The 111,443-nt window shown below is 64.6% G+C and carries 109 protein-coding genes, 1 tRNA gene and 1 pseudogene (1 of these 111 running past the window's edge); 61 read left to right on the forward strand and 50 right to left on the reverse strand.

The window, feature by feature from the left end:
- Positions 1-559: 559 nt before the first annotated feature.
- The 3 genes from RIN79_RS10985 to RIN79_RS10995 form a co-directional block, all read right to left on the reverse strand.
- Positions 560-1,534, reverse strand: a complete 975-nt coding sequence (locus RIN79_RS10985) for a WD40 repeat domain-containing protein (RefSeq protein WP_309084700.1) — start codon at positions 1,532-1,534, stop codon at positions 560-562.
- A gap of 45 nt (positions 1,535-1,579) precedes the next feature.
- On the reverse strand, positions 1,580-2,626 hold the full coding sequence (locus RIN79_RS10990) for a GTP-binding protein (protein WP_309084701.1): 1,047 nt from the start codon (positions 2,624-2,626) through the stop codon (positions 1,580-1,582).
- 90 nt (positions 2,627-2,716) lie between these two features.
- On the reverse strand, positions 2,717-3,457 hold the full coding sequence (locus RIN79_RS10995; RefSeq protein ID WP_309084702.1) for a creatininase family protein: 741 nt from the start codon (positions 3,455-3,457) through the stop codon (positions 2,717-2,719).
- Between the two features lie 196 nt (positions 3,458-3,653).
- Here RIN79_RS10995 and RIN79_RS11000 point away from each other — a divergent pair, with 196 nt between their 5' ends.
- From RIN79_RS11000 to RIN79_RS11010, 3 genes are all read left to right on the forward strand, one after another.
- The gene (locus tag RIN79_RS11000; protein ID WP_309084703.1) at positions 3,654-4,130 is read left to right on the forward strand and encodes a MarR family transcriptional regulator; all 477 of its coding nucleotides are present in this window, start codon (positions 3,654-3,656) and stop codon (positions 4,128-4,130) included.
- 124 nt (positions 4,131-4,254) lie between these two features.
- Entirely contained in the window at positions 4,255-5,202 is a 948-nt protein-coding gene (locus RIN79_RS11005) for a DMT family transporter (RefSeq protein WP_309084813.1), read from the forward strand.
- 84 nt (positions 5,203-5,286) lie between these two features.
- Positions 5,287-6,306: a LacI family DNA-binding transcriptional regulator gene (locus RIN79_RS11010; protein WP_309084814.1), complete on the forward strand. Its 1,020-nt coding sequence runs from the start codon at positions 5,287-5,289 to the stop codon at positions 6,304-6,306.
- A 39-nt stretch (positions 6,307-6,345) separates the two neighbouring features.
- On the opposite strand, the gene RIN79_RS11015 is transcribed toward RIN79_RS11010, so the two are convergent.
- Positions 6,346-6,774 (reverse strand): helix-turn-helix domain-containing protein, encoded by a 429-nt coding sequence (locus RIN79_RS11015; protein ID WP_309084704.1) that lies wholly within the window; start codon positions 6,772-6,774, stop codon positions 6,346-6,348.
- 125 nt (positions 6,775-6,899) lie between these two features.
- Here RIN79_RS11015 and RIN79_RS11020 point away from each other — a divergent pair, with 125 nt between their 5' ends.
- On the forward strand, positions 6,900-9,044 hold the full coding sequence (locus RIN79_RS11020; RefSeq protein WP_375165921.1) for a heavy metal translocating P-type ATPase: 2,145 nt from the start codon (positions 6,900-6,902) through the stop codon (positions 9,042-9,044).
- A 239-nt stretch (positions 9,045-9,283) separates the two neighbouring features.
- On the opposite strand, the gene RIN79_RS11025 is transcribed toward RIN79_RS11020, so the two are convergent.
- From RIN79_RS11025 to RIN79_RS11040, 4 genes are read right to left on the reverse strand one after another with little or no spacing between them, the layout of a single operon-like run.
- The gene (locus tag RIN79_RS11025; RefSeq protein WP_309084706.1) at positions 9,284-10,210 is read right to left on the reverse strand and encodes a metal ABC transporter permease; all 927 of its coding nucleotides are present in this window, start codon (positions 10,208-10,210) and stop codon (positions 9,284-9,286) included.
- A gap of 9 nt (positions 10,211-10,219) precedes the next feature.
- On the reverse strand, positions 10,220-11,431 hold the full coding sequence (locus RIN79_RS11030; protein WP_309084707.1) for a metal ABC transporter permease: 1,212 nt from the start codon (positions 11,429-11,431) through the stop codon (positions 10,220-10,222).
- A gap of 3 nt (positions 11,432-11,434) precedes the next feature.
- Positions 11,435-12,250: a metal ABC transporter ATP-binding protein gene (locus RIN79_RS11035; protein WP_309084708.1), complete on the reverse strand. Its 816-nt coding sequence runs from the start codon at positions 12,248-12,250 to the stop codon at positions 11,435-11,437.
- Between the two features lie 15 nt (positions 12,251-12,265).
- A complete protein-coding gene (locus RIN79_RS11040) occupies positions 12,266-13,204 on the reverse strand; it encodes a metal ABC transporter solute-binding protein, Zn/Mn family (RefSeq protein WP_309084815.1) in 939 nt (312 codons plus the stop codon).
- 309 nt (positions 13,205-13,513) lie between these two features.
- Between RIN79_RS11040 and RIN79_RS11045 the strand changes: the two genes are divergently transcribed.
- From RIN79_RS11045 to RIN79_RS11060, 4 genes are all read left to right on the forward strand, one after another.
- Entirely contained in the window at positions 13,514-14,872 is a 1,359-nt protein-coding gene (locus tag RIN79_RS11045; protein ID WP_309084709.1) for an ABC transporter substrate-binding protein, read from the forward strand.
- 325 nt (positions 14,873-15,197) lie between these two features.
- Positions 15,198-16,160: a sugar ABC transporter permease gene (locus RIN79_RS11050; protein ID WP_309084816.1), complete on the forward strand. Its 963-nt coding sequence runs from the start codon at positions 15,198-15,200 to the stop codon at positions 16,158-16,160.
- Positions 16,157-17,293, forward strand: coding sequence for a carbohydrate ABC transporter permease (locus RIN79_RS11055; protein ID WP_309084710.1), 1,137 nt, complete (start codon positions 16,157-16,159; stop codon positions 17,291-17,293). Before RIN79_RS11050 ends, RIN79_RS11055 begins: the two co-directional genes overlap by 4 nt.
- Before the next feature lie 94 nt (positions 17,294-17,387).
- On the forward strand, positions 17,388-18,476 hold the full coding sequence (locus RIN79_RS11060) for a sn-glycerol-3-phosphate ABC transporter ATP-binding protein UgpC (protein ID WP_309084711.1): 1,089 nt from the start codon (positions 17,388-17,390) through the stop codon (positions 18,474-18,476).
- A gap of 23 nt (positions 18,477-18,499) precedes the next feature.
- Here RIN79_RS11060 and RIN79_RS11065 read toward each other — a convergent pair whose 3' ends face one another.
- From RIN79_RS11065 to RIN79_RS11075, 3 genes are all read right to left on the reverse strand, one after another.
- A complete protein-coding gene (locus RIN79_RS11065; protein ID WP_309084712.1) occupies positions 18,500-19,768 on the reverse strand; it encodes a glycerate kinase in 1,269 nt (422 codons plus the stop codon).
- Between the two features lie 253 nt (positions 19,769-20,021).
- Positions 20,022-21,329 carry a guanine deaminase gene (gene guaD, locus RIN79_RS11070; RefSeq protein WP_309084713.1) on the reverse strand — a complete coding sequence of 436 codons (1,308 nt, stop codon included), beginning with the start codon at positions 21,327-21,329 and terminating at the stop codon, positions 20,022-20,024.
- 21 nt (positions 21,330-21,350) lie between these two features.
- Positions 21,351-22,565: a urate hydroxylase PuuD gene (locus RIN79_RS11075; protein WP_309084714.1), complete on the reverse strand. Its 1,215-nt coding sequence runs from the start codon at positions 22,563-22,565 to the stop codon at positions 21,351-21,353.
- Positions 22,566-22,686: 121 nt separating this feature from the next.
- On the opposite strand from RIN79_RS11075, the gene RIN79_RS11080 reads away from it, so the two are divergent.
- Both RIN79_RS11080 and RIN79_RS11085 read left to right on the forward strand, forming a co-directional pair.
- Positions 22,687-23,607, forward strand: coding sequence for a LysR family transcriptional regulator (locus RIN79_RS11080; protein WP_309084715.1), 921 nt, complete (start codon positions 22,687-22,689; stop codon positions 23,605-23,607).
- A 1-nt stretch (position 23,608) separates the two neighbouring features.
- Positions 23,609-23,788, forward strand: a complete 180-nt coding sequence (locus RIN79_RS11085; RefSeq protein WP_309084716.1) for a CopG family antitoxin — start codon at positions 23,609-23,611, stop codon at positions 23,786-23,788.
- Positions 23,789-23,836: 48 nt separating this feature from the next.
- Here the strand turns inward: RIN79_RS11085 and xdhC are convergent, their stop codons facing one another.
- From xdhC to uraH, 4 genes are all read right to left on the reverse strand, one after another.
- On the reverse strand, positions 23,837-24,637 hold the full coding sequence (gene xdhC, locus RIN79_RS11090) for a xanthine dehydrogenase accessory protein XdhC (RefSeq protein WP_309084717.1): 801 nt from the start codon (positions 24,635-24,637) through the stop codon (positions 23,837-23,839).
- Positions 24,638-24,911: 274 nt separating this feature from the next.
- Positions 24,912-27,257 carry a xanthine dehydrogenase molybdopterin binding subunit gene (gene xdhB, locus RIN79_RS11095; RefSeq protein ID WP_309084718.1) on the reverse strand — a complete coding sequence of 782 codons (2,346 nt, stop codon included), beginning with the start codon at positions 27,255-27,257 and terminating at the stop codon, positions 24,912-24,914.
- Positions 27,254-28,729 (reverse strand): xanthine dehydrogenase small subunit, encoded by a 1,476-nt coding sequence (xdhA, locus tag RIN79_RS11100; RefSeq protein WP_309084719.1) that lies wholly within the window; start codon positions 28,727-28,729, stop codon positions 27,254-27,256. Before xdhA ends, xdhB begins: the two co-directional genes overlap by 4 nt.
- A complete protein-coding gene (gene uraH, locus RIN79_RS11105; RefSeq protein ID WP_309084720.1) occupies positions 28,729-29,088 on the reverse strand; it encodes a hydroxyisourate hydrolase in 360 nt (119 codons plus the stop codon). The genes xdhA and uraH overlap by 1 nt, the downstream gene beginning before the upstream one ends.
- A gap of 190 nt (positions 29,089-29,278) precedes the next feature.
- Here uraH and puuE point away from each other — a divergent pair, with 190 nt between their 5' ends.
- The 5 genes and pseudogenes from puuE to RIN79_RS11130 all read left to right on the forward strand — a co-directional run bounded on the left by puuE (position 29,279) and on the right by RIN79_RS11130 (position 33,031).
- Positions 29,279-30,697 (forward strand): allantoinase PuuE, encoded by a 1,419-nt coding sequence (gene puuE, locus RIN79_RS11110; RefSeq protein WP_375165922.1) that lies wholly within the window; start codon positions 29,279-29,281, stop codon positions 30,695-30,697.
- Entirely contained in the window at positions 30,694-31,536 is an 843-nt protein-coding gene (locus RIN79_RS11115; RefSeq protein WP_309084722.1) for a bifunctional allantoicase/(S)-ureidoglycine aminohydrolase, read from the forward strand. The genes puuE and RIN79_RS11115 overlap by 4 nt, the downstream gene beginning before the upstream one ends.
- Positions 31,533-32,030: an ureidoglycolate lyase gene (locus RIN79_RS11120; RefSeq protein ID WP_309084723.1), complete on the forward strand. Its 498-nt coding sequence runs from the start codon at positions 31,533-31,535 to the stop codon at positions 32,028-32,030. The genes RIN79_RS11115 and RIN79_RS11120 overlap by 4 nt, the downstream gene beginning before the upstream one ends.
- Positions 32,027-32,622, forward strand: a pseudogene (locus RIN79_RS11125) (nucleoside deaminase). The gene RIN79_RS11120 and the pseudogene RIN79_RS11125 overlap by 4 nt, the downstream one beginning before the upstream one ends.
- Before the next feature lie 223 nt (positions 32,623-32,845).
- Positions 32,846-33,031, forward strand: a complete 186-nt coding sequence (locus RIN79_RS11130; protein WP_309084724.1) for a PIN domain-containing protein — start codon at positions 32,846-32,848, stop codon at positions 33,029-33,031.
- On the opposite strand, the gene pcaF is transcribed toward RIN79_RS11130, so the two are convergent.
- From pcaF to RIN79_RS11145, 3 genes are read right to left on the reverse strand one after another with little or no spacing between them, the layout of a single operon-like run.
- A complete protein-coding gene (pcaF, locus tag RIN79_RS11135; protein ID WP_309084725.1) occupies positions 33,028-34,233 on the reverse strand; it encodes a 3-oxoadipyl-CoA thiolase in 1,206 nt (401 codons plus the stop codon). The two genes, RIN79_RS11130 and pcaF, sit on opposite strands and share 4 nt — an antisense overlap.
- Positions 34,226-35,038, reverse strand: a complete 813-nt coding sequence (locus tag RIN79_RS11140; RefSeq protein ID WP_309084817.1) for a CoA-transferase subunit beta — start codon at positions 35,036-35,038, stop codon at positions 34,226-34,228. Before RIN79_RS11140 ends, pcaF begins: the two co-directional genes overlap by 8 nt.
- A complete protein-coding gene (locus RIN79_RS11145) occupies positions 35,038-35,892 on the reverse strand; it encodes a CoA-transferase (RefSeq protein WP_309084726.1) in 855 nt (284 codons plus the stop codon). The genes RIN79_RS11140 and RIN79_RS11145 overlap by 1 nt, the downstream gene beginning before the upstream one ends.
- A gap of 56 nt (positions 35,893-35,948) precedes the next feature.
- Here RIN79_RS11145 and RIN79_RS11150 point away from each other — a divergent pair, with 56 nt between their 5' ends.
- Positions 35,949-36,746 (forward strand): IclR family transcriptional regulator C-terminal domain-containing protein, encoded by a 798-nt coding sequence (locus RIN79_RS11150; protein WP_309084727.1) that lies wholly within the window; start codon positions 35,949-35,951, stop codon positions 36,744-36,746.
- Between the two features lie 14 nt (positions 36,747-36,760).
- Here RIN79_RS11150 and RIN79_RS11155 read toward each other — a convergent pair whose 3' ends face one another.
- The 3 genes from RIN79_RS11155 to xylB form a co-directional block, all read right to left on the reverse strand.
- Complete coding sequence (locus RIN79_RS11155; RefSeq protein WP_309084728.1) at positions 36,761-36,985, reverse strand: hypothetical protein; 225 nt, start codon at positions 36,983-36,985, stop codon at positions 36,761-36,763.
- 113 nt (positions 36,986-37,098) lie between these two features.
- Positions 37,099-38,409, reverse strand: a complete 1,311-nt coding sequence (gene xylA, locus RIN79_RS11160; RefSeq protein WP_309084729.1) for a xylose isomerase — start codon at positions 38,407-38,409, stop codon at positions 37,099-37,101.
- Positions 38,406-39,860 carry a xylulokinase gene (xylB, locus tag RIN79_RS11165; RefSeq protein ID WP_309084730.1) on the reverse strand — a complete coding sequence of 485 codons (1,455 nt, stop codon included), beginning with the start codon at positions 39,858-39,860 and terminating at the stop codon, positions 38,406-38,408. The genes xylA and xylB overlap by 4 nt, the downstream gene beginning before the upstream one ends.
- Before the next feature lie 182 nt (positions 39,861-40,042).
- On the opposite strand from xylB, the gene RIN79_RS11170 reads away from it, so the two are divergent.
- Together RIN79_RS11170 and RIN79_RS11175 are read left to right on the forward strand one after the other, a co-directional pair.
- Positions 40,043-41,020 carry a 2-hydroxyacid dehydrogenase gene (locus RIN79_RS11170; protein ID WP_309084731.1) on the forward strand — a complete coding sequence of 326 codons (978 nt, stop codon included), beginning with the start codon at positions 40,043-40,045 and terminating at the stop codon, positions 41,018-41,020.
- 84 nt (positions 41,021-41,104) lie between these two features.
- Positions 41,105-41,500, forward strand: coding sequence for a hypothetical protein (locus RIN79_RS11175; protein WP_309084732.1), 396 nt, complete (start codon positions 41,105-41,107; stop codon positions 41,498-41,500).
- Positions 41,501-41,509: 9 nt separating this feature from the next.
- Here the strand turns inward: RIN79_RS11175 and RIN79_RS11180 are convergent, their stop codons facing one another.
- A complete protein-coding gene (locus RIN79_RS11180; protein WP_309084733.1) occupies positions 41,510-42,280 on the reverse strand; it encodes a gamma-glutamyl-gamma-aminobutyrate hydrolase family protein in 771 nt (256 codons plus the stop codon).
- Between the two features lie 202 nt (positions 42,281-42,482).
- On the opposite strand from RIN79_RS11180, the gene RIN79_RS11185 reads away from it, so the two are divergent.
- Positions 42,483-43,577 carry a TRAP transporter substrate-binding protein gene (locus RIN79_RS11185; protein ID WP_309084734.1) on the forward strand — a complete coding sequence of 365 codons (1,095 nt, stop codon included), beginning with the start codon at positions 42,483-42,485 and terminating at the stop codon, positions 43,575-43,577.
- A gap of 59 nt (positions 43,578-43,636) precedes the next feature.
- On the opposite strand, the gene RIN79_RS11190 is transcribed toward RIN79_RS11185, so the two are convergent.
- From RIN79_RS11190 to RIN79_RS11200, 3 genes are read right to left on the reverse strand one after another with little or no spacing between them, the layout of a single operon-like run.
- Positions 43,637-44,269, reverse strand: coding sequence for an exopolysaccharide biosynthesis protein (locus RIN79_RS11190; RefSeq protein ID WP_309084735.1), 633 nt, complete (start codon positions 44,267-44,269; stop codon positions 43,637-43,639).
- A gap of 13 nt (positions 44,270-44,282) precedes the next feature.
- The gene (locus RIN79_RS11195; protein WP_309084736.1) at positions 44,283-45,674 is read right to left on the reverse strand and encodes a TRAP transporter large permease subunit; all 1,392 of its coding nucleotides are present in this window, start codon (positions 45,672-45,674) and stop codon (positions 44,283-44,285) included.
- Complete coding sequence (locus RIN79_RS11200) at positions 45,674-46,231, reverse strand: TRAP transporter small permease subunit (protein WP_309084737.1); 558 nt, start codon at positions 46,229-46,231, stop codon at positions 45,674-45,676. Before RIN79_RS11200 ends, RIN79_RS11195 begins: the two co-directional genes overlap by 1 nt.
- A 448-nt stretch (positions 46,232-46,679) precedes the next feature.
- Between RIN79_RS11200 and RIN79_RS11205 the strand changes: the two genes are divergently transcribed.
- From RIN79_RS11205 to RIN79_RS11240, 8 genes are all read left to right on the forward strand, one after another.
- Positions 46,680-50,153, forward strand: coding sequence for an indolepyruvate ferredoxin oxidoreductase family protein (locus tag RIN79_RS11205; protein WP_309084738.1), 3,474 nt, complete (start codon positions 46,680-46,682; stop codon positions 50,151-50,153).
- 99 nt (positions 50,154-50,252) lie between these two features.
- Positions 50,253-52,592, forward strand: coding sequence for an EAL domain-containing protein (locus tag RIN79_RS11210; protein WP_309084739.1), 2,340 nt, complete (start codon positions 50,253-50,255; stop codon positions 52,590-52,592).
- Positions 52,593-52,828: 236 nt separating this feature from the next.
- The gene (locus RIN79_RS11215) at positions 52,829-53,515 is read left to right on the forward strand and encodes a hypothetical protein (protein ID WP_309084740.1); all 687 of its coding nucleotides are present in this window, start codon (positions 52,829-52,831) and stop codon (positions 53,513-53,515) included.
- Between the two features lie 140 nt (positions 53,516-53,655).
- A complete protein-coding gene (locus RIN79_RS11220; RefSeq protein WP_309084741.1) occupies positions 53,656-53,805 on the forward strand; it encodes a DUF3096 domain-containing protein in 150 nt (49 codons plus the stop codon).
- Between the two features lie 278 nt (positions 53,806-54,083).
- Positions 54,084-54,311 carry an aa3-type cytochrome c oxidase subunit IV gene (locus RIN79_RS11225; protein ID WP_309084742.1) on the forward strand — a complete coding sequence of 76 codons (228 nt, stop codon included), beginning with the start codon at positions 54,084-54,086 and terminating at the stop codon, positions 54,309-54,311.
- Between the two features lie 58 nt (positions 54,312-54,369).
- Positions 54,370-55,695, forward strand: a complete 1,326-nt coding sequence (locus RIN79_RS11230; RefSeq protein ID WP_309084743.1) for a Re/Si-specific NAD(P)(+) transhydrogenase subunit alpha — start codon at positions 54,370-54,372, stop codon at positions 55,693-55,695.
- Positions 55,695-56,120: an NAD(P) transhydrogenase subunit alpha gene (locus RIN79_RS11235; protein WP_309084744.1), complete on the forward strand. Its 426-nt coding sequence runs from the start codon at positions 55,695-55,697 to the stop codon at positions 56,118-56,120. The genes RIN79_RS11230 and RIN79_RS11235 overlap by 1 nt, the downstream gene beginning before the upstream one ends.
- A 1-nt stretch (position 56,121) precedes the next feature.
- A complete protein-coding gene (locus RIN79_RS11240; protein WP_309084745.1) occupies positions 56,122-57,519 on the forward strand; it encodes an NAD(P)(+) transhydrogenase (Re/Si-specific) subunit beta in 1,398 nt (465 codons plus the stop codon).
- Between the two features lie 119 nt (positions 57,520-57,638).
- Here the strand turns inward: RIN79_RS11240 and RIN79_RS11245 are convergent, their stop codons facing one another.
- From RIN79_RS11245 to RIN79_RS11260, 4 genes are all read right to left on the reverse strand, one after another.
- Positions 57,639-58,136 carry a DUF992 domain-containing protein gene (locus tag RIN79_RS11245; RefSeq protein ID WP_309084746.1) on the reverse strand — a complete coding sequence of 166 codons (498 nt, stop codon included), beginning with the start codon at positions 58,134-58,136 and terminating at the stop codon, positions 57,639-57,641.
- A 77-nt stretch (positions 58,137-58,213) separates the two neighbouring features.
- Entirely contained in the window at positions 58,214-59,065 is an 852-nt protein-coding gene (locus RIN79_RS11250) for a tetratricopeptide repeat protein (RefSeq protein WP_375165923.1), read from the reverse strand.
- Between the two features lie 146 nt (positions 59,066-59,211).
- Entirely contained in the window at positions 59,212-59,442 is a 231-nt protein-coding gene (gene rpsU, locus RIN79_RS11255) for a 30S ribosomal protein S21 (protein WP_309084747.1), read from the reverse strand.
- 183 nt (positions 59,443-59,625) lie between these two features.
- The gene (locus RIN79_RS11260; protein ID WP_309084748.1) at positions 59,626-60,384 is read right to left on the reverse strand and encodes an SDR family oxidoreductase; all 759 of its coding nucleotides are present in this window, start codon (positions 60,382-60,384) and stop codon (positions 59,626-59,628) included.
- 212 nt (positions 60,385-60,596) lie between these two features.
- On the opposite strand from RIN79_RS11260, the gene RIN79_RS11265 reads away from it, so the two are divergent.
- Genes RIN79_RS11265 through RIN79_RS11285 form a run of 5 tightly spaced genes read left to right on the forward strand, consistent with a single transcriptional unit; the run spans position 60,597 to position 66,055 of the window.
- The gene (locus tag RIN79_RS11265; protein WP_309084749.1) at positions 60,597-61,850 is read left to right on the forward strand and encodes a sarcosine oxidase subunit beta; all 1,254 of its coding nucleotides are present in this window, start codon (positions 60,597-60,599) and stop codon (positions 61,848-61,850) included.
- A 7-nt stretch (positions 61,851-61,857) separates the two neighbouring features.
- Positions 61,858-62,157: a sarcosine oxidase subunit delta gene (locus RIN79_RS11270; RefSeq protein WP_309084750.1), complete on the forward strand. Its 300-nt coding sequence runs from the start codon at positions 61,858-61,860 to the stop codon at positions 62,155-62,157.
- Positions 62,154-65,132 carry a sarcosine oxidase subunit alpha gene (locus tag RIN79_RS11275; protein WP_309084751.1) on the forward strand — a complete coding sequence of 993 codons (2,979 nt, stop codon included), beginning with the start codon at positions 62,154-62,156 and terminating at the stop codon, positions 65,130-65,132. Before RIN79_RS11270 ends, RIN79_RS11275 begins: the two co-directional genes overlap by 4 nt.
- Positions 65,125-65,670, forward strand: coding sequence for a sarcosine oxidase subunit gamma (locus RIN79_RS11280; protein ID WP_309084752.1), 546 nt, complete (start codon positions 65,125-65,127; stop codon positions 65,668-65,670). The genes RIN79_RS11275 and RIN79_RS11280 overlap by 8 nt, the downstream gene beginning before the upstream one ends.
- Positions 65,671-65,725: 55 nt before the next feature.
- Positions 65,726-66,055 (forward strand): hypothetical protein, encoded by a 330-nt coding sequence (locus RIN79_RS11285; protein WP_309084753.1) that lies wholly within the window; start codon positions 65,726-65,728, stop codon positions 66,053-66,055.
- A gap of 203 nt (positions 66,056-66,258) precedes the next feature.
- Here RIN79_RS11285 and RIN79_RS11290 read toward each other — a convergent pair whose 3' ends face one another.
- The 4 genes from RIN79_RS11290 to RIN79_RS11305 form a co-directional block, all read right to left on the reverse strand.
- Complete coding sequence (locus RIN79_RS11290; protein ID WP_309084754.1) at positions 66,259-67,035, reverse strand: SDR family NAD(P)-dependent oxidoreductase; 777 nt, start codon at positions 67,033-67,035, stop codon at positions 66,259-66,261.
- 166 nt (positions 67,036-67,201) lie between these two features.
- Complete coding sequence (locus RIN79_RS11295) at positions 67,202-67,693, reverse strand: MaoC family dehydratase (protein WP_309084755.1); 492 nt, start codon at positions 67,691-67,693, stop codon at positions 67,202-67,204.
- Positions 67,694-67,795: 102 nt separating this feature from the next.
- On the reverse strand, positions 67,796-70,924 hold the full coding sequence (locus RIN79_RS11300) for an efflux RND transporter permease subunit (RefSeq protein WP_309084756.1): 3,129 nt from the start codon (positions 70,922-70,924) through the stop codon (positions 67,796-67,798).
- Positions 70,925-70,933: 9 nt separating this feature from the next.
- On the reverse strand, positions 70,934-72,100 hold the full coding sequence (locus tag RIN79_RS11305; RefSeq protein WP_309084757.1) for an efflux RND transporter periplasmic adaptor subunit: 1,167 nt from the start codon (positions 72,098-72,100) through the stop codon (positions 70,934-70,936).
- 243 nt (positions 72,101-72,343) lie between these two features.
- Here RIN79_RS11305 and RIN79_RS11310 point away from each other — a divergent pair, with 243 nt between their 5' ends.
- From RIN79_RS11310 to RIN79_RS11340, 7 genes are all read left to right on the forward strand, one after another.
- A complete protein-coding gene (locus RIN79_RS11310) occupies positions 72,344-72,898 on the forward strand; it encodes a cytochrome c oxidase assembly protein (RefSeq protein ID WP_309084758.1) in 555 nt (184 codons plus the stop codon).
- 1 nt (position 72,899) lies between these two features.
- Complete coding sequence (locus tag RIN79_RS11315) at positions 72,900-74,051, forward strand: c-type cytochrome (protein WP_309084759.1); 1,152 nt, start codon at positions 72,900-72,902, stop codon at positions 74,049-74,051.
- On the forward strand, positions 74,048-75,040 hold the full coding sequence (locus RIN79_RS11320) for a c-type cytochrome (RefSeq protein ID WP_309084760.1): 993 nt from the start codon (positions 74,048-74,050) through the stop codon (positions 75,038-75,040). The genes RIN79_RS11315 and RIN79_RS11320 overlap by 4 nt, the downstream gene beginning before the upstream one ends.
- A 3-nt stretch (positions 75,041-75,043) precedes the next feature.
- Positions 75,044-77,581 carry a cytochrome c oxidase subunit I gene (ctaD, locus tag RIN79_RS11325; RefSeq protein WP_309084761.1) on the forward strand — a complete coding sequence of 846 codons (2,538 nt, stop codon included), beginning with the start codon at positions 75,044-75,046 and terminating at the stop codon, positions 77,579-77,581.
- A gap of 8 nt (positions 77,582-77,589) precedes the next feature.
- Positions 77,590-77,973, forward strand: a complete 384-nt coding sequence (locus RIN79_RS11330) for a hypothetical protein (protein WP_309084762.1) — start codon at positions 77,590-77,592, stop codon at positions 77,971-77,973.
- Positions 77,974-78,070: 97 nt separating this feature from the next.
- On the forward strand, positions 78,071-78,250 hold the full coding sequence (locus RIN79_RS11335; protein ID WP_309084763.1) for a hypothetical protein: 180 nt from the start codon (positions 78,071-78,073) through the stop codon (positions 78,248-78,250).
- A gap of 87 nt (positions 78,251-78,337) precedes the next feature.
- A complete protein-coding gene (locus RIN79_RS11340) occupies positions 78,338-78,622 on the forward strand; it encodes a hypothetical protein (RefSeq protein ID WP_309084764.1) in 285 nt (94 codons plus the stop codon).
- 3 nt (positions 78,623-78,625) lie between these two features.
- Here RIN79_RS11340 and RIN79_RS11345 read toward each other — a convergent pair whose 3' ends face one another.
- The 3 genes from RIN79_RS11345 to RIN79_RS11355 are packed head-to-tail and all read right to left on the reverse strand — an operon-like array spanning position 78,626 to position 81,014.
- Positions 78,626-78,958 (reverse strand): hypothetical protein, encoded by a 333-nt coding sequence (locus RIN79_RS11345; RefSeq protein ID WP_309084765.1) that lies wholly within the window; start codon positions 78,956-78,958, stop codon positions 78,626-78,628.
- Positions 78,955-80,001, reverse strand: a complete 1,047-nt coding sequence (locus tag RIN79_RS11350; protein WP_309084766.1) for a Gfo/Idh/MocA family oxidoreductase — start codon at positions 79,999-80,001, stop codon at positions 78,955-78,957. Before RIN79_RS11350 ends, RIN79_RS11345 begins: the two co-directional genes overlap by 4 nt.
- A complete protein-coding gene (locus tag RIN79_RS11355; protein WP_309084767.1) occupies positions 80,001-81,014 on the reverse strand; it encodes a zinc-binding dehydrogenase in 1,014 nt (337 codons plus the stop codon). Before RIN79_RS11355 ends, RIN79_RS11350 begins: the two co-directional genes overlap by 1 nt.
- Positions 81,015-81,225: 211 nt before the next feature.
- On the opposite strand from RIN79_RS11355, the gene RIN79_RS11360 reads away from it, so the two are divergent.
- Positions 81,226-81,486 carry a hypothetical protein gene (locus tag RIN79_RS11360; RefSeq protein ID WP_309084768.1) on the forward strand — a complete coding sequence of 87 codons (261 nt, stop codon included), beginning with the start codon at positions 81,226-81,228 and terminating at the stop codon, positions 81,484-81,486.
- A 2-nt stretch (positions 81,487-81,488) separates the two neighbouring features.
- Here RIN79_RS11360 and RIN79_RS11365 read toward each other — a convergent pair whose 3' ends face one another.
- The 4 genes from RIN79_RS11365 to RIN79_RS11380 all read right to left on the reverse strand — a co-directional run bounded on the left by RIN79_RS11365 (position 81,489) and on the right by RIN79_RS11380 (position 84,800).
- A complete protein-coding gene (locus RIN79_RS11365; RefSeq protein ID WP_309084769.1) occupies positions 81,489-81,779 on the reverse strand; it encodes a hypothetical protein in 291 nt (96 codons plus the stop codon).
- The gene (locus tag RIN79_RS11370) at positions 81,776-82,924 is read right to left on the reverse strand and encodes a mechanosensitive ion channel family protein (RefSeq protein WP_309084770.1); all 1,149 of its coding nucleotides are present in this window, start codon (positions 82,922-82,924) and stop codon (positions 81,776-81,778) included. The genes RIN79_RS11365 and RIN79_RS11370 overlap by 4 nt, the downstream gene beginning before the upstream one ends.
- 60 nt (positions 82,925-82,984) lie before the next feature.
- The gene (locus RIN79_RS11375) at positions 82,985-84,361 is read right to left on the reverse strand and encodes a UDP-glucose/GDP-mannose dehydrogenase family protein (protein WP_309084771.1); all 1,377 of its coding nucleotides are present in this window, start codon (positions 84,359-84,361) and stop codon (positions 82,985-82,987) included.
- Between the two features lie 178 nt (positions 84,362-84,539).
- Positions 84,540-84,800: a hypothetical protein gene (locus tag RIN79_RS11380; RefSeq protein ID WP_309084819.1), complete on the reverse strand. Its 261-nt coding sequence runs from the start codon at positions 84,798-84,800 to the stop codon at positions 84,540-84,542.
- Between the two features lie 190 nt (positions 84,801-84,990).
- On the opposite strand from RIN79_RS11380, the gene RIN79_RS11385 reads away from it, so the two are divergent.
- The 7 genes from RIN79_RS11385 (at position 84,991) to RIN79_RS11415 (ending at position 92,697) form a co-directional block, all read left to right on the forward strand.
- Positions 84,991-86,100: an SDR family NAD(P)-dependent oxidoreductase gene (locus tag RIN79_RS11385; RefSeq protein ID WP_309084772.1), complete on the forward strand. Its 1,110-nt coding sequence runs from the start codon at positions 84,991-84,993 to the stop codon at positions 86,098-86,100.
- Positions 86,097-87,191, forward strand: a complete 1,095-nt coding sequence (locus RIN79_RS11390; RefSeq protein ID WP_309084773.1) for an SDR family NAD(P)-dependent oxidoreductase — start codon at positions 86,097-86,099, stop codon at positions 87,189-87,191. Before RIN79_RS11385 ends, RIN79_RS11390 begins: the two co-directional genes overlap by 4 nt.
- Before the next feature lie 2 nt (positions 87,192-87,193).
- Entirely contained in the window at positions 87,194-88,309 is a 1,116-nt protein-coding gene (locus RIN79_RS11395) for a glycosyltransferase family 4 protein (RefSeq protein WP_309084820.1), read from the forward strand.
- A 1-nt stretch (position 88,310) separates the two neighbouring features.
- Complete coding sequence (locus RIN79_RS11400) at positions 88,311-89,438, forward strand: glycosyltransferase (protein WP_309084821.1); 1,128 nt, start codon at positions 88,311-88,313, stop codon at positions 89,436-89,438.
- Positions 89,438-90,532, forward strand: coding sequence for a glycosyltransferase (locus RIN79_RS11405; RefSeq protein WP_309084774.1), 1,095 nt, complete (start codon positions 89,438-89,440; stop codon positions 90,530-90,532). The genes RIN79_RS11400 and RIN79_RS11405 overlap by 1 nt, the downstream gene beginning before the upstream one ends.
- On the forward strand, positions 90,529-91,620 hold the full coding sequence (locus tag RIN79_RS11410; protein WP_309084775.1) for a glycosyltransferase: 1,092 nt from the start codon (positions 90,529-90,531) through the stop codon (positions 91,618-91,620). Before RIN79_RS11405 ends, RIN79_RS11410 begins: the two co-directional genes overlap by 4 nt.
- Positions 91,621-91,695: 75 nt before the next feature.
- A complete protein-coding gene (locus RIN79_RS11415) occupies positions 91,696-92,697 on the forward strand; it encodes an SDR family oxidoreductase (RefSeq protein WP_309084776.1) in 1,002 nt (333 codons plus the stop codon).
- Here RIN79_RS11415 and RIN79_RS11420 read toward each other — a convergent pair.
- Complete coding sequence (locus tag RIN79_RS11420) at positions 92,681-93,010, reverse strand: hypothetical protein (RefSeq protein ID WP_309084777.1); 330 nt, start codon at positions 93,008-93,010, stop codon at positions 92,681-92,683. The genes RIN79_RS11415 and RIN79_RS11420 overlap by 17 nt on opposite strands.
- Before the next feature lie 91 nt (positions 93,011-93,101).
- Here RIN79_RS11420 and RIN79_RS11425 point away from each other — a divergent pair, with 91 nt between their 5' ends.
- Both RIN79_RS11425 and RIN79_RS11430 read left to right on the forward strand, forming a co-directional pair.
- A complete protein-coding gene (locus RIN79_RS11425) occupies positions 93,102-94,190 on the forward strand; it encodes a DNA topoisomerase IB (RefSeq protein WP_309084778.1) in 1,089 nt (362 codons plus the stop codon).
- 231 nt (positions 94,191-94,421) lie between these two features.
- A complete protein-coding gene (locus RIN79_RS11430) occupies positions 94,422-94,577 on the forward strand; it encodes a hypothetical protein (protein ID WP_309084779.1) in 156 nt (51 codons plus the stop codon).
- A gap of 198 nt (positions 94,578-94,775) precedes the next feature.
- Here the strand turns inward: RIN79_RS11430 and RIN79_RS11440 are convergent, their stop codons facing one another.
- Positions 94,776-95,081 (reverse strand): hypothetical protein, encoded by a 306-nt coding sequence (locus tag RIN79_RS11440; protein WP_309084781.1) that lies wholly within the window; start codon positions 95,079-95,081, stop codon positions 94,776-94,778.
- Positions 95,082-95,096: 15 nt separating this feature from the next.
- A complete protein-coding gene (locus RIN79_RS11445; protein WP_309084782.1) occupies positions 95,097-95,498 on the reverse strand; it encodes a DUF427 domain-containing protein in 402 nt (133 codons plus the stop codon).
- A 127-nt stretch (positions 95,499-95,625) separates the two neighbouring features.
- Here RIN79_RS11445 and RIN79_RS11450 point away from each other — a divergent pair, with 127 nt between their 5' ends.
- The 4 genes from RIN79_RS11450 (at position 95,626) to RIN79_RS11465 (ending at position 98,953) form a co-directional block, all read left to right on the forward strand.
- On the forward strand, positions 95,626-96,210 hold the full coding sequence (locus RIN79_RS11450) for an HPF/RaiA family ribosome-associated protein (RefSeq protein WP_309084783.1): 585 nt from the start codon (positions 95,626-95,628) through the stop codon (positions 96,208-96,210).
- A gap of 13 nt (positions 96,211-96,223) precedes the next feature.
- Positions 96,224-97,333: a sodium:calcium antiporter gene (locus tag RIN79_RS11455; protein ID WP_309084784.1), complete on the forward strand. Its 1,110-nt coding sequence runs from the start codon at positions 96,224-96,226 to the stop codon at positions 97,331-97,333.
- An 85-nt stretch (positions 97,334-97,418) separates the two neighbouring features.
- On the forward strand, positions 97,419-98,219 hold the full coding sequence (locus RIN79_RS11460) for a hypothetical protein (RefSeq protein WP_309084785.1): 801 nt from the start codon (positions 97,419-97,421) through the stop codon (positions 98,217-98,219).
- Positions 98,216-98,953, forward strand: a complete 738-nt coding sequence (locus RIN79_RS11465) for a metallophosphoesterase (protein WP_309084786.1) — start codon at positions 98,216-98,218, stop codon at positions 98,951-98,953. Before RIN79_RS11460 ends, RIN79_RS11465 begins: the two co-directional genes overlap by 4 nt.
- A gap of 36 nt (positions 98,954-98,989) precedes the next feature.
- Here the strand turns inward: RIN79_RS11465 and RIN79_RS11470 are convergent, their stop codons facing one another.
- Positions 98,990-99,319, reverse strand: a complete 330-nt coding sequence (locus RIN79_RS11470; protein ID WP_309084787.1) for a hypothetical protein — start codon at positions 99,317-99,319, stop codon at positions 98,990-98,992.
- A gap of 199 nt (positions 99,320-99,518) precedes the next feature.
- On the opposite strand from RIN79_RS11470, the gene sdhD reads away from it, so the two are divergent.
- From sdhD to ampC, 3 genes are all read left to right on the forward strand, one after another.
- On the forward strand, positions 99,519-99,983 hold the full coding sequence (gene sdhD, locus RIN79_RS11475; protein WP_309084788.1) for a succinate dehydrogenase, hydrophobic membrane anchor protein: 465 nt from the start codon (positions 99,519-99,521) through the stop codon (positions 99,981-99,983).
- 282 nt (positions 99,984-100,265) lie between these two features.
- On the forward strand, positions 100,266-100,622 hold the full coding sequence (locus RIN79_RS11480) for a hypothetical protein (protein WP_309084789.1): 357 nt from the start codon (positions 100,266-100,268) through the stop codon (positions 100,620-100,622).
- Between the two features lie 92 nt (positions 100,623-100,714).
- Positions 100,715-101,908 (forward strand): class C beta-lactamase, encoded by a 1,194-nt coding sequence (gene ampC, locus RIN79_RS11485; protein ID WP_309084790.1) that lies wholly within the window; start codon positions 100,715-100,717, stop codon positions 101,906-101,908.
- Between the two features lie 72 nt (positions 101,909-101,980).
- On the opposite strand, the gene RIN79_RS11490 is transcribed toward ampC, so the two are convergent.
- Positions 101,981-102,730: a DUF4336 domain-containing protein gene (locus RIN79_RS11490; protein WP_309084791.1), complete on the reverse strand. Its 750-nt coding sequence runs from the start codon at positions 102,728-102,730 to the stop codon at positions 101,981-101,983.
- A 266-nt stretch (positions 102,731-102,996) separates the two neighbouring features.
- On the opposite strand from RIN79_RS11490, the gene RIN79_RS11495 reads away from it, so the two are divergent.
- Entirely contained in the window at positions 102,997-103,221 is a 225-nt protein-coding gene (locus tag RIN79_RS11495; protein ID WP_309084792.1) for a hypothetical protein, read from the forward strand.
- 104 nt (positions 103,222-103,325) lie between these two features.
- Here the strand turns inward: RIN79_RS11495 and RIN79_RS11500 are convergent.
- Together RIN79_RS11500 and cpdR are read right to left on the reverse strand one after the other, a co-directional pair.
- Positions 103,326-103,400 (reverse strand) — tRNA-Val (locus RIN79_RS11500).
- 73 nt (positions 103,401-103,473) lie between these two features.
- Positions 103,474-103,836, reverse strand: a complete 363-nt coding sequence (gene cpdR, locus RIN79_RS11505; RefSeq protein ID WP_309084793.1) for a cell cycle two-component system response regulator CpdR — start codon at positions 103,834-103,836, stop codon at positions 103,474-103,476.
- Positions 103,837-104,010: 174 nt separating this feature from the next.
- Between cpdR and RIN79_RS11510 the strand changes: the two genes are divergently transcribed.
- Positions 104,011-104,901, forward strand: a complete 891-nt coding sequence (locus RIN79_RS11510; protein ID WP_309084794.1) for an N-formylglutamate amidohydrolase — start codon at positions 104,011-104,013, stop codon at positions 104,899-104,901.
- Between the two features lie 262 nt (positions 104,902-105,163).
- Positions 105,164-105,952: a histidinol-phosphatase gene (hisN, locus tag RIN79_RS11515; protein WP_375165919.1), complete on the forward strand. Its 789-nt coding sequence runs from the start codon at positions 105,164-105,166 to the stop codon at positions 105,950-105,952.
- 9 nt (positions 105,953-105,961) lie between these two features.
- Here hisN and RIN79_RS11520 read toward each other — a convergent pair whose 3' ends face one another.
- Complete coding sequence (locus RIN79_RS11520; RefSeq protein ID WP_309084795.1) at positions 105,962-106,933, reverse strand: alpha/beta hydrolase; 972 nt, start codon at positions 106,931-106,933, stop codon at positions 105,962-105,964.
- A 190-nt stretch (positions 106,934-107,123) separates the two neighbouring features.
- Complete coding sequence (locus RIN79_RS11525; RefSeq protein WP_309084796.1) at positions 107,124-107,333, reverse strand: hypothetical protein; 210 nt, start codon at positions 107,331-107,333, stop codon at positions 107,124-107,126.
- Between RIN79_RS11525 and RIN79_RS11530 the strand changes: the two genes are divergently transcribed.
- Positions 107,332-107,805 (forward strand): Hsp20 family protein, encoded by a 474-nt coding sequence (locus tag RIN79_RS11530; protein WP_309084797.1) that lies wholly within the window; start codon positions 107,332-107,334, stop codon positions 107,803-107,805. The two genes, RIN79_RS11525 and RIN79_RS11530, sit on opposite strands and share 2 nt — an antisense overlap.
- Before the next feature lie 56 nt (positions 107,806-107,861).
- Here the strand turns inward: RIN79_RS11530 and RIN79_RS11535 are convergent, their stop codons facing one another.
- Entirely contained in the window at positions 107,862-108,920 is a 1,059-nt protein-coding gene (locus RIN79_RS11535) for a threonine aldolase family protein (RefSeq protein ID WP_375165920.1), read from the reverse strand.
- A gap of 472 nt (positions 108,921-109,392) precedes the next feature.
- Between RIN79_RS11535 and gltB the strand changes: the two genes are divergently transcribed.
- Positions 109,393-111,443, forward strand: the 5' end (the start) of a protein-coding gene (gene gltB / locus RIN79_RS11540) for a glutamate synthase large subunit (RefSeq protein WP_309084798.1). It continues 2,674 nt past the right edge of the window; only the first 2,051 of its 4,725 coding nucleotides appear in the window; the start codon lies at positions 109,393-109,395; its stop codon lies off the right edge, out of view.

Consider the following 111,443-nt stretch of genomic DNA (forward strand, 5'->3'; position numbering starts at 1 on the left):
CGGGCCCTCAGCATGCCTCCAGGTACCGATCCCTGGAGGGGGAGGTTGCCGCCGCTCTCCCGAACACCCGGTGCGCATCCGGTTCCCGCAAGAGCGATGGGACGGATTGTAAGAGGGCTGCCGGGGACGGGGATAAAGAAACGCAGATATTTTTTCGGCGGCGTGCCGGAGTGAATTAGAACAGAGGTTTAGCTGCGAAGAAAAATTTTGGCCGGCGGAATCCATCCACGCCAAGCGGTTCCCGAATTGCCTGCCGGCACGGGCCCCCCTCTCTTGCGTTTTCCAAGCACTTGCTCGGGGACAAGCCCGCTCGCAAGCGCAGGAAAACGCTTTCCGGCCGGGTCCCCGCTGCTTCGCAGCGTCCCGGCGTTCGCGGGCCTTTCCATCGTGCCACCGGCACGATGAATTCGCCTTCGGCGAACCGGCCGCTCACCCCCCGCCAAGGGGGAGATAACGCCGGCATCGGCCTTGCCGGAAGTCGCCAACGCTGGAGATTGCCACAGGCGCTGGTGCAAAGCGGCTATCACCCCCCACAAAGGGGGAGGGGAGGGAACCCAGACTATGCCGAGATGTCCACGACCCCGCAGTCGCCGGCCTCCGAACCGAAAGCGAGGCGGCGGCCCACACCGTCCCAGCTCATGGCGGTGATCGCGCCCTTGCCAGGCCGGCGCAGCAGCACCTCCTTCGCATCGGCGAAGCGCACGGCCAGGATCATGCCATCCAGATAGCCGATCGCGACGATGTCCTCGGCCGGATGGCAGCAGACCTGCGTAACCATCACACTACCGCGGGTGCCGAGCTCCAGCGGTGCCTTGCCCATAGGCCCGTCCTTGCCCTGGAACGGCCAGACGATGGCGGCCGGCGCGCCGGATGTGGCGAGCCAGCGGCCCTTTGCGCTCCAGGAGAAGCTCTTCACCTTGGCGGGATAGCCGGTCATGCGCATATGCTTGCCGTCGGCAAGCTTCCACCCATGCAGCGCGTTCTCCTGCATGGTGGTGACGAGGAAATTGCCGTCCGGCGAGAAGGTGATGCCCGTATGGGCGCCCGCCCATTCAAGCTCGGCCGGCTTTCCCTCGGTGGCCGGAAAATGCAGTGTCGCGCCATTGTAGCGGGCCACACCGAGCCGCATGCCCTTCGGCGCGAAGGCCAGCCCCTCGACAGAGCGGGGATGCTGAAGCTCGCGTATCCTGCCATCGGCGAAACGCACATAGGCGGTCCTGCCGCTGGCAAAAGCCACCGCGTCCTGCGGACCGCCGGCAAGGCTCGTTACCCACTTGCGGCCGATCTCCGCGAGCAGGGTGGCGGAGCCGTCCGCCGAAAGGGCGAAGACCTTGCCGTCCTCGCCGCCCGTCAGCAGCCTTGCGCCGTCGCGCATCGGCGCGGCGGCGAGCAGCCCGTCATGCAGCTCCGCCCATTTGTGCCCGTTGTCCAGCCGATGGACGACCCCGTCCGCCAGGGCGAAATGGGGAATGTCGTTCAGCCAGGCCGTGGCGATGCAATGGGCGGAGAGATCGAGCGGAGCGACTGTGGGCATGTCAGGCTTACGAGATGTGGAGCAAAAGCATGCGGTCCCGCCAGCCTAAGCCTGACACGCCTCGAAGGTGCGCTTCAGGCGCTCCGTGTCGAGTTCGCGGCCGATGAAGACGAGCCGGCTTTCGCGCTTCTCGCCTTCCTTCCACGGGCGCTGATGATCGCCTTCGACGATCATGTGGACGCCCTGCACCACATAGCGGTCGGGATCGCCCGCAAGGGCGATGATGCCCTTGAGCCTCAGGATGTTCGGCCCGTCCATCTGGGTGGTCTTCTGGATCCAGGGGAAGAATTTCTTGGGATCCATCTCGCCGGCCCGCAGCGATATCGAGGTCACGCCCACATCATGGATCAGCGAGAGCTCCCCATGATGATGGTGATGATGGTGGTGTTCATGATCATGCTCGTGATCGTGGTCATGATCGTGATGGTGATGATCCTCATGGTCGAGGAAATGCGGGTCGTTCTCCAGCGCACGCTGCAGGTCGAAGGCGCCGCGGTCGAGCACGTCGGTGAGAGCGACGCCTGCGCGCTGGGTCTTGTGGATGCGCGCGGAGGGGTTGATGGCGCGGACGGCGGCCTCCACCGAGGCCAGTTCCTCCGGCGTGACGAGGTCCGTCTTATTGAGCACGACCACATCGGCAAAGGCGATCTGGTCGGCGGCCTCGCGGCTGTCCTTCAGCCGCAGGGGCAGATGCTTGGCATCGACCAGCGCCACCACCGCGTCGAGCTTGGTCTTGGCGCGCACATCCTCGTCCATGAAGAAGGTCTGCGCGACGGGAGCGGGGTCGGCAAGGCCGGTCGTCTCCACGATGATGGCGTCGAACCGGCCCGGGCGGCGGGTAAGGCCTTCCACCACGCGCACCAGGTCGCCGCGCACCGTGCAGCAGACGCAGCCATTGTTCATCTCGTAGATCTCCTCGTCGGACTCGACGATGAGATCATTGTCGATGCCGATCTCGCCGAATTCGTTGACGATGACGGCATAGCGCTTGCCATGGTCCTCCGAGAGGATGCGGTTGAGCAGCGTGGTCTTGCCGGAGCCGAGATAGCCGGTCAGCACGGTGACCGGGATTTGCGAAGTCTGTTCGGACATGGATTTTCCCGCGGGGCGAAGATGGTCGTTGACGTCCATATAAGAGCCTGCGCGCGCTTTTGCACGAGGCGTCGTGAAGGTCGCGAGAGGCTACTTCAGAAGCGCCAGGTCGAAGCGTTCGACATCGGCGAGCAGCTCGACCAGGCCGCAAACGGCGTGATCGAGAAGTCTTTCGCCGGCTTCCGCGGTGGCTGCGGCCGCATTGCCGACCACGCCTTCTGGCGAAAGATCGCGCATCATCCAGCCGAAGGCGTGCGGACCATAGGCGCGCAGATGCGTGAACTCGCGCGCAAACCCCTCCTGGGCCGAGGGGAAATGGCGCGCCGCCCGCATGTCCACGAGTTCGGGGGCGAGCGCGAGCATCACGGATGTTTCCACGAAGCCGCCATGGATGCCGAGCGCCCGCTCCTCCTCCCCGACGAGCCCGGGGGGTATGCCGAAGCGCGTCCAGCTGGTCGCGACCGCGAGCATCCCGTGGCGCGCGCGCAGCTCGGTCGCCGCGATCGTCGTCAGGGGCGAGTTGCCGCCATGCGCATTGAGCAGCACCAGCTTGCGGATGCGCTTGCGGCTCAGCCTCTCGCCGATGCCGATCCACCGCCTTGCCGCCTCCTCGAAGCTCAGGGAGACCGTGCGCGGATCGTCCGAATGCTCGATCGAATAGCCGACTTTCTCGACCGGCAGGAGGTCGAGCGCGATGGTGTCACGGACGCGCTCACTCGCCCGCTCGGCGATGGCCGCGGCAATCATCCAGTCCGTTTCGGGCGGCAGGTGCGGCCCGTGCTGCTCCGTCGCGCCGAGCGGCAGAAGGGCGATTCTTTCGCGGTCGGCCACGGCGCCTCTCCCATTGTCACATGTTTGATACGCCGGTTTGGCATTAGCCCGCAAAGGATAGCCGGCGGCGGAAAGCTAGCTTGCGGCTCCATCCGGGGCAAGCCGGCTCACCATTGCCAGGGGCGCGGGCCGAACTATCTTTGTTGGGCCTGCATCGCCGCCTGGCAGAGCGTCCGGCGCGCAGAGGATGAGTAGCATGTCGCGGATATCCAGGGGCTCCATTATCGGCCAGTTGCAATCGGCGGCGCGTCTGTCGCGCACGGCGCTCGCCGAAAGGCTTTTCGACCAGGGCCTCTATGCCGGGCAGGACAAGATCATGCTGGCGCTCGACCAGGAAAACGGGCTGACGCCGGGCCAGCTCGCCGAGAAGCTCGGCGTGCGCCCGCCGACGATCACGAAGACGATCAACCGGCTGGCGGCCCAGGGCTTCCTGGAGAAGCGGGCGTCGGACACGGATGCCCGGCGGGCGCATGTGTATCTTACCGAAAGCGGCGCGGAGCTCATCCGCGCCATCGAGCGTTCCGTGCGCAAGACGGAAAAGCAGGCGCTGAAGAGCCTCGACAAGAAGGACCAGAAGGCCCTCGTCAAGCTTCTCGCGCGCATCGAGGCCAATCTGTCCCGCAAGGGAGCGCCGGTCATCGAGGAGGAAGAGGAGCTGGAGGAAGAAGCCTGACAAACGCCCGCCTGCCGTCCTCCTCGCGCCGGGACATATTTGGTCGCACCCCGTCCCGGTTGCCTTCCCGCCGCAAAGGCGTATGGCCATCGGCGATGCTCCCACCCGACAAATACCCGGCCCGATGAAGGCGGACGCTCCATCCTACGCAGGCGATACGGCGGCACCGGCCGCGGCGATCGCGCTGATCTTCGGCTCGGGCGTTCTGTTCTCGCTGCTCGATACCGGCGCCAAGTTCCTCGTCCTGAACGGGCTTGCGGCGCCCTTCGTCGCCTGGATGCGCTTTGCCGTCCATCTGGCGCTGGTGCTGCTTCTCCTGCGCGCCTGGAGCAACCGTGCCGTGTTCTCGGTGAAGAGCCTGCCCTGGCAGCTCCTGCGCAGCGGCTTCCTCTTCGGCTCGACCTTTTTCAACTTCCTTGCGCTGAAGACGCTGCAGCTTGCCGAGACGGTCTCCATCGGCTTCTTCGCGCCGATGCTGATCACCGCGCTTGCCGGTCCCCTGCTCGGCGAATGGGCCGGATGGCGGCGCTGGTCGGCCATCGTCGTCGGCTTTGTTGGCGTGCTGATCGTCACCCGGCCGGGCTTCGGCGAATTCGGCCTGGGCCATCTCTTTGCCGTAGGCTCGATGACCTGCTACTGCTTTTACGTCATCCTCACGCGCCGCATGGGGGCGCGCGAGACGGCCGAGAGCCTGATCTTCTACTCCGCCCTCGGGCCGGTCGTCCTGATGGCCCCGGCCGTGCCCCTCTACGCCTCGATGCCCGCCGAACCGCTCCACTGGGTGGTGCTCCTTTCGCTCGGACTCTTCGGCGGTATCGGGCACTGGATGCTCATCCTCGCCTTCCGCCAGGCGACCACCTCCGCCCTGGCGCCCTATCCCTATCTGCAGATCGTCTGGATGGTGGGCCTCGGTTACCTCGTCTTCGATCAGCTGCCGGATGCCTGGACCCTGGCGGGCTCGGCCGTCATCGTGGCGAGCGGGCTCTACATCATCCATCGCGAGCACCGGCTGCGGCTCGCCAACCGCAGCCTTCCCACCGCGGAAAGCGAGACGCTGGCAAAAAAGCTTTGACCGCCGCGGAAGCGGTGGCATAAGCCTCGCCTAAACAGTTTAAGAAGCGCCGCGCGAGGGCGCCCTTGGCGAGGGAGGGGCACGCTGCCGCAAAAGATCAAGCTTTCCACCATCGCCGATGCGCTGGGCGTTTCGACCGCCACCGTTTCGCTCGCACTCAGGGACAGCCCGCTCGTCGCCGACGGGACCCGGCAGCGCATCAAGGAACATGCGCGCACGATCGGCTATATCTACAACCGCCGGGCAGCCAGCCTGCGCACCTCGCGTTCCGGCATCGTGGGCGTCGTGGTGCATGACATCATGAACCCCTTCTTCGCCGAGATCCTGCGTTCCATCGAAAGCGAGCTCGACCGTTCCCGGCAGACCTTTCTCCTCTCCAACCACTACGACCAGCTCGAGAAGCAGCGCACCTTCATCGACACGCTGCTGCAGCTCGGCGCCGACGGCGTGATCATGTCGCCGGCCATCGGCACGCCGCCGGATGACATCCGGATGGCGGAAGAAAACGGGCTGCCCACGGTGCTCATCGCCCGGTCGGTGGAAGGGGCCTCGGTGCCCGTCTTCCGCGGCGACGACGCCTATGGGATCGGTCTTGCGACGAACCACCTCATTTCACTCGGCCATACGCGCATTGCCATGATTGGCGGCACGGACCAGACATCGACAGGCCGCGACCGCTACCAGGGCTATGTGGCGGCCATGGAAAGGGCAGGGCTGGAGGTGAGGCCGGACTGGCGCTTTCCCGGCCCGCGCACGAAGCAGGCCGGCTTCGAGGTGACCGGCGCCTTCCTGGCGTTGAAGGACAAGCCCACCGCGGCCGTGTGCTGGAACGACCTCGTCGCCATCGGACTGATGAACGGCATCGCCCGGGCCGGTCTCGTTCCAGGCGTGGATATTTCCGTGACTGGTTACGACGATCTGGAGGAGGCGGCCATCGCCACGCCGGCGCTGACCACCGTCTGGAACGGGCAGCGCGAGGTGGGACGACGAGCCGCCCGCGTGCTCCTCGACCGGCTGAACGGGGCCGAAGTGAACCCGGTCCAGGAGCTGATCAAGCCCGAGCTGCACATCCGCCAGTCGACCTCGAAGCCAGTGGAGCGGTAGGCCGGCGCCCAAGCTAAGCCTCTTGGGAGCGCGCGAAACCTAGTGGGCGGGGCTGCGGCACTCGCCGTGATCGGCGAGGATCTGGATGACGCGGCACTCGCAGACCTTGCCGTGGCCGCATTCCTCCACCATGCGCTGCAATTCGCCGCGCAGCGCCTGAAGCTTTTCGATCCGCGCCTCGATCTCGCGCAGATGGCGCGCGGCAATGCTGTCGGCCTCGTGGCAGGAATTTTGCGGCGTTTCGGTCAGGGAAAGAAGCTCCCTGATATCGGCGACCTCGAAGCCGAGCTCGCGGGCGTGGCGGATGAAGCTCAGCCGGCTCAGGTCCTTCCCGTCGAACTGGCGGCGGTTGCCTTCGCTGCGGGGTGGGGCGGGCAAGAGCCCGATCTGCTCATAAAAGCGGATCGTCGGTACCTTGACGCCGCTTTGCCGGGCAGCCTCGCCGATGGTGAGTGCGCGTGAGTTCATTTTTCTTCTTGCTCCTATAGTGACTAGAGGAAGTAGGTATGGCTCCGAAGCATTCAAGGCGACGAGGCACTGAAGTGAGCACGACGATCCAGACCGCACGCAAAAGCCGCTATCAGGTGGAGGGGATGGATTGCGCCGGCTGCGCGCAGAAGATCGACTCGGCGGTGCGCCGCATTCCCGGCGTCGAAGACGTCTCGGTGTCCGTGGTCAGCGGCACGATGACCGTCGACCATGGGGCGCAAAGGGAGCTGGAGCCGGAGATCACCAAGCAGGTGACGCGGCTTGGCTACCGCATCGAGCCGCTCGATCCGGGCAATCGGGCAGCCAGCGCCGCAGCCGCGGAACGAGTCGAGAGCGGTGGGAGTGCCGCCGATGCTCCGGCGTCGGCAAAGCTGGAACGGAGCACGGCGTGGTGGCGCCGTCCGGCCGTTCAGCTCACCATTGCCTGCGGCGCCGCCTTTGCCGTGGCTTTTGGCGCCGGCAAAGCGGTGCCGCAATACGAGAACTGGTTTTTCGGCCTCGCATTGCTGGTAGGCCTCGTGCCGATCGCCCGCCGCGCGCTGGCGGCGGCGCTGGCCGGCACGCCTTTTTCCATCGAGATGCTGATGACCATCGCCGCCGTCGGCGCCGTCATCATCGGCGCGGTCGAGGAGGCGAGCGCAGTCATCTTCCTCTTCCTCGTCGGGGAACTCCTGGAAGGCGTGGCGGCGGACCGGTCGCGCGCCAGCATCCGCGGACTCGCCGATCTCGTCCCGAAGCTGGCGCGTGTGGAAAGAGCTGGGGCAGTGGAAGAGGTTCCGGCCGAAAGGCTTTCGGTTGGCGACATCATCCAGGTACGGCCCGGCGACCGCATCGCCGCCGATGGCGAGGTGCTGTCCGGCACGAGCAGCGTCAATGAGGCGCCGGTGACCGGCGAGAGCGTGCCGAAGACCAAAGCGGCGGGTGACCCTGTCTTTGCCGGCACGGTGAACGGGGACGCCACCTTGCGCATCCGCGTCACGGCGGCGGCGGAAGACAACACGATCGCGCGGGTCATAAAGCTGGTCGAAGAGGCTCAGGAGAGCAAGGCGCCCACCGAGCGGTTCATCAACCGCTTCTCCCGCTACTATACGCCCGGCGTGGTGGTGCTTGCCGCGCTGGTGGCCACCGTGCCGCCGCTGGCGGTGGGCGCCTCCTGGGCGGAGTGGGTCTATAAAGGGTTGGCGATCCTGCTCATCGGCTGCCCCTGCGCCCTCGTCATCTCCACGCCGGCGGCAATCGCGGCAGCCCTTGCTGCGGGCGCGCGGCGCGGGCTCCTGATGAAGGGCGGCGCAGTGCTCGAGGGCGCGGGCAGCCTGCAGGCGATCGCCTTCGACAAGACCGGCACGCTCACCGAAGGCAAGCCCAAAGTGACGGATGTGATCGGCTTTGACCGGAACGAGCGCGACGTGCTGCGACTCGCGGCGGCGCTGGAGCGCGGTTCGAACCACCCGCTCGCCCTCTCCATCCTTGAGCGTGCCGCGGAAGAAGGCATCGAGATACCCGATGCGGAAGATACCGCCGCCCTCGGCGGCAAGGGGGTGACGGGCGTGATCGACGGAAGGTCCGTGCTCCTCGGTTCTCCCAAGGCCGTGGGCGAGCGGCAGCCGCTTTCGCCGGAGCAGCTGCAGAAATTCGCCGCGCTTAACGAGGAGGGAAAGACCGTATCCGTGCTGCTGGCGGACGGGAAGATCGCCGGCGCCATCGCCATGCGCGACGAGCCACGTCCGGACGCCCGCGCCGGCCTTGCGCGGCTGAAGGATGAGGGCATTCGCACGCTGATGCTGACCGGCGACAACCGCCGGACGGCGGAAGCAATCGGGCGCTCGCTGGGCATTGACGTGCAGGCGGAGCTTTTGCCGGCGGACAAGAGCCGTGTCGTCAACGAGCTCAGGGCCAAGGGACTGAAGGTCGGAAAGGTGGGCGACGGGATCAATGACGCGCCGGCCCTGGCCGCCGCCGATATAGGCATCGCGATGGGCGGCGGTACCGACGTGGCGCTCGAGACGGCGGACGCGGCCATCCTGCACGGCCGCGTCGGCGACGTGGCCGCGATGGTCGACCTGTCGCGGCGGGCCATGGCCAATATCCATCAGAACATCGCCATCGCGATCGGGCTCAAGGTGCTGTTCTTCGTCACAACGATAGCCGGCATCACCGGCCTGTGGCCGGCGATCCTAGCCGATACCGGTGCTACCGTGCTGGTGACGGCCAATGCGATGCGGCTGCTTGCATGGAAGCCGCGGGGATAGGTGCAGGTCGGGTTGGGTCGCGAGCGTAGCGCCCTATGCTGCCCGCTCTGGGTTGCTGCCCTGCGCCGGGTCCCCGGCGCGGTTCTCCCCACTCCGGCCCGCTTCGCGGGCCACCTCTCCCCCACTTTTGTGGGGTAGAGGAAGAGCGCCGAGTCTGAGGGCCGGCGTTTCCCCTCCCCCGTCGAGCGGGGGAGAGGTGGTCGGCGAAGCCGATCGGAGTGGGGGTCGACGGCGTCCGCTCAACTTCCCTTCGGGGCGCCGATGCGCGCCCGGTGGGGCGCGAAAAGACAGGCCAGCGCCAGGATCACACCCGAGACGGTGGCGATCATGCCCGCCGCGCTGACCGCAATCTGCCCGCCGAGCCAAAGCGGCCCATAGCCCGCCAGGACATAGCCGAGCACGGCCGAAAGCACGGCGAAGGCCACGCTCCAGAGCACCTGGAGCTCAAGCCGGTTGGTCATCAGCCGCGCGGCTGCGGGCGGGCAGATGAACATGGCGATGACGATGATCGAGCCGACCGCGTCGAAAGCCGCCACCGCCGCGACGGCGGCGGTGATCACCAGGCCGAAGCTGAAGAGGGTGGTGGGAATGCCGACGGCGCCGGCAAAACCCTCGTCGAAAGTGGAGATCTTCAAGGGCCGCCAGAAAAGTACGACAAGGAGCGAGATGAGCAAGGCCGCGGCTGCCATGCGGAAGAGCTCGGGCGGAAGGTCGGCGAGCGCGGCCGGGTCGAGCAGCGAGTGCCAGCCTTCGCCCGAGAACCAGATCAGGCTTTCCAGATTGCCATAAAGCGCGTGCTCCACATCAAGATGGACGCCGCTCGTGTCGCTCTGCTCGAGCAGGAGAACGCCGGCAGCGAAAAGCGATGTGAAGGTGACACCCATGGCCGCGCCGGGCTCGATGCGGCCGACGCGCTTGATGAGCTCGATCAGTACCACGGCCACGACCGCGGCCCCCGCGGCGCCCAGAAGCATCGGCCAGGTGGAGACAGTGCCGGTGATCAGGAAGGCGACGACGACGCCCGGCAGGACGACATGGCTGATCGCGTCGCCGATCAAGGCCTGCCGCCGCAGGACCAGGAAATTGCCGGGCAGGGCGCAGGCGATCGCCGCCAGGGTGCCGATGAGAAGCGGCGTGAGGCTCAGGGTGACGAAGTCCGCGCCCATGCTGTCCTCCTACGAAGCCGGCGCCGGCGGCCCCAGCCGCCGGTCGATCTCGGCGATGGCGTCGCGCGTCAAAACGGACTCAATCGGGGCCAGGCCGTCATAGCGGGCGGACTCGGCCGCGTCCTCATAGAGCTCGCGCGCGACCGCCCAGCGGCTTTCGTCGCGCAGCGTCTTTGCCGCCGCGGCCCTGCCTTCCTCCGTCGCGACGGCATCCTGGCGGATCAGACCTTCGCGCCGCAGCACCGAGAGTGTGAGCCCGTCAAAGATCGCCTCGTTGCGGGCGAGCGCGAGCAGGCCCTGGCGTCGGTGTACGCGGAGCTGGAACTCACGGCGGCGGATGAGGGCGGCGAGGATGCCGCGCACAGGAGCAAACAACAGCGAGAGGGCGAAGAGCGCAAAGCCCACCAGCACGATGATGGCGCCGGTCGGCAAATGCGGAGCGGAGGCCGAGAGGGCGGCGCCGACATAGCCGGAAAAGCCGCCGATCAGGCCGGAGAGGAGGACGACGCGCTCGGTCCGCTCCGTCCAGAGCCGCGCCGTCACCGGGGGGATGATGAGCAGGGCGACAACCAGGATGAGACCCACCAGTTTAAGCCCGATGACGGTGACGGCCATCACCAGCCCCATCATGGCGAGATCCATCCGCCGCACATTCACGCCGGAGGCGGCGGCGAATTCGGGATCAAAGGCGACCAGCGTCATCGGCCGGCGAAGAACGAGGATGAAGGCAACGGAGATCGCGCCGCCCAGGGCGATCACCACCGCGTCAGCAAAGAGCATTCCGGCTGTGGAGCCGAGCAGGAAGCCTTCAAGCCCCGCCTGATAACCGCTCGCCATGGTCTGGATGATGGTGAGAAGCACGATGCCGAAGCCGAAGAATACCGACAGGACGGCGCCGATTGCAGTGTCCTCGGCAAGCCGCGTCCGCGTGGTGATCCACTCCACCGCTAGGAGGCCGATCCCAGCCGAAAGGGCGGAGCCAAGGAGAAGGACGGGCAGGTTCCGGCCGTCACCCCCCAGCGCGACCATCAGCATGAAGGCAATGCCCACGCCGGGCAGGGTGGCGTGCGCCACCGCATCGCTCACCAGCGCCCTCTTGCGCAGGAAGAGAAAGGTGCCGCCGCTGCCGGCGGCGATGCCCAGCAGCGCGGCCCCGATCGCCACGAGCGCCGCGTTGTAGCCGGCCTGAAGGAGGAGTGCGTCAACGAAGGCGCTGAGCATCACCTAGACCGTTGGCAGCTTCAACTGGTCGATATGCGCTGTCGCAAGCCGCCCGCCATAGGTCTTCTGCAGGTTTTCGGCGGTGAAGGCGGTCGCGACGGGGCCCTCGGCGATCTTGCGCAGGTTGATGAGCAGCACGTGATCGAAATACTGCGTGACGGTGGCAAGGTCGTGGTGGACGCAGACGACGGTGCGCTGTTCCGCCTTGAGCGCCTTGAGCACGTCGATGATGGCTTTTTCCGTGGCGGCATCGACCCCGGCGAAGGGCTCGTCGAGCAGGTAGAGATCGGCATTCTGGGCGAGCGCTCGGGCGAGGAAGACGCGCTGCTGCTGACCGCCGGAGAGCTGGCCGATCTGGCGGCCTGCGAATTCCGCCATGCCGACGCGCTCAAGACAGGCGAGCGCCCGCTCGCGGTGCTGGCGGCGCACCAGGCCGAGCAGCCCGAGCTCGCGGTAAAGCCCCATGAGCACCACGTCGAGAACGCGGGTGGGAAAATCCCAGTCGACGGAGGCGCGCTGCGGCACATAGGCGATGCGGTGCATGGCTTGCGCCAGCGGCTGTCCGAACACGAGCACGCGGCCGGAAATCCGCGGCACGATGCCGAGCGCCGCCTTGAGGAGGGTGGATTTTCCGGCCCCGTTGGGGCCGATGATAGCTGTCATGGATCCGGCCGGCACGGTGGCGTCCACGGAGAAAACCGCCGGTTTCTCGCCATAGGAGACGGTGAGCTCGCGGACGGCAAGCGGGCTTTCGGCGGGAGCGGGATGGGCGATCTGCCGCCCCTCGTCGCTGGCAAGTTCAAGCGTCGCGGCGCTCATGATCGCCTCCATCCTTCAGCTGCCGGCCGAAAGGCGGCCGAGCATGCCGCGCTCCGGCGCCTCGCCTCCCAGCGCGCGGGCGATGGTGGTGACATTGTGGTCGATCATGCCGATATAGGTGCCCTCATAGGTCCCGTCCGGGCCCATGGCGTCCGAGAAGAGCTGGCCGCCGATCCGGACCTGTTGCCCCTTCGCCGCCGCGCCCTCCACCAGGGCGCGCATGTTGCGGTCGGAGACGGAGGATTCGACGAAGACGGCGCCCACCCTCCGGCCGACGAGAATATCGACCAGTTCCGAAACGCGGCTCAGCCCGGCCTCGCTCTGGGTCGAAATGCCCTGGATGCCCAGCACCTCGAACCCATAGGCGCGGCCGAAATATGCGAAGGCATCATGCGCCGTCACGAGGACGCGGCTTTCCTGCGGCACGGACGCGAGAACCTTCTTCGCGTAAGCCGAAAGTTCCGCGATTTCGGCCAGATGCCTTTCCGCATTGGCGCGGAACTGCGCTTCGTCTTCGGGCCTGGCGGCGATCAGCGCATTGCGCACCGCCTCCACGACGCGCGACCAGAGGTCCGGGTCCATCCAGACATGCGGATCATAGCGGCTGCGGTAGACATCGTGCGACAACAGGGACTCGCGCGGCAGGCCCTCCGCCACCGCGACGACCTTGCGGCGCGCCGCCAGCATCTCCATGAACTCCTCCATCTGGGCTTCCAGATAGAGCCCATGCCAGAGCACGAGGTCGGTCTTTGTCATGGCGAGAATGTCGCTGCGGGTCTGCCGGTAGGCATGCGGATCGACGCCCGGCCCCATCAGCCCGCGCACCTCGACCAGATCGCCGCCGACCCGGCGCGCTGCATCGGCGATCATGCCGGTGGTGGCGACGACCTGGAGCCTTTCCTGCACCGGGGCGCCGACGGAAGGCAGCGCCAGCGCGAAGAGGCCGGCCAGCACAACCAACAAACGCCTCAACCCGTCAACCATCCCGACACCCTATCCATGCTCCTGCAAATCATTTGCAGGAGATGCCGGCAAACGCAGATATCTACCGTCCTAGTGCACAACCTAGTGCAATTGCGATCGATTTGCAACAGGGGCTTTGCGGTCCGGATCGCGTCCCGCTTGACTTGGCTCCGTCGAGGCCGGATTTTAGGCAGGAACCCGAAGAGCTTTCACGGGCTTTGGGGACATGGAAGGAAACGGGACCGCCGAACCGCTCGACCGGAGCGGGCACTCGGGCGAACGGACCTTGTGGAGGATGCAATGAAGGCAATCAAGATCGCTGGCGCTTTGGCGCTGGTGCTTTGCTCTAGCACCGCGCTGGCGCAGGAGTTGAAATTCGCGCCCGGGGAGGATGACCGGTTTACCTGGCAGAGCTTTGAAGACTTCAAAGGCAAGCACGACCTTTCCGGGCAGCGGCTGACGATTTTCGGCGACTGGCTCGGGCAGGAACAGGACATCTTCAACTCGGTCATCGCCTATTTCGAGGAAGCCACGGGGGCGGACGTGTCCTTCTCGGGCTCCGACTCCTTCGAGCAGCAGATCGTCATTGACACGCAGGCCGGCAGTCCTCCCAACATCGCGATTTTTGCGCAGCCGGGCATTGCCGCCAATCTGGCCGCCGAGGGCCGCCTGGCGCCGCTCGGCCAGGAGACGGCAGACTGGGTGCGTGAAAACTATGCCGCGGGCGAATCCTGGGTCGATCTCGGCACCTATACGGGCAAGGACGGTACCGACGGATTCTATGCTTTTCCCTACAAAGCCGATGTGAAATCGCTCGTCTGGTATGTGCCGGAAAACTTGGAGGATGCCGGATACGAGGTCCCGGAGACATTGGAGGACCTGAAGGCGCTGACGGAGCAGATCGTCGCCGATGGCGGCACGCCGTGGTGCATCGGGCTTGGCGCCGGCGGCGCTACCGGCTGGCCGGCGACTGACTGGGTCGAGGACATGATGCTGCGGACCCAGCCGCCCGAGGTCTACGACCAGTGGGTGACGAACGAGATCCCCTTCAATGACGAGCGCGTGGTCGGCGCGATCGAGGAGTTCGGCTGGTTCGCCACGAATCCGGATTTCGTCGCCGGCGGTCCCGAGGCGGTGGTTTCGACCGACTTCCGCGACAGCCCGGCCGGCCTCTTTGCATCGCCACCGCAGTGCTATCTCCACCACCAGGCTTCGTTCATTCCGAGCTTCTTCCCGGAAGGCACGGAGGTGGGCGTCGACGCCGACTTCTTCTACATGCCCGCCTATGCCGAACGCGACCTCGGCAATCCGGTCCTGGGTTCCGGCAATATCGTTGCCATCACAGCGGATTCGGAGGCGGCACGCGCCTTCATCGAGTTCCTGAAAACGCCCATCGCGCATGAATTGTGGATGGCGCAATCTGGCTTCCTGACGCCTTTCAAGCAGGCGAAACCGGACGCGTATGCGAACGAACCGCTCAAGAAGCAGGGCGAGATCCTGACGAGCGCGACCACGTTCCGCTTCGATGGCTCCGACCTGATGCCCGGCTCCATCGGCGCAGGCGCCTTCTGGACCGGCATGGTCGACTATGTCGGCGGAAAGCCGGCAAAGCAGGTCGCGGACGAGATCCAGAAGGCGTGGGACGCGATCAAGAAGTGATGTTCGGGGACGCCGGGACGGGCCAGGAATTGGCGAGCGGCCCGCCCCGACGCCAGCATCCGGCCGCGGCTCGGTCCGGCGACGGCACGAGCAGGGCAGGAGAAGAGAACCGCTCCAGCGGGAGGGGAGGAAAGTGGCCCTATCGCAGACAAGCGCGGCGCCCGTCGCCAGCGAAACACGGCTGGTCTCGACCCTAACGACCGCTTTCGTCACGCTCACGGTGATGGCCGCCGGCCTGGCGGCCAGCGTGGCCGTTGCCGTGGCGGGCTACGTCCTGATCGACTTCGTCTTCCCCGATTCCAAGCTCCTTGATGCGGCGCTCGTCATGGTGCTGGGCGTCGCGGCCTGCTTCGGCTATTTCTGGGCTTCCAACAAGCTGCTCGATACGCTCTATCCGGCGTCGGGCGCCCATGTGGCCGCCAACCTGACGAAGGCCAACGCCGTCCGCCCCTGGCTTTTCCTGGGGCCGGCGGTGATCGTGGTCGGCCTCTACCTCGCCTATCCGGTGGTCAATTCCATCTGGCTGAGCTTCCACGGGCCGAGCGGCGAGACCTGGGCAGGGACGAGCAACTACGAATGGCTGGCGCGCGACGGCGGGTTCCGGGAGAGCGTGCGCAACAACATTCTCTGGCTCATCGTCGTGCCGGCGGCCACCACCTTCTTCGGCCTGATCGCCGCGGCGCTCACCGATCGCATCGCCTGGGGCAATATCGCAAAAAGCCTCATCTTCATGCCCATGGCGATCTCCTTTGTCGGGGCCAGCGTCATCTGGAAATTCATCTATGACTACCGCCCGGCGGGCTCGGAGCAGATCGGGCTGCTGAACGCGATCGTCACCGGCCTTGGCGGCGATCCGCAGGCCTGGATCACCGTTCCCTTCTGGAACAATTTCTTCCTCATGGTCGTGCTGATCTGGATCCAGACGGGTTTTGCCATGGTGATCCTCTCGGCCGCCCTTCGGGGCATTCCGGAAGAGACGATCGAGGCGGCCGTCATCGACGGCGCGTCCCCCTTCCAGATCTTCTACAAGATCAAGGTGCCGCAGATCTGGGCCACGATCGCCGTCGTGTGGACGACGATCACGATCCTGGTCCTCAAGGTGTTCGACATCGTTCTCGCCATGACCAACGGCCAATGGGGCACGCAGGTGCTCGCCAACTACATGTTCGACTGGATGTTCCGCGGGCTCGACTTCGGCCGCGCCTCGACCATCGCGCTGGTGATCATGCTGATGGTGGCACCCATCATGGCCTGGAACATCTACGAAACAAAGAAGGGCACCAAATGAACACGGTAGTCGGCACCCGACCGGCGCTCACCTGGGCTGTCCATATCGCCGTGTTCGTACTCGTTGCCATCTGGACCATCCCCACGCTCGGCATCCTGATCTCCTCCTTCCGTGACAAGGACCAGATCGTCACCAGCGGCTGGTGGACGGCACTTGCCCCCGCCGAGCGCAACATCGTGGCGCGCGCGGCGCCGCCGAGCGAGGCGGTCGAAGAGAATGGGCGCTGGGTGCTGCGCGGCAATGTCTTCGGCGAAGCTTCTGGCAGCGTGAGCGCCTTCGGCATCTCGATCCAGAGGCCAACCGAGTTCGCACCCGGCGTGACGGCGGAGACCCGCGACGGCGAAACCGTCGCCGTGGGCGAGAACGGCGACTACATCATCACCTATCCCGAGCAGCCCGAAGGTGAGCGCGGCCAGCGCCTGTTCGTGACGACCCTCGAGCCACCCAAATTCACGACGGAGAATTACGAAACCGTCCTCTTCTCCGAAGGAATCGGCCAGAGCTTCATCAATACGCTGACGGTCACGATCCCCGCGACGGTGATCCCCATCCTGATAGCCGCCTATGCGGCCTATGCGCTTGCCTGGATGGAGTTTCCCGGCCGAGCGCTGCTTCTTGCCACCATCGTCGGCCTCATCGTGGTGCCGCTGCAGATGGCGCTCATCCCGCTTTTGCGCCTCTACAACGACATCGGTGTGGGGAAATCCTTCATCGGCATCTGGCTTGCTCATACCGGCTTCGGCCTGCCGCTCGCGATCTATCTGCTGCGCAACTACATGGCCGGTCTTCCGCGCGAGATCCTAGAAAGCGCGCGTGTCGACGGGGCCTCGGACTTCGAGATCTTCCGCAAGATCATCCTGCCGCTTTCCTTCCCCGCACTCGCCTCCTTCGCCATCTTCCAGTTCCTGTGGGTCTGGAACGACCTGTTGGTGGCGACCGTCTTCCTCGGGAACAACGAGGAGCAGCTGGTCATGACCGGCCGGCTGCGAGAGCTTCTGGGCTCGCGCGGCGGCAACTGGGAAATTCTTTCGGCCTCGGCCTTCGTGGCCATCATCGTGCCGATCGTCGTCTTCTTTGCCCTGCAGCGCTATCTTGTCCGCGGCCTGCTGGCAGGCTCGGTGAAGGGAGGTTGACCACTCCTATGTGCAGAACGACCGGACGAGGACATGGGTTTGAGCGGCGGCGCTGTCCTTGCCGCTCTCGACGGGCGAATGGGGGAGAAATCTGATGTCCGGCGTTTTGATGAAGAACATCAGGAAGAGCTATGGGGCGACGGAGGTCATCCACGGCATCGACCTTGAGATCGAGTCGGGAGAGTTCGTCGTCTTCGTGGGCCCCTCCGGCTGCGGAAAGTCGACGCTGCTGCGCATGATTGCCGGGCTCGAGAGCATCTCGGATGGCGATATGTATATCGGCGCCGAGCGGGTGAATGACATCCCCCCGTCGCAGCGGGGCATCGCCATGGTGTTTCAGTCCTACGCGCTCTACCCCCATATGAGCGTTTTCGACAACATGGCTTTCGGCATGCGCATCGCCAAAAGGCCGAGGGAGGAGATCGACAGGCGCGTGAAGGAGGCAGCCGAGATCCTTCGCCTGACGCCCTATCTCGACCGCCTGCCTAAGGCGCTTTCCGGCGGACAGCGGCAGCGCGTCGCGATCGGCCGCGCCATCGTGCGCAACCCGAAGGTCTTTCTCTTCGACGAGCCTTTGTCCAATCTCGACGCGGCGCTGCGCGTAGCCACTCGCATCGAGATCGCCAAGCTCAAGGAGTCCATGCCGAATTCGACGATGATCTATGTCACGCATGACCAGGTGGAAGCCATGACGCTGGCCGACCGGATCGTCGTGCTTTCGGCCGGCCGAATCGAGCAGGTGGGCGCACCGATCGAGCTCTACGAGAGGCCAGCGAACCTGTTCGTGGCGCAGTTCATCGGTTCGCCCGCAATGAATGTGCAGCGCGCCAAGATCGAGAAGACCGGCGAGAGCACCACGATCAACCTCGGCAAGAGAAAGGCCGACCTTCCGATCCCTTCTCCCGGCCAACTCGCTGGAGCGGACGTGCATCTAGGCGTCAGGCCGGAGGACCTCACCATTGCCAGCAATGGCGGCGGTCTCATGGATGGCCGCGTCAATATCGTCGAGTCGCTCGGCGAGGTGACCAATGTCTATCTGGACGTCGAGAACGCGCCGCAGCCCATCGTCGTGAAGCTGCCCGGCGTGCAGAGATTTGCCCGAGGCGAGATCGTATCTGTGGCCGCTCAGCCTTCCAAGATGCATCTGTTCAACGAGAACGGCCGCTCGCTGCTTTATCTTTGAGGCTGTGCCGCGAGGGCTGGACGTTACCTGATCCAAACCGCCCGCAAATCATTGACATTCGTGCCCGTCGGCCCGGGTGCAAAGAGCTCGCCCAATGCGTCGAAAGCACTCCAGGATTCATGGGCCGCAAGGAGCGCCTTCGGATCGTGGCCAGCTTCGCGCAGGCGCACTGCAGTCGTGTGGTCGGCAAACGCACCGGCGCTGGATTCCGAGCCGTCGATGCCGTCCGTATCAGCGGCGAAGGCGGCAATGCCAGGCACGCCGTCGATGGCAAGCGCGAGGGAAAGCAGGAACTCGGTGTTCCGTCCGCCGCGCCCGCCTTTCTGGCGGATGGTGACGGTGGTCTCGCCGCCCGACAGCATCAGCACGGGCCTTGGGAACGGGCGGTCGCGCAGTGCTATCTCACGGGCGATCGCCGCATGCACCCGGCCCACGTCACGCGCCTCGCCCTCCATGGCATCCGACAGGATCACCGTCTTCACCCCCTGCCTCTCTGCTTCCGAGGCGGCGGCTTCGAGCGAGCGGGCCGCCGAGGCGATCACATGCACTTCATTGCGGGCGAAGCGCGGGTCGTCAGGCCTGGGCGCATCCGCGCGACTGGAATGCAGGTGTCGCAGAGCGGCCGCAGGCAGCTTCAGACGATGGGACTTCACCACGGCGAGCGCATCCCGGCGCGTTGCCCAGTCGGGGATGGTCGGGCCGGAAGACACCAGCGCCGGGTTGTCACCGGGGATATCGGAGACGACGAGGGTCACCACTTTTGCGGGATGGGCGGCGGCGGCAAGGCGGCCGCCCTTGATCGAGGAAAGATGCTTTCGCACCGTATTCATGGCCGAGATCGGCGCGCCGGAGGCAAGCAGCGCCTGGTTCACTGCGATCTCGTCCTCCAGCGCCATGCCCGGCGGGGGAGCGGGAAGCAGCGCCGAGCCGCCGCCACAGACGAGCGCCACGACGAGGTCGTTCTCGCTCAGGTTGCCGACCAGGCGCAGGAGGTGACGGGCGCCTTCGAGGCCGGCGGCATCGGGCACCGGGTGGGCGGCTTCCAGCACGGCAATCCGCCTTGTCGGCGCGCCGTAGCCATAGCGGGTGACCACCGCCCCTTCGAGCGGACCATCCCAGACGTCCTCGAAAGCCTGCGCCATCTGGGCAGCGCCTTTGCCGGCGCCGATGACGATGGTGCGGCCCTTCGGGCGGGCAGGGAGGAAAGCAGGGACCACCTTTCTCGGGTCGGCCGCAGAGACCGCGGCGTGGAACAGGCTTTCGAAGAGTTGTCTCGGGTCGAGTGTTGTCATGAGGGCTCTCCGCTCTTTTGCGATTTCCAACACTCAGAAGTTCCAAGATTGTTGAACCGCCTATATTTTCCGCAAGGGAAGAGACAAGGCAGCATCGTCCTGCCGCCATTTGCCATGTCTGCGATCTGCGGAGGGTCAGCGCAAACGCCACCTATCCCCCTCGGCGGGAGAAAGCAAATTCTTGGGCTTCGGCAAAGCCCAACGCGCTTCAATTTGCAAGAGAGGAAGTAATCTAGCGGGCAATTCCCGCCGGCTACACACCGCCCTTCATTGCGTTGCCGGCAACATAAGTCTCCACCACCGCGCGATCGTCGCCGAGCGTCTGCAGCAGGAATAACTCCTCGGCCAAGGTCTTTGCCCGCTCCATGCGCAGGCGCATTGCCGGCGTGGCGCTGGAATTGAGCACGACGAGATCGGCATCCTTGCCGGGCTCAAGCGTGCCAATGCGGCGGGCAAGCGACAGGGCTTCGGCATTGCCGCGCGTGATCTGCCAGAAGGAGGCGAGGGGATTCAGCTTTTCCCCCTGCAGGGCGATCACCTTATAACCCTCGTCCATGGTGCGCAGCATGGAATAGTTCGTGCCGCCACCCGTGTCGGTCGCGGCCGCGATGCGCAGCGGCTTTTCGCGCCGGCGATAGCGCAGATAGTCGAACAGGCCGGAACCGAGGAAAAGGTTCGAGGTCGGGCAGAACACCGCCACCGAGCCGGAGTCGGAAAGCGCATCCGCCTCGCGCTCGGAAAGATGGATGCAGTGGCCGAACAGGCTTTTCGGCCCCAGCAGGCCGTATTTCTCGTAGATCGCCGTGTAGTCGGCGCAGTCCGGGTAGAGTTCGCAGGAAAAGGCGATCTCGGCGTGGTTTTCCGAAAGATGGGTCTGCATGTGCAGGTCGGGATGCTCCGCCACCAAGGCCTTGGCCATCTCCATCTGCTCCGGCGATGAGGTGATGGCGAAGCGCGGGGTGATCGCGTAATGAAGCCGGCCCCTGCCGTGCCACTTTGCGATCAGCGCCTTGGTGTCGTCGTAGCTCGATTGCGCGGTGTCGGTGAGTGCGGAGGGCGCGTTGCGGTCCATCATCACCTTCCCGGCGATGATGCACATGCCGCGCTCCTCGGCCTCCGAGAAAAGAGCGTCGGCCGATTGCGGGTGCACGCTGCAATAGACAGCCGATGTGGTTGTCCCGTGCCGCGCCATCTCGTCCAGGAAGGCGCGGGCGATGCGCCGGGCATGCGCCTCGTCCTCGAACGCGCTTTCGGCCGGAAAGGTATAGTTGTTCAACCAGTCGAGCAACTCCGCCCCATAACTCGCGATCACCTGCATCTGCGGGAAATGCGCATGCGCATCGATGAAGCCCGGAAGCAGAAGGTGCGGGCGGTGGTCGATGGTTTTGGCATCCGGGCCGGCTTTCGCCGCAAGGTCCGAATGGCTGCCTGCGGCGCGGATGATACCTTCTTCCACCAGCACCGCCCCGTCCTCCTCGTATCGATAGGAGGAATGATCATGCGCTGCCTGCGGCTCGCGCAGGAAGGTGAGAAGGCGGGCGCGGATCAGGATTTTTGCCATTGACGAGATGCCTTTTGCGCGTCAGCGCGCTTCTTCGAACCAGGTGACGAGCAGCCGGCGTTCCTGCTCCGTCATAGCCGAGACATTGCCGGGTGGCATGGCATGGCTGCGGCCTGCCTGCAGATAAATCTCGCGCGCATGAGCGGCGATGCCGGCATCCGTGTCGAGCCTGACGTTCTTGGGCGCCGCGTGCACGCCTTCAAAGCCGGGTTCGGCCGCATGGCACATGGCGCAGCGGCCCATCACCGTGTCGCGCACGGCCGGAAATTGCGTGGAGGCGATGAAGCGCTCCTCGGCGGCGGAGATTTTTCGCTCGCCGGTCAAGACCGCGGGCACGGTGGAAAGCCACATGATGATGACGAAGAGGATAGCGGCCGCGGCCCAGGTCCAGTGCGGGTTGCCCTTCCGCGCATGGACCGTATTGAAATAGTGCCGGATCAGCACGCCGATGATGAAGATGAGCGAGGCGATGATCCAGTTGAACTTGGTGCCGAACGCAAGCGGATAGTGGTTCGACAGCATCAAAAAGATCACTGGCAGCGTGAGGTAATTGTTGTGCAGCGAGCGCTGCTTGGCCTGCGCGCCCAGCTTCGGGTCCGGCTTCCTCCCGGCCTTCAGGTCGGCCACCACGATCTTCTGGTTGGGGATGATGAGGAGGAAGACGTTGGCGGACATGATGGTGGCGGTGAAAGCGCCCAGATGCAGGAACGCCGCGCGGCCGGTGAAAAGCTGCGTATAGCCCCAGCTCATCGCCACCAGGATTGCGTAGAGCACCAGCATGAGCGCGGTGTCGCTTTTCCCCAGAGGCGATTTGCAGAGCGTGTCGTAAAGAAGCCAGCCGAGGCCGATGGAGGCTAGCGAGATTAGGATCGCAGTGGGTGCGGAGATGTCGAGCACGTTGCGGTCGATGAGAAAAAGATCGGCGCCCGCGTAATAGACGATGGCGAGCAGCGCGAAGCCCGACAGCCACGTAGAATAGGCCTCCCATTTGAACCAGGTGAGATGCTCCGGAAGGCTTGCGGGTGCTATCAGATACTTCTGGATGTGATAGAACCCGCCGCCATGCACCTGCCATTCCTCGCCGTGGACGCCTTCCGGGAGCCCCTCCCGCTTCACGAGGCCGAGATCCAGCGCAATGAAGTAGAAGGACGAGCCGATCCAGGCTATGGCGGTCACCACGTGCAACCAGCGCACCGCGAAGGACAGCCAGTCCCACAAGACGGCATAGTCGTTCATGCCCGCTCCCACTCCTTTTAGGGCCAGCTTACGAGTTCCATCCTAAAGGGAAAGGGATGGCCGGCGCGATGACTTTCAAATTTATCTGGAAAATCACTGCTGCAGGCGTTTCATTGGTAAAATGGCCTATCTGGACAACATCGCCGTCTTCGTCCGCGTGCTGGAACTTGGCAGCCTCTCGGCAGCGGGGCGTGATATGCGGATTTCGCCGGCGGTCGCCTCGAACCGCATCAAGGAGCTTGAAAAGCATCTCGGCGTGCGGCTGCTCAACCGCACGACCCGGCAGCTGACCGCCACCGAGCACGGGCGCGCTTTTTATGGCGGCGCCAAGAAGGTGCTGGAGGCGGTGGAGGAGGCGGAAGCGGCGGTTGCCGCGCTCTCCGGCCAGCCGCGCGGCACGATCCGCGTCACCGCGCCGCTGGGCCTGGGCAAGAGGCTGATCGCCAGCGGCATTCCCGAATTCCGCGAGCGCTACCCACAAATCGAGGTGCGGCTGAGGCTCTCCGACCACGAGGTCGACATCATGCGCGAGGGCATCGATGTCGCCTTCAAGTTGGGGCTACTCGAAAATTCCAGCCTGCGCATGCGCGGCATCATGGATTGCGAGCGCGTGCTCGCCGCCTCGCCGAAATATCTGGAAAAGCGTGGGGAGCCGCAGCGGCCTGAGCAGCTCGTCGAAGACGGCCACGATTGCCTGATGCTGCGCTTTCCCGGCGTGCGCGAATATTTCTGGACGTTGCAGACGGAATCGGGACCGCAGAAATTCGAGGTGCGGGGGCCTTTCGACACGGATGATGGCGACGTGATCACCGGCTGGGCGCTCGCCGGCCACGGCATCATCAACAAGCCTCGCTTCGAGATCGAGCCCTTCATCCGCGACGGGCGCCTGAAGGTTATCCTGCCCGAAAACCCGCCCGTGCCGGTGAAGCTCGCGGCGGTCTACCCGCACAAGAAGCTGCAGGACCCGAAAGTGCGGCTGCTCGTCGATTTCATGGCCGAACGCTGCCAGCGCATGATCGGGGAGATTTTGAGAGGAAGGTGACATGAAAAAGAAGATTCCTGTTTTTAAAACAGACGAGGACGTTGAGGCGTTTATCGAGAACGCTGACCTCAGCGAATATGATCTCAGCGAGTTCAAGCCTTTCCGGTTCGAGCTCACTAAGGAGAAAGATGAGGGCGAGGAGCCCGTGTCCCGCCCTCGTCCTTCGACAAGCTCAGGATGAGGGCTTGCGCCGGCGCTTCAGGCAACGGGCGTTTGCGTCCGCTGATGTTTATAACAGCGCCCGCAGCACCTCCGCCGCCGTCAGCGCCGCGATGACCGCGGGGCGCTTGTCGCGAAGGTCGGCTCCGCCGATGGGGCAGACGAGGCGGGCGAGGCGGGAGTCTTCGCCTCCGTGTTTCAGGTACCAGCTTCGAAACGTGGCTTTCTTCGTCTTTGAGCCGATCATGCCGACATAGGCCGTATCGTCGCGCGCCAGCGCCTCGGAGACGATGAGGAAATCCAGCGAATGCTCGTGCGTGAGCACGACGAAGGCCGAATGCGGCGGCGCTTGGCGAACAGTCTCCTCGGGCACCGCGGTGAGTTTTTTCTCCACAACGTCCGGCAGATTTTCCAGCGCTTCGGTTCTCGTCTCGACCACAATCGTGCGAACCGGGAGCAGGGCAAGTGCCGCCGCCAGCGCATGGCCCACATGGCCGCCGCCGAAAAGATAGATATTGGGGCGGGCGGCGTCTTCCGTCTCTGCCCGGATCAGCAATTCGGCACGTTCCGCCGGACCGGCAATGCGGATGTCGACTGCCACGCGCCCGCCGCAGCACTGGCCGATCTCGGGGCCGAGCGGGATATCGAGCGCGCCGCTTGCGATGTTTTCCGCAATCAGCTCGCGCGCCTTGGCGATCGCCAGGAATTCGAGCTGCCCGCCGCCGATCGTGCCGAAGATTTTCTCAGGCGAAACGAGCATCCATGCGCCCACTTCGCGCGGGGTCGAGCCTTTGGCCTCGGCAACGGTGACGAGGGCCGCTGCGGGGGATGCCTTGAGGAAAGCGGCGAGGCTCTTGGCGAGGGCCGTCATGACCGGAGATGCCTGACGGCCCTTGGCGGATAGGATCGCGATCCTTCACGCCCCCCTCTGGCCTGCCGGCCATCTCCCCCACAAGGGGGGAGATTGGCTTTCGCGACTGCTTTCGCCAATCGCCACCGCTCCGAAGAGGGCGGAGCAATGCGGCCAGCGTAATCTCCCCCCTTGTGGGGGAGATGGCCGCCCCTCGACAAAAGCTCGGGAGGCCAGAGGGGGGTGGTGAAGGGCGAAAGCATTTCAGAACAATAGCGGGCCGAAACCGCGTATTCTACCTTCCCGCTTCCGCCTTCAGCCGCTCCACGGCGAAAAGCACGCGCTCGGGCGTGGCGGGGGCGTCGAGGCGCGGGCAGATCTTGTAATCGGCCACGCTCGCCACCGCATCGGAAAGCGCGTGCAGAACGGAAATGGCGAGCATGAAGGGCGGCTCGCCCACGGCCTTGGAGCGGTGGATGGTTGGCTCGGCATTCTCCGCCCAGTCGGCAAGCTTTACGTTGAAGATTTTCGGCCGGTCGGAGGCAAGGGGTATCTTGTAGGTCGAGGGCGCATGCGTCCGCAGCCTCCCCTTTTCGTCCCACACCAGCTCCTCGGTGGTGAGCCAGCCCATGCCCTGGATGAAGCCGCCCTCGATCTGGCCCAAGTCGATGGCCGGGTTCAGGGAGCGGCCGGTCTCGTGCAGGATATCCACCCGCTCCACCATGTATTCTCCGGTGAGCGTGTCGATGGAAACTTCCGTGCAGGCGGCGCCATAGGCGAAGTAGTAGAAGGGCTGGCCGCGGCCCTTGTCGCGGTCCCAGTGGATTTTCGGGGTCTTGTAGAAGCCGGCAGACGAAAGCTGCACGCGCGCCATATAGGCCTGCTTGATCAGATCGGCGAAGGGGATTTCCTGGTTGCCGACGCGCACGCGGCCCGGCAGGAATACCACCTGCTCATGTGGCACCTCGTACCGGTCGGCGGCGAAATCGATGAGCCGGTCCTTGATCTGCCGCGCGGCATTTTGCGCCGCCATGCCGTTCAGGTCCGAGCCGGAGGAGGCGGCGGTTGCCGACGTGTTCGGAACCTTGCCGGTGGTGGTGGCCGTGATCTTCACCTGGTCGATGTCGATCTGGAATTCTTCCGCCACCACCTGGGCCACCTTCACGTAAAGGCCCTGGCCCATCTCCGTGCCGCCATGGTTCAGGTGCACGGAGCCGTCGGTATAGACATGCACCAGCGCGCCGGCCTGGTTGAAATGGGTGGCGGTGAAGGAGATGCCGAATTTTACAGGCGTCAGCGCGATGCCGCGCTTGATGATTTCGCTCCCGGCATTGAAGGCCGCGATGGCCTGCCGCCGCCCGGCATAATCGGCACTCGCCTCCAGCTCGGCCACGAGGCGGTGGATGATGTTGTCTTCCACCGTCTGGTGGTAGGGGGTGACGTTGCGGTCCGTCTCGCCGTAGAAATTGCGTTTGCGGATTTCGAGCGGGTCCTTGCCGAGCGCGAAGGCGATCTCCTCGACCACGCGCTCCGCGCCCACCATCCCCTGCGGTCCGCCGAAGCCGCGGAAGGCTGTGTTCGAGACCGTGTTGGTGTAGAGCGGCACTGACGCCGCGCGCACCACCGGATAGAAATAGGCGTTGTCGCAGTGGAAGAGCGCGCGGTCGGTGACCGGCCCGGAGAGATCGGCTGAAAAGCCGCAGCGGGCGGCATATTTCAGGTGGACGCCGAGGATGTTTCCTTCGTCGTCGAAACCGACGTCGTAGTCGATCAGGAAGTCGTGCCGCTTGCCGGTGGCCGTCATGTCGTCGTCGCGATCCGGGCGCAGTTTTACCGGCCGGCCGGTTTGCTTGGCGGCGATCGCCGCCACCGCGGCAAACAGGTTCGCCTGGGTTTCCTTGCCGCCGAAGCCGCCGCCCATGCGGCGCACCTCGACGGTCACGGCATGCGAGGGCACGCCCAGCGTATGGGCTACTATATGCTGCACCTCGCTCGGGTGTTGTGTCGAGGAGTGGACGGTCACGTCCATGTCCTCGCCCGGCACGGCAAGGGCGATCTGGCCTTCAAGGTAAAAATGGTCCTGCCCGCCTACGCGCATTTGCCCCTTGATGCGGCGCGGGGCCCGGGCGATCGCATCCTCGGCTTCGCCGCGCTTCAGCGTCAGCGGCTTCGTCACCAGCTTCGGATTCGCCGGGTCCGCGTCAGCGATGTCGATGATGGCCGGCTTTTCCTCGTATTCGATCTTCGCCTTCTGGCAGGCGCGACGGGCGGCCTCCCGCGTCTCGGCGATCACGGCGAAGATCGGCTGGCCGAAGAACTGCACCTCCTTTTCAGGGAAGATCGGCTCGTCGTGCAAGCCGGTGGAGCTGATATCGTTTACGCCCGGCACATCTTTCGCGGTGAGCACAGCGATTACGCCCGGCGCGGTCTCTACCTCCGAAAGATCCATCGCGCGGATGGTGCCGTGCGCAACCGTGGAAAGCCCGAGATAGGCGTGCAGCGTGCCGGCCGGCTCCGGCAGGTCGTCGATATAGACGGCTTCGCCGGCCACATGTTTGTGCGCGGAGTCGTGGCGGAGGCTGATGCCCACGCCGCCGGTGATTGTCGTCCTGGTAAGATCGAGCGCCTCGTGCTTGGTCATGCCGCTTCCCCGCGCTCGACCTGCAGCGGGCCGGAATGCCCGCTCGTTTCGAGAAAGAAGCGCCGCAGAAGATTCCTGGCCGCCAGCATGCGGTATTCGGCGGAAGCGCGCATGTCGCTGATTGGCGTGAAATCCTGGCCATAGGCGGACAGCGCGTTTTCGATCGTGGCCTCAGTCCACGGCCTTCCGAGAAGCTCTGCCTCCACGGCTTTCGCGCGCTTCGGTGTCGCCGCCATGCCGCCATAGGCGATGCGCGCGGAGGCGACGGTGCCGTCCGCCGCCATCTTCACCGCGAAGGCGCCGAGCACGGCCGTGATGTCCTCGTCGCGGCGCTTGGTGATCTTCCACGCGGCAAAGCGGGTGTCGGGATCGGGGAGTGGGACATGCACCGCCTCGACAAATTCGCCCGGCTGCCGGTCCTGTTTGCCATAGGCGATGAAGAAATCTTCGAGCGGAATGGTGCGCCGCGTATTGCCCTTGCGCAGCGTGAGCGTGGCTCCCAGCGCGATCAGCGGCGGCGGGGTGTCGCCGATGGGCGAGCCGTTGGCGATGTTGCCGCCGATGGTGCCCATGTTGCGAATCTGGTCCCCGCCAATGCGGTCGATCAGGCGGCCGAGCGCCGGGACGCGGGGGGCAAGCGCCTCGAAGGCTTCCGAATAGCTGACGCCGGCACCGATGGTGATCGTGCCGTCATTCTCCGCAATCGTGCGCAGCTCTTCCAGCCCGCCAATGAAGACGACGGGCGCGATCTCGCGCATGAATTTCGTCACCCATAGGCCCACATCCGTGCTGCCCGCCACGATGGTCGCCTTGGGCTCGGCTTCCAGCACAGCCGCCAGATCATCGAGGCTGGCGGGGATGACGAGGCGATCGCGGCCCGCGCCGATCTCCACGCGCGCGCCGTCCTTCATGGCAAGAAGCGCGGTTTTCAGCGCTTCGCGCTCCAGTGCCAGCGGGTCCGATCGGGCATCGCCATAGGCGGGGATGGCGCGGGCGGCGCGCATGATCGATTCATAGCCGGTGCAGCGGCAGAGGTTTCCCTGCAGCGCCTTCTCGATCGCCCTGTCGCCCGGCTGCGGGTTGTTCATCCAGAGCCCGTAGAGCGACATCACGAAGCCCGGCGTGCAGAAGCCGCATTGCGAGCCGTGATGGTCCACCATCGCCTGCTGCACGGGATGGAGCAAGCCATCCGGCCGCTTCAGATGCTCGACCGTGACGACATGGCAGCCGTCAAGCGAGGCAAGAAAGCGGATGCAGGCGTTCACGCCCTCATAGACGAGCTTGCCGTCAGCAAGCCGGCCCACCAGCGCGGTGCAGGCGCCGCAGTCGCCCTCGGCGCAGCCTTCCTTGGTGCCCATCAGGCGGCGGTCGAGCCGCAGATAGTCGAGCAGGGTCTGGTCGGGCCGGACGTCCGCGAGCGCGATCTTCAGGCCGTTCAGAAGGAAGCGGATTTCATTGCGGGTGGCGGGCATCAGCTTCCCCGGTAGGTCGAATAACCGTAGGGCGAGACGAGCAGCGGCACGTGGTAATGCGCGCGCTCGGCCATGCCGAAGCGGATCGGCACGCGGTCGAGGAAAGCCGGGGAGGGAAGTGCAGCCCCTTTGGCGCGCAGGTATTTGCCCACCGCGAACACGAGCTCATATTCGCCGGGCGCAAAGGCCGTGCCCTCCAGGAGTGGCGCGTCGCAGCGGCCGTCGGCATTGGTCCGGACCGTCTTCACCAGCGTGCGACTTTCGCCTTCGAGCCGATAGAGCGCAATTTCCATCCCGGCCGCGGGGCGGCCTGCCGCCGTATCGAGAACATGGGTCGTCAGCCGTCCCTGTTCGCCCATGCGGCCTCCCTTCGGTACCGTGTTTCAGCCGATGGATTGTGCGGCAAATCGCGCGCGCGCATAAGGGGGGTGCGGCGGAAAGGCTGCAAAAAGACTTTCAAATTTTTCGTGGGGAATGGGTGCCGGAACCTTCGGCTATCCTTGAAAGCGACGTGGAGGGATCCAAACGGTGACACGCTACTGCCGAAACATGCGCGGCTATGGCCCCAACCCGCCGGACGCAAAATGGCCTGGCGGCGCCTATGTGGCCGTGCAATTCGTCGTCAATTACGAGGAGGGCGGCGAAAACTGCATTCTGCATGGGGATGCCGCCTCCGAAGCTTTTCTATCTGAAATCGTCGGTGCTGCCCCATGGCAGGGCATGCGGCACTGGAACATGGAGTCGATCTACGAATATGGCGCGCGCGCCGGCTTCTGGCGGCTTCACCGCATGTTCACGGAAGCCGAGGTGCCGGTGACGGTCTATGGCGTCGCCACCGCGCTTGCCCGCGCGCCCGACCAGGTGGCGGCCATGAAGGAAGCCAGCTGGGAGATCGCCAGCCACGGGCTGCGCTGGATCGACTACCGCGCCCACTCCGAGGAGGACGAGCGCCGCGATTTGCAGGAGGCGGTGCGGCTGCATACAGAGGTGGTGGGCGAGCCGCCGCGGGGACTTTATCTCGGCCGCACGTCGGTGAATTCGTTGAAACTTGCCATCGAGCATGGCGGGTTCGACTGGATTTCCGACACCTATGACGACGACCTGCCCTATTGGATCGACCACGACGGGCACGGCAATCCGACGCGGCCGCAGCTGGTGATTCCCTACACGCTCGATGCCAATGACATGCGTTTCGCCACGCCGCAGGGGTTCAACTCCGGCGACCAGTTCTTCGCCTATCTCAAGGACGCGTTCGACACGCTCTATGAGGAGGGCAGGGCAGGGCGGCGGCCTGCCATGATGAGTGTGGGCCTGCATTGCCGCCTCATCGGGCGGCCCGGCCGTGCGGCCTCTCTGAAACGCTTCATCGAATACGTACAAAGCCATGACAGGGTCTGGCTGCCGCGCCGCATCGACATTGCCCGCCATTGGATGGAGCATCATCCATATCAGGCGCCGGAGCTCAGGCCGAGCCGGATGGGCAAGGGCGATTTTGTGGAGCGTTTCGGCTCGATCTTCGAGCATTCGCCCTGGCTTGCCGAGCGTGCTTTCGCGCTGGAGCTTGCGGCGGCGCATGACAGCGCTGGCGGCCTCCACAATGCGCTCGTGCGGGTTTTCCGCTCGGCGAGCGAAGAGGAGCGGCTCGGTGTACTGAAAGCGCATCCGGACCTTGCCGGAAAGCTTGCGGCGGCGAAACGGCTCACGCCGGATTCGGCCAAGGAGCAGGCTTCCGCCGGCCTCGACGCGCTGACGGACGAGGAGCGCGCGCGCTTCACCGATCTCAACACGCGCTACACGCAAAAATTCGGCTTTCCCTTCATCATCGCCGTCAAGGACAATACGAAGGAAAGCATTTTGCGCGCGTTCGAACACCGGCTCGAGAACAGCCGCGAGGAAGAGTTTGCGACCGCCTGCCGCCAGGTGGAGCGCATCGCCTATCTGCGGCTCAAGGATATCCTGCCCTCATGACCAGAACCTACTTCGCGCCCACAGGCGGCCACCCGCCGCAGACCGACCTTCTCACCGGCCGCGCGGTCTTCACCGAGGCCTACGCCGTGATCCCCAAGGGCGTGATGCGCGACATCGTCACCAGCCGGCTTCCCTTCTGGGAAAAGACCCGGGCTTGGGTGATCGCCCGCCCGCTCTCGGGCTTTGCGGAGACTTTTTCCCAGTACATCATGGAGGTCCTGCCGGGCGGCGGCAGCGAAAATCCGGAGCCTTACCGGGAAGCGGAGGCGGTGCTGTTTGTGGTCGAGGGCGAACTGACCGTGCGTCTCGACGGGGAAAGCCACCGCATGCAGCCGGGCGGCTACGCCTTCCTGCCCTCCGCGAGCCGCTGGAGCGCGCATAATGAAGGCTCGGAGCCGGTGCGCTTCCATTGGATCCGAAAGGCCTATGAGGCGGTGGAGGGGATCCCGGTGCCCGATGCCTTCTTCGTTAATGAGAAGGATATCGCGCCGACACCCATGCCCGGCACGGAGGGCAAGTGGGCGACGACGCGCTTTGTCGATCCTGATGACGTCCGCCACGACATGCATGTGACCATTGTCACCTTCGAGCCGGGCGCTGTGATCCCCTTTGCCGAAACCCATGTCATGGAGCACGGACTCTACGTGCTCGAAGGCAAAGCGGTCTACCGGCTCAACCAGGATTGGGTCGAGGTGGAGGCCGGAGACTTCATGTGGCTGCGCGCCTTCTGCCCGCAGGCCTGCTATGCCGGCGGGCCTGGGCGGTTCCGGTACCTCCTCTACAAGGATGTGAACCGGCATGCGTCTCTCAAACCGCTGTGGCGGCAGCATCCACGATGAAAATCACCGCAGTTCCACTCACCCGTGCCGCCTTCGCGCCCTTTGGCGACGTGATCGATACGGAAGGCGCGCAAAGCTTTCCGATCAATAACGGCAAGACGCAGCGCTTCCACGACCTCGCTACGGTGGACGTGCAGGGGGAGGCGGCGCGCGTGCTCATCAGCATCGCCCGCGGGCAGCCATACACCTTTCCCCTGAAACTCACGATGGTCGAGCGCCATCCGCTGGGGAGCCAGGCCTTCATTCCGCTTGAGCCCCGGCCGTTCCTCGTCGTTGTCTGCCTCGATGAGGGCGGACGGCCGGGCAGGCCGCAAGCCTTTCTCACTGGAGCCGGCCAAGGCGTGAATTATGCCCGCAACACCTGGCACGCAGTGTTGACGCCTATCGGCGAGAAACAGGATTTTCTCATCGTCGACCGCGGCGGCGACGGCAACAATCTGGAAGAATTTTTCTTCTCCGAGCCCTACGAAATCCACCTGCCGGATAGGCCATGAAGATCGACGGGACGTTTATCGACCGCCTGCTCGACGTGATTGAGCACGACATCGTCCCAAGGACGCGGGCTGGCGTCGAAGTGGGCAACAAGATCTTCGCGCGGCGATCCTGAAGAAGAGCGATCTGTCGCTGGTACTGGCTGAAACCAATAACGAGCTGGAAAACCCGCTCTGGCACGGTGAAGTGCATACGCTGAAGCGGTTCTATGAGCTGCCGAAGGAGCAGCGGCCGGAGACGAGGGACTGCATCTTTCTTTCGACGCATGAACCCTGCTCGCTCTGTCTTTCCGCGATCACCTGGACCGGCTTCGACAATTTCTTCTATCTCTTCAGCCATGCGGATTCGCGCGACGCCTTCGCGATCCCGCACGATCTTAAGATCCTGAAGGAGGTTTTCCGGCTTGATCCTGGCGGCTATCCCGCCGAAAACGCCTTCTGGAAGAGTTTTTCCATCCCGGCGCTGGTCCGCGATTTGCCGGAAGCCGACCGGCAGCGGCTGGAACCCCGGCTTGGCCGGATGTCGGAGATCTATGCCGAACTGTCAGGGGCCTATCAGCAGAGCAAGGCCGGGAACGACATTCCTCTCAATTGACGTCGCCTTGCTTCAAGGTCGTCTGGTATATATCATCATATATACCGCGTAGGAGGCGACGCAGCCCTGCTCTGGATCGGCGGATTGAAACCCACACCAAGCCGGAGCTCTGCGTGTCAGCAATAACCTACGGCGAGACGCGTTACGGTCTTGCCAGACGGCCTGATGCAGCCCGCCTCGCGGCTGCTGCTGCGGTATTGTTTCACCTGGTCGATATACTGCCATGGCTCCGGAAGTAGCGGACCGTTACGGCGAGGTGCGGGCCGAGCTGCGGCGTTTGGGCCGGATCCAGCCACTCGATTTGCTCATTGCCGCCCATGCTCTTCAGGTTGGCGCGACTCTGGTAACCAGCGATCGTGCTTTCCAGTTTGTGCCAGGGCTTGCTGTGGAGAACTGGCTCGAAACTTAGATTCGCTCCAGCGCCAGCGCGATGCCTTGGCCGACGCCGATGCACATCGTGGCAAGCGCCAGTTTTGCGCCGCGTTCCTTCAGCTCCAGTGCCGCCGTGCCGGAAATGCGCGCGCCTGACATGCCCAAGGGATGGCCGAGCGCGATCGCGCCGCCATTGGGGTTCACATGCGCTGCGTCCTCGGGAATGCCCAGTTCGCGCAAGACGGCAATGCCCTGCGAGGCAAAGGCTTCGTTCAGTTCGATCACGTCAAAGTCCGAGGCCCGCAGCCCGAGCCGGGCGCAGAGCTTCTTCGTCGCCGGCGCAGGGCCGATTCCCATGACGCGCGGGGGCACTCCCGCCGTCGCGCCGCCGAGAATTCGGGCGATGGGCGTGAGGCCATATTTCCTTGCGGCGGCTTCCGAGGCGATGATGAGCGCGGCCGCGCCGTCGTTCACGCCGGAGGCGTTACCGGCCGTCACTGTGCCGCCCTCGCGGAAGGGCGTGGGGAGTTTTGCGAGTGCTTCTATGGTCGTGCCGGGGCGGGGATGCTCGTCCTTCTCCACCACGACCGGCTCGCCCTTGCGCTGCGGAATCTTCACCGGAACGATCTCTTTCGCCAGCCGCCCGTTCTCCTGCGCCGCGACCGCCTTGTCCTGGCTGCGCATCGCGAACGCGTCCTGGTCCGCGCGGCTCACGCGAAAATCTTCGGCCACGTTCTCGCCCGTCTCAGGCATGGAATCGACGCCGTATTGCTTCTTCATCAGCGGATTGACGAAGCGCCAGCCGATGGTGGTGTCGTGAATCTCGGCATTGCGGGAAAAGGCCGTCTCCGCCTTGGGCAGCACGAAGGGCGCGCGGCTCATGGATTCCACGCCGCCGGCGATCATCAGCTCGGCCTCGCCCGCCTTGATCGCGCGGGCTGCGGTCGCCACAGCATCCATGCCCGAGCCGCAGAGCCGGTTGATCGTCGAGCCCGGTACCTCGACCGGCAGGCCGGCGAGGAGCACCGCCATGCGGGCCACATTGCGGTTGTCCTCGCCCGCCTGGTTGGCGCAGCCATAGAGCACGTCTTCCACCGCGGCCCAATCCACGTCTTTATTGCGCTCCATCAGCGCCTTCAGCGGAATGGCGGCGAGGTCGTCAGCACGCACCGAGGAAAGCACGCCGCCGAAGCGGCCGATGGGCGTGCGGACGTAGTCGCAAATAAAGGCTTCAGCCATCCTTGGATCCTCTCTTGGCGGCCGGGCTGTCCGTGCCTTTGTGCGCTGCGTCGGTACGCGCCTTCAAGTCGCGCAAGGTTTTCAGCTCCAGCTCGGTCGGCGGCGGCGTCTCGTCGAGCTGTTCGGCGAATTTCACCCTCCAGCCGCATGTCTCCTGCACCATCTCGCGCGTGACGCCCGGATGGAGCGATACGACCGTGAATTCCTTCGTCTCCGGATCGGGCTTCCAGATGGCGAGGTCAGTGATGAGCAGCGTCGGGCCCTCGGTCTCGATCCCCAGCCGCTTGCGGTGGTCGCCGCCGTCTCCGTGGCCGAAGGAGGTGTAAAAATCGATCTTTTCCACCATGCCGCGCTTCGATTGCGCCATGGTGATGTAGACCTGCTGGGACGATGTGGCGATCTCCGGCGCCCCGCCGCCGCCCGGCAGCCGCGTTTTGGGTTTGTGGTAGTCGCCGATGACGGTGGTGTTGATGTTGCCGTATTTGTCCAGCTGGGCTGCGCCAAGGAAGCCGATGGTGATGCGCCCGCCCTGCAACCAGTAGCGAAACATCTCCGGCACCGAAACGGTGGTGAGCGCGGTGTCGCAGAGCTCGCCATCGCCGATCGAGAGCGGCAGCACGTCGGGCGCGGTGCCTATGGTGCCGGATTCGTAGATCAGCGTGATGTCCGGCGCGTGCGTCAGCCGCGCCACGTTGCACGCCGCCGAAGGCGCGCCGATGCCGACGAAACACACGTCCTCGCTCGTCAGCGCCCGCGAGGCGGCGATGGTCATCATCTCATTGGGGGTGAAAGACTGCTCGTTCATCATGCCACCCTCAGCTTTGCCACGCGTCCTGCGAAATCTTCCGGCTTCGCCTTCATCACATGCTCTTCCATCCAGGTGCGGAAGCGGTCGCGGTCGGCAGCGATCTCGTCCCATTCCAGATAGGAGGCATTGTCACGCGCGTAATAGCCATGCGTGTAGGAGGGGTGGGCTCCGCCCGGCACAACCGAAATGGCGGTGACCGTCCAGTGCGGGAGGATGCACAGGTTCGGATGCAGACCGTCGAAGCTGTCGACTACTTCCTCGACCGTCACAACCGCGCGTTTGGCCGCCAGCACCGCCTCCTTCTGGATGCCGATGATGCCTTCGATCAGCACGTTGCCCTTCCTGTCCGCCTTCTGGGCGTGGATGAAGGTCACGTCCGGCCGCACCGCCGGCACCGCCGCCAGCACCTCCCCGGTAAAGGGGCAGGTGACGTTTCTGATGTTCGGGTTGACCTCGGGCAGGCCCGCGCCGCGATAGCCGCGGAAGACTGCGCAGGGGAGCCCTGCGGCACCCGCTTCGTAGGCATTTGCCATGGCGGCATGGGAATGCTCCTCCACCTCGATCACATGCGGCCAGCCATTCTCCACCGCATCACGGACACGGCGCAGGAGGCCGACCCCCGGATTGCCCGCATAGGAGAAGACGAGCTTCCTCGCCATGCCCATCCCGACCATCTGGTCATAGACGACGTCCGGCGTCATGCGGATGAGGGTGAGATCCCTAAAAACCTGACGGATCGCCTCATGGGCGGCTGCGGTCGGGATGAGATGGGTGAAGCCCTCAAAGGCGGCAACATCGCCATCCCTGAGATTTTCCCGAACCGCCTGATCAAGCGGCATGAAGCGGGCCATATCGCCTCCAGATGTTCGTATTGCGAACATAAGTTTTGTATGCGATACGTAGATAGATGAGCCAGGTTCTGGAGTCAACGCAGAAGGCGGAGCCCGAAGACCGCGATCTGGTGGGATCGCTGGCCAAGGGCCTGCGCGTTTTGGACATTCTGGCCGGCGCGCCCTCGGGCCTGCGGCTCACGGAAGTTGCCGAGGCGGCGCGACTGACGCGCGCCGGCGCCCGCCGACTGCTCCTGACGCTGGTCGCCGAAGGCTATGCGAGGCAGGAGGGGCGCCTCTTCCTGCTCTCCGCCAAGCTGCTGTCGCTCACCCGCGCCTGGCTCGGCGGGGCGCCGCTCTGGGCCTACGCGGAGCCGGTGATGCGCGAGGTCTCGCAGGCGCTCGGCGAATCCTGCTCGGCCGCGGTGCTCGAAGGGGAGGATGTCGTCTATGTGGCGCGCGTTGCGGGCCGGCGCATCGTATCGGTGTCCCTGTCCGTCGGAGCGCGGCTCCCGGCCTACTGCACGTCCATGGGGCGAGTGCTTCTTTCAGATCTGGACGATGCCGAACTCGCCCGTTTTCTGAGCAAGGCGGCGATCCGCGCCAACACACCCAAGACGATCACCGACCGGGAGGCGCTTGCCGATCGTGTGGCTGAAGCGCGGCGGGCCGGCTACGCCATCGTCGACGAGGAACTGGAGCTGGGGCTCCGGTCGATCGCGGTGCCGGTGCGCGCCCGCTCGGGACGCGTCGTGGCGGCAATCAACGTGTCCACGCAATCCGCGCGGTTTTCCTGCGACGAGATGCGCGAGGTCATCCTGCCGCCGCTTCTCGAGGCGGCCGCAAAAATCGAGGATTTCCTGGCGCTGCAATAGGGGGCGGAGCGCACTCATGCGGCGCTCCTGGAGTCCCTTCCCTGATCGGCGGGATCGAGCATCTCGCGCATTTTGCGGACGAGGCGCTCCTGCAGGCGCGCATGCAGAAGCTTTTCCCAGGCCGGATCGCCGGCCGCCTTTGCATGGGGCATCGACAGGAGCGTATCGATGACGGATGCGCGATCATCGCGCGCCAGCAGCGCATCGATCTCCGCCTCCAGTTCCTCATCCAGCTTCATGATGCGCCTCCAAATCAGGAGCGGGATTTCTCTCTCCCGATCCTGTCTGCATAAAGGCGCGGCGATGAAGATTTGACGACAGTCCGCCGGGAAATTCGGCGGCGTGCAGCCGGCTAAACGTAACGATTCACAACGTTTTCCAGCTTCTCCTGACGGCCGGAGCGCGGCTTGGGGTCAAGATTCGCGCGGACCACGCGCTCGGCGATTTGCTCCAATGTGCGCTGGCCAGCGAGCATCGCCTGCGCTTCAGCATCACTCCATCCGGCATACCGCTCTTCAAGCGGGCCGCTCAGCGTCTTGTCCTCAATCATCCGAGCGGCGGCCTTCAAGCCGCGAGCGCAAATGTCCATGCCGCCGATATGGGCAGCAATCAGATCCTCCGGATCCAGCGACTGGCGGCGCAGCTTCGCGTCGAAATTCGTACCGCCGGTCGTGAAGCCGCCAGCCTGCAGCACGTAGTAGTAAGCCAAGGCGGCCTCGGGCGCATTGTTCGGAAACTGGTCGGTGTCCCAGCCCGACTGGTAGTCGTTGCGGTTCATGTCGATCGACCCGAAAATGCCGAGGGCGGCGGCCAGCGCCAGTTCGTGCTCGAAGGAGTGGCCGGCAAGCAGCGCATGGCCCTGCTCGATGTTCACCTTCACCTCGTTTTCCAGCCCATAGCGCTTCAAGAAACCGTAGACCGTCCCGACGTCGAAGTCATACTGATGCTTGGTGGGCTCCTGCGGCTTCGGCTCGATGAGGATCGTGCCCTTGAAGCCCGTCCTGTGCTTATAGTCGACCACCAGATTCAGGAAGCGCCCGAGTTGGTCGAGTTCGCGGCTCATATCGGTGTTGAGCAGCGTCTCATAGCCCTCGCGTCCGCCCCACAACACGTAGTTCTCGCCATCGAGCCGCTTCGTCACGTCCATGCAGGCTTTCACGGTTGCGGCCGCATAGGCGAATACATCCGGGTCGGGATTGGTGGCGGCACCGGCCATGTAGCGCCTGTGGGAGAAAAGATTCGCGGTGCCCCAAAGGAGCTTCACACCGGTCTTTTCCATCTTCGCGGCGAAGTAGTCGGCGATCTCGTTCAACCGATCCACGCTCTCGGAGAAGGACGCTCCTTCCGGCCGCACGTCATGGTCATGGAAGGTGAAGAACGGCGCGCCAAGAATCTCGAACATCTCGAAGGCGACGTCGGCCTTGAGTTTCGCGTTTTCCATCGTGTCGCCGAACCACGGACGCTCGAAGGTCTGGCCGCCGAAAGGATCGCCGCCCGGCCAGACGAAATTGTGCCAATAGCAGACGGCGAAGCGAAGATGGTCCTCAAGGCGCTTTCCGAGCACGACCTCATCGGGATTGTAGTGGCGGAAGGCCAGCGGATTGTCGCTTTCGGGCCCTTCGTAGCGGATGGGTTTGAGGTCGCCGAAAAAACCTGTGCTCACGATGAAACTCCTCGGATGGCTGGGTAGAGGTCGCGGTAGCGGCGATAGCTCGCCTCGAAGGCTGGAGCGAGCGCGCGGTCGGGCTCGACTGTCGCAGAAATTCTCGGCGGCGTGCAGACGGAAAGCGGATCAGCGCCTTCGGCGGCGATGAGGCCGAGCCGAGCGGCGCCGAAGGCCGCGCCGAAATCGCCTTCGGCGGGCACGTCCACGGGAAGGTTCAGCGCCGTGGCGATCGCCTTCAGCCAGTAAGTGGAGCGGGAGCCGCCGCCGATCGCGGTCACGCGCGCAATGTCGGTGCCGGCTTGCTTCAGCGCTTCCAAGCTGTCGCGGAAGGCGAAGGCCACACCCTCGACCACCGCCTGGGTCAGCGCGGCGCGGTCGCTCTGATGCGACAGGCCTGTGAGGCTGCCGCGGATCACCGCGTCGTTGTACGGCGTGCGCTCGCCGGAAAGATAGGGCAGGAAGGTTACGCCGGAGGGCGGCTTCAGCTCCTCGCCGAGTTCGGCCGTCAGCTCGCCCGCTTTGCGTCCGGTAATGCCTGCCAGCCAGTTGAGCGAATCGGTGGCGGAAAGGATCACACCCATCTGGTGCCATGTGTCCGGCAGCGCATGGCAGAATGTGTGCACCGCGCTCTCGGGATTGGGCAGATAGGCGCCGTTGGAGGCAAAGAGCACGCCGGATGTACCAAGCGAGACGAAGGCGGCGCCGGGCTCGACCGTGCCAGCGCCGCAGGCGGAGGCGGCGTTGTCGCCCGCGCCGCCGGCGACCGTGACACCGGCACCCAAGCCCCAGCTGCCGGCAAGCTCGCCGCGCAGCGTGCCGGCGCGCTCGGTGCCTTCCACGAGGCGCGGCATGTGGGTCTCGTCAAGGCCGGTGAAAGCGAGCAGCTCCGGCGACCAGCGGCGCTTTTCGACGTCCAGCCAGGAGGTGCCGGCCGCGTCGGACATTTCCGAAACGTGCTCGCCGGTCAGCCAGAGGCGCAGGTAGTCCTTGGGGAGAAGCACCTTCTTCGTCGCGGCGAAGATATCCGGCTCGTTGCGCCTGACCCATACAAGCTTGGGCGCGGTGAAACCGGGGAAGACAATGTTGCCGGTGACCTTCCGGAAGCGCGGATCGGAGTCGAGCTCTGCCGCTTCCGCATGGCTGCGCGTGTCGTTCCAAAGAATGCAGGGGCGCAGCGGCCGGTCCGAGGCATCGAGCAGCGTGGCACCATGCATCTGGCCGGAAAGGCCGATGCCTTTTACAGCCGCCAGTGCCTCGCCATGGGAAGCCTTCAGTGCGCCGATGGCCTCGTCGGCAGCGCGGATCCAGTCCGCAGGATGCTGTTCCGACCATCCGGAATGGGGGCGGGAAACCTCGAGCGCGACCGTCGCCGAGGCGACAATCCGCTGGGCGCCGTCAAGCAAGAGCGCCTTGATCCCGGACGTGCCGAGATCGAGACCCAGATACATCTTCTCCTCCCAGGCGCGCAGCGCGCCGTATTTATTTCGGGTTCCGAAACAAATATGCACAAGTGTCGGACGGAAGCAATTGGCCAGGACAGCCGAGAGGTCTTTCGCTGCCCGGGAGGTGGCGCTTCGGCTCCGTTGCGACTAGAAATCCTCGTCTGCCAGAGCGGAGAGAGGGAGCGGCTATGTCGATCCAAAGCAGCGAAGTCACAATCCTCGTGCCCGGAAAGCTGCATCCGCATGCGGTAAGCCGGATCGGCGAGCGGTTCAGACTGGTGACGGTCGAGCGTGCCGACCCGGCTCTTCTGACGAAGGAGATCACGGGCAGTGTGGTCGGTATCGCGTCCTCCACCGTCATCAGCGCTGCCTTCATCGATGCCCTTCCAAACCTTCAGATCATCGCGACTTTCGGCGTCGGCTATGACGATGTCGATGCCGAGCATGCCGGTCTTAGAGGCGTGATGGTGACCAACACGCCGGACGTGCTGACGGAAGAGGTGGCAGACGTCACGATCGGTCTCCTGATCAACACCGTGCGCGAATTGCCGAAAGCGGAGAAATATCTGCGCGAGGGACGCTGGCGGAGCGAGGGATCCTATCTCTTGACGAAGGGCTCGCTGCGCGGCCGCAGTGTCGGCATCTTCGGGATGGGCCGCATCGGCCGCGCCATCGCGCGCCGGATCGAGGCGTTCGGACTGCCTGTCAGTTACCACAACCGGCGCCGGGTTGAGGACGTGCCCTATCCCTATCACCCGACGCTGCTTGCGCTGGCCGAGGCGGTGGACACGCTGATCTCCATCGCGCCGGGGGGAGCGGGCACGAGAAATGCAGTGGACGCACAGGTTCTGCGCGCCCTCGGGGAAAATGGAGTCTTCATCAATGTGGGCCGCGGCAGCACGGTGGACGAGGAGGCGCTCGCCGCCGCTCTGCGCAGCGGAACCATCCTCGCGGCTGGGCTCGATGTCTTCGCCGACGAGCCCCATGTACCGGAGAACTTGCTTGCCTGCGAGAATGCGTGCCTCTTGCCGCATGTGGCATCGGCATCCGTTCCCACACGCATAGCGATGGCAAACCTTGTCGCCGACAATATCATCTCCTGGTTCACGCGCGGGGAGGCGCTCACCCCGGTGCAGGAGACGGCACATGTGGGACGGCAGGCATGATTTGCGGCTGCCATTTTTCTGCCAAGTAAGTTTCAGTTAATAATTTCGCCCAATGATGCGTTTTAATCAACTGAGGGGGCGAAGATGAAACTGGCGATCTCGACGCTAGCAGCGCTTGGCGTCTTGGGAGCGGCATATTTTCTGCTCCCCGAACATCGCGAGGCGACGGCCGCCAAGGTCGGGGAAGCCAAAGAGTCTCCAGTCCGCTATGAACTCAGCGTCGTTGGGCGGGAAGGGGACTGCACGGTGGTCAAGCGGGGCAATGTGGAGGCCGCGCGCGCCAATCTCGAGCTGACCCCCAAGTGCGTGGAACTGATGCCCCGCCTTGCCCAGGCGCGCTACTGGCAGGAGAACGGCGAGGGAGAGCTGCGTTTCGTCGCAGCCGACGGCCGTGCCGTGGTCGAGTTTTTCGCGGCTGACGGAGTGGCATATGAGTCGCTGAAGCCGCAATCGCCGCTGATTGCGCTCAAGGCCGAATAGGAGCCCCGCTCACTCTGCCGCCAAGGGCTGGCGGCCGCGTCGGTCCGCATGCGCGCGCACGGCATCTCCAAAAGCCCTCAGTACCCGCTGCGAGGCGCTGTCCGTCGCGGCCCAATACTCCGGATGCCACTGCACGCCGACGGCGAAGCCTGGCGCGCCGATCACTGAGACCGCTTCCACCGTTCCGTCCGGAGCCACCGCCTCCACCTGGAGGCGCGAACCCAGCTGGCCGATCGCCTGCCGGTGGACGGAGTTCACCATGATCTCGCCGCTGCCGAACACCTCTGCAAGGCAGGTGCCGGGCCTGATCTCCACCTTCTGGCGGATCGCGAAGCGCTCGTCCGGCGTCCCCTCAGGCCCGCGGTGATCAAGCGTGCCGGGGTGCTCCTGGATATCGTTGATCAGCGATCCGCCGAGCGCGACATTCAATTCCTGTATGCCCCGGCAGATGGCCAGCAGCGGCAGGCCCTTCTCGATTGCCTTGCGGATGAGCGGCAGGGTGGTCGAATCGCGCCGCTGATCGTAGGGACCATTCTTCTCGTCGGCCGTGCCGCCATAAAGCGGCGGGTAGACGTTGGATCGCGCGCCCGTCAGCATCAGCCCGTCCACGGCGCCGAGAACGGAATCTAGATCGATCGCCTCGCCGAAGGAAGGCACGAGGACCGGCACCACGCCCGCCGTCGACAGGGCCGCGGTGAGATACTGCTCAGGCGTCGCGTGCCAGGTATAGCCCTCGAAAACCTTCACGTCGGTCGGCAGGGCAACAAGCGGCTGCGGCATCAGGCGGCTCCTAGCAGTTGTTAGGCGTATGTACTTCTGTTCGCGGCGGTTTCCAAGGTCGGCCAGCCGCGCACGTACATGCTGGAAAGCTGGACTTGCCGGAAGGCGCGTGTATTGATACCCCGGCATTCGGGGGAGGCAGGCGCGTGCCGCAGCGCCCGATTCCGCACAGTTTCTCGATCCTCAATGTGGGAGGTACTTCATGGATCGCCGCTCATTCATAAAAAAGGCAGGCCTTGCCGGTGTCGGCGCAGGCGCAGCCGCTCTCGCCACGCCTGCCATTTCCCAAGGGAACCAGACCTGGCGCATGGTCACCACCTGGCCGAAGAACTTTCCCGGCCTCGGTGTCGGTGCACAGCGCCTCGCTGACCGCATCACCGCGGCCTCCGGCGGCCGGCTCACGGTCCAGGTCTACGCCGCGGGCGAGCTCGTGCCGCCGCTGCAGTCGCTCGATGCGGTCATCGACGGTTCGGCCGAGATGAGCCACGGCGCGGCCTATTACTGGCAGAACAAGAGCCAGGGTCTCTCCTTCTTCACTGGCGTTCCCTACGGCATGACCTCGCGCGAACTCACCGGCTGGGTGCGCTTCCTCGGCGGCCAGGAGATCTGGGACGAGATCTACGACCAGTTCGGCGTACAGGGCTTTCTGTCGGGCGATACGGGGACCCAGGCGGGCGGCTGGTTCCGCAACGAGCTGACGGGGCTCGATTCGATCAAGGGCCTGCGGTTCCGCACGCCGGGGCTCGGCGGCCAGGTGTGGGAGAAGCTCGGTGCTACTGTCACCAACATGGCGGCCGGCGAGATTTTCCAGGCTTTGCAGTCGGGCACGCTGGACGCGGCCGAGTTCGTCGGTCCCTACAACGACCTCGCCCTCGGCTTTTACCAGGTTTGCAAGAACTACTACTTCCCGAGCTTCGTCGAGCCGGGTTTGGCAACCGAGCTCGTCGTTTCCAAGGCAAAGTATCAGGAACTGCCGAGCGACCTTCAGGCGATCATCCGCGACGCCTGCCAGGCCGAGTACGACAATGTGGCCGCCGACTTTGCTGCCAACGACCCACGTGCCCTGCAGACGCTGGTCAACGAGCATGGCGTGCAGGTCCGCACCTTCCCGGACGACATTTTGCAGGCCGGCGCCAATGCGGCCAAGGAGATCCTGCAGACTATGCTCGACTCCAGCGACCCGTTGACCAAGAAGACGGCCGAGAGCTTCGTTTCGGCGCTCAACATCGTGCGCCAGAAGACGCAGGGTACCGATTCGCTCTTCATCCAGGCGCGCGAGAAATACTTCCAGATCTGAACAGCCGCACCGTCTGTCGAAGATTCGGCCCGGGCGGCAACGCCCGGGCTTTCTTTTGGCTAGCCCCCGAACATCGAGCTCAGCCCCTGGCCGGCCGCGAAGGCGCCATAGCCGAGCAGCGCGAAATAGATCAGCGTGGCGATCGTCAAGCCGTAGCCGGCGAGCACGAACAAGCCGTCACATTGTGCAATTCCGATGGCAAGGAACAACACGCCGAAGGCGGGCAGCGTGTTGGAAAAGGGAACGAAGCCGAGTGGGAACATCAGCAGCACGCCGCCAAGCATCAAGACGAGGCCGTTGAAGCGGCTGACCGCCGTCCCCTTCGTCAGCCCCTCGATGCGGGGCTTGATGACCCTCTCGATGCGCCCGACAATGTGGGATCCCTTCTTGAGCGTCGGGATGAGCTTTTCGGCGTCGATCGGACGTTCGGCGATCTTCTTCGGCAGCCAGGGCGCGCGATTGAGCATGATGCCGACAGAGATCAGGATGATCGCAAGGCCGAAGACGGTGCTCACCCCGGGGATCGAGACCGGGAGCAGGAACGGCAAGGTGAGAATCGCGCAGAGCAGGAGCAGGCCCTGTTCCCCCGTGAGCTCGACAATCTCGCGGAGTGTGACGGTACGGCCGTCGATCGAGTCAACCATCTTCTGAATCGTCTCGCGCAGGGAGTGCGAAGTGTCTTCGAACCTCATGCCGGACTGCTCCTTAGCTGTAGATCCAGCGGGGCAGCCAAGTGGCGATCCCGGGGAAGGCGAACATGATGGTGATGGCCAGGATCTGCAGACAGACGAACGGAATAATGCCTCTATAGATCATGCCGGTGGAGACGCTCCTCGGCGCCACGCCGCGCAGATAGAAGAGGGCGAAGCCGAACGGCGGGGTGAGGAAACTCGTCTGCAGGTTCACGCCGACCAGCACGCCCAGCCATAAGGGATCCACGTCCAGCGCAAGCAGGATTGGCGCCGTGATCGGGATGACGATGAAGATGATCTCGAACGTGTCCAGGATGAAGCCGAGCAGGAACATGATGAGCATCACCATCGCCACCGCGGCCAGCTGGCCGCCCGGCAGACCGGTGAGGAATTCGTGCACGAGGTTGTCGCCGCCCATCAGGCGGAAGACGATCGAGAAGACAGAGGCGCCGAGAAGAATGACGAACACCATCGATGTGATGGCTGCAGTCGAGATCACAGCCTCGCGCAGAACGCGAAAGGAAAGCCGCCAGCGCAGCGCCGCAAGAACCATCGCGCCGACCGCGCCGACGGAGGCTGCTTCCGTTGCCGTGGCGACGCCGCCCAGGATCGAGCCAAGCACGGCAATAATGAGGATCAGCGGCGGCACGAGCGCGACCACGATCTCCTTCAGAAGGTCCTTCTTCTCCTCCGGCGGGACCGGGGTTGCCGGGCAGGTTTCCGGCTGGAAGATCGCCTTGAAAATCATCCAGCCGAGATAAAGCGACACGAGCAGGAGCCCGGGCAGGAGCGCGCCGGCAAAGAGGTCGCCCACCGAGACCGGTGCCGGCGCGAAATTGCCCTTGGCCATCTGCACCTGCGCATTTATGCCGGCGAGCATATCGCCCATGAAAATGAGCACGGTAGACGGCGGTATGATCTGCCCCAGCGTGCCCGAGGCGCAGATGACGCCGGAGGCCAGCCTGGGGTCATAGCCGGCGCGCAGCATCGCCGGAAGCGAGATCAGCCCCATGGTGACCACGGTCGCCCCGACCACGCCTGTCGAGGCGGCAAGCAGCGCGCCCACGACAATGACGGAAATGCCGAGCCCACCGCGCAGATTGCCGAACAGCTTGCCCATGGTGAGAAGCAGTTGCTCGGCGATCTTGGAGCGTTCCAGGACCACGCCCATGAAAATGAAGAGCGGCACCGCGACCAACACCTCATTCGTCATGAAGCCCGCATAGCGGGGCGGCAGGCTGCCAAGATTGGTCGGGTCGAACACGCCGAAGAACATGCCGACCGCCCCGAAGAGCAGCGATACGCCGGCGAGGGTGAAGGCCACTGGGAATCCCAGCATCAGGAACCCGATGATGCCGAAGAACATCAGGCCGGAAAGGATTTCGCCGATCAGCCGCGGATCCATCAGTGGGCGCTCCCGTCGCTTTCATAGCGCAGCCGGGCGGGCAGCAGATGCTCGCTGCCGGCGAGCACCAGTATGCTCCGCAGAGCCATCGCAATGCCCTGGAGGGCGACGAGGCCCGCGAAGACAAGGATGAAGCTCTTCAGGATATAGAGGCCGCCCAGGCCTCCGGTGTTCGGTGATCCTTCATAGATACGCCAGGAACGGGCCACGAACGGCCAGCCATAGCGATAGACGATCCAGCAAAAGGGGAGCAGAAAAACGACGACGCCGATCAGGTCGATGAGTGCCTTCGTGCGGGTCGCGGCGGGGCGATAGAAGATGTCGACGCGTACGTGGTCATTGCGCAGGAGGGCGAATGCGGCAACGGCAGTAAACATTGCTCCGTTAAGCCAGACATAGAGATCCTGCATCCATACGAAACTGATGGAGAAGACATAGCGCTGCACCACGACAGTGAAGCAGACCAGCACGATGGCGAGCGCAAGCCAGGAGAAAATGCTGCCTATCAGCCAGTTCAAGCCGCTGATGGCGCGCACGATCAGGGCGATGATCCGCACGGCTACGCCTCCCCAGGGGCCGCCTGCGCGCGCCCTCCATCTGCTCTGCTCATTCGTTCACTCCCAAGCTCGCCCCCGGCCGGGAGCCGAGGTTTCCCCTTGCGCGCATTGGCTGCGCTTCTATGCACACGTCAACGTGGCGGCCGGGTTCTTAGCAGCTTTGTCCCGCCTGCAAAAGTGCGGAGCGACGAAGGTAGAAGACGAGCGCCACGCCGGCTCGGCGGAAAAACTGCGGTGCATGCCCCTATCGGAGGGCTGATTCGAGCGGAACGATTCGTGCTGGAAATGGCTGTCTGCGTCTAACAAAATGTCGCGAAGGCATCTCATTGGATATTGCTCTTGCTCTTTTTACCGGCTCATCAATTTCATTTGGCCGAAATGGGGAGGAAAAGTATTTATACTGATGCGGTCTGGCATTCTCTTGAGGAGAAGCCGCGAGGAGGTTCGCATGACGCTCCATGAGGTCTCGCTGAGCGACAAATTCGATCTCTCCAAGGAGCGCATCTTCGTGTCCGGCGCCCAGGCGATCGTGCGCATGCTCCTGATGCAGCGCGAACGCGACCGGCGCGCCGGTCTCAATACAGCAGGGTTCGTCTCAGGATATCGCGGATCGCCCGTCGCCGGCATTGACCATCAGCTGTGGAAGGCGGGAAGGGAACTGCAAGGCGCAAATATCGTCTTCCAGCCCGGCCTCAACGAAGAACTGGCCGCCACCGCCTGCTGGGGGTCGCAGCAGACGGAACTGCTGGGCGACGGCAGGTATGATGGCGTGTTCGCGCTCTGGTACGGCAAGGGGCCGGGCGTCGACCGCACGGGCGATGTCTTCCGCCACGCCAACATGGCCGGGACCTCGCCCCATGGCGGCGTGCTCGCGCTCATGGGCGACGACCATACGGCCGAATCATCGACCGTGGCGCATCAGAGCGAATTCGCTTTTGTCGACACGATGATACCGATCCTCAATCCCGCCGGGGTCCAGGAACTCATCGACTACGGCCTTTACGGCTACGCGCTGTCGCGTTTCGCCGGGACATGGGCCGCCATCAAATGCGTCAAGGACAATATCGAATCGACCGCCTCGGTAGATGTGGCGCTGGAGCGCCTCAACATCGTCCTGCCCGAGTTCGAGATGCCTCCCGGCGGGCTCAACATCCGGCACGAGGTGAACCAGCTTGGCCAGGAAGAGCGGCTGCACGACTTCAAGCGCGGTGCGGCGGCGGCCTTCGTTCGGGTGAATGGGCTCGACCGCATCATCTTCTCGGGCGGCGCGAAGCCGAGGCTCGGCATCGTTACAATTGGCACCAGTTATCTGGATACGCGTCAGGCGCTGGATGATCTGGGTATCGACGAGGCGCGTGCGGCCGCCCTCGGCATAAGGCTTTTCAAGGTTGCCTGTCCCTGGCCGTTCGACTTCGAGCACATGGCCGATTTCGTGCGCGGGCTGGAAATGGTCATCGTCGTCGAGGAGAAGCGCTCGCTGCTCGAAGTCCAGCTGCGTGAAAACCTCTACGGGACGGCCAACCACCCGGTGATCATCGGGAAGAAGGATGAGCGTGGCGAACTCCTTTTCCCGGTCAAGGGCGCGCTCGACCCGAACGAGATTGCCATTGCCATCGGCGAACGGATCCTCAGAGTGGTGGGCCCGTCGGAGGAGATCGCCTCGCGCGTGGCGAGGCTGCGTCAGTTCCAGGCGATGCTGGCCGAGACGAAGGACGTCGCCGGCCGCGTTCCCTATTTTTGCTCTGGCTGCCCGCACAATACCTCGACGCGCGTGCCGGAAGGCTCGATCGCCGGGGGCGGCATCGGCTGCCATTTCATGGCCGTCTGGATGGACCGGGGCACGATCGGTTTCACCGCCATGGGCGGGGAGGGGGCGCAGTGGATCGGCCAGGCGCCGTTCTCCAAACGCGAGCACTTCTTCCAGAACCTCGGCGACGGCACTTACAATCATTCGGGCTCGCTTGCCCTGCGCTTCGCGATCGCTGCCGGCGTCAACATCACCTACAAGATCCTCTACAACGACGCCGTCGCGATGACCGGCGGACAGCCGCATGAGGGCGGCCTCACGCTCGGCATGATCGCCGATCAGGTACGGGCCGAGGGCGTGAAGCGGATCGCCGTCGTGAGCGATGATCCCGATAAGTATGAAGGCGTGGTGCGCTTCCCGGGAGGCACGACCGTCCACCACCGCGACGACCTCGACCAGGTGCAGCGCGAACTCAGGGAGGTCAAGGGCGTCACGGTCCTCCTCTATGACCAGACCTGCGCGGCCGAGAAGCGGCGGCGCCGCAAGCGGGGCACATATCCCGATCCCGACAAGCGGGTCATCATCAACGAGCTTGTCTGTGAAGGTTGCGGCGACTGCGGCGTCAAATCCAACTGCGTCTCGATCCAGCCGGTAGAAACGGAGTTCGGCCGTAAGCGGCGCATCGACCAGTCGAGCTGCAACAAGGACTTCTCCTGCCTCAATGGCTTCTGCCCGTCCTTCGTGACCGTCCACGGCGCAAAGTTGAAGAAGCTTGCCGGAGCGGCCGGCGATATTGATCCGCTCTCCGGAGTCCCCGATGCCGAGCTCTTCCCGATCGAGCGCGGCTGGTCGGGCATCGTGGACGGCATCGGCGGGACCGGCGTCGTCACCATCGGCGCAGTGCTTGGCATGGCGGCGCATCTGGAGGGCAAGGGCTCGGGCGTCATCGACATGGCAGGCCTCGCCCAGAAGGGCGGCGCGGTCTATTCGCACCTGCGCATCGCGCGCACCCCGCAGGACATCAATTCCATCCATGTGGCGGCCGGCAAGGCGGACCTTGTGCTCGGCTGCGACCTGGTGGTTTCCGGAGCACGGAAAGTGCTGTCGACCGTGCGCGAGGGCCACACGCTCTTCGTCGCCAACACCGCAGAGGTGATGCCGGGCGACTTCGCGCGCTCGGCCGATTTCTCGCTTCCCGTCGAACGGCTGAAGCGTGCGGTCCGCGAGGCGGCGGGCAAGGAAAGGGCGCACTTCTTCGACGCGACGCGCACCGCGACAGTGCTTTTCGGCAATTCCATCGCCGCCAACATGTTCATGCTGGGCATGGCCTACCAGCTGGGCGGGCTGCCGGTCTCCGCCGAAGCCATCGAGAAAGCGATCGAGCTGAATGGCGAGGCGGTGGCCATGAATGTCTCTGCCTTCCGCTGGGGCCGCCGCGCGGCGCATGAGCCGGACTTCGTGCTCGACCTCGTCGCGCGCTCCGCGCCGGCCGGGCGGGAGGCTCCGGCGCAGAACCTCGATGAAATCATCGACCGGCGCGCGGCCTTCCTCGCTGCCTATCAGGACGAGACCTACGCGGCGCGCTATCGCGAGCGAATCGCCCGCCTGCGTGCGGCGGAAGAAAAGGCGCTGCCCGGCTCCACCTCGGTAACCGAAGCGGCCGCGCGTAACCTCTTCAAGCTGATGGCCGTCAAGGACGAGTACGAGGTGGCGCGGCTCTACACCGATGGCTCATTCCAGCGCCAGCTGACCGCCGAATTCGAAAGCTTCGACCGTCTCGAGTTCCACCTCGCGCCGCCGGCTTTCGCCAGGCGCGGGCCGGACGGGCACCTCAGGAAGGCGCGCTATGGGCAGTGGATGTTGAAGGCTTTTGCGCTGCTCGCACGGCTCAAATGGCTGCGGCGCACGCCCCTCGATCCGTTCGGCTACACCGCCGAACGCAGGATGGAGCGCGAACTCCTTGCCCAGTACGAGAAAGACCTTGAGCGGATCGAGGCGATCCTTGCGCCAGGGCGCATCGAAGCCGCGGCCGCACTCGCTTCGGTGCCATCCCTTATCCGGGGCTTCGGCCATGTGAAGGAAGGAAATGCCAAGCGGGCGGCCGAAGAGCGGGCGCGCCTTCTTGTGCGCCTGGAGAAAGACGAACCCGACCCAGTGCTCCAGGCCGCGGAGTAGAACGAGCCCGGTTCTGGCACAATCCGGACAGCGTTACTCTATTATAAACCTTTCTTAAGTCCGGTATGCGATGGCTGGACCGGACAACGGGTTCACGCTGTGAAAAATAGCAGGCCAAGGATACCTGAAGACGTCTATGTCGGCTTCGTTCGGTCGCTGTTCAACGACGCCGAAGTCCTGCTCATCGGCGGGGCCTGCCATTTCCTGATCGCCATCCTCGTCTACACCAGCTCACGCGAGCCGATCTATTTGTGGTTCGCGGTGGTTTTATTCTTCGCCGGCGTGTTCCGGTACTACAATATCTTGCAAGGCAAGAAGGCTGAAATAGCCAATTACGAGCAGGCCCGGCGCTGGGAGTGGAGCTACCTCTGCACCGGTACGTTCCAAGCTCTTGCCATGGGTCTTTTCAGCTTCACGGCGATCTACTACAAACCCGACCCATTCGGCGAGATCGGGTCCGTTGCGGTCGTCCTAGGCTCCACGATCACCATTGTCGGCCGGAACTACGGCTCCAGCAGGATGGTGATGCTGCAGTCGACGGCCATTGTCGTGCCAATGGCAGTGGCCATGATCATGCGCGGCGGCTACCAACTCGTCATCCTCGGCCTCTATCTAATACCATTCATCTTCGTCCTCAAGAAGATGTCGAAGACGGTGCAGACGGTGCTCTTCGACGCCATCATACAGGGCAATCGCTCCCGCCTGCTCGCCCATCGGTTCGACCGCGCACTCAACACCATGTCGCACGGGCTGGTTATGTTCGGAACCGACGGCAAGGTGGTGGTCGCGAATGCGAGGGCGGCCGAGACCATGGGATTTGCCTCGGTGGACCAGTTGGTCGGGCGGACGCTGAGGGCGCTCCTGATGCGGGGCGTCGCGGGGGGCCTTCTCGACATCAAGGAAGCCCGGCACGCGGAAAAGCTGCTCACCGACGCGCTGCGGGAAGGGCGCGACCGGAAAGTGCTTTTGAAGCTGGCCGGCCAGCGCTACCTGGAGTTCTCGGCCCGCGAGGGGCGCGATGAATTAGGCGTCCTTATTTTCGAAGAAGTGACACAACGCGTCGAGGCGGAAGAACGGATCCGCTACATGGCCCGCTATGACAGCCTGACGGGGCTTCCCAACCGAGCGCATTTCCACGACGTCGTCGCCGAGCTGATGGAGGGCGGCGATCCCAACCGGCTCTGCGGCCTTGCCGTTTTCGATCTCGACGATTTCAAAAGCATCAATGACTCGCTCGGCCATCCGGTGGGCGACGGTCTCATTTATGCTGCCGCCGAGCGGCTCGCCCAGTTCGAGGATGACGAGGTGAAGGTCAGCCGCTTCGGCGGTGACGAGTTCATGATCTTCTTCAACCGCGTCGAGAGCGAAGAAGATCTCTCGCAGCGAATCGCCCATATAGCCGACAGCCTCAAGGGAGAGGTGGATGTAGCCGGCCATATGCTGCGCATCCAGACAAGCGGCGGCGCTGTTCTCGGGCCAGTGCGCGACAACCATATCGACGCGATGATCGTGAAGGCGGATCTGGCTCTCTACAAGGCAAAGGAGCAGGGCAAGAACGGCTGGCGTCTTTTCGAAGCCGAGATGGACGCAGCCTTCCGCAATCGGCAGACGATGAAGGCGGATCTCAGGAACGCGGTCGAATCAAGGAGCCTGCGGGTCGTCTTCCAACCAATTGTAGACCTGCGCACCATGCAGATATCGAGCTGCGAGGCATTGTGCCGGTGGGACCATCCGGAACTCGGGCCCATCTCACCAGCGATCTTCATTCCCCTGGCCGAAGAAATGGGCATCATCTCGGACATCAGCACGCTGGTCCTTGAGGCCGCGTGCCAGGAATGCGTGCAGTGGCCAGAGCATCTTGGCGTCTCAGTCAACCTGTCGGCGAAAGATTTCTACAGCGGTTCCGTCGTCCAAAAGGTCCGGAATGCGGTGCAAAAGGCGCAGCTTGCGGCGCACCGGCTGGAGATCGAAGTGACGGAGACGACGCTGCTCTACGACCAGATTTCGACCCGCGGCTATTTGCAGGAACTCAAGCAACTCGGGGTGAGCATTGCCCTCGACGATTTCGGCACCGGCTATTCCAGCCTCAGCTACCTTCACCGGCTGCCGCTCGATAAGGTTAAGATCGATGGAAGCTTCCTCGTCGACGTTACGAATAACGAGCGGTCGCTGCGTCTGCTCACCGGAGTTGTCGAGCTGTCGCGAAATCTCGGGCTCGCAGTCACTGTGGAGGGCGTCGAGACTTTCGCGCAGCTGAAGATACTGGCCAGCTCGGTGCAACCCGAATTCGTGCAAGGGTTCCTGTTCGGGTCAGCGCTCACCGCGTCCGGCATCAGGACGATGTCGGCACATACCTGGTCCCCGTCGGGTTTCGCAGCCCCCGGTGCGCCGCAACGCCGTTCTTCAAAGCCGGGGGACAGAAAGGACGCGAATGTGTGAGCGTCCTAGGCGAGCTGGTACGCCCTCAAGGGTTCAAGAGAAACAATGCTGGCGTTTGGCCATTCACGGTTGATAGTGTGTTAAGACAATGGAGCTAGCTTCCGGATCTTCTGCTTGGACTGGTCGGGCGATCTGTTGTTGATGTGGGGCAGGCGGTGATGTCACCGAACATTCAAGTGACCAAATCCCCGCCGGGGCCGCCGACGAGACAGCCTTCCGCCTTCACCCGGATGGCTATGGCGCTTCTCGATGAGATCGAATACCGGCGCTGCGATCGCGGAGAAGATCTCGAGGCCATCTACAAGCTGCGCTACAAATCTTTTCGCCATCACGGCCTCCTGCTGACCGAATCGGCGGACGAAAGAATGGTGGACGATCTCGACGCTGCGCCGAACTGCTACAAGTTCGGCGTCTTCATGGATAACGCGCTCATCAGCACGATCCGCCTTCACTATCTGACAAAGGAAATGCCCTACGCACCGTCAATGACGGTCTTCGGAGACATTTTGCGGCCGCGGCTCGATCGCGGCGACACCTTCATCGACCCGAGCCGGCTGGCGATCGATCCGGAGCTGACGAAGAGCTCTCGAATTCTCCCCTACATCACCATGCGGCTCGCCTTCATCGCAACGGTGCATTTTCGGACGACGGGCTGCATCTCGATGATCCGGGAGGAACATACCGCCTTCTACAACCGCAGCTTCGATTCCATGCCGATCTGCGAGCCGCGGCTCTATCCGCCATTCACCATGCCGATTTATCTCTACGAGACCCGCTATGACTTGAGCGCGCAGGTCTCGCTGGACCGCTTCCCCTTCTTCGCATCGACGGCAAGCGAACGCCGGATGCTGTTCGACCCGCCGAAGCGGGGCGAACTGGCGCCCCTTACCATCCTTCCCACGGCGAAGTATCTCGCCGCATAGGCTGCTTTCCGCCTGAACAGATGTCGCGGCGATGATGGAGCCTTCCTGCAGGATCATCGTTCTTATGGTATCCAGTCGCTCCAGATAGCTGGCGGGCGATGGCTAACCCGCCTGGCCGGGGTTGTTGTTGAAAGGAAGAGATGATGCTTTCCGACCTGTCGCTTGCACCAGCCGTCGCCCTGATCGCAGGCATCCTCATTTTGATCATGCCGCGGCTGCTCAACTATATCGTCGCCTTCTACCTCATCATCGTCGGATTGCTCGGCCTATTCCCCCAGCTCGCCGGCTGAGGGCATCGCGGCGCGAGCGCCGCGGGAGTGGGCGTCGATTTCCGGTGACGAAGACAGGAACCCCGAGACCATTGCCGGCCGTTCCTTCGCTCGCCATTCAGCTTCCTTGAGCGAAGAGCGTCGCCGGTGGCAATCGCTGGGGGAGATCGGCGGGCCTACTTCCCTATCTCAGTTGCCAAGGCGAGGCTTGAACCGGCGTACCTGCGTCACCGAGCCCATTGCCCTTGCGGCGCCTTTTCGCTATTCCCTTGCCAGCTTTGTTCCCAAGGGGTTATGCGATGGCACATGACACGCCGGAAGGTCCCGCCGAAATGGGCGCGGAAATGGACTATGCCGAGCACGAGCGCACCTATGACCTCTTCCTGACCGTCACCAAATATACCTGCCTCGTGGTGATCGCTACGCTGATCGCCATGGCCTTCGGCTTCTTCACTGCCGCGGGCTTCATTTCCAGCACCATCCTCTTCATCCTCATCTGCGCGATCGGCGCCTGGTTTCTGCGGTAACCTGCGCCGTCGCGGCCGGGCCGCTATCGGGGGGACCGTCCAATAGAAGGACTTGACGGTGGGACAGACGATCTTCGTTCCCAGGGAGGCGGACGTCAACGAACCGCGCGTGGCTGCATCACCCGATACGGTGAAGCGCTTCAAGGGGCTGGGCTTCGACGTAGTGGTGGAGAGGGGCGCGGGAATGCGTTCGCGCATTCCCGACGAGGAGTTCGAGACGGCCGGAGCCACCCTCGGTAGCGCCGCGGATGCCGCCATGGCCGATGTGGTGCTGAAAGTGCGCCGCCCGGCGGCCGGCGAACTTGCCGGTTACAAGAAGGGTGCGGTGGTGATCGCCACCATGGATCCTTACGGGAACGAGGCCCAGGTTGCGGCAATGGCCAATGCCGGGGTCACCGCCCTCGCCACGGAGTTCATGCCGCGTATCACGCGGGCGCAGTCCATGGACGTGCTCTCGAGCCAGGCCAATCTTGCCGGCTACCGCGCCGTCATCGATGCGGCGGCTGAATATGACCGGGCCCTGCCCATGATGATGACCGCGGCTGGCACCGTGCCCGCCGCCAAGGTGTTCGTGATGGGCGCGGGCGTCGCCGGCCTGCAGGCGATCGCCACGGCGCGGCGGCTGGGCGCGGTCGTGACGGCCACCGACGTTCGCGCGGCGGCGGCAGAGCAGGTGGCCTCGCTCGGCGCCAAATTCATCATGACGGATGCGCTCAAGGACGCCTCGGGCCAGGGCGGCTACGCGCGCGAGCTGACCGATGACGAGAAGACGGCCCAGGCCGCGCTCGTCGCCGAGCACATCGCCAAGCAGGACATCGTCATCACCACCGCCCTCATTCCGGGCCGACCGGCACCGCGGCTGGTGACAGCCGAGATGGTGGCGTCCATGCGGCCGGGTTCGGTAATCGTCGACCTTGCCATCGAGCGCGGCGGCAATGTCGAGGGCGCCGTCGCCGGGCAGGTGGTCACGACGGCCAATGGCGTAAAAATCCTGGGACATCTCAATGTGCCGGGTCGGGTCGCAGCCTCCGCATCGCTTCTCTACGCGCGCAACCTCTACGCCTTCGTCGAAACCATGGTCGACAAGCAGTCGAAGACCTTCGCGATCAATTTCGAGGACGAATTGGTGAAGGCAACGCTGCTCACGCACGGGGGCGCGGTAGTACACCCCAATTTCGCCAATGCGGTTTCGGCCTTCGCGCCGAAGCCCTCGCCGGCCGATCCGGACGTGGTGAAGGCGGCAGAGGGCACGGAACCGGGGCTCGCGGTCGCGCCGAAGAAGGCGCCGGCGCGCCGCAAGGCCGCCGAGACCGAAACCGGTAGTGCCAAGGAGCCGCGCAGGAGCAGGAAGCCTACGGCGCCGAAAACGGGGGGAGAGGTCTGATGGAGCCAGACGCGATCGAACAGGCGCTCGAGCAGCTCGAGCGCGCGACGGCAAGCGTCCGCGCCGCCTTCGAAAGCATGGAGGCGGAGGGCGCGGCGGATGCGGCGGGAGCCTTAGCGCATGGCGCGACGGGAGGGGCGATCGATCCCTTCATCTTCCGCTTCGCCATTTTCGTGCTTGCGATCTTTGTCGGCTATTATGTCGTCTGGTCGGTAACGCCTGCCCTGCATACCCCGCTGATGTCGGTCACCAACGCGATCTCCTCGGTCATCGTGGTGGGCGCCCTGCTCGCGGTAGGGATTTCGGCTTCGGGACTTGCGACCGGCTTCGGCTTCGTCGCCCTGGTGCTTGCCTCGGTCAACATTTTCGGCGGCTTCCTCGTCACCCAGCGCATGCTGGCCATGTACAAGAAGAAGGAAAAGTGACGTGAGCGCCAACCTCGCTTCCTTCCTTTATCTTGTCTCCGGCATTCTCTTCATCCTGGCTCTCCGGGGCCTTTCGCATCCCACCACCAGCCGGCAGGGCAATCTCTACGGCATGGTCGGCATGGGCATCGCCATCGTCACCACGCTGCTATTGACCACGCCTACGCCAGGCGGATTCGCCCTCATCCTGCTGGGCCTCGCTATCGGCGGCGGCTTGGGCGCCGTGATCGCGCGCCGCATCGCGATGACTGCCATGCCGCAGCTCGTTGCCGCCTTCCATTCGCTGGTCGGCCTTGCCGCCGTCATGGTGGCGGCGGCCGCCCTTTACGCGCCGGAGAGCTTCGGCATCGGTGAGGTGGGCGCGATCCACGCCCAGGCCCTGGTGGAGATGTCGCTCGGCGTGGCCATCGGCGCCATCACCTTCACCGGTTCCATCATCGCCTTCCTGAAGCTGGATGGCCGCATGTCCGGAAAGCCGATATTGCTGCCGGGCCGGCATGCCGTGAACGCGGCGATCGGCATCGCGCTCATCGTCCTCGTCATCATGCTGGTGGTCACGCAGAGCCACACGGTTTTCTGGCTGATCGTCCTGCTCTCGCTGGTGCTCGGCGTTCTCATCATCATCCCCATCGGCGGCGCCGACATGCCGGTGGTCGTCTCGATGCTCAACTCCTATTCGGGTTGGGCGGCGGCCGGCATCGGCTTTACGCTCGGCAATCTCGCGCTCATCATCACCGGCGCGCTGGTCGGCTCCTCGGGCGCCATCCTTTCCTACATCATGTGCAAGGGCATGAACCGGTCCTTCATCTCAGTCATTCTCGGTGGCTTCGGCGGCGAGACGGCCGCTGCGGCGGATGACGGGATCGAGCGCACCGTCAAGCAGGGCTCAGCGGACGATGCCGCCTATCTGATGATGAACGCGCAGAAGGTGATCATCGTGCCGGGCTACGGAATGGCGGTCGCGCAGGCGCAGCATGCGCTGCGCGAGTTGGCGGACAAGCTGAAGGCGCATGGGGTGGAGGTGAAGTACGCGATCCATCCGGTGGCGGGCCGTATGCCCGGCCACATGAACGTGCTCCTAGCCGAGGCCAATGTGCCCTATGACGAGGTTTTCGAGCTGGAGGACATCAATTCCGAGTTTGCGCAGGCGGATGTCGCCTATGTCATCGGCGCAAATGATGTGACCAATCCCGCGGCGCGCGACGACCCGTCCTCGCCCATCTACGGCATGCCGATCCTTGAAGTGGACAAGGCGCGCACCTGCCTGTTCGTCAAGCGCTCGCTCGGCTCCGGCTATGCCGGCATAGACAACACGCTGTTCTACAAGGACGGCACGATGATGCTTCTGGGCGACGCCAAGAAGATGACCGAGGACATCGTCAAGGCAATGGGCCACTGAGATATCCAAGAGCCCCGGGCTGCCCGGGTGGAATCGTGAACCGTTGAGGGGTACGCGCCGGTTGCACGCCTGTCCGTTGACGAGCTTGCCGGCGGCAGCTGCCGCCGGCGCTCACCGGGTCAGCCGGCCTGACCGGTTGACCGCAGCTGGAATTCGCTGACCCCCAGAGCAAGGTTGAGGCCAGTCTGGGCCTGAAGGCTAATGGGCTGGAGCACCAGGTTCTTCGCCGTCTGGCTGACCAGTATATTGGCGCCGCCGCCGATGCCGGCGGTAACTTCCGCGCTCGGGCCAACATAGTTGTCGGCTAGCGCGCCAGGCTGGTAGGCCGGATCTGACGTAGGGGCAAACACCGCCCAGCGCATCACGCTCTCGCTGGTGGTGCCGATCTCAAGCCCGAATTTCCTAACCACGCCCACATAGGTCTCCGGCGGGCGATTGGCGTCCGCGGGTTGGAACGTGCAGGAAAGCTCCTTGGACGTGACGAAGCCGATATCGGTGCCGCCTTGGATGATGCAATCCAGCGTGCCGACTTCGGTACGCTGCTGGGCAGCTGCGGACAGTACGCCAGCCGCAAGGCCGAATACCGCTCCAAGCGCGGCAATTGCGCTCCTCTTCATGACTGAAACTCCTTTTCCGTTGACACTACAGAACAGCGCCAAGGTCAGGATGGTTCCAGGGGGAGGGAAGCGGGCGGTCAGGCCCGCGAGGCCGTTGCCGTGCTGCCCGCGCCGCGCGTACGTGCCACGCCATCGCGCGCCGGACCATATTCCGGGTCGAGCTGCAATGCGCGCGCATAGGCCCGAGCGGCCTTGTCCGTTTCGCCACGCTTTTCGTAGACGAGCGCCTGGTTGGCCCAGCTTTCCGCCAGTTTTTCGTCCAGCCGGATCGCGGTGTTGAAATCAGTGAAAGCGTTCTCGTCGTCGCCCAGGGCCAGATAGGAAAGGCCGCGGCCGTTATAGCCATAGGGCTGGTTGGGCGCGAGCGAGATGGCCTTGGCGAAGTCCTCGATGGCGAACTGGTGCTGGCCGCTTGCCTGGTACAGCAGCCCGCGCCGGTGGTAGGCGCGCGGATCCGTCGTGTCGAGCTGGATCGCCCGCTCGAAGTCCTGAAATGCCTCGGTCGAGCGCCCGGCAAGGCGATAGAGCTCGCCGCGCCCCACATAGGCGCTGTCGTAGTTCGGGTTGAGCGCGAGCGCCTGGTTGTAGTCGGCAAGCGCCCGCTGCTGGTCGCCCATGTAACGGTAGATGAGCGCGCGGTTGGCGTAGGCGCGGAAGGAGCGCGGATCGAGCGAGATGGCCTGGTCGAAATCCTTCAACGCTGCGTTGTAGTTGCCGGCACGCCCATAGGCAGCGCCGCGGATATTGTAGGCTTCGGGATCATTCGGCGTGCGCTGTATGACAGCGGTGAGGGAGGCAATATTCTCCTCTGAACCCTGAGCGGTATCGATCCGGGTTACATCGGTCACCGGATCGGCGGCGTTGCAGGCCGCCAGCAACATCATTGCCGTCGACAGGAATGCAACCCGCACGCGGCTGCTGGTCCTCATCTCTGCGGTGGTTCCGTCAGCCATCAATCTGCCCGTCCTTTCGCTTCTGCCTGCGCTTGAGCGCGCTGCAACAAAAAGGTGGCGGCGATGTTTCGATCGCGCCACCTCGTGCATTAGAGCCGGTGAAAAGGACAAAAAATGGGCGCTCAGCGCGCCGCGGGCGCCCGTCCGCTCACAATGCCCTCGCGCTGGGCGCGCTTGCGCGCCAGCTTGCGCGCCCGGCGCACCGCCTCGGCCTTCTCCCGCGCCCGCTTCTCCGAGGGCTTCTCGTAATGTCCGCGCATCTTCATTTCGCGGAAAATGCCTTCGCGCTGCATCTTCTTCTTCAGCGCGCGGAGCGCCTGGTCAACATTGTTGTCGCGGACGAGTACCTGCACCTGGGTTTCCTGTAAAAGCGTTGATCCTCGATCGCCGGAGCCCGTCCGGCTAAATGCCACAACCCCGCGGAAGGGTTTTCCTTTCGCAGGATGGCGCGCTACTAGCAGAATGCGCGTTATTTGTCGAGAGGCTGCGGCGGCGAGGCGCGCAGCCCCCGCCGCCCAATCCTGCGCCGCACATTCCTACGTGCGGTTGATGGAGATACCGCCATCGGCCAGCATTGCCGCGCCGGTGACGAAGCTCGCGGCGTCCGAGGCCAGAAAGAGCGCGGCGCGGGCGATCTCCTCCGGCTTGGCTACACGCTTCAGCGCGTGCAGGCCCTCCACGAAGGCCCACTCTTCGGGTGTCTTGAAGGTGGCCGCCGGTGTATCCGTGCCTCCGGGGAGCAGCGCGTTCACGCGGATGCCGCGCGGCCCGACCTCCACGGCAAGCGTTTGAGTGAGGCCCACCAGCCCCGCCTTGGCGGCCGCGTAAGGTGCCATGCCGGGCATGCCCACCGTGTTGCCAACGAAGCTGGATGTGAAGATCAGGGTGCCCGCGCCCCGCTCCAGCATGGCCGGGATCTGGTATTTGGCGGCGAGAAAAGCGGAGGTAAGGTTTACGTCGAGCGTCTCGTCCCAACTGTCACGGTCGAGCTCGGGTGCCGGCGCCATCCGGCCCACAATGCCTGCATTGTTGAAACCAATGTCGAGGCCGCCAAAGCGCCGCATTGCCCGGTCGACAAGTGCCTTCGCATGGGCCTCGTCCCTCACGTCACCTGGTACCGCCTCCGCCTCGCCGCCCCCTTCCCGAATCTCCGCGACCAGTTTCTGGAGCTCCTGCTCGCGGCGTGCGCTGACAATGACTTTTGCGCCTTCTTCGGCGAAAAGCCTTGCCGTTGCGCGCCCAATGCCGGAGCTCGCACCGGTAACGATTGCTACTTTGCCAGCGAGAGAGAACATGCATCTTCCTTTCCAGTTGTCCGCGGCGTCTGCCGATGGAATGGCAGTCCTCTTTCCAGACCGGCCATGTCCCAACCACCCGAAACCGGACAAGCCGATTGGCGCAAAACGGCAAGTCCCGTCGCAATCAGCGCAAGGCAGGCAGCAGGCTTTCGCTACTTCTGCACATCGTCTATGCCCAAGAGGCTTGGGGTGCGGCCAGCGGGAGTCTGATGAAAAAATATTCGGTCTTTGCCATCGCGCGCGAGGCGCTGCGCGGCCACAAAGGCTGGCCGGAGCAATGGGGCTCGCCCGAGCCGAAGGCGGCCTATGACGTGATTATCGTCGGCGCGGGCGGCCATGGCCTTGCCACCGCATACTACCTTGCCAAGGAGCACGGCGTCACCAACGTGGCCGTGCTCGAGAAAGGCTGGCTGGGCGGCGGCAATACCGGCCGCAACACCACAATCATCCGCTCCAATTACCTCTATGACGAGAGCGCGGCGATCTATGACCATGCGGTAAAGCTCTGGGACGGACTGTCCCAGGAGCTCAACTACAATGTCATGTACTCCCCACGCGGCGTGATGATGCTCGCCCACAATGCGCATGACGTGCAGGTCTTCAAGCGCCATATCCACGCCAACCGGCTGAACGGGGTGGACAATGAATGGCTGACGCCGGAAGAGGCGAAGGAATACTGCCCGCCCCTCAACATCTCTCGTGACGCCCGCTATCCGGTCATGGGAGCGGCGCTGCAGCGCCGCGGCGGCACGGCGCGTCACGATGCGGTGGCTTGGGGCTATGGGAGGGCCGCTTCAATGCGCGGCGTCGACATCATCCAGAACTGCGAAGTGATCGGCATCAATCGCGGGCCGGACGGCGCGGTCGCGGGTGTCGAGACGACCCGCGGATCGATCCGGGCGAAGAAGATCGGCGTAGTCGCGGCGGGGCATTCCTCCGTCCTCATGCAGATGGCCGGCGTCTCGGTGCCGCTCGAATCTTTCCCGCTGCAGGCGCTGGTTTCCGAGCCGGTGAAGCCGGTTTTCCCCTGCGTCGTCATGTCGAACACCGTGCATGCCTATATCTCGCAATCCGACAAGGGCGAGCTCGTCATCGGCGCGGGTACCGACCAGTACACCTCCTATTCCCAGACCGGCGGCCTGCACATCATCCAGCACACGCTGGACGCCATCTGCGAGATGTTCCCGATCTTCACGCGCATGAAGATGCTGCGCTCCTGGGGCGGCATCGTCGATGTCACGCCGGACCGCTCCCCCATCCTGGCGAAGACCCCGGTGAAGGGACTCTATGTCAATTGCGGCTGGGGCACCGGTGGCTTCAAGGCGACGCCGGGCTCGGGCCATGTCTTCGCCCACACCATCGCGCGCGACGAGCCGCACCCGATCAACGCGCCCTTCACCCTGGAGCGCTTCCGGGGCGGGCGGCTCATCGACGAGGCGGCCGCGGCGGCCGTAGCGCATTAGAGGTTCCATGCTTCTCATCTACTGCCCCTATTGCGAGGAAGAGCGGCCGGAACTCGAGTTCCGGCATGCGGGTGAAGCGCATATTGCCCGGCCGGCAAACATCGCCGAGATCTCGGACGAGGAGTTCGAACGCTACTTCTTCATCCGCTCCAACCCGAAGGGGATCACCTTCGAGCGCTGGCGGCATGTCCATGGCTGTGGGCGCTTCTTCAATGCCGCACGGGACACCGTCTCGGACCGGTTTCTCGCTACCTACAAGGCGGGCGAACCCAAGCCGGATTTGAGCGGCAAGGGCGCGAAGACATGACCCAGCCCTTCCGCATTCCGGCAGCCGGGCGGCTTGACCCACAGAAGGTCGTCCGCTTCACCTTCGACGGGAAAAGCTACACCGGCCTTGAGGGCGATACGCTCGCCTCGGCGCTGCTCGCCCACGGGGTTCACCTCGTCGGCCGCTCGTTCAAGTATCACCGCCCGCGCGGCATCCTTTCGGCCGGCGCCGAGGAGCCGAACGCGCTGGTCGGCATCCGTCGGGACGAGGCGCGCAGGACACCCAATGTCCGCGCGACGGTGCAGGAGCTCTATGATGGCTTGACTGCGGTGTCGCAGAACCGCTGGCCATCGCTTGCCTTCGACGTCGGCGCCGCGAGCAGCCTTGCCGCTCCGCTCCTGTCCGCCGGCTTCTACTACAAGACCTTCATGTGGCCGAAGGCCGCATGGGAGCGTCTCTACGAGCCGGCGATCCGCCGGGCTGCAGGGCTGGGCGTGGCACCGCACAGGCCCGATCCCGACCGCTATTCAAACCGTTTCGCCCATTGCGACGTGCTGATCATCGGTGGCGGGGTCGCCGGATTGTCGGCGGCACTCGCTGCATCGGACGCTGGCGCCCGGGTCATCCTCGCCGACGAGCAGGCCGTACCGGGCGGTACGCTGCGTTTCGAGGCGGGCGCCGTGATCGACGGCATGCCCGGTTGGGAGTGGGCACTGGCGGCGGCAGCCGAGCTGCGCTCGCGTCCGAATGTGCGCCTCCTCAACCGTACCACCGGGTTCGGCTACTACGCGCAGAACATGCTGGGCCTTGTCGAGCGGCTGACCGACCACCTTGCCACTCCCGTTCCCGATGCGCCGCGTGAAAGGCTCTGGCAGGTGCGCGCAAAGCGCGTCGTGCTGGCGACGGGTGCTATCGAGCGGCACATGGTGTTCCCGGACAATGACCGGCCGGGCATCATGCTGGCTTCGGCAGCGCGGGCCTATCTCAACCATTTCGGTGTCGCGGTCGGAAGCAGGATCGCCGTCTACACAGCCGAGGATTCCGCCTATGCGGCTGCAATCGACCTGAGGAAACGGGGGGTCGAAGTGCCGGCGATCATCGATCTGCGGCAGGACCCGCGCGGGCCGCATGTCGAGGAAGCGCGGTCGCTCGGGATCGAGGTGCTGGCCGGCTGCATGGTGGTGGCCACGGAAGGGTGGCTCCGCCTGCGGCGGGTCTGCATCGCCTCCGGAGAGGGCTGGCGGCGCGACATCGAAGCGGACGCCCTGCTCACCTGCTCCGGCTGGACTCCGGCCGTCCACCTCTTCTCGCAGTCGCGCGGAAGGCTCGCCTTCGACCCGGAAACCCAGCGCTTCCTGCCCGGCCAATATGCCCAGGATGCTGCCTCAGTCGGGGCCTGCAACGGCACAACCGGTCTCGCCCCGACTGTTGCGGAGGCCTTGAAAGCAGGCGCGGATGCCGCAAGGGAAGCGGGTGCAGGTGCCGGCGGGGCGAGGAACATCGACGCGCATTCAGGCGACGCCTGGTCGGCCGGGTTTTTGGGCGATGCGCCAGCTGCAGGCCGTATGGCCTTTGTCGATTTCCAGAACGATGTGACGGCGAAGGATATCCGGCAGGCCGTGCGGGAGGGCATGCGCTCCATCGAGCACGTCAAGCGCTTCACCACTACCGGTATGGCGACGGACCAGGGCAAGACGTCCAACCCGCACGGGCTCGCGATCGCCGCCAGGATGCTTGGCAAGCCCATTCCCGAGGTCGGGCTCACCACCTTCCGGCCGCCCTACACGCCCGTCACGTTCGGCGCGCTCGCCGGCCATTCGCGGGGAAAGCTCTTCGAGCCGACGCGCCGCACGCCGATCCACCCCTGGGCCGAATCGCAGGGAGCCGTCTTCGAGGATGTCGGACAGTGGAAGCGTGCCTGGTATTTTCCGAGGAGCGGCGAGGATATGCATGCGGCGGTCGCCCGCGAATGCCGTACCGTGCGCGAGGCGGCCGGCATTTTCGACGCGTCCACGCTCGGCAAGATCGAGGTCGTGGGGCCGGACGCCGCCCGCTTCCTCGACCTGATCTACACCAACAGCTGGGCCAAGCTTGGCGTGGGGCGGTGCCGCTATGGGATCATGCTGCGCGAGGACGGGTTCATCTACGACGACGGCGTGGTCGGCCGCCTGGCCGAGGACCGCTTCCACGTGACGACCACGACGGGTGGCGCGGCGCGCGTCCTCCACCACATGGAGGATTATCTGCAGACCGAGTTCCCGGAGCTGAAGGTCTGGCCTACTTCCGTTACCGAGCAATGGGCCGTCATCGCCGTGCAGGGGCCAAGGTCGCGCGACATCATCGCTCCGCTGGTGGAGGGGGTGGACATCTCGGATACAGCCATGCCGCACATGTCGGTCCGTGAAGGACGGGTGTGCGGCGTGCCGGCGCGGCTCTTCCGGGTCTCCTTCACGGGCGAGCGCGGTTTTGAGATCAACGTGCCAGCGGACTATGGCAGGGCGGTCTGGGAGGCGGTCTGGGCCGAGGGGCAGAAGCATGGCGCCTGTGCCTACGGGACCGAAGCCATGCATGTGCTGCGTGCCGAAAAGGGTTTCATCATTGTGGGCCAGGATACGGACGGCACTGTGACGCCCGGCGATGCCGGACTCTCCTGGGCGGTAGCGAAGAATAAGCCCGATTTCGTCGGCATTCGCGGGTTGAGGCGGCCCGATCTCGTCGGCAGTGGGCGCAAGCAGCTTGTCGGCCTCAAGACCACGGATCGGAGGAAAGTGCTGGAGGAGGGGGCGCAGATCGTCGCCGACCCGAACCAACCCGTGCCGATGAAGATGCTCGGTCATGTGACCTCGTCCTACTGGTCGGAGAATTGCGGCCACTCCATCGCCCTTGCGCTGGTGCAAGATGGCCGCGAACGCGATGGCGAGCGGCTGTTTGTGCCGATGCCGGACGGCGCGGTCGAAGTGGAGGTGACCGCAACCGTGTTCTTTGACGAGCTGGGGGAACGCCTCCATGGCTGAGATCGCAAGGCGGGAGCCGGCACTCGAAGGACGTGCGTGTCAGGGGCAGGGCATCTCCCTTTCGCCCGCAGCTCCCGCAAGCCGATTGTCCCTGCGCGCGCCTGAAGCTTCCCTTGCCGGACTGTCGCAAGCCCTAAGCCTCGACCTGCCGAGACGGCCGAAAAGCTCGGCAACGAAGGGCCCGCGGGCCGCGCTCTGGCTCGGGCCCGACGAATGGCTCGTCATCGATGAGGAAGAGGCCGACCTGGCCGCGATCTGCGCGGCAGTGCCCGCGCTTCATTCGGCGGTCGATATTTCACATCGCAATGTCGGCATACTTGTCTCGGGCGCGCGCGCCGAGGAGGTCCTGAATTCGGGCTGCCCACAGGATCTTTCGTCGCGCGCGTTCCCGGTGGGGGCGGCGTCACGCACGGTCTTCGGCAAGGCCGAGATCGTCCTCTGGCGGACGGGCGAGGAGGCTTTCCGCGTGGAGTGCTGGCGGTCCTTTTCGGACTATGTCTTCAGCTTCCTGGAAGCTGCGGCCCGGGAGACCTCCTAGGCTTCCCCCCGGAACTCCGCTCCGGCTCTGGCGTTTGTCTAAAAAGGAGCAAACGATGCTGCCCGGAAACGAAAAGCACCAGGATCGTCCTGGACCCGAAGAGCTGGAAGAAGAGCTGGAAAAGGGCCTGGAAGACACTTTCCCGGCGAGCGACCCCGTCTCTGCCGCCCAGACGACACGCGCTGGCTCACCCGGCGAGTTCGCGAAGCCCAGACCGGACGTGGAGAAGGACAAGGCGGCGCATGACAAGCAGGATGACGAATTGAATGAGGCGCTGGAGGACACGTTTCCTGCCAGCGACCCGGTTTCCCCCGCCCAGACGACGCGCACTGGCGCCCCTGACGAATTCGCAACACCGAAGCGGGACGCCGAGGGGGGCAAGTAGCGAGGCCCGAGGCAGCTTGCTTTGCGACGACAAAATGCCGTCGGTTGCGCGGTGTCCTGCGTGCGGGGCGTCGGCTGAAGGGAAGAGATAGGCGGTTGGTACCGGTTCGCCTAGGCGCGGCGCCAACCGACCTGCGTTACCGGAAATTTCCGGCAGAAGGTGAGGCGTGCCACAGTTTTCAGGCTTCTGCTGAAATGCAAGGCCTAGATGGCCATGATCCCGCCGTCGGCGGCGAGCGCCTGGCCGGTCATGAAGCTGTTGGCCGGATTGGCCGCGAAGAGAATCACCTCCACAACCTCGTCGACTTCGCCGAGCCGTCTCATGGGCACGCCGCGGGTGAGGCCAGCCTCGGCGCGGGCGGGATTTCCCGGCAGGAGCTTCAGCGTCTCCGTCACCATCTCGGTGCGTGAGAAGGAGGGACAGACCGCGTTCACCCGTACGCCTCTGGTGGCGTATTCCGCTGCGGCAGTTCGCGTCAGGCCGATGACGCCGTGCTTGGCAGCGCTATAGGCGGCAAGCCGCGGCGCGCCCGCAAGGCCGGCGATCGAAGCCACATTGACGATCGCTCCACGCCGTTTCTCCTTGCGGTACTGGCGTTCCATGAGCGGCAACTGGTGCTTCATAGCGTAGAAGACGCCCATCAGGTTGACATCGATCACCCGGCGCGCCTCGTCCGAGGGGACGAGGTGGAACTTTACGAAGTTCTGGGCAATTCCGGCATTGTTGATCGCGATGTCCAGCCCGCCGAACCGCTCCTGCGCCAGGCTTACGAGCTGTTCCGAGAGAGCCTCGTCGGCGATGTCGCCGGCGAGGATGGCAGTCTCCGTGTTCAGAGTCTCGGCCAGGCTCGTGAGCGGCTCTTCCTTCAGGTCGGAGAGCACAAGGCGGGCGCCCTTAGCCGCAAGCCGCTGCGCCAAGCGCCTCCCGAAACCACCACTGGCGCCTGTCAGAAGCACCGTCAGACCGTCAAAAGTCGCCATTCAGCGCTCTCTTTTCCCCATTATCCAGCCGGCACTGGGATTGTGATCCTGCCGGTATTGCTTTTTGGCTGAAGAGTTCGGCATTCCCGCCAGAGCGGTCTTTTCACGGTTTGGATCATCGCCGTCAAGGATTGCGATGCCGCGCGGCTCGGCGGGCAGAGCTGGCTCAGATAGCTGGCCTGCCGGAAAGCTCCGCCGGCAACGCGAGCGTCAGCCAGCGGGCGGTGAGGGCGGGCTTGACGCTGTTCTCGATCTCGATCGTCGCGTCATAATGAGTCTCGACTATGCCTGACGGCCGCACCTTCATCTCGGCGAGCACGAAGCGCCCGCGGATGCGGGCTCCGGATTTCACCGGGCTCATGAAGCGCACGCGGTCGAAACCGAAATTCATCCCCATCACAGTGCCCTCAAGCGGCGGCACCGCCTCGAAGATCAGGGTCGAAAGCAGCGAGAGAGTCAGGAATCCGTGTGCGATGGTGCCGCCATAAGGCGTTTCGCGCGCGGCCCGCTCGGGGTCGGTGTGGATAAACTGGTGGTCGTCCGTCGCGGCGGCGAACTGGTCGATCATCTCCTGGGTGACCACTCGCCAGCTGGAGACGCCAACTTCCTGCCCCACCAGCGCTTGCGCCTGTTCGATGCTTACCGGTTCGCTGTCCAAGAAAACCAAGCTCCGTTACCCGCATTGCGAAGGCCGATCAGGAGCCCCCGGCGCGTCGCACAGATACAGCGTCGCGCCGGCAATGTCATCGGCCGAATGCGGTCAATGGGATTGGATGGCGCCGGATGCTGCGTGGGTAAGCTCACGCTCCAGCCGTTGTTCCTCCTCCACCTTCGGCGTTATGAAGCGGCCGAGAAGCAGGTAAGCGACCGGCGTGAGATAGAGGGTCGACAAGGAGGAAAGGCCGAGGCCGCCGACGATCACCCAACCCAATGCGATGCGTGCTTCCGCGCCGGCGCCGGAGGCCAGAACAAGCGGAATGCCGCCGACGATCGTACAGATCATCGTCATCATGACGGGACGGAGGCGGATAAGGGCGGCCTGCTCCACGGCTTCGCGGACGCCGAGACCGCGATCACGCAGCTGGTTCGCGAACTCGACGACGAGGATGCCGTTCTTGGCCATGATGCCGACCAGCAGGACAAGCCCGATCTGGCTGTAGACGTTGAGACTGGTGCCGGTCAGCAGCAGGGCGAAAACAGCGCAGGCAAGGCCGAGCGGGACCGTTGCCATGATGATGAGCGCGCTCACGAAGCTTTCGAATTGCGCGGCCAGCACGAGCAGGATGATCACCAGAGCGAAGCCGAAGACGGTGAGCATGCTGTTGCCGGTCTCGCCGAGGCTTGCCGCTTCCGCAAGGGGGATGATGCGGCCGCCAGGCGGCAGATGCGGGGCGGCGATCTCCTCGGCGCGGGCGAGCGCCTCACCGAGCGGGAAATCGGGCGAGAGGCCCGAGGTCACCCGGACGACGCGCAACTGCTCCTCGCGCGTCAGGGAAGGCGGCACCGCCTCCTCGCGCAGCGAGGTGATCGTAGACAGCGGTACAAACCGGCCATCACCCGTCTTGATGAAAATGTTTTCGAGGTCGGTGGGATCGTTGATCGGATTCGTAGAGGAAAGAAGCTTCACATCGAAGCTCTTGTCGTCGATGAAGAGGTCGGCGATCTTGCGACCGTCGAGCAGCGCCTGAATAGATTCGCCGAGCCCGTTGATGCTGATACCGAGATCGGCAGCCCGGTCGCGGTCGATCTCTACCTTCAGCTGAGGCTGGGTCGCGTCCTGGGAAAGCCGCGGCTGATCGAAGCGCGGGTCCTCCTCCATCTCGGCGACGATGGCGAGCGCGGCCTGCGTCAGCCGCTCGTAATTATTACCGGCAACGGCGAATTGCAGGCCGCTGCCCGAGCCGCGAATGCCAAGGCTGTTGGGCTGGAAGGCGAAGGCGCGCACGCCGGGAATCGCGGCCGCCAGACTATTCACCTCGTCGAGGATCTCCTGCTGCGAGCGCTCGCGCTCGTCCCAAGGGGCAAGGCCGAGCATCAGGAAGCCGCTGTTGGAGCCGCCCTGGCCGGTGACCGAGAAGGTGGTGCGGATCTCGCCGCTGTCGCGCAGCGGCTGTATGGACGCTTCCACCTCGCGCATCTTGCCGGCGAGGTAGTCTAGGCTCACGCCTTGCGGCGCGGAGACCCGCATCATCGCCACGGCGCGGTCTTCCGATGGCGTGAGCTCGGATTTGATCAAGCCGAACACGCCGAATGCGGCGGCCGCGAAAAGCAGCGATACCACCACGACGACCAGCGGCGCGTTCAGGCAAAAACGCAGCGTGCGCTCATAGAGACCGGCAAGCGCTCCGGCGATCCCGCCCAGGATCCCGCCACCATGGGTCTCCTCGCCGCTTTCATGGGAACGGAGCATGCGGGAAGCGAGCATCGGGCAAAGCGAAAGGGCCACGATGGAGGACAAAAAGACTGAGAAGGCGAGCACGAAGCCGAATTCGCGGAACAGGCCGCCGGCCTGCCCCGGCAGGAAGGACAGCGGGACGAAGACGGCGATAAGCGTGGCGGTCGTCGCGATCACCGCGAAGAAGACCTCCTGCGTGCCGAGCACCGCCGCCGCGCGCGGGCCCATGCCCTGATTGCGCCGGCGTACGATGTTTTCGAGCACGACGATGGCGTCGTCCACGACAAGCCCGGTCGCAAGCACGAGCGCGAGCAGCGTCAGAATATTGATGGAGAAGCCGACCAGGTAGATGGCCGCGATCGTCCCGACCAGCGCCACTGGGATGGCAATTCCCGGAATGATGGTGGCGCGCCAGTCGCGCAGGAAGAGATAGATCACCAGCAGCACCACGGTGACAGAGATTATCAGCGCAATCTCCACCTCGTGGATGGCCCCGTTGATGAAGATGGCGTCGTCGCTGGTGATCTCGATCGACATGCCTTCCGGCAAGGTTTTCCGGAGATCCTCCACAGCCTGCTTGACGCCGGAGGAGATGTCCAAGGTGTTCGACTGGGCCTGGCGCACGATGCCGAGGCCGATTCCGGTGCGGCCGTTGGTGCGGAGAGTCGTCTCACCTTCGTCCGGCCCCAGCGTGACCGTGGCCACGTCGCCCAGCCGGACATTCTCCGACAGCTCGATCTCTTCCATCTGCTCCGGAGTGGTGACGGAGGAGGTGGCGCGGACGATCAGGTTCTGGGCATTGCTCGTCAGCGAGCCCGCCGGGCTGTCGAAGGCGATGGTCGACAGCGCGCTGCCCACATCGGCGACTGTCATGCCGTGGCTTGCGAGGCGCGACTGGTCGATGTCGATGCGGAAGATCTTCGTGCGGTCTCCATAGACCTGGACGTCGGCAACGCCGGGAACGGCCGCCAGCCGGTCCACGATCTCGTCCTCGATGAAGAGCGACATGTCCTCGACGCTCATCGCGCCGGAGGTGACCGCGAGGCGCATGATAGCGTCGGCATTCTCGTCCGCCTTGACCACGATCGGGGCGTCGGCGTCGTCGGGGAGCTGGTTCTGGACGCGCCCTACTGCATCGCGCACGTCCGAGGCGGCGGTATCGAGGTTGACGCTCTCGCGGAACTCGATCGTCACGCGGCTGCGGCCGAAGGAGGAGGAGGAGGAGATGGCCGAGACGCCTGCGATGCGCGCGACGGCTCCTTCGACAATAGCGGTGATCTCGCGGTCGATCGTCTCAGCCGCCGCCCCGTCGAAATTCGTGCTGACCGAAATGACCGGCCGATCGACATCGGGCAACTCGCGCACTTCCACGCCGAACAGTGCGGCAAGGCCGGCGACGATGACGAGTGTGTTGACGACGAAGGCAAAGACCGGCCGCCGCACGAAAAGCGCCGTGATGCCTTCCCCAGCCCTGGCGATGTCCTTCTGGCTCATAAAGCTTCCTCAGCCGCCGCTGGCCGGGCGGCCGCCTTCATTGCCAGCGACGGCGATGGGCTGGCCCTCACGCACAGCATGCACGCCTTCCACGACCACATAATCGCCATCGGCGAAGGCGCCGTCGACGAGGATGCTGTCGGAATTGCGCTGCACCACGCGAACCGGCAGGCGCTGCGCCGTGCCTTCGCGAACAGCCCAGACAAAGGCGCCATCGGTGCTCCATTGGACGGCAAGCGGATCGACTGCAGGGAAGCTCTCGCCGGGAAACTGCATGGTCACCCGGAACGCCATCCCGGACCGCAGCGTGTCGGCGGGATTGGCAATCCGGCCCTGAACGTGCAGCGTGCGGCTCGCCGGGTCCACCTGGTTGTCGATGGCGCTGACCGCGCCCTCATAGGTTTCGTCCGGTCGCGCGATGGACTGGGCCGTGAGCGGCATGCCGATGGAGATCAGCCGCGCGTAGCGCTCGGGCACCCAGAAGTCGACGAGGATCTCGGAACGGTCGTCGATCGTGACAATGGGATCGGAGGAGGTGACGTAGGTACCAGGAGAGACCGGCAAAATGCCCACCGTTCCGTTGATCGGCGCGACGATGTCGCGTCGCTCCAATGCAAGCCGAGCGTCGCGCAGCGCCAGTTCCGCATTGCGCAGCGCGAGTTCCGCCTCCGTCTGCTGCACCGCCGTGGCCGTGTTGGAAGAGCGGAGCGCGGTCACCCGCTCCAGCCTCGTGCGGGCATCGTCCAGGGCCAGCTCGGCGCGGTCGACTGCAATGCGTTCGGATTCGGAGTCCATCCGGGCGATCACCTGGCCCGCTTCGACCTCAGCACCCGGTTCCACCAGGATCTCGGTCAACCGGCCGGGCGCGAAGGGGCGCACCTGCACCGTGTGCAGGGCCTTGCCGTTGCCGATCGCCGTCAGCCGGTCATTGATCGTCGCACTGGTAACCGGAGCGGAGACGATGGCGGCCTGCATGCCGCCGCCGCGCCTGCCAGGGCCCGCACCGGGAGCGCCGTTGCCGCGCCGCGCCTCAGGAGAGGGGGCTGCCGCTGCCGGAGCCTGCGCCAGTCCCAGATCCGCCGCCATCTGCCGCGCGCCGGGGAAGAACTGATACCAAAGGACAACGGCCGCCACCAGGATGACGAGACATAGCAAGGCCTGCTTCCACCAAGACATTCAGTTCTCCGGATGTCGCTGCCGCCGTGCCGGCTATTTGGCTCGGTCCCGAACTCGTTCGACGCAACTTGTGCCTAGATAGGCTTCTTGTACGGCAAGATTTAGCCTCGGTTCAGCAACTATATCATTAAATTACCGTAAGGCTGCCGGCGCAGGGCGGCGAGCTACCCGCTGTCGGGAACAAGTTGGCGCGTTGCCCGTTCACGAGCAATGGTGGACTCCGGCGGGTTCCTTGCCCAACACATGGCTGTTCATATCCTGGCGATGAATCTCGCAGCGCCGGCTGCTGTGTTCGCATGGCGCCTTGCGGCGGGTGCTGGGACGGAGCAAAGCGACGCACGATGGATATGGCCGGCGGCGACGGTGCAGATCGCCCTTCTCTGGTTCTGGCACCTCCCCGAGCCGCTCGCCTTCGCCTTCGCCGCTCCCGGCGGCCAAGCACTGATGCATCTTTCCCTATTCGCCGCCGCGTTCTGGTTCTGGCGCGCTATTCTCGACGAGGCAGAGGCGGCGCGCTGGCGTGCCCTCGGCGCGCTGCTCTTTACGGGAAAACTGTTTTGTCTGCTGGGTGTACTCCTCACTTTCGCGCCGCGGTCCCTCTATGTGAGGGTGGCCGAGATTTGCTTCGGCGGACGAGTCAGCCCAGAAGCGCTCGTGGCGGACCAGCAGCTTGCCGGCTTGCTGATGCTGGTCTCGTGCCCTCTAGTATACGTGCTCGCTGGCGTCATCATTGCCGCGCGCTGGCTGCGTGAGATCGACGGGCGGCAAGCGAGCTACCTTCCCGAAGAAGGCTACTGAAATGAGTTGGGGGGGCGTGCCGGGCTGGCGGTCCATCGCCTCCGGAGCCGCGATCGTGCTTCTCGGCGCCGGCCTCCTCGGCGGAGCCTTCATTCTCTCGGGACTCTACAATGTCGCCGCGTCTTCGAACCACTTCGACATCACCAACTTCATCATCCGCCTGACGCTCGCGCGATCGGTCGAGACACGCAGCATGGGGATCGAGCCGCCGCCCGATCTTTCCGACGAGCGGCTGGCCCGGCTCGGTGCGCGGCATTTCGCGCTCGGTTGCGCGCCCTGCCACGCCTCGCCATCCACCTCCCAGAACCCCATCGCGGCGAAGATGTATCCCGCCCCTCCGCCGCTCTCGCACGCCGCGGAGGAGTGGGATGCGGAGGAACTGTTCTGGATCGTCAAGCACGGGCTCAAATTCACCGGCATGCCGGCCTGGCCGGCATTGGAGCGGGACGAGGAGGTATGGGCTCTGGTCGCTTTCCTCGAAAGGCTGCCGGAGATGGAAGGCCGGGACTATGCCGAGTTCTCAGGCACAGGCGGCGAGCGCAGCGCCTCCGCTTTGACCTTCGCGCCGGACCGGGCGCTCGAAGAAACGGTTGAGATGTGCGGCAGTTGCCATGGCGATGCCCGCAACCCGCCGGTCCATCCCCTCGCGCCGCCGCTCGCTGGCCAGAAAGAAGCCTATCTGCGCCGGGCGCTCAGCGAGTATGCGGCCGGCCGAAGGCCGAGCGGCATCATGGAACCCATGGCCGCGGCTCTCGGGCCGTCCCAGATCGAGGCGGTGGCTCAGCATTACGCGCGGGCTTCCCTCTCGCCGCCGGGAACCAGCGTGGACGCAGACGCGGACGCGGCGGCCCGGGGCCAGGCCATAGCCATGAATGGTTTGGGCGAGGATGGTATTCCGGCCTGCCGCTCCTGCCACGCCGCGGAGACATCCGGCCAGTTCCCGCGCCTCGACGGACTTCCCGCCGAATACATCGCGACGCAGCTCTCGCTTTTTCAGAGTGGAGTTCGCGCCGGCTCGGCCTACAGCGCCATCATGGCACCCATCGCGAGGCGCTTGAGCAAGGAGCAGATCGAGGACGTTGCCGCCTATTTCGCCGCGCGCTCGCCCGGCGACGGAACGGGCGATACGGCCGGTTCGGAGGCTTCGCAATGATTCGCGTCGGGCGGGGCGGCTTGCTTCTGGCGCTGGCTTTCGCGGCAACAGGCTGCTCGGGCGTGCAGTCGGCGCTCTCGCCCAGCGGCGTCGAGGCCCTCACGATAGACCCGCTCTTCTGGACCTCCACCTGGGTCGGCGTGGTCGTCACGCTCATGGTGGTGGTTGTCGTGGCAATTGCGCTCTACGGGCCAAAGGACTGGCGGGCACGGCTCGGCGGCAATTGGCTGGTCGTCGGCGGCGGCATCGTCTTTCCCGTTGTGGTGCTGACCGGGCTCTTCATCTACGGCCTGCTCGTCATGCAGGCGGGCGCGTTGCGCAGCCAGGAAGCGGGCGAGGGCACGGTGACCATCACCGGCAAGCTATGGTGGTGGGAGGTGATCTATTCGGGTCCGAACGGAGAGGAGGTCGTGAGCGCCAACGAGCTGCGTCTTCCGGTCGGCCGTGCGGTCCGGCTGCGGCTCCTCTCCGACAACGTGATCCACAGTTTCTGGGCGCCGCAGATCGCCGGCAAGCTCGACATGATCCCCGGCCGCGTCAATGAAGTCGTCTTCGAGGCGACCAAGCCTGGCGTGAGCCGCGGGCAATGCGCTGAATATTGCGGCGGCGCGCATGCGCTCATGTCCTTCTATGTGGTGGCCATGGAGGAAGCCGAATATGCGGCCTGGCTCCAGCGCGAGGCGCAGCCCGCCCGCGAGCCCGCAACGCCCGAGGAGACCCGCGGGCGCGACCTGTTCTTCGCCAATGGCTGCGGCGCCTGCCATCAGGTGAGAGGGACGGAAGCCCGCAGCCTCATCGGTCCTGACCTTACGCATGTCGGCAGCCGCCTCTCGCTCGGGGCCGCCGCCCTTGAAAACGACCCCCAGGCCTTCGCCCGCTGGATCGCGGACAACCAGCACATCAAGCCGGAAAACCTTATGCCGCCGTTCCGCCAGTTCTCAGACGAGGAGCTTTCAGCCCTTGCCGCCTATCTGGACAGCCTGGAGTAGAGCATGACCGCGCCGAGCGAGCTGCCGAACAAGGGGCCGCGCCCCCCGGGCGAGCTGCAGGAACTCGAGCGCGTCTGGAAGATCCCGACCGGCTTCCGGCTGATCAGCGCCGTCAACAACCAGGTGATCGGCATCCTCTATATCGGGATCGCCTTCCTCTTCTTCCTGCTTGCCGGTGTCCTTGGGCTCGTCATGCGCACGCAACTTGCCTTGCCCGAGAACGACCTTGTCAGCCAGGATCTGTACAACCAGATCTTCACCGTGCACGGCACGACGATGATGTTCCTCTTCGCCGTGCCGGTGGTCGAGGCGCTCGGGGTCATGCTCCTGCCGCAGATGCTGGCGGCGCGCGACCTTCCCTTTCCCCGGCTGTCGGCCTTCGCGATCTGGGCTTACATCGTTGGCGGCCTGGTCTTCTTCTCGACCATCTTCTATGACCTTGCGCCCAAGGGCGGCTGGTTCATGTATCCGCCGCTGACGCTGAAAGAATATTCGCCGGCGGACAATGCCGATTTCTGGCTCCTCGGCATCGGCTTCATCGAGATCTCGGCAATCGCCGGCGCGATCGAGATCATCGTCGGCACGCTGCGCACCCGCCCGCCCGGCATGTCCCTGGCAAAGATGCCGGTTTTCGCCTGGGCGATGCTCATCTTCGCCGCCATGATCATGATCGCCTTTCCGGCGGTCATCCTGGCAACGATGCTGCTCGAGATCGAGCGGTCCTTCGGCTGGCCGTTCTTCTCGGCGGAAAAGGGCGGCGACCCGCTCCTGTGGCAGCATCTCTTCTGGTTCTTCGGTCATCCCGAAGTGTACATCATCTTCCTGCCGGCTGCGGGACTGGTCTCCATGATCGTGCCAACAATGGCGCGGCACCCTCTGGTGGGCTACCGGCTCATCGTCGTGGCGCTCATCGGCACCGGGTTCTTCTCCTTCGGCCTGTGGGTGCACCACATGTTCACCACAGGCATCCCTTCCCTCAGCCTTGGCTTCTTCTCGGCCGCAAGCATGGCCGTGGCGATCCCGTCGGGCATCCAGGTCTTTTCCTGGATAGCCACCATCGCCTCCAGCAAGGAACGGTTTCGCATCACCACGCCCTCGCTCTTCGTCCTCGGCTTCCTCTTCATCTTCACCGTGGGCGGGGTAACAGGCGTAATGGTGGCGCTGGTGCCGGTCGACTTCCAGGTGCATGACACCTACTTCGTCGTGGCCCATTTCCACTATGTGCTGATCGGCGGAATGGTGTTTCCGCTGTTCGCCACCTTCTATTATTGGATTCCGGCCTTCAGCCGGAACATGCTTTCCGAGCGTCTCGGGCGCTGGGTCTTCTGGCTTATGTTCATCGGCTTCAACGTCACCTTCTTCCCGATGCACATTATGGGCCTGCTCGGCATGCCCCGTCGGGTCTGGACCTACCCCGAGGATCTCGGCTGGGGCATGCTCAACATGGTTTCGTCCGTGGGCTCCTATATTCTCGCTGTCGGCGTCCTTCTTTTCGTCATCGACCTTCTCCTCCGCTTCCGGCCCACGGTCGAAAACAGCGTGGACGATCCCTGGGGCGCCGGCACGCTCGAATGGCTGCCGACCGGCGCGTACTCCACGCGCAGCATCCCCTTCGTGCAGAGCCGCGACCCCCTCTGGGATCAGCCCAATCTCGCGCGGGAGGTGGAGCAGGGGCTGCATTTCCTGCCCGGCGCCCCCACCGGCGGCCGCGAGACGATCGTCACCAGCGCTGTCGATGCGCGCCCGCAATACATCATCCGCATGCCCGGCCCGGGCTGGGCACATCTCGTTGCCGCCGTCTTCATGGCGGCCGCCTTCCTCCTGCTCACCGTCAAGATGGTGACGGTCGCCATCATCTGCGCTGTCGTCTCGATCTCCGCCTGCCTTGTCTGGGGTTGGAAGCTCGATCACGGGCCGGGCGGGGGCAAGGTCGACATCGGCGCGGGCATAAGGCTGCCCACCTATATGGCCGGGCCGAGATCCCATGCCTGGTGGGCGATGATGGTGCTCATCCTCGTCGCCTCGTCCCTCTATATCTCCTATGTCTTCTCCTATCTTTATCTCTGGATCGTCTCGCCCGAGGTGTGGGCTCCGCATGGTTCGCCCGCTCTGCCGGGCGCCGGCTGGCCGGTCGGCACGGCGCTGCTGCTCGTCGCCGGAACCGCCGCTATGGTGCTCACGCGCTGGCTGCTGCCCGAGCCCGGTCGACGGGAGCCCGCGGTGCCGCTCCTGCTTGCGCTGGCGGCGATCTGCCTTGTCGGCGCTTCCCTTGCAGAAGTCTGGGCACACTGGTCCACCGGGCTGCGCCCGGCCCAGAATTCCTATGGCGCGATGGTCTACATGGGCAGCGTCATCAATCTTCAGGTCGTGCTTGCCGTGGCCGTGCTCGCCGGCTTTGCAATCGCGCGCTATCTCACGGGAAAGCTCGATCAGGAGCGCCGGGTGAATTTCGAGAATTGCGCGTTGCTCTACTACTACGCCGCCGGGCAGATGCTGTTCGGGCTCCTGCTCCTGCACGGCTTTCCGCGGCTTGCCGGATAGGAGGGGCCATGGCCAAACTCGAGGAGATGCGCCGGCCGGAGCAGGGGACAAAAGCCTTCCCCATGCTCCTTTACCTTAGTGCCGGGCCGCTGCTCTGGGCGGGGCATCTCACCTTCGTCTACATGGCTCATACGGCGATCTGTGCGCTCGCCGGCTCCCCCGCTGCAGCCACTGCCGTGCTGCTCGTCGCCACCGGGCTGTTCCTCCTGCCGCTGGGCTTCCTCCTGTTCAAGCAGTTCCGCCTGGCGCGCCTTCTCGGGCTTGGCGAGGCGATTGAAGATCGGTCGATCTATGACGGGATCGCACTGTTCGCAAACGTCCTCTCCTTTGTCGGGATAGCCTGGTCGGGGCTGGCCGTGGCCATGCTCTCCTCCTGTGTGTTGGGACGCTGACGGGCGGAAAATCTTTCCCGAAACGGGCGGAACCAATGGTCTTCAGGAAAATTGGAAAATGACGGATTGCGGCTCAGGATCGCAGGGAGAAAAGCCGATGTCGAACCGGGAAAGAAAAATAGATCGCCTGTCGCGGGAGCAGACAAACGAATATCTGCGCCGGTCTTCGATCACCTATCTGGAATGCTGCGTCAGCCTGATGCTTACCCATCTGAGCCGCGAAGAGGTAGCCACCATCCTTGAGCAGGAGGCGGACATGGTGCGCGAGCTGGGGTGAGCGCCCTCGCGTCCCGGACCACGCAGCCCGAGATCAAAAAAGCGAGCGCTTCCTCTAGGAGAGCGAGCGCCCCAGGAGAAGAATAAGATGGCCGACGATCCAAAACGCGAGCCCGAGGATCTGCACGAGGAGGCGCCGCAGCGCGCCCAGCAGAACTGGGACGACCTCATCGGCGTGGAAGACGTGCCGGAAAATGTCGACGCCGAAGACGTGCCTTTCGACCAGTCGGGGCGCGTCGACACGGACGAGCATTACGGGGAAGGGCAGGACAATCCCTATATGGAAAGCGACGCGGCCCTGCCTGACGACGAGGAAGAAGAGGTCTTCAGCCGCAACAATTCGCGCGAGGGCGGGCGGTTCGACGAGGTCTGACGGTCAGGGTCCCGAAGGCGGGCTGTCCTCGCCCTCCAGCTCCGCCAGGCGCTCGCGCGCTTCCCGGAGGATGCGCCGGAATTCGCGTGTGGCGGACGCTTCGATCGCGAAGGCGCCGCCGGAGGGCACTGCGCCGGGGTCCTCCTGATGATCCTGAAAGAGGGTATGCGCCTCAAGCGCTTCGAGCAGCTTTTTGGCGCGCTCCTCACCCGAACTCTCCATCCTGGCGAGATGCGCAACAATGAAGGCGAGCGCTTCGCGTTGCGCGTTGAGCCGGCCTTCGATCTCCTCATTCGGCAATTCGGACAAGAGATAGTCCTTCCTTTCGGCCGTCATTCGGCAGCTGCCAGCAGCGCCGGCCGGCGATAGATGCGGTCCAGCACCTCGGCCACCTGCACGAACTGCTCTGCCTGCGGATCGTAGCCGGTATCGGCGGCAAGCCGCACGGCCCAATCGACGGCGGCGCGTCCGCCCCAGTCGTCGGGCGGCGAGGCGAGCTGTTCGCGCGCTGTGCCGCGATAGCGCTCGGCGACGAAGTCGTAGAAGGAGCCGTTCACGTTGCGCAGCGCAGCGCCGCCCTCGGTACCGTAGAAGGCGGCGGAAATCTCCGCGTCCTGGCCCGCATGCAGCCGCCAGGAACAGGCAAGTCGAACCACTGTGCCCGTCTCGAGCGTCATCGTCGCAATGGCGAAATCCTCAACGACCGCAGGGTTGGCGGAAAGCGGCTCGCCTTTGGCGAAGAGATGGCTGGAGACGTCGACGACTTTCGGGAAGCCGAGTGCCCAGAGCGCCAGATCCACCAGGTGCACGCCGAGATCAATCACGCAGCCGCCCCCCGAAAGCATCGGGTCGTAGAACCAGGCTTTGTCCGGTCCGTAGGCATTGTGGAAAACGAGGTCGACCGCCTGAACCCGGCCGATGTCGCCCCCGGCGACAATGGGACGGATCTGCCGCATGGCCTGGGTATGGCGATAGGAAAGGTCGAGCCCGAGGAGGCGATCCGCCGCCCTTGCGGCATCCACCACCGCGCGCGCCTCGCCATGATTGCGGCCGAGCGGCTTCTGACAGAACACCGCCACGCCGCGGCCGAGCGCCTGGAGCGCCTGTTCGGCATGGAGCGCGCTCGGCGTCGCGATGACAATGCCGTCCACTCCCTGCTCGAGCAGGCCCGAGAGCCCATCGACGCGCTTTGCCCCAGGCGCAAGCTTCGCCGCCTCGTCCAGGCATTCCGCCGAAGCGTCGGCAATGGCCGCCGCTTCGGCAATGCCCGAATCGATCAAGGCCTTCATGCGATGGCGGCCGATCCAGCCAACGCCGAGAAATCCCAGCCGTGGCTTCCTGAGCATGGTCTTGCTTGGGTGATCGACGACCGTGCTCATCACGGCATCCTCACCACCGCCTTCAAGAAGCCGTCCGGCCGGTCGCGCGTGGCATTCAGCGCGTCATCCAGCCGGGCAAGCGGAAACATGTCGGTGATCAGCGGCATGGGATCGAGCCGGCCCGACAGGACCGCGTCGATCGCCTCGCGCATGCCGCGGATATAAGTGAGCGGGTTGCGTTCGTGGGCGTTGATCACGTCGATGCCGCGCCAGTTCCAGAGCTGCATGTTGATCTGCCGCGGCCCATCCTGGTGGTAGCCGGCGATGATCAGCTTGCCGCCCTCGGCCGTGAGCTCGCCCGCGAGATCGAGCGGCCAGGCCTTGCCGGTCGCCTCGATCACGCGGTCGCAGAAGCGGCCGCCAGTCAGCGCCCGGACCTTGTCGATGATGGCGTGATGGTCGTCCAAAGGAACAGTCTGCGCAGCGCCCATCTGCCGGGCCATGTCGAGCGCATAGGGGCGGCGCGTGATGGCGATCACATCGGCGCCGGCCTGCGTGACGAGCCGCGTGAGGATAGCGCCCAGAAAGCCGATGCCGATAATCGCCACCGTCTGGCCTGCCTCGATATCGGCGCGGCGGAAGATGTTCATGGCGCAGCCGAGCGGCTCACCGGGCAGCGGCATATCAGCGAGCTCAGGCGGCAGCGGCACGGCCTGCGCCGCCTCGCCCACGTCGAATTCCGCATAGCTGTTCTGGAAGAGCGTCGTCACGGGCTGGCCTGGCTCCAGCCCTGTCACGCCGGGACCTACCGCGTCGACGATGCCCCAACCCTCATGGCCGAGCGCACCCGGCGCCGTTGGAAACTGCATCCATTCGGGCCCTGCCCAGGGCCCCAGATTGGAGGCGCACACACCGCATCCGGTAAGCCGCACCCGCACCTGGCCCTCGCGAGGCTCGGGCACCGGCACATCCTGGATCGCTATGGCTCCCGGTCCGGTGACTACGGCGGCCTTCATGGTGGAGGGAGTGGAAAGGGATACAATGGCGTTCGCGCGGTCGAGCGTTGTGGTCATTCATGCCGCCCTGGATTGCGAGGATTTCCAGATGAACAAGAAGCGCGCAAAATGGTTCCCGGCGGCGATGCGCGGGGCAGAAAGCAGGCGGCGATGACAAGGGCCGGACAGGCCCGATCGGTGTTTCCAAACTTTGCGCCCCCAGGTTTGTTCCGCGCCGCCGGAACAATGTCCTGCACGGCCGGTTGAGGGGTTTTGGATCGGAGGTCCCATGGCCGAGAGCGACAAGGAGAAGAATGGCGTCAAGGCAAAGGAGATGCCGCCGGAAACGGGCCGCGAGGTCCTGAAGCAGGCGACGGGCCCCGCGCCCGAAGACGTGGTGCCCGATGTCCCGGGCATCAAAGGCGGAGAGAAGATAAGGCCGGTGGACCTTTCCCTGCATGGCGACGGGATCGATCACTGGCAGGACGAACCGGACGGCGGCGACCAAACCGGCGACGGCGAGGAGGACCAGCGCAAGGAAAAAGACTGAGCCTATCTGTGCGTCCGGCCGACGATGGTGGTCAGTTCCGTGTAGGAGATCTGGCCGCCGGGCACGTCCCGCCGGTTCGCTTCGCGCAGGAAGCGGATCGGGAAAAGCACCGCCTCCACGTTGGAGTGCGAGATCTGATCGGGGCGGCGGCTGTCATTGGCGAGCGTAGCTTCAGCCTCGGCGAGCGCCGTCTCGATTTCCGCCGCATCGGCAATGCCCTTCTGGCGCAACAGGCGGCAGAGCGAGGCGACGGCCATCAGTACGCCTTCCATTTGCAGGTTCGCGGTGTTCATTGGCGGCTCCCTTTCCGGTCGAAATCACCCTGGTAAGAATCCTGCTCTTGCCGCATGACGCGTTGGGCGCCGTCGAGCTCGGCTCTGAAGCGCGGCAGCGCATGCGGGAAATGCTCGTTGAGATAGGTGATCAGCTCTTCCCTGATCTGGCATCGCAGGTCGAATGCCGCGCCCGAATTCGCCGCGCTCGCCAGGATGCGTAGCTGCATCGTGTTCTCACGGAAGTCGGTGACCTGCAGGCTGAAGATGTCGCCATCCCACAGCGGCGAGGCGCGTACGATTTCCTGCGCCTTGCGTCTGAGGGCAGCGACCGGCACCGAAAAGTCGAGGTAGAGATAAACCTCGCCAGTGAGCGCCGTGTCCTCGCGCGTCCAGTTCTGGAAGGGGCGCTCCATGAAATAGTTGAGCGGCACGATCAGACGCCGTCGATCCCAGGTGCGTACGACCACATAGGTCGACGTGATCTCTTCCACATTGCCGTATTCGCCCTCGACGATCAGCGCGTCGTCGATGCGGATTGGCTGGGTGATGGCGAGCTGGATGCCTGCGAACAGGTTCTTCAGCAAGGGCTGGAGCGCAAGACCCACGACGATGCCCGCCGCCCCCGCCGACGCCAGAAGGCTGATGCCGTACTGGCGCACCGCCTCGAACGTGGTCAGCATGGCGCCGATGCCGACGATGACGATGAGGGTGCTCGCAACCCGCTGCAGGATCCGAGACTGCGTTACATGCTTGCGCGCCAGGAAATTGTCATCCGTGTCGAGCTTGAAACGGCGCAGGTGCAGCGTCGTGAAGATATGCAGCACTAGCTGCGCCAGCCACATCAGCACCGCGATAACGCCGAGCAGGAGCACATGCCGGAAAATCTCTTTCTGGCCGCTCGTGAAGGGCACCAGGGGCGCCAGGAGCGCAAGCGCCGCAACCACAAGGATCAGCCGCAGCGGATTGGCGGACCGGGAGACAAGCGAGCGCCAAAAGAGGTCCCGGCGCGCAACGAAGCGCGTCAAAGAGCGATGCAGCAGGACATGCAGCAGAAGCGCGGCGGCGGCGGCCAGCAGCAAGGCCACGGCGGAAAACAGCCAGTCGGGCATGACTCGCGCCAATGCCTCCACCTTCGCCGCCGCGTCGATCAGCAGTGGTTCCATGCCTCTCAAAGAGCCTGACTGAAGGGCCTGTTCCCTGCGCCCGGAAGCGCAGGGGAAGATTTATGCGTGGCCCGGAGCTGCCACTCGCCGGTCCCAGGTGTCTATCGCAGCCACCCCGGCCCGCTGGGCGACTGCGGCCGCGGCGCGACCGAGGCTGAAATAACGCAGCCCGTGTTGGGTGACCGCCCGCGGCTCGAACAGGTTGCGGTAGTCGAACACGGCATCGCCCGAAAGCGTGCGGGCGAGGCGGCCGAAATTGAGCTGCCGGTACTCGTCCCATTCCGTCAGGATAACCACGGCCGAGGCGCCGGCGCAGGCTTTATACGGGCAGTCGGCCCAGGTCACGTCCTGGACGAACTGGCGCGCGTTGCCGATAGCCTTCGGGTCATGGGCCGTCACGCGCAGCCCCGCTTTCTGAAGTGCCGGGATAATGGTGAGGGCGGCCGCCTCGCGCACATCATCCGTATTGGCCTTGAAGGCGAGGCCCAGGACCGCCACGGCAGCGCCGGGCTGGAGCTGCCCCTCCTTGAGGATGCGGCGGGCGAGCGCGGTCTTGCGCTGATCGTTGCGGGCAATGAGCGTCTCGACCAGCTTTTGCGGCGCGCCATATTCGCGGCCTGTCGCGGCAAAGGCGCGCGTGTCCTTGGGAAAGCATGAGCCGCCGAAGCCAGGCCCGGGGGAAAGGAAGGCCTCGCCGATGCGCGGATCCAGCCCGATGCCGCGCGTGACCTCGGCGATGTCTCCGCCGGTCTTCTCACAAAGGTCGGCCACGTCGTTGATGAAGCCGATCTTCAGCGCCAGGAAAGCGTTAGCCGAATATTTGATCAGCTCCGCGTTGCCGGTGGTGGTGACGACCATCGGCACGCCCTTCTTTTCGAAGGAGCGGTAGATGGAGCGGAGGACGTTGCGGGATCGGGTATCGTCGGCGCCGAGGACGATGCGGTCCGGATCCATGAAGTCGGCCATTGCCGAACCTTCGCGCAGGAATTCCGGATTTGAGGCGACGCGCACATCGAAAGCGCCGCGCTCGCGGGCGATGATTTCGCGCACGCGCCGGGCGGTGCCCACCACGACGGTCGATTTCACGACGACCAGGGCGCCGCGCTTCAGATGGGGCGCGATCTGCTTGGCCGCGGCCAGCACGTGGGAGAGGTCGATCCCGCCATCCGGGCCGGAGGGCGTGCCGACCGCGATGAAAACGGCATCGGCTTCGGCCACGCTTTCGTTCAACTGCGAGGAGAAACTCAGCCGCCGGTCAGCCACGGCGCGGCGCATCGCTTCCTCAAGACCGGGCTCGTAGATCGGAAGATCCAATCGCTCCAGACGGACTATTCGCGCGGCATTGATGTCGTAGCAACGGACGGTGTGGCCCAGATTCGCCAGGCAGGTGCCGGTTGTCAGGCCGACATAGCCGGCGCCTATCATGGTGACTTGCATGCCGTTCTCCTGTGAGGGTATCACGTCGGCTTAACACCGGAAGGCGTGATGTGGTTCCCAAGTAGAAGAAGAAGGATTCCGTTAAGTCTTTCGAACGAAAGGGCAATTCAGCCTCACGCCCCGTGGAGGCGGGCGGCAAGCTCGTCGCAAGCCGCGCCGAGCCGCCCAAAGTTTCGGCTTATCGCTCAACGAATTTATTGAAACGGCTGGTGCCGCCGCTGCCGGTTTCGTCCTGGTAGAGGAAGGCCAGCTTCCGTTCATCGAAAACCCGGAAGAACTCGTCCCAGTCGATCTCTTCCAGATTGTCGTCCTGTTCGCCGAAATCGATGCGCAGGATGCCGCCAGGCCCGCTGGTCTTCACCCTTGCGGGGCGGCCGCCGCGCGACTCGGCCCATTTGCGAATGGTGTCATGATCGGTCGTCGTATTGGCCTGCGACATCGTCCCGTCCCTAAGCTCAAGCTGTTCCTGCTGCGCGCCCGGATTGCGCGTGTGGAGAGGCAACGTGGATGCACCGGAAAAGTTCCTGCGCATGCCGTTTGCCGGCTCACCTCGTCTACGGGGGAACCAAAATGCGATTTTGTGCGTTGTCGCCGGCGTCGCCTTCCTTTCATCATAAGCGGGAGCAGCCGTGAGCAAGAGAGCGCTGGTTACCGGGGGCTGCGGCTTCATCGGCCGTCAAGTCACGGAAGAACTTCTGGAAAATGGCTATTCAGTCACGGTTCTCGACAGTCTGGTCGAGCAGGTCCATGGGGAAACGGCGCCGCCGCAGGATGAACGTGTCGACTATCATTTCGGCGATGTCCGCGACCCCGAGCGTGTGAAAGCCGCCCTGAAGGGGGTGGACGTGGTCCTTCACCTGGCGGCCGAGGTCGGCGTCGGCCAGTCCATGTACGAGATTGCGCGTTATGTGGGCGTCAACGATCTCGGCACCGGTGTCCTGCTCGAATGTCTGATCGACAATCCGGTCGAGCGCATCGTCGTCGCCTCATCCATGAGTGTCTATGGCGAGGGTCTCTACCAGACCGCCGACGGAACCCGCTTCGACCGCGCGCGCCGGCGCAAGGACAAGCTGCGGCCCGGGCACTGGGATCCCTTCGACGCAGACGGCCGGCCGCTGACGCCCATCGCCACCGACGAGGAGAAGCCGGTAGAACTCGCCTCGATCTACGCGCTTACGAAATATGCGCAGGAGCGCGCCGTCCTGATCTTCGGCGAGGCCTACCCCGTCGAGGCGGTGGCGCTGCGTCTCTTCAACGTCTTCGGACCGGGCCAGGCGCTGTCCAACCCCTATACGGGCGTGCTCGCCAATTTCGCCTCCCGGCTTGCCAACAACCAGCGGCCGCTGATCTTCGAGGACGGCAGGCAAAAGCGCGACTTTGTGCATGTCCGCGACGTGGCCCGCGCCTTCCGCCTGGCGCTCGAGAGCAAGGACGCGGTCGGCCAAGTGATCAATGTCGGCAGCGGCAATGCCTATACGATCCGCCAGGTGGCCGAGATCCTCGCCGATGCGATGGGCATGCCGGAGGTGGAGCCGGAAATCCTCGACAAGATGCGCTCGGGCGATATCCGCCACTGCTTCGCCGACATCTCCAAGGCGCATGACCTTCTGGGCTTTGAGCCGCAGCACCGGCTTGAGGACACGGTGGCTGAATTCGCCGAGTGGGTGCGTGAGACAGGCGCCGTCGACAAGGCGGCCCAGATGCGCAAGCAACTCGAGGAGCGGGGGCTGGTATCATGAGCGGCCGGCCGAGCGCGCCGGCTCTGGGCGGCAGGGCGGCGCCGGTTGTCATCACCGGCGGAAGCGGCTTCATCGGCTGCAACCTTGCCGAAAGTTTCTTGCGCGACGGCGACCATGTCGTGGTGCTGGACAATCTCAGCCGCCCCGGCGTCAAGGAAAATCTCGAGTGGCTCAAGGGCGAGTTTGGCGACAGGGTCGAGCCCTTGGTCGCCGATATCCGCGATGTTGACGCGATCCGGCCGGCGCTGTCCCAAGCCAAGGCGGTGATCCACCTTGCCGGACAGACCGCGGTGACCACGAGCCTCGAAGATCCGTTCGAGGACTTCGAGGTCAATGCGCGGGGGACTCTGAACATCCTGGAAGCCGTGCGCGCATCCGGGCGCCGGACGCCGGTCATCTTCGCCAGCACAAACAAGGTCTATGGCGCGCTTGACGATCTGGAGATGATCGAGCTCGAGGACCGCTACATTCCCGCTTCGATGGACATCCGCCAGAGAGGCATCGGCGAGGATCGCAAGCTCGACTTTTGCACTCCCTATGGCTGCTCCAAGGGGGTCGCGGACCAGTATGTGCTCGATTATGCAAAATCCTTCCGCATCCCAACGGCGGTGCTGCGCATGAGCTGCATCTACGGCCCGCATCAGTTCGGCACCGAGGATCAGGGCTGGGTTGCGCATTTCCTCATTCGCGCCCTCAAGGGCGAGGCGATCGCGATCTATGGCAATGGCAAGCAGGTGCGCGACGTGCTGCACGTGGCCGACGCGGTGGCGGCCTACCGCGCCGTGCTCGCGAGAATCGACGAGGTGAGCGGCAGAACCTTCAATCTGGGCGGCGGGGTCCACAACGCCGTCAGTTTGCGGCTGGTGCTGCAGGAAATCCGCCGCATAACCGGCGAGGAGCCCCGCATCGGCTGGGGCGATTGGCGGCCGGGGGATCAGTACTATTTCGTTGCTGATACGGCGCGCCTGCAGAACGAACTCGGCTGGGTGGCCAAGATCGGCTGGCGCGACGGGTTGAGGAGTCTCGCCGACTGGCTGCGCGAGGCGCGCGGTCTGGGGCGGCGTGCGCAACAGGAAAGGCTGACCGCATGAACATGCTGCGCGTGCCGGCGCGGAACAGCGCGCCGCTCGACCACCGCCGGGTGCTGATGACGGTCGATGCGGTAGGCGGTGTCTGGCGCTATGCCATGGAACTTGCCCGCGGCCTCCTGCCGAACAATATCGGCGTGGTCTTCGCAGGGCTTGGGCCGCAGCCCGCCAAGGAGCAGGCTGAGGAGGCCAGGCGCCTGGGCAAGCTGGTCTGGCTCGACGAGCCGCTCGACTGGATCGCCCCGGACGAGGCGGCGATCAGCGGCCTGCCGGAGAAGCTCGCCCGGCTCGCTCAAGAGGAAGGGGCCGACATCCTGCATCTCAACCTGCCTTCCCAGGCCGCGGGGATGAAGACGGACCTGCCGGTCGTCGTCGTTTCCCATTCCTGCGTCGTCACCTGGTGGCACACAATGCGCAAGGAGCCGTTGCCGAAGGAATGGGCATGGATGAAGCGGCAGAATGCCGAAGGCATGGCGCGGGCGGATGTCCTGGTCTCGCCCAGCGGCAGCCACGCCCAGGCCATCGGCGAGTGCTATGGCGAGCAGCGCAACCTGACCGTCGTCCACAACTCGATCAGCGCCTTCCTCCACGGTATGGAAAAGGAGCCTTTCGTCTTCGCCGCCGGGCGCTGGTGGGACGAGGGCAAAAACGGTCATGTGCTCGACGAGGCGGCGGCGCGAACCCTTTGGCCTGTCGCCATGGCCGGCTCGACCCGTGGGCCTAATGGCCAGGAGATCGCTCTTTCCAACGCCAGGCATCTCGGCGAGATACCCCACCGGAAGGTACTCGCGGAGGCGCGGCGCGCGGGCATCGTCGTATCGCCCTCGCTCTACGAACCCTTCGGACTTGCCGCGCTTGAAGGCGCCCGGGCCGGGGCGGCCCTCGTTTTGGCTGACATTCCCACCTACCGGGAACTGTGGAGCGAGGCGGCGATCTTCTTCGATCCGCGCGACCCTGACGCCCTTGCGCAGGCGATAAACAGGCTCGCCTCGGATTCCGGCCTGCGCGTGGAACTGGGGGCGAAGGCGCTCGCCCGCTCGCGTCGGTTCACGCCGGACGTCCAGGCTGGGCGCATGGCGGAGCTTTACCGGCAACTGGTCGATGAACCGATGGCCGCATGAGATGAAGTTCGTCTTCTACACGCATTCGCTGGTCTCCGACTGGAATCACGGCAACGCTCACTTCCTGCGAGGGGTGATGCGCGAGTTGATTGGCCGCGGCCATCACGCGGTCGCGCTCGAGCCGGAAGGCGGGTGGAGCCGGGAGAACCTTCTGCGCGACCAGGGCGAGGCGGCGGTCGAGCGCTTCGCGCGGGACTTTCCCGAGCTGACGTCGCGTAGCTATGGCGCCGATTTCGATCATGAGGCGGTGCTCGCCGAAGCGGATGTTGTGGTCGTGCATGAGTGGACCGATCCAGCGCTGGTGGCGCGCATCGGCCGCGCGCGCGCCGAGGGTGGCAGCTTCACTCTCGTCTTCCACGACACGCATCACCGTGCCGTTTCGGCCGAACCGCAGATCGCGGAGCTGCGCCTGCGCGATTACGACCTGATCCTCGCCTTCGGCGAGACGCTGCGCGAGCGGTATCTTCAAGCCGGATGGGGCCGCAATGTGGTCACCTGGCACGAGGCCGCCGACACGACGCTGTTCCGGCCCATGCCCTACGAGGAGAAGGGCGACCTCGTCTGGATTGGCAATTGGGGCGATGACGAGCGCACGGCCGAGATCCACGATTTCCTGATCGGGCCGGCGAAAAAGCTCGGCCTCAAGGGCATGGTGCGCGGCGTGCGCTATCCGCCCGAGGCGCTGGACGCGCTCGCCGGGGCCGGGCTCTCCTATGGAGGCTGGATCGCCAATGCCGACGTGCCCCGCGCCTTCGCCCGCCACAAGGTCACCATGCATATCCCGCGCCGACCCTATGTCGAGGCCCTGCCGGGCATCCCGACCATTCGCATGTTCGAGGCGCTCGCCTGCGGCATCCCGCTGATCTCCGCGCCTTGGAACGACGCGGAGGGACTGTTCCGTGCCGGCACTGATTTCCTGTTCGCCAGAAATGGGGAGGACATGAAGGCCGAGCTCCGCCGCGTCCTTTCGGACTCCGGGCTGGCCGCCAGCCTTTCGGCGGCGGGGCTCGAAACCATACGCAGCCGGCATAGCTGCGCGCATCGGGTGGATGAACTTTTCGATGCGCTCTCCCGTCATGGGACGCTGAAGCTTCAAAAGCAGTTGGCACCAATGGAGGCCGCGGAATAATGAAGATCGCCTTTTATGGATCGAGCCTGGTTTCGTCCTACTGGAACGGTGCGGCGACCTATTACCGCGGGCTCATCAGGCATCTGGCGCAGCTTGGCTATGACGTCACCTTCTATGAGCCCAATGTCTATGAGCGGCAGACGCACCGCGATATGGCGCCGCCGGACTGGTGCCGCGTCGTGGTCTATGACGGCACGCATGACGCCCTGAAGCAGGTCACGGAAAAGGCGCGCGAGGCGGATGTCGTTGTCAAGGCGAGCGGCGTCGGCTACGAGGACGACATGCTCATGGAGCATGTGCTCGCCAATGCGCGGCCGGGTGCTTTGAAGATCTATTGGGACGTCGACGCTCCCGCCACGCTTGCCGAGCTCCGGCAGAATCCAGACCACCCGCTGCACAAGCAGATACGACAGGTGGACCTGGTGCTCACCTATGGCGGCGGCGATCCGGTCGTCTATGGCTACCGCGGCATTGGGGCACGCGAGTGCATTCCGATCTACAATGCGCTCGATCCGGAGACGCACCATCCGGTGCCGCCGGAGGGCCGCTTCGCCTGTGATCTTGCCTTCCTCGGCAACCGTCTGCCCGACCGCGAGGCGCGGGTCGACGAGTTCTTCTTCAAGGCCGCGGCCATGTCGCCCGGCCAATCCGTCCTACTCGGCGGGTCGGGATGGGGCGACAAGCCGATGAGCCCGAATGTCCGCTATATCGGCCATGTCTCGACGCGCGACCACAACGCCTTCAACGTGACGCCCAAGGCGGTGCTCAATATCAGCCGCTCGAGCATGGCGGAGAACGGTTTCTCGCCGGCCACGCGCGTATTCGAGGCGGCCGGCGCCGGGGCGTGCCTGATCACCGATGCCTGGGTGGGCATAGACTTCTTCCTGAAGGAAGGCGAAGAAGTGCTGGTGGCGCGGGACGGGCAGGAGGTGGCGGAAATCCTCGCCGGGCTCGACACCGCCTGGGCCAAGTCGATCGGCGAGCGGGCACGGGCACGCATCCTGCGCGACCATACCTATGCCCATCGGGCGGCCGAGGTCGACCGGATCGTCACAGAGTTCTTCCGGCAACCGCGCGTGGAGGCGGCCGAATGAGCAGGCCCCTGTCCATCGTCATCCTGGGCCTGACGCTTTCCTCCTCCTGGGGGAATGGGCACGCGACCACCTATCGCGCGCTGCTGCGCGGATTGCATGCCGAAGGGCATCAGGTGCTCTTTCTCGAGCGCGACGTGCCCTGGTACGCGGACAGCCGCGACATGCCGGACCCGGATTTCTGCCGGCTGGTCTATTACAGGGAGCTTGCCGATCTCGACCGTTTCATCCCGGCCATTCGCAACGCGGACGCGGTCATCATCGGCTCCTATGTGCCCGAAGGCATAGCGGTCATCAACCGCGTGGCCGAGATGCGGCCGCGGCTCTTCTGCTTCTACGATATCGACACGCCAGTGACGCTGGCTGCGCTCCGGCGCGGGAAGGAGGAGTTTCTGGCGCGCCGGCAAGTGCCGCTTTTCGACATCTATTTCTCCTTTTCCGGCGGCGGCGTGCTCGACATTCTCGAGGGCGAGTTCGGCGCGCGGCACGCCGAGGCGCTCTATTGCTCCGTGGACGAGGATGCATACGCGCCCACCGGGGAGACGCCCCGCTGGGATCTCGGCTATCTCGGCACCTACAGTCCCGACCGCCAGCCGGTCCTGGAGCGGCTGTTGATCGAGCCGGCGCGCCGGCTGCCCGAGAAGCGCTTCGTTGTCGCCGGCCCCCAGTATCCCGACGACATCGATTGGCCGGAGAATGTGGAGCGCATCGCCCATCTGCCGCCGGAGGCGCATGCGTCCTTCTACAGCCGGCAGCGCTTTACGCTGAACGCCACCCGCTCGGACATGGTCGCGGCCGGCTGGTCGCCAAGTGTCCGCCTCTTCGAAGCGGGCGCCTGCGCGGCGCCGATCATCAGCGATCGCTGGGAAGGGATCGAGGAGATCTTCGCCGACGGAGAATCGATCCTGCTCGCTGACGACAGTGGTGCGGTTGTCCAGATGATTAGACAAATGTCGGGCGAGAAGCGCCTGGCGATCGGCGCTGCCGCCCGCGCGCGCGTGCTCAAGGGCCATACCGGAAGGGTACGGGCGCGGGAATTGGCACGGGTGCTGCGCGAGGCAAGCAGCGAAGCGCTCGCCAAAGCGGTTTGACGGGATGCGGTGGGCCTGCAGCGTCGGCCGCGCGCAAGGCAAAGCTTCCGCATCTGCGCAGAAAGGGAAGGCGGCATGGGATCGGTAGACACCAGGACCGGGCGTACGAAGAAGCGCGTGCTTGTGGCGGGCGGAGCGGGGTTCGTCGGCTCGCATCTTTGTGATGCGCTTCTGGCCGAGGGCCACGCGGTCGTCTGCGTCGACAGCTTCCTGACGGGCGCCCGCTCCAATGTCGCGCCGCTTGAGAACCATCCGGATTTCAAGCTCATCCAGCACGATATCTGCGACGTGCTCAGCATCGACGGACCGCTGGACGAGGTCTACAACCTCGCCTGCGCCGCATCGCCGCCGCGCTATCAGGCCGATCCGGTCCACACGATGATGACAAGCGTGGTCGGCACGCGAAACCTGCTGGATCTGGCCGAGAGGAACGGCGCCCGCTTCCTGATGGCCTCCACCAGCGAGGTCTATGGCGACCCCGAAGTCCACCCCCAGCCGGAGGACTATCGCGGCAATGTCAACTGCACGGGCCCGCGCGCCTGCTACGACGAGGGGAAGCGGGCGGCGGAGGCGCTCTGCTTCGACCTACTGCGCCTCGGGCGGGTGGACACGCGGGTAGTCCGCATCTTCAACACCTATGGACCGCGCATGCAGGCAGATGACGGCCGCATCGTCTCCAACTTCATCAATCAGGCGCTGCGCGGCGAGGCGCTGACGATCTACGGCACCGGCGAGCAGACGCGCTCCTTCTGCCATGTCTCGGATCTGGTGAAAGGGCTCCTGGCGATGATGGCGGTGGAGCCCAATCCAAAGGCGCCGGTCAATCTCGGCAATCCCGGTGAGTTCACCGTCAATGAGCTCGCCGATCTGGTGCGCGAGATGATCCCCGAGGCGGCGGGCGTCGTCTACCGACCCTTGCCGCAGGACGATCCGCAGCGCCGGCGCCCGGATATTGCGCGAGCCAAGCAGCTTCTGGGGTGGGAGCCCCGTATCCCGCTGAAGCAGGGGCTTGAGGATACGATTGCCTGGTTCCGGCTCGCCTACGAGGCGGAAAAGCGGCCTATTGCGGCTGCCTGACCCGCTCGCGGGCGGGCGCTCTCGCGCGCGCGGCCTTGGCGGCCGCATCCCGGCGGCGTTTTTCCGCCAAGGCCTCTTGCAACTGCACGGCAAGCGCGAGCAGCTTCTGCGGCACTGGTTCCTTTTCGATCTCCTCGAGGAGGAGGATCAGATCGGGAGGGAGAGCTTGGGCCGGCTCCTGCGCCGGCTCCCCGCGCCCCTCTCTCTTGCGAGTCATGGCAACCCCACATTTCTTTTCCGCAGGTTTGTCGCCGAATCGCGCGCTTGGCAACTGCAGCGGTGTCGCGGCAAGGTTTTTTTGCCGTCGTTCCACCGATTTGCGCCCACCTGCTGCGCAAAAGGAACAATGAGCAGCTCCGCTCATTAGAGCTGATGCCCCGCAACAGGGCGGGCCAGGGGAGCCCATGCTCAAGACTTTAGACCACCCCGCGCTGGCGATTCGCGACCCGATCGAGGATGCGCAGCGCGCCGACTTGACCTATGTCAGCGATGTCGAGCCTGGCATCCGCCGGCGGCGTGCGGGCAAAGGCTTTTTCTATACCATGCCCGATGGCAGCCGTATCGAGGATGCCGAAACCCTCGCGCGCATCCGCAAGCTCGCCATCCCGCCGGCGTGGACGGATGTGTGGATCTGTACGCGTGCGGACGGCCATATCCAGGCCACGGGCCGGGACCAGCGCGGCCGAAAGCAATATCGCTACCATGCCGACTGGTTCATTTGCCGCGACGAGGCGAAATTCTCGAGCCTCGTCGCGTTCGCCGAAGCATTGCCGAAGCTTCGGGCGCAGGTGGACGTCGACCTTGCGCGGCGCGGCGTTCCGATGGAGCGAGCCATCGCCTCGATCGTCTGGCTGCTCGACAATACGATGATCCGCATCGGCAATGAGGCCTACACCAAGGAGAACAAAAGCTTTGGGCTCACTACCCTGCGCACCAGGCATGTGGAAGTGGAGGGCGTGAGCCTCCGATTCTCATTCCGGGGCAAGTCCGGGCAGGAATGGAATCTGAGGCTTGCGGACCGCCGCATAGCGCGCGTGGTCCGCACCATCCAGGAACTGCCAGGGCAGCACCTGTTCCAGTATCTCGACGATGATGGCCTCCGCAAGCCGGTCAACTCGCATGACGTCAACGCCTATATTCGTGCCCATGCCGGCGAGGGTTTCACGTCGAAACACTTTCGCACCTGGGGTGCTACGCGCGCTGCCGCCATCCTGCTTGCAGTCGAGCCGCCGGAGGCCAGCAAGCGAGGCATGAACCGTCAGCTCAACGCGATCGTCGATCGGGTCGCCCGCCGCCTCAACAATACCCGCGCGGTCTGCCGGCGCTGCTATATCCATCCGGCAGTCATCGAAGCCTGGGAGGAAGGTCGGCTGGCGGCCGAAATGCTGGAGATCCGCCGGCGCCACCGCAAGCCCTTCAAGGGGCTGAGCGAGGAGGAATCGCTCGTGCTGAGATGGCTGCGCGGCAGTCAGGCTCTCCGGGCGGAACAATAGGGGCTCCGGCACCGTTGCGAAGGCATGGAAAACAAGCCTCGCACCTTTCTTCGCAGCCTTCTGGCGGAACTGCTTCCCGGCTGGGCCAAGCGCGCGCGCCAAGGTATCCGGTACCGCCGACCGGCGAAGCCGAGCGGTAGCTCCGCAGGCGGAACCATCGGACAGCCTGCCCGTTCTGAACAGGACAAGCGCCGCCCCAGCGGGCGCTAATCTTTCGATCTGGAGTGCCTCATGGCGGAATATCTTTGGTTCTTCGTGGTTGCCATCATGCCCTTCCTGATCGGCGCCCTCGTGATCTACGCTCTCCTCAAACGGCGCCGCTTGACGCCTACCGAAAAGGTGGTCCGCGACGACAAGACGAGAGAGCTTTACGGCGACCGCCAGTAGGTCGTTGTTGCGCTATAACTTCCCTCCCTGACGCAACTGCCGCGGTGGATTCTCGTTCTCGTCCGGGTTTGGCCATGGCGACTCGTCAGGAAGGCGCTCCGGATCCGGCTCACGGACGGGCTGCGGGTCCGGCGCGGGTTCCGGCGGCAGATCGGGCGGGATCGGGTCAGGGACGGGGCGCGGTCCGTTCATTTTGCTTCACGTCTGGAACAGAACTAGAGCGGCCACGACCACGAACCCGATCCCCACAATAAGCAAGCCATAAAGCAGGAGCGAACCGGGCTCCTTGCGCGTCTGCGCCTTTCCCTCGGGCCGGTTTTCAAGCTCCTGCCGCCGCTGTTCGGCCGTCGGCGGCGTTCCTGCGGCCTCGTCGTCGGCGCCGAGCGGCGCTGCAGCCGGATCCGGATAGGCGATCTTCTCGCCGGTCCGCCCCTCGTCGATGTCTGCTCGCAGACGGTCGACAGTAGGAGCGTCTCCCCCCGTCCTCGGCTTGGGTGGGTTCATCTCCGCCACCGTCGCTCAGGGCACATGCGGCGTGTGCACAAGATCTTCCTGGCTGACGGCCTCGATCCTCACCTTGGCGGCATCGAACGCGGCATGCTGGCGAATGGTGCCGAGTTCGGGCGGTGGTTGGTCATAGGCCCAGAGCGCATCCTTTGCCGATTCCCCCACCGCGCCTACGCTCCAGTATCTCGCCTGGCCCTTCAGCGGACAGTGCGTCTGCGTGGGGGAGTCGCTGAAGAAGTCGAAATAGATGTCCTGGAACGGGATGTAGAAGACGGGATCCCGGCCCTCCTCCTTGAGCAGGAGCGCGTTCTTGGTCGAGGCCACCATGGCGTCCGAGAACATGACGTTCACCGTGCCGCGAAAAGGCTCGACCGTCACCTTGGGCTTTTCGTTCACGTCGAATTTCTCCTTCATTGACCGGACCCTAACGCCCGCCTGCGCACCAGGTTCCGGCCTTCGTGCACTCGGAACAAGTGTTTGGGATGGAGGTTTTGGAGGCACAAACAACCCGCATGGCGGGCTCACAGAGAAGAGGAAATCCATGCAAGTCCCGCTTCAGATTGCGTTTCACAAGGCCGAGAAATCCGACTGGGCAGAGGAGGAGATCCGCGCCCGCGTCGACAAGCTGCACACCTATCACGATCGCATCATCGGCTGCCGGGTGACGGTCGACCAGCGGGCGCAAAATGTCGAAGGGACGCTCCCGCCCGTGGTGCGCATCGAGGTCAGCCTGCCGGGCACGGCCCCCGTGGTGGTGGCTTACGAGCCCGACCGCCTGCAGCAGAAATACCAGAGCCCCGACTTGCGCAACGCGATCAACGACGCCTTCAATATTGCCGAGCGCCGGCTGGCGCAGCTCAAGGAATCGCGGGACGGCCGCAACAAGGAGGCGCACCACGACTCCCAAAACCAGTTCCTCGGCCAGGTGGCGCAGCTCTTCCCCGAGGACGACCACGGTTTCCTTTTGACCAATACCGGGGGCTCGCTCTATTTCCACCGCAACGCGATGCTGCAGGGCGATTTCGACAAGCTGCGGGTCGGCACCGAGGTTCACTACGTGGAGGAGGTCGGCGACACGGGTCCGCTGGCCACCAAGGTCCGGGTGGTCTCCAGCGAGAAAAGCTGACAGGGACGACCGGATGGAGCGGCCGGGGTCGCCGCTCCATCCGGCCATTATTTCAGACCGCTCGCAGGGGCCGATGCCCGCCTTCACCGAACTTCCGCTCGCCCTCAATCTGCTTCTCTTCCTGGCCGCCGCCGTCGTGGTCTTTTTCGCCGGCTCGCGCCTTTCGCTTTACGCGGACACGATCAGCAGCATCACCGGAATCGGCCATGCCGCCATGGGCTTCATCCTGCTTGCCGGGATCACCTCGCTTCCGGAAATCGCGGTTACGGTGGTCGCGACCCTCGACGGGCATGCCGATCTTGCCGCCAACAACCTCCTAGGAACGGCGGCCATCCATGTGGTGCTGCTCGCGGCGGTGGATTTCGCCGTGGGGCGCCGGCCGCTCACCGCCTCCGTGCCGGAACCGGCCGTGATGCTCGGAGGCAACCTGAATGTGCTCCTGCTCGCCATCGTGGTCTGCGGAATGGTGGTGGGCGATTTCCTGGTCTTCGGAGCTGGCGTGTGGTCCTGGATCTGCCTTCTCTTCTATCTGGGAAGCGTTTTTCTTCTGGGACAAGAGGAGGGTCGAGAGCCATGGGTTGCGGCCGATCAAGGCAGACCGGACCGCGATCTCATACGCGAGGTCGAGAAGAACAAGGGGCGCCGCCGGACCGGACTGCGGGAAACCCTCCTCTGGGTTTCGCTGGCGGGCGTGCTGATCCTCGTAGCCGGCTTTGTCGTCGCCCGCTCCGGCGAGGCGCTCGCCGAACAGACCGGCCTCGGCGCCGGTTTTGTCGGCTTCGTGCTGATTGCCGTCTCGACCTCGCTGCCCGAGGCCAGCACGGCCCTTGCAGCGGCGCGCCATGGCCACTTCGTCATGGCGATTTCCGACGTGCTCGGGACCAATCTCCTCAATGTCGCGCTGATCTTCCTGATCGACATACTCGCTCCCGGCGGCCCGGTGCTTGCCGACATCGGGGCGTTCTCGACCTTCGGCGCGTTGCTCGCGATCATCCTCACGGCCATGTTCCTGGCCGGCCTCGCCCAGCGGCGCGAGGGCTCGCTGCTGCGGATGGGCTATGATTCGGTAGCCATCATCCTCGCCTATTGCGGCGGCATCGCCCTCCTCTTCGCGATCCGGTGAGCATCCGCCGCAGCCGTGCTAGGGCGAATGCGGAACCGCTCGCCGCGCTGGGAATTGTTCGGGGACGATTCATGGGACGATTGCGATGGTCAGTGATCCGGAAGGCTTTCTCCTCTCGACGGCACCGCTGGAAGCGCGTGCGGAGCCCATCCTCGACAATGCCGAGGCGGAGAGTTTTTATGCCGAGGCCATCGGCGAACTCTTGGAGACGGGCATCCCCTTCCTGGTGGCCGGCACCTTCGCTGTCGCCGCCTATACGGGCATTTCACGCCTCACCAAGGACTTCGACATCTTCTGCAAGGCAGGCGACTGGCCGCGGCTGCTCTCCTATTTCAAGAGCAAGGACTATGAGGTCGAGATCGAAGACGAGCGCTGGATCGGGAAGGTCCACCGCCGCCCGATCTTCTTCGATGTGATCTTCGCCTCCTCGAATGGCACGACCCCCGTCTCAGACCTCTGGTTCGAGCATTCCTGCCAGACAAATGTGCTCGGGCATCCGGTTCGCTTGGTCGGCCCGACCGAGCTCGTCTGGTCAAAGCTCTTCATCCAGAACCGCAACCGCTATGACGGAGCGGATGTGGCGCATCTCATCCTGCGCGCCCATGAACGGATCGACTGGAAACGGCTCCTCCAGCATATGGAGGTCCACTGGGAGGTGCTGCTCATCCATCTCATCAATTTCCGCTGGATCTATCCGAGCGAACGCGACCGGGTGCCCAGCTGGCTGATGGACGAGTTGCTCGACCGGCTGTCGCACCAGCGCCAGCTGCCGCCTCCGCAAACCAGGATCTGCCGCGGCCGGATGTTCTCCGCCGCCGACTACGAGATCGATGTTCGCGAGTGGGGCTTTTCCGATATCGATGCAGAGGGTGTGAGCGGCCGATGAATGATGAGCCGATGAAGGATGAAGAGCCAGTGGTGCGGGTCGCCGCGATCGGCGACCTTCATGTGAAGGAAGACGCCACGATTTCCTACCGGCAGATGTTCAACGAAGTCTCGCGCGATGCCGATATCCTCGTCCTGGCGGGGGATCTCACCGATCTCGGCAAGCCGCGCGAGGCGGAGCTTCTGGCCGAGGATCTGCGTGGCTGCGGCATTCCGATCGTCGGCGTGCTCGGCAATCACGACTACGAGTCAGAGGCGATGGAGGAGGTCTCGCGTATCCTGCGCGAAGCGGGCGTGCATCTGCTCGACGGGCAAACCATCGAATTGAAGGGCGTCGGCTTCGCCGGCGTGAAGGGCTTTGCCGGCGGCTTCGGCAAGCGCATGCTCGCCTCGTTCGGCGAGCCCGCCATCAAGGCCATGGTGGGCGAATCCGTGAAGGAGGCGATGAAGCTTGAAAATGCGCTGCGCCAGGTCAAGGCGAAAAAATCCCTCGCCATCCTGCACTATGCGCCGATCGCCGAGACGGTGGCCGGCGAGCCGCCGGAGATTTATGCCTTCCTGGGCTCGGCCCGCCTGGGCGAGACGATCGACCGTTTCCAGGTAGGCGCGGTGGTGCATGGCCACGCGCATCACGGCACCTATGAGGGTCGGACGCCGGGCGGCGTTCCCGTCTACAATGTCGCGCGCCACATCGAAAAGCCGGGTGGCCAGCCCTACGCCATCCTGGAGCTGTAGCGCCCGTCTCACCTGAAAGGCCAGACCGCCTGGCGGTCAGCAGATCCTTGGGCTCAGCCCCTTCCGGGCAAGGAGAATGGAGCGGAGTTTCCTCCATCTTTGCTCCGGCAGGGAAGGGGGAACTGACTCCGCATCATCGGAGAGCCGCATGAATTGGTCTATCTCGCGGTCGTGCAGGTGGGCGATCACCGCCTGCTCCCACCGTCTCAGCTCCTCCTTGCGAACCTCTCCTTTATCCAGCCGGTTTCCGAGTTCCTCGAAAAGGATCAGGAGATCCCTGTAACCGGCCGCCGCCAGCTTGTTCTCAGGCGGGATATGCAGGTCGAGTCTGCGGGAAGTCTGCGAAGAAATACCGTGTTGTTTCATCCTCGGATGCTTCTCTTGGGCATGGCGGTCAGCTGCTCCGGCAATCGAGGCCGCCGGATAGCATCCGGCGCAGGGGGTGTGGCCTAATAGACAGGACCGCTTGATGTTCCCTCGTGGCGCGGCGATCCGGACTACGGCCGCCGTCTCTGCTCGGCCTCCGCCGGGGCGGCCGGAGTGCATGGCTCCTGCGACCGGAATCTTGACCAACGTCCTTCTGTCGGTGCAAATGGATTTCCCCGCTCCGGTTCTGAAACACGGGGACGGCGACAATCCGGAGGAACGGCAGATGAGAACCCCGCTTGCCCGCGTGCGCGGCCTCGGCTCGGCCAAGAGCGGCACGGATGCGTTTATCGCGGAGCGAGTGACATCGATCGCTCTTGCGCTGTTGACGCCCTATGTGGCGATCATCCTGATCCTCCTTGCCGGACAGCCGCACGAGGCGGTTGTCAGCTGGCTCGGGTCGATCTACGTCGCCCCGGCCGTGGCGGCGTTCGCCGTCATCAGCATCGTGCATATGCGACTGGGCATGAATGTCGTCATCGAGGACTATGTCCACGGCCACGGCCTGAAGACCTTGCTGCTTGTGGCCAACTGGATGTTCTGCTGGATGCTTCTCGCCTTGTGCATCTTTGCCATCCTGAAGCTGATGTTCGTGCAGGCGTAGCCGCTCAGGAGGGTCTGCCAGCGAATTTCTCCCCGACGGCATCGGAGACTAGGTGTTGCAAAAGTTGCTCCGGCGCAGACCGCTCCACGTGAAGCTCACGCCAACGGTTGGCAAGATTTATGCGCATCTTTTCCAGAACCGGCTCACCGGCCTTGACCGGAACCTGTTCTGGAATCTGCGGATCGAACTGGAGCCCTTAGGCTGGGACGGGGGGAATGGGATTGCTCCCTCGCGGTCGAGTGGCTGACATGGCCGCTGCGCCGCTGGCGGGATCTCGACGGTATGGGTCTTGAGCAAATACTCGATCGCGACCTTGTGGAGGCCTCGGTATTTCTCTTCGACGAGCATCATCGGGTGTCCTTGCACGGTCTGCAGCTTCGCGCCGCCGGCGCCAACAAATTTAGCGCAGCCATTGCCGGCGCGGCTGATATCGACGGCGAGAGCGAGCCCCTGTCGCTGGACTTTTCCCTGACTTCCGCGCTGGAGTTCACCGGCCTGGTGGTCGTACCGGACAATCTGGAGCCAAAGCCGGAGACGCCGGAGCAGGTTCGGCAGGCAGTCTCCGCTTTCATGAGCGTCGACGATCTGCGCCGGCCATCCTTTGACAAGTGGCGCTACCTGTTGGAACCCGACGTGTGAAGGATGGATGGCGACCGGCGCCATTGACTCCTCTTTCCAGGGGCGAAATTCCGGGTTGCGCAGGAGTCAAACTCTCGAAAACGGAGATTGGAATGACGATCGTGGTATCGCGCCGTCGGACGCTTGCCATTTCCCTGTTCGCCGCGGCGACGCTCGCCTTCTTGCCGGCATACGCCCAGACGGAGGGAGAGCGGCTGAACGAGGGTGACCTTGAGCGCGTGGTGGACGAGGCAATCCGCCCCCTCAAGGAAGAGCATAACGTGCCGGGAATGGCCGTGGCCATTACGGCCGGCGGGGAGCGGTATTTCTTCAGCTACGGCGTCGCTTCAAAGGAGAGCGGGCAAAGGGTCACCGAAGACACGCTCTTTGAGATAGGCTCGATCAGCAAGACCTTTACTGCGACCCTCGCCGCCTATGCCGCCGCGCGTGGAGATCTGGCCCTTTCCGACAAGGCGAGCAAATATTGGCCGGCTCTGGCCGGCAGCAGCTTCGATGGGATCAGCCTTCTCGATCTGGCCACTTATACGGCGGGAGGCCTGCCGCTGCAGTTTCCGGACGGTGTTAGCAACGTAAAGCAGATGGCGGGCTATTACCAGAACTGGCGTCCCCTCTATGCCGCCGGCACTTATCGCGTCTACTCCAATCCAAGCATCGGCCTCTTCGGCTATCTGGCCGCAAGAAGCATGGGCGAGCCGTTCGATGATCTGATGGAAGGAGAGCTCTTCCCGATGCTCGGCCTCTCCAGCACATATATCCGGGTTCCCCAGGACCGGATGGGTGACTACGCCTACGGCTATTCAAGGAAAGGCAAGCCGATCCGGATGAGGCCGGGCGTTCTAGCCTCAGAAGCCTATGGCGTGAAGACGAGCGCGGCCGACCTGATCCGGTTCGTCGAAGCGAACCTGAACAGCGCAGGCATGGATGAAACACTGCAGCGCGCGATCGCCGCGACCCATACCGGATATTACGAGGTCGGCGAGATGACCCAGGGCCTCGGCTGGGAGATCTACCCCTACCCGGTGGACCTTGACCGGCTGCTCGCGGGGAACTCGCCCGAGATTGCGGGCAAGCCCAACAAGGCGGTGAGACTGGATCCGCCGGCGCCGCCGCGGAAGGACATGCTGATCAACAAGACCGGCTCGACGAATGGCTTCGGCGCCTATGTCGCGTTCATTCCCGGCAAGGGTATTGGCGTCGTGATGCTGGCGAACAAGTATTATCCAAATCCCGCGCGCGTAAAGGCGGCGCACCAGATCTTGACAGCGCTCGATCGCCGGAGGGGCTAATACGAACCCTGAGCAGCACGCCGAGTCGTGCAGGGGGCCGACCGGAGTTCGGAAGCCCGACTTCGCAGAAGCTCAGGGCAGGAGCCATGCGAGGGAGTTGCGAAGCCGCGCAGTGCCGTCCCGCTCGAACCAGCTTCCATGCGCGAAGATGACCCGGTCTGGGCGGAACGCCACCAGGCGCTCCGCTGCCTCTCGGGGCTGGCGCCCCTTCAGCCTCACGACGGCGCGCAGATAGATGGGCGCTCTGCCGGCGGGAGCGGCGATGCCGAGAAGGCGGGCAACAGGTTTGGCAAGGAGCGGCAGCTTGCCGGGCTCGAAATTCTCGATCAGGTCAGTCAGCACCAATGTGCGGCTGCTCTTGTGAAAGAATGCGATCTCGGTGAACCCGCCAATACCCTCGACGGGCACCTGCTCGATCTCCTCCGACCAGACCTGCGGGGGCTCCGGGCCGAGATCATGGTCCAGCCGCAAGCCGGAGCGGCGAACCTGCGCCCGCTCTCGGAGGCCGGGAGCAGCCCATGCAAGCACATTGGGCAGGCGGTCCTGCCAGTCCTTCATGAAGGTCCAGTGAGCGCTGTTTGGTGCCACCAGATGCTCGATCGGGCCGATCTGCTCGAGCTTCTGCCTTAGCGCGGGATCGAATCTCGTCGGAGAGTGGAGGATGAGCCCACCCGAGCGGAGCTGCATGACGGTCATTCGAACGGGGAGCCGCACGCCCATCAGCTTCAGCGGGCCGCTGTCGACGATCCAGATTCCCGGCGCGACCGGCTTCGGCACATCGAGCGGCGGATATGTCGCTGCGTCCGAGCCGCCAAGGGTCATCCGGTCACCACCGCGCCTGATCCGATCGCCATGCGCCACCTCCGTTTCGGAAACGAAGCCGCGAGGCGAGCCTGAGGTTCCCTGTCGATCCGGAGCAAATCGCTCCGCGGGGACGCCTATGCTCGGATCGCCTGGCTAGCCAAGGCGTCCCGGCGCGAGCAAGTCCATCGGGCAGGAGACGGCCGCGAGCGTCGGCACTCCAGTGGTCTACAACCATGTTGATCTGGTGTACGGTGCCGTGATTGGCAATGAGGGTGGGATTCGTGATGACGGAAAGCGATGCCGAAAAATCCGAACCATTCCTGGTTTCGCATATCTTGCGGGCCTTTTTTGCTGCTGATCAGTCAAGGCTCATCGTGGTTCTCGAGAACGAGAGCGGCGAGCCGTTGAGCATCGCTTTGGATCCGGATGCTGCTCGCGATCTGGTGCGCGCGATCGGGCAATCCTTTCCTCGCCCTTCCGCCGTCCCTGATCGCCGCCGCCCCAACTGATCTCCGGTATTCCGGAGGGGCCACGGGCTCGCTCATGAAGCTGCCGGGCACGCGTGCAGCCGCCTCGCAAAGGCAGAAGCTATATATCGAACAAGGAGCTTGGATGGTGGGCGTGACAGGGATTGAACCTGTGACCCCTACGATGTCAACGTAGTGCTCTCCCGCTGAGCTACACGCCCATCCGACGCGCCGCATAGACCATAGAGCCGGCGCGCGTCAATAGAAAGCTTCCCGGGCCGCCGGGCTCCGGGATCACGCCGCCTGCAGCAGCTTCTCGATCTCGTTCACCAGCTCGCGCAGGTGGAACGGCTTGGACAGCACTTTGGCGTCGCGCGGGGCCTTGGAATCCGGATTGAGCGCCACCGCCGCAAAACCCGTGATGAACATGACCTTGAGGTCCGGGTCGATCTCGGTTGCCCGCCGCGCAAGCTCGATGCCGTCCATCTCCGGCATCACGATGTCGGTCAGGAGGAGCGAGAAAGGCTCTTCGCGCAGCCTTTCATAGGCCCCGGCGCCGTTGTCGAAATCAACCACCTCGTAGCCGGCGCGCTCCAGCGCCTTGACGAGGAAACGCCGCATGTCTTCGTCGTCTTCCGCAAGCAGAATTCGTGCCATCACATCTACCGAACAGATCCCGCCCCGCCGAGGCACCAAAACCTATATGTTTTTGATAAGGTAAATATCAAGTGAATGACGCCGGCGGGTCGAGTGTCGCACTGGACAGCGGGATCGCCCAATGGCAGGCTTGCTTAAACCGTATGGGAGTATTTCCAGGACATGAGGCAGTAGATGGGCGCAGCGGCCGACTTCTCGGACATTCCGGCTTTCCAAGTCGCAAGGCCGGGTGAACAGCGGTTCCCCTTCGTCTTCAACTCCCCTCACAGCGGCCGATATTACCCCGCGCGCTTCCTGGCCATGAGCAAGCTCGATCCGGCCACCATAAGGCGGTCGGAAGACTGCTATGTGGATGAACTCTTCGCCTCCGCCGCGAGTTTGGGCGCGCCGCTGCTCTCGGCCAACTTCCCGCGCGCCTATCTGGACGTCAACCGCGAGCCGTGGGAGCTCGACCCGCGCATGTTCCGCGAGCCGGTGCCGCCCTATGCGAATATCCGCTCCCCCCGCGTCGCCGGCGGGCTCGGCACTGTCCCGAAGCTGGTGGGCGAGGGGCTGGATATCTATTCGGCGCGGCTGCCGCTCGCCGAGGCCATATCGCGCATCGACCATGTCTACAGGCCCTATCATGCATGCCTTTCCGCGCTGCTGCAGGAAACGCGGGCGAAATTCGGCTATGCGGTCTTGATCGACTGCCATTCAATGCCAGCGAACATACGCGTCGGAGATGGCTCGCTGAAGCCCGATTTCATCCTGGGCGACCGCTTCGGCTCATCCTCGGCGCCGGCGCTCACCGATTATGCCATGTCGCTGCTGACGGCCAAGGGCTATACGGTCGTGCACAACAAGCCCTATGCTGGCGGATTCATCACGGAGCATTATGGCCGGCCCGCGGAGCGCCTGCACGCGCTGCAGATCGAGATCAACCGCGGCCTTTACATGAACGAGCGCACACTCGAGCGCACGGCGCGCTTCCAGGCGCTGGCCAACGACCTCAAGGACTTCATACGCGGGCTGACGATCATCCCGGAGCAGCACTTCCTCACAATGCCGCTCGCGGCAGAATAGCCGGTCGGCGGAGCTCTGCCGCCCGCTCGTAAAAAGAGACCGTATCGTTTGCACGACACGGTCATAAGTCTAGGGAGGAAACGCCCAAGATGGGCATGGACAGAACCAACTGTCCGACTCACATTCTATGTTGCGCTGCACAATTGTCAAGTCTTCATACTAATTCCGCGCCGAAAATTGAGTGGATAACCTCAAGCTGTAGCTCCTTTGCCACAGGTTATCTCGCCATCCTGTTTCCTCCAGTCCGGAAAATAGCCCAGCCATGAACGCCATGCTCCAAGAGCCCACGCCTGAATTCATGCGCCAAGTCGCCGCCGCCGCGGCGGCCGAGACCTTGCCGCGCTTTCGCCAGGGTGGTGACATCATCAACAAGCGCGAGGCGGGCTTCGACCCGGTGACGGAGGCAGACCGCGCGGCAGAGCAGGCGATCCGACGCCTCATCCGGGAAAGCTTTCCCGACCACGGAATAGTCGGCGAGGAGTTCGGAGTGGAGAATGGGGACAGGAGCCATGTCTGGGTGATCGACCCGATCGACGGCACGCGCGCCTTCATCTCCGGCCTGCCCCTATGGGGAACGCTCGTCGGGCTCACCATCGATGGGAGTGCGGTTGCGGGGATGATGTCGCAGCCTTTCACGGGCGAACTCTACTATGCCAATGCAAGCGGCGCCTATTACGAGGGGCCGGGGGGCGCGCGCCGGCTGGCTGTGCGGCGGACGACCGCCCTGCGGGATGCCACGCTCTGCACCACCACGCCGGGCCTTTTCGACGGGCGGCGCCGGGCGCTCTATGATCGCGTCGAGGAGGCGGTTCGCCTGCCGCGCTACGGCACCGACTGCTATGCCTATGCGATGCTGGCCGCCGGCCATGTGGATCTTGTCATCGAGTGCGGCTTGCAGCCCTATGACATCGTCGCCCTGATCCCCATCGTGGAGAAGGCGGGCGGCCTCGTCACCACCTGGGAGGGCGGGGCGGCGGAGGCAGGCGGCGACATCATCGCTGCGGCCACGCCGGAACTGCATGCGAGAGCGCTCGAATTTCTCCAGGGCTGAGGCGCGACTTCAGTAGCCGGAGGATTCCTGGGTAAGCAGCCCGCTCTCGGCCGGCTTGGCGAAGGCCTCGAAGGCGGCAAGCGCCTGCTCACGGAAGAAGTCGGCCTCCTGCAGAATTTCGTGCCGCGCGCCGTCGATGGTGAGGACTTTACCGGAGCGCAGGCCCCGCGCGTAGCGCTCGACCATGGGCGTGGAGACGACTTGATCCCGGCCGGCGGCGAGGAAGAGAATGGGCAGGCGGATGCTCGCCTTGAAATCGGGATCCGAGACGGTTCTTGCCGCCGCCCAGGCGCCGTTCAGCCACGCCGCCGTCGGGCCTCCGACAAAGAGCTCAGGAAAGGCGCGGACCAGCGCCTGATTGCGCTCGTAGCGCGCCAAGTCGCTCGTCAGTGCGTTGGGCTGGAAAGGCACTTCCTTGCCGCGCCTGCCGTGCCCGGCAACATACATGCGGCCCAGCCCCAAGGCACAAAGGGTTTTGGCAAGCCCTTTTGCGAGGCGCAGGGGCAGCGGCGTATGGATTTCCAGCAGGGGCGCGATCAGCACCATGCGCCGCACGCGATTGACGAGATCCGGCGTGGCGAGCAGCGCGATCAGCGCGCCGGTGGAATGGCCGAGCACGGTAAAAGGCGGGCGGCAATCCGGCAGCACCACATCGCGGAAGAATTGGTCGAGGTCCGAGACATAGTCGTTGAAGCTTCTGACATGACCCTTCATGGGGTCGCGCAGCAGCCGGTCGGAGCCGCCCTGGCCTCGCCAATCGAGCGCGGCGGCGGAAAAGCCGCGCGCCGCAAGATCGCGCACGCTCTCGAAATACTTTTCGATGCATTCGTTGCGGCCCGGCAGGATGACGACCGTTCCGTGATCACCACGCGAAGGAAAGCGCGCATAGCGGATGCGGCGGCCGTCCTTCGCTACCATCATGGCGGCCTCGGCGCCCTCGGGCACGGGGTTTTCCGGGATTTCGCGAAGCAGGTCGGTCATTGCAGATAAGGCCAGGCGGAACGGTGCTTGCGTCCGGTGATAGAGACCGGCTTCGGCAAAAGCAAAGGATTTGGCGGGGAAGAGCATACCGGAGGCGGCTTGGCCGCCTCCGGCTGCTCCGGACCGATGGAAGGGACGGATGCATACGGTCCGGAAGGTCACATGCATCCTAGCCCTTGCTCCCTGAACGTCAGGCGAAGGCGGCGTTCAGATTGCGTTCATATTTTGAAGCCTCGGGGCGCCGGGGCGAGCTGGCCGCCGCCTTGAACAGGCGGTCAAAAATACCCAGATAATTGCTGCGGCCGCCACTCACGGGGCCGTGGCCACCTGAGGAAATGCCGAGATCGGGTTTCCGGCGATGGCCAAACGCAACTTGTTGCTCAACAGGAGGACAGACCATGCGTCATGTCGATTTTTCTCCCCTCTACCGATCGACCGTAGGGTTCGACCGGCTCTTCACCATGCTTGACTCGCTTGGCCAGCTTGACGGCGGCCAGACCTATCCGCCCTACAACATCGAGCGCACGGGCAGCGATGCCTACCGCATCTCCATGGCGGTTGCGGGCTTCTCCGAGGACGACATCTCGGTTGAGGCGCACCGCAATGTGCTTACGATCAAGGGCGAAAAGCGCGACGAGCAGAACGACCAGAACGGCGAAATTCTGTATCGCGGCATCGCCTCCCGCAGCTTCGAGCGGCGCTTCCAGCTCGCCGATCACGTAGAGGTGAGCGGCGCCACGCTGAAGGACGGCCTGCTTCACATCGAGCTGACCCGCAACATCCCCGAGGAGATGAAGCCGCGCCGCATCCCCATCGCGCGCGATTCGAGCGGCGAGGCGAAGCAGATCGAGGCGACCAGGAACGCCGCCTGACCGCAAGCATCGCCATTGCAAAGCGGCGCCTTGGGGCGCCGCTTTTTTATTGCCGTCTACGTGCCGACGATCGCGGCGAACGCGTCCACTTCCTCCGCCATGGTCGCAAATGAGGTGACGAAGCGATAGAGACCTTCGTCGGCCCCGAGCGTCAGCTCCGCATCCTGCGGGACCTTCCAGGGATGGAAGAAGACACCTTTTTCCCGAAGGGACTGCGCCGTGCTCTCCTTCAGGACGGCGAAAACCTCATTCGCCTGCGGCACCCAAGCGAGCCGCGCGCCGGGGGCGTGGCGCAAATGGGTCGCCAGGCGCGCGGCCATGGCGTTGGCATGCGTTGCGTTTCTCAGCCACAGATCGTCGCTGAAATAGGCGTCGAACTGTGCGGCGATGAAGCGCGATTTGGAGAAGAGATGCGCCGCGCGCTTGCGCAGGAAGGGCATGTCGCGGCCCTTCGCCGGGTCCATGACCACGATCGCCTCGGCGCACCAGCAACCGTTCTTGGTGGCGCCGAAGGAAACAATATCCACCCCGCGCTTCCATGTCATCTCGGCGGCAGTGGTCCCGAGTGCGGCGACCGCGTTTGCAAAGCGTGCGCCGTCCATGTGGAGCGGCAGCCGGTGCTTGCGGCAGGTCTCGGCGAGCGCTCCGATTTCGTCGAGGGAATAGACAGTGCCGATTTCCGTGCTCTGGGTGATGGAGACCGCCATCGGCTGGCCGGAATGCACGAACTCTGCCGGAAAGAGCCTAATCGCCTCGTCGAGCGTCTCAGGCGTAATCTGCCCGAGCACCCCGCGCACTCCATGCGTCCGGGCGCCACCCGTCAGGTATTCCGGCGCGCCGCCCTCGTCCTCACGCATATGTGCGTTTTCATGGCAGAAGACCACTCCGCCCGGCCGGTTGAGCATCGCCATGGAAAGGGAATTCGCCGCGGTGCCGGTCGCGACGAAGAAAACCGCCACCTCGCGCTCGAAGATCTCGCAGAACCGTCTTTCCACCTGCCGGTCGAGTTCGCTTGTGCCGTAGGCGGGGGCAATCCCGCGCGAATGGAGCGCCAGCGCCTCGCCTATGGCCGGGTGTGCGCCGGCCCAATTGTCGGATGCGAAATTGATCGCCATGCCTGCCTCGCTGATTGCGCGCACCCTCGCTTGTTGCCCCCGCAGATTCAAGGGCTAAGTAAAAGGTAAACGCAGCGGCCCAGTGGAGCGCCGGATCCGGTCGGGAAGTTGCGGCTGCTGAACGCCGCGCGCAATTTTATTGCGGGCCAGCCACGGAATTTTTGCAATTTCGTATTGTACCGCGCGCGGTTTTCTGGCAATGAGCGAATAGGACAGGAGTGCTGTCTTATTTATCCGGGCATGCGAGGGTCGTATGCGCTATAGTGGCGCGGCGGTCCGGAAGGATGTGCGGAAGGCGGTGCCGAAGGACCCAAGGTCCGGGCATGCCCACGAGAAGGAACGCGCCCGCGGGAGAGGGCAAGCGTTCATCCGGCCATTTCGCAAGAATGCCGACCCGATCCACCGGGTGCGCCGCTACGGGGCCGCCCGCAACTGAACGGCGCCCACGGGCGCCACGACTGGAGGACGAGCGATGACGGAACTGACGCCATCTGTATCGACTGGGCTTCTGCCCGCCGTGCAGGCTGGGGCCGCGGCCGTCAAACGCACGGCCCATGGTGGCATGCCTGACGCGCGGGGACTTTATGACCCCAGCCGCGAGCACGATGCCTGCGGCGTCGGCTTCGTCGCGCATCTGAAAGGGGTGAAATCGCACAGCATCATCGAGGATGGCCTCAAGATGCTGGAAAACCTCACCCATCGCGGCGCTGTTGGTGCGGACCCGCTGGTGGGCGACGGGGCCGGCCTCCTGGCGCAGATCCCCGACCGCTTCTTCCGCGAGGAGATGGCACGGCAGGGTGTGGACCTGCCCCAGCCGGGCCACTATGGCGTCGGCGTCCTTTTCATGCCGCAGGATCCCGCCCTTCGCGCCCATATCGAGGAAGTGATCGCCGATGTCTGCCGTTCGGAAGGCCAGAAGCTCATCGGCTTCCGCGACGTGCCGGTCGATAATTCCTGCCTTTCCGAGGCGCCGAACATCGTCGCCTCCGAACCGGTCCACCGCCAGGTCTTCATCGCGCGCGGCGAGACGATCGCCGATGACGAGGATTTCGAACGGCGGCTCTATATCCTGCGCAAGGTGGTGTCGGGCCGCATCTATGAAGAGACGGGAGGCCGCGACAACGGCTTCTACATCGTCTCGCTTTCGGCGCGCACGGTCGTCTACAAGGGCATGTTCCTGGCTTACCAGCTGGGCGCCTATTACCGCGACCTCAAGGACCCGCGCTTCGAATCCGCGCTGGCGCTGGTGCACCAGCGCTTCTCGACCAACACCTTCCCATCCTGGAAACTGGCACATCCCTACCGCATGGTCGCGCATAACGGCGAGATCAACACGCTGCGCGGCAATGTGAACTGGATGGCGGCGCGCCAGGCCTCGGTGGATTCAGAGCTGTTCGGCAACGACATCTCCAAGCTCTGGCCGATTTCCTACGAGGGCCAGTCGGACACGGCCTGCTTCGACAACGCGCTCGAATTCCTCTACCAGGGCGGCTACCCGCTGGCGCATGCCATGATGATGCTCATCCCCGAGGCCTGGGCCGGCAACAAGCTGATGAGCCCCGAGCGTAAGGCCTTCTACGAGTATCACGCGGCGCTCATGGAGCCATGGGATGGTCCGGCCGCCGTGGCCTTCACGGACGGACGGCAGATCGGCGCCACGCTGGACCGCAACGGGTTGCGTCCGGCACGCTATGTCGTCACGGACGATGATCGCGTGATCCTGTCCTCGGAAGCCGGCGCGCTCGCGGTGCCGGAGGAAAAGGTCGTCACAAAGTGGAGGCTGCAGCCCGGCCGCATGCTGCTGATCGACCTTGAGAAGGGGCGCATCGTTTCCGACGACGAGCTGAAGGCCGAGCTTGCTGCCAAGCACCCCTTCCAGCAGTGGCTGAGCAACACGCAGCTCATTCTCGAAGAGCTGAAGCCCGTGGCCCCCCGCGCGCTGCGCCAGGACGTCTCGATGCTCGACCGGCAGCAGGCCTTCGGCTACACGCAGGAGGATGTGCGCCTCCTGATGCCGCCCATGGCCACGACCGGCCAGGAGGGAGTCGGCTCCATGGGCACCGACACGCCCATCTCGGCGATGTCCGACAAGCCGAAACTGCTCTACACCTATTTCAAGCAGAACTTCGCGCAGGTCACCAACCCGCCGATCGACCCGATTCGCGAGGAGCTGGTGATGAGCCTCGTCTCCTTCATCGGCCCGCGGCCGAACATCTTCGACCTGGTCGGCAATTCACGCCGCAAGCGGCTTGAGGTGCGCCAGCCGATCCTGACCAATGGCGATCTCGAGAAGATCCGCTCCATCGGCCATACCGAGGACCGGTTCGACACCAAGACGCTGGACGTCACCTATTCCTCGCTTGAAGGCGCGGCAGGCCTCGCCGGCGCGCTGGACCGGCTCTGCGAGCGGGCGGAGGCGGCGGTTGCCGGCGGCTACAACATCATCATCCTGTCCGACCGACAGATCGGGCCGGACCGCATCGCCATCCCCATGCTGCTCGCCACGGCCGCGGTGCATCACCA

The organism is Chelativorans sp. (genome assembly GCF_031180965.1).
GTDB lineage: Bacteria > Pseudomonadota > Alphaproteobacteria > Rhizobiales > Rhizobiaceae > Chelativorans.

Coding starts and splice junctions, on each gene's coding strand:
- RIN79_RS11455 (WP_309084784.1), top strand. CDS start 96,224: ATGGAGCGGCCGGGGTCGCCGCTCCATCCGGCCATTATTTCAGACCGC.
- RIN79_RS11410 (WP_309084775.1), top strand. CDS start 90,529: ATGAGCAGGCCCCTGTCCATCGTCATCCTGGGCCTGACGCTTTCCTCC.
- cpdR (WP_309084793.1), bottom strand. CDS start 103,836: ATGGCACGAATTCTGCTTGCGGAAGACGACGAAGACATGCGGCGTTTC.
- xdhA (WP_309084719.1), bottom strand. CDS start 28,729: ATGCCCGCCACCCGCAATGAAATCCGCTTCCTTCTGAACGGCCTGAAG.
- RIN79_RS11050 (WP_309084816.1), top strand. CDS start 15,198: ATGGTGCTGGGCGTCGCGGCCTGCTTCGGCTATTTCTGGGCTTCCAAC.
- RIN79_RS11530 (WP_309084797.1), top strand. CDS start 107,332: ATGCGTCATGTCGATTTTTCTCCCCTCTACCGATCGACCGTAGGGTTC.
- RIN79_RS11320 (WP_309084760.1), top strand. CDS start 74,048: ATGATTCGCGTCGGGCGGGGCGGCTTGCTTCTGGCGCTGGCTTTCGCG.
- RIN79_RS11215 (WP_309084740.1), top strand. CDS start 52,829: ATGGCGCTTCTCGATGAGATCGAATACCGGCGCTGCGATCGCGGAGAA.
- RIN79_RS11275 (WP_309084751.1), top strand. CDS start 62,154: ATGACCCAGCCCTTCCGCATTCCGGCAGCCGGGCGGCTTGACCCACAG.
- xdhC (WP_309084717.1), bottom strand. CDS start 24,637: ATGACGGCCCTCGCCAAGAGCCTCGCCGCTTTCCTCAAGGCATCCCCC.
- RIN79_RS11285 (WP_309084753.1), top strand. CDS start 65,726: ATGCTGCCCGGAAACGAAAAGCACCAGGATCGTCCTGGACCCGAAGAG.
- RIN79_RS11020 (WP_375165921.1), top strand. CDS start 6,900: ATGGATTGCGCCGGCTGCGCGCAGAAGATCGACTCGGCGGTGCGCCGC.
- RIN79_RS11510 (WP_309084794.1), top strand. CDS start 104,011: ATGGGCGCAGCGGCCGACTTCTCGGACATTCCGGCTTTCCAAGTCGCA.
- xylB (WP_309084730.1), bottom strand. CDS start 39,860: ATGTATCTGGGTCTCGATCTCGGCACGTCCGGGATCAAGGCGCTCTTG.
- RIN79_RS11460 (WP_309084785.1), top strand. CDS start 97,419: ATGGTCAGTGATCCGGAAGGCTTTCTCCTCTCGACGGCACCGCTGGAA.
- RIN79_RS11195 (WP_309084736.1), bottom strand. CDS start 45,674: ATGGATCCGCGGCTGATCGGCGAAATCCTTTCCGGCCTGATGTTCTTC.
- RIN79_RS11170 (WP_309084731.1), top strand. CDS start 40,043: ATGTCGATCCAAAGCAGCGAAGTCACAATCCTCGTGCCCGGAAAGCTG.
- ctaD (WP_309084761.1), top strand. CDS start 75,044: ATGACCGCGCCGAGCGAGCTGCCGAACAAGGGGCCGCGCCCCCCGGGC.
- RIN79_RS11025 (WP_309084706.1), bottom strand. CDS start 10,210: ATGGGCGCGGACTTCGTCACCCTGAGCCTCACGCCGCTTCTCATCGGC.
- RIN79_RS11260 (WP_309084748.1), bottom strand. CDS start 60,384: ATGTTCTCTCTCGCTGGCAAAGTAGCAATCGTTACCGGTGCGAGCTCC.
- RIN79_RS11380 (WP_309084819.1), bottom strand. CDS start 84,800: ATGTCGCAGGCCAATACGACGACCGATCATGACACCATTCGCAAATGG.
- RIN79_RS11140 (WP_309084817.1), bottom strand. CDS start 35,038: ATGAACGAGCAGTCTTTCACCCCCAATGAGATGATGACCATCGCCGCC.
- RIN79_RS11495 (WP_309084792.1), top strand. CDS start 102,997: ATGACGGAAAGCGATGCCGAAAAATCCGAACCATTCCTGGTTTCGCAT.
- RIN79_RS11205 (WP_309084738.1), top strand. CDS start 46,680: ATGACGCTCCATGAGGTCTCGCTGAGCGACAAATTCGATCTCTCCAAG.
- RIN79_RS11350 (WP_309084766.1), bottom strand. CDS start 80,001: ATGAGCACGGTCGTCGATCACCCAAGCAAGACCATGCTCAGGAAGCCA.
- RIN79_RS11250 (WP_375165923.1), bottom strand. CDS start 59,065: ATGAGGACCAGCAGCCGCGTGCGGGTTGCATTCCTGTCGACGGCAATG.
- RIN79_RS11060 (WP_309084711.1), top strand. CDS start 17,388: ATGTCCGGCGTTTTGATGAAGAACATCAGGAAGAGCTATGGGGCGACG.
- RIN79_RS11400 (WP_309084821.1), top strand. CDS start 88,311: ATGAAGTTCGTCTTCTACACGCATTCGCTGGTCTCCGACTGGAATCAC.
- RIN79_RS11015 (WP_309084704.1), bottom strand. CDS start 6,774: ATGAACTCACGCGCACTCACCATCGGCGAGGCTGCCCGGCAAAGCGGC.
- RIN79_RS11245 (WP_309084746.1), bottom strand. CDS start 58,136: ATGAAGAGGAGCGCAATTGCCGCGCTTGGAGCGGTATTCGGCCTTGCG.
- RIN79_RS11430 (WP_309084779.1), top strand. CDS start 94,422: ATGGCGGAATATCTTTGGTTCTTCGTGGTTGCCATCATGCCCTTCCTG.
- RIN79_RS11305 (WP_309084757.1), bottom strand. CDS start 72,100: ATGTCTTGGTGGAAGCAGGCCTTGCTATGTCTCGTCATCCTGGTGGCG.
- RIN79_RS11465 (WP_309084786.1), top strand. CDS start 98,216: ATGAATGATGAGCCGATGAAGGATGAAGAGCCAGTGGTGCGGGTCGCC.
- RIN79_RS11080 (WP_309084715.1), top strand. CDS start 22,687: ATGGCCTATCTGGACAACATCGCCGTCTTCGTCCGCGTGCTGGAACTT.
- RIN79_RS11225 (WP_309084742.1), top strand. CDS start 54,084: ATGGCACATGACACGCCGGAAGGTCCCGCCGAAATGGGCGCGGAAATG.
- RIN79_RS11005 (WP_309084813.1), top strand. CDS start 4,255: ATGAAGGCGGACGCTCCATCCTACGCAGGCGATACGGCGGCACCGGCC.
- RIN79_RS11185 (WP_309084734.1), top strand. CDS start 42,483: ATGGATCGCCGCTCATTCATAAAAAAGGCAGGCCTTGCCGGTGTCGGC.
- RIN79_RS11355 (WP_309084767.1), bottom strand. CDS start 81,014: ATGACCACAACGCTCGACCGCGCGAACGCCATTGTATCCCTTTCCACT.
- RIN79_RS11450 (WP_309084783.1), top strand. CDS start 95,626: ATGCAAGTCCCGCTTCAGATTGCGTTTCACAAGGCCGAGAAATCCGAC.
- RIN79_RS11490 (WP_309084791.1), bottom strand. CDS start 102,730: ATGACCCTTGGCGGCTCGGACGCAGCGACATATCCGCCGCTCGATGTG.
- RIN79_RS11115 (WP_309084722.1), top strand. CDS start 30,694: ATGACCAGAACCTACTTCGCGCCCACAGGCGGCCACCCGCCGCAGACC.
- RIN79_RS11330 (WP_309084762.1), top strand. CDS start 77,590: ATGGCCAAACTCGAGGAGATGCGCCGGCCGGAGCAGGGGACAAAAGCC.
- RIN79_RS11425 (WP_309084778.1), top strand. CDS start 93,102: ATGCTCAAGACTTTAGACCACCCCGCGCTGGCGATTCGCGACCCGATC.
- RIN79_RS11190 (WP_309084735.1), bottom strand. CDS start 44,269: ATGAGGTTCGAAGACACTTCGCACTCCCTGCGCGAGACGATTCAGAAG.
- RIN79_RS11265 (WP_309084749.1), top strand. CDS start 60,597: ATGAAAAAATATTCGGTCTTTGCCATCGCGCGCGAGGCGCTGCGCGGC.
- RIN79_RS11130 (WP_309084724.1), top strand. CDS start 32,846: ATGGCTCCGGAAGTAGCGGACCGTTACGGCGAGGTGCGGGCCGAGCTG.
- hisN (WP_375165919.1), top strand. CDS start 105,164: ATGAACGCCATGCTCCAAGAGCCCACGCCTGAATTCATGCGCCAAGTC.
- RIN79_RS11155 (WP_309084728.1), bottom strand. CDS start 36,985: ATGAAGCTGGATGAGGAACTGGAGGCGGAGATCGATGCGCTGCTGGCG.
- RIN79_RS11310 (WP_309084758.1), top strand. CDS start 72,344: ATGGCTGTTCATATCCTGGCGATGAATCTCGCAGCGCCGGCTGCTGTG.
- RIN79_RS11365 (WP_309084769.1), bottom strand. CDS start 81,779: ATGAACACCGCGAACCTGCAAATGGAAGGCGTACTGATGGCCGTCGCC.
- RIN79_RS11415 (WP_309084776.1), top strand. CDS start 91,696: ATGGGATCGGTAGACACCAGGACCGGGCGTACGAAGAAGCGCGTGCTT.
- RIN79_RS11220 (WP_309084741.1), top strand. CDS start 53,656: ATGATGCTTTCCGACCTGTCGCTTGCACCAGCCGTCGCCCTGATCGCA.
- RIN79_RS10985 (WP_309084700.1), bottom strand. CDS start 1,534: ATGCCCACAGTCGCTCCGCTCGATCTCTCCGCCCATTGCATCGCCACG.
- RIN79_RS11045 (WP_309084709.1), top strand. CDS start 13,514: ATGAAGGCAATCAAGATCGCTGGCGCTTTGGCGCTGGTGCTTTGCTCT.
- xdhB (WP_309084718.1), bottom strand. CDS start 27,257: ATGACCAAGCACGAGGCGCTCGATCTTACCAGGACGACAATCACCGGC.
- RIN79_RS11145 (WP_309084726.1), bottom strand. CDS start 35,892: ATGGCCCGCTTCATGCCGCTTGATCAGGCGGTTCGGGAAAATCTCAGG.
- RIN79_RS11075 (WP_309084714.1), bottom strand. CDS start 22,565: ATGAACGACTATGCCGTCTTGTGGGACTGGCTGTCCTTCGCGGTGCGC.
- RIN79_RS11000 (WP_309084703.1), top strand. CDS start 3,654: ATGTCGCGGATATCCAGGGGCTCCATTATCGGCCAGTTGCAATCGGCG.
- RIN79_RS11300 (WP_309084756.1), bottom strand. CDS start 70,924: ATGAGCCAGAAGGACATCGCCAGGGCTGGGGAAGGCATCACGGCGCTT.
- RIN79_RS11270 (WP_309084750.1), top strand. CDS start 61,858: ATGCTTCTCATCTACTGCCCCTATTGCGAGGAAGAGCGGCCGGAACTC.
- RIN79_RS11065 (WP_309084712.1), bottom strand. CDS start 19,768: ATGACAACACTCGACCCGAGACAACTCTTCGAAAGCCTGTTCCACGCC.
- RIN79_RS11470 (WP_309084787.1), bottom strand. CDS start 99,319: ATGAAACAACACGGTATTTCTTCGCAGACTTCCCGCAGACTCGACCTG.
- RIN79_RS11520 (WP_309084795.1), bottom strand. CDS start 106,933: ATGACCGACCTGCTTCGCGAAATCCCGGAAAACCCCGTGCCCGAGGGC.
- RIN79_RS11290 (WP_309084754.1), bottom strand. CDS start 67,035: ATGGCGACTTTTGACGGTCTGACGGTGCTTCTGACAGGCGCCAGTGGT.
- ampC (WP_309084790.1), top strand. CDS start 100,715: ATGACGATCGTGGTATCGCGCCGTCGGACGCTTGCCATTTCCCTGTTC.
- RIN79_RS11340 (WP_309084764.1), top strand. CDS start 78,338: ATGGCCGACGATCCAAAACGCGAGCCCGAGGATCTGCACGAGGAGGCG.
- RIN79_RS11360 (WP_309084768.1), top strand. CDS start 81,226: ATGGCCGAGAGCGACAAGGAGAAGAATGGCGTCAAGGCAAAGGAGATG.
- RIN79_RS11480 (WP_309084789.1), top strand. CDS start 100,266: ATGGGTCTTGAGCAAATACTCGATCGCGACCTTGTGGAGGCCTCGGTA.
- RIN79_RS11035 (WP_309084708.1), bottom strand. CDS start 12,250: ATGAGCGCCGCGACGCTTGAACTTGCCAGCGACGAGGGGCGGCAGATC.
- pcaF (WP_309084725.1), bottom strand. CDS start 34,233: ATGGCTGAAGCCTTTATTTGCGACTACGTCCGCACGCCCATCGGCCGC.
- RIN79_RS11175 (WP_309084732.1), top strand. CDS start 41,105: ATGAAACTGGCGATCTCGACGCTAGCAGCGCTTGGCGTCTTGGGAGCG.
- RIN79_RS11440 (WP_309084781.1), bottom strand. CDS start 95,081: ATGAACCCACCCAAGCCGAGGACGGGGGGAGACGCTCCTACTGTCGAC.
- RIN79_RS11525 (WP_309084796.1), bottom strand. CDS start 107,333: ATGGTCTGTCCTCCTGTTGAGCAACAAGTTGCGTTTGGCCATCGCCGG.
- RIN79_RS11055 (WP_309084710.1), top strand. CDS start 16,157: ATGAACACGGTAGTCGGCACCCGACCGGCGCTCACCTGGGCTGTCCAT.
- RIN79_RS11405 (WP_309084774.1), top strand. CDS start 89,438: ATGAAGATCGCCTTTTATGGATCGAGCCTGGTTTCGTCCTACTGGAAC.
- guaD (WP_309084713.1), bottom strand. CDS start 21,329: ATGGCAAAAATCCTGATCCGCGCCCGCCTTCTCACCTTCCTGCGCGAG.
- RIN79_RS11030 (WP_309084707.1), bottom strand. CDS start 11,431: ATGCTCAGCGCCTTCGTTGACGCACTCCTCCTTCAGGCCGGCTACAAC.
- RIN79_RS11280 (WP_309084752.1), top strand. CDS start 65,125: ATGGCTGAGATCGCAAGGCGGGAGCCGGCACTCGAAGGACGTGCGTGT.
- RIN79_RS11345 (WP_309084765.1), bottom strand. CDS start 78,958: ATGACGGCCGAAAGGAAGGACTATCTCTTGTCCGAATTGCCGAATGAG.
- RIN79_RS11180 (WP_309084733.1), bottom strand. CDS start 42,280: ATGCCGCAGCCGCTTGTTGCCCTGCCGACCGACGTGAAGGTTTTCGAG.
- RIN79_RS11370 (WP_309084770.1), bottom strand. CDS start 82,924: ATGGAACCACTGCTGATCGACGCGGCGGCGAAGGTGGAGGCATTGGCG.
- RIN79_RS11390 (WP_309084773.1), top strand. CDS start 86,097: ATGAGCGGCCGGCCGAGCGCGCCGGCTCTGGGCGGCAGGGCGGCGCCG.
- RIN79_RS11120 (WP_309084723.1), top strand. CDS start 31,533: ATGAAAATCACCGCAGTTCCACTCACCCGTGCCGCCTTCGCGCCCTTT.
- RIN79_RS11315 (WP_309084759.1), top strand. CDS start 72,900: ATGAGTTGGGGGGGCGTGCCGGGCTGGCGGTCCATCGCCTCCGGAGCC.
- uraH (WP_309084720.1), bottom strand. CDS start 29,088: ATGGGCGAACAGGGACGGCTGACGACCCATGTTCTCGATACGGCGGCA.
- RIN79_RS10990 (WP_309084701.1), bottom strand. CDS start 2,626: ATGTCCGAACAGACTTCGCAAATCCCGGTCACCGTGCTGACCGGCTAT.
- RIN79_RS11445 (WP_309084782.1), bottom strand. CDS start 95,498: ATGAAGGAGAAATTCGACGTGAACGAAAAGCCCAAGGTGACGGTCGAG.
- RIN79_RS11235 (WP_309084744.1), top strand. CDS start 55,695: ATGGAGCCAGACGCGATCGAACAGGCGCTCGAGCAGCTCGAGCGCGCG.
- RIN79_RS11150 (WP_309084727.1), top strand. CDS start 35,949: ATGAGCCAGGTTCTGGAGTCAACGCAGAAGGCGGAGCCCGAAGACCGC.
- RIN79_RS11375 (WP_309084771.1), bottom strand. CDS start 84,361: ATGCAAGTCACCATGATAGGCGCCGGCTATGTCGGCCTGACAACCGGC.
- RIN79_RS11085 (WP_309084716.1), top strand. CDS start 23,609: ATGAAAAAGAAGATTCCTGTTTTTAAAACAGACGAGGACGTTGAGGCG.
- puuE (WP_375165922.1), top strand. CDS start 29,279: ATGCGCGGCTATGGCCCCAACCCGCCGGACGCAAAATGGCCTGGCGGC.
- RIN79_RS11335 (WP_309084763.1), top strand. CDS start 78,071: ATGTCGAACCGGGAAAGAAAAATAGATCGCCTGTCGCGGGAGCAGACA.
- RIN79_RS11535 (WP_375165920.1), bottom strand. CDS start 108,920: ATGGCGATCAATTTCGCATCCGACAATTGGGCCGGCGCACACCCGGCC.
- RIN79_RS11395 (WP_309084820.1), top strand. CDS start 87,194: ATGCTGCGCGTGCCGGCGCGGAACAGCGCGCCGCTCGACCACCGCCGG.